Annotated in this window: 129 protein-coding genes, 7 tRNA genes, 3 rRNA genes, 2 pseudogenes, 1 riboswitch and 2 other annotated features (2 of these 144 running past the window's edge); of the genes and pseudogenes, 21 read left to right on the top strand and 120 right to left on the bottom strand. The window is 41.9% G+C overall.

Annotation, left to right across the window (positions count from 1 at the left end; genetic code table 11):
• Positions 1-373: the 5' portion of a MarR family transcriptional regulator gene (locus MKY18_RS01315; protein WP_003216997.1), read on the bottom strand. The gene continues 86 nt to the left of window position 1, outside the view; the window shows 373 of its 459 coding nt (coding positions 1-373); its start codon is at positions 371-373; its stop codon lies beyond the left edge, outside the window.
• Positions 374-589: 216 nt separating this feature from the next.
• On the opposite strand from MKY18_RS01315, the gene MKY18_RS01310 reads away from it, so the two are divergent.
• Positions 590-1,357 (top strand): GNAT family N-acetyltransferase, encoded by a 768-nt coding sequence (locus tag MKY18_RS01310; protein WP_185108622.1) that lies wholly within the window; start codon positions 590-592, stop codon positions 1,355-1,357.
• A gap of 42 nt (positions 1,358-1,399) precedes the next feature.
• Here the strand turns inward: MKY18_RS01310 and MKY18_RS01305 are convergent, their stop codons facing one another.
• Positions 1,400-2,572, bottom strand: coding sequence for an MFS transporter (locus MKY18_RS01305; protein WP_065098697.1), 1,173 nt, complete (start codon positions 2,570-2,572; stop codon positions 1,400-1,402).
• A 77-nt stretch (positions 2,573-2,649) separates the two neighbouring features.
• A riboswitch (purine riboswitch) is annotated at positions 2,650-2,749 on the bottom strand.
• Positions 2,750-3,144: 395 nt separating this feature from the next.
• Between MKY18_RS01305 and proS the strand changes: the two genes are divergently transcribed.
• Together proS and MKY18_RS01295 are read left to right on the top strand one after the other, a co-directional pair.
• Positions 3,145-4,578 (top strand): proline--tRNA ligase, encoded by a 1,434-nt coding sequence (gene proS / locus MKY18_RS01300; RefSeq protein WP_342497670.1) that lies wholly within the window; start codon positions 3,145-3,147, stop codon positions 4,576-4,578.
• A 143-nt stretch (positions 4,579-4,721) separates the two neighbouring features.
• A complete protein-coding gene (locus tag MKY18_RS01295; RefSeq protein ID WP_167331440.1) occupies positions 4,722-4,898 on the top strand; it encodes a hypothetical protein in 177 nt (58 codons plus the stop codon).
• Positions 4,899-4,949: 51 nt separating this feature from the next.
• On the opposite strand, the gene MKY18_RS01290 is transcribed toward MKY18_RS01295, so the two are convergent.
• The 7 genes from MKY18_RS01290 to MKY18_RS01260 form a co-directional block, all read right to left on the bottom strand.
• Complete coding sequence (locus tag MKY18_RS01290; RefSeq protein ID WP_113768623.1) at positions 4,950-5,726, bottom strand: sulfite exporter TauE/SafE family protein; 777 nt, start codon at positions 5,724-5,726, stop codon at positions 4,950-4,952.
• Positions 5,727-5,784: 58 nt separating this feature from the next.
• Complete coding sequence (locus MKY18_RS01285) at positions 5,785-6,015, bottom strand: sulfurtransferase TusA family protein (RefSeq protein WP_003216954.1); 231 nt, start codon at positions 6,013-6,015, stop codon at positions 5,785-5,787.
• A gap of 33 nt (positions 6,016-6,048) precedes the next feature.
• Positions 6,049-7,176: an MBL fold metallo-hydrolase gene (locus tag MKY18_RS01280; RefSeq protein ID WP_113768622.1), complete on the bottom strand. Its 1,128-nt coding sequence runs from the start codon at positions 7,174-7,176 to the stop codon at positions 6,049-6,051.
• 14 nt (positions 7,177-7,190) lie between these two features.
• Entirely contained in the window at positions 7,191-7,751 is a 561-nt protein-coding gene (locus tag MKY18_RS01275) for a sulfurtransferase TusA family protein (protein ID WP_058015183.1), read from the bottom strand.
• 47 nt (positions 7,752-7,798) lie between these two features.
• Positions 7,799-8,152, bottom strand: coding sequence for a rhodanese-like domain-containing protein (locus MKY18_RS01270; protein ID WP_034620735.1), 354 nt, complete (start codon positions 8,150-8,152; stop codon positions 7,799-7,801).
• Between the two features lie 14 nt (positions 8,153-8,166).
• Positions 8,167-8,649: a DsrE/DsrF/DrsH-like family protein gene (locus MKY18_RS01265; RefSeq protein WP_003216959.1), complete on the bottom strand. Its 483-nt coding sequence runs from the start codon at positions 8,647-8,649 to the stop codon at positions 8,167-8,169.
• Between the two features lie 124 nt (positions 8,650-8,773).
• Entirely contained in the window at positions 8,774-9,034 is a 261-nt protein-coding gene (locus MKY18_RS01260) for a metal-sensitive transcriptional regulator (protein ID WP_003217059.1), read from the bottom strand.
• Positions 9,035-9,207: 173 nt separating this feature from the next.
• Here MKY18_RS01260 and MKY18_RS01255 point away from each other — a divergent pair, with 173 nt between their 5' ends.
• From MKY18_RS01255 to MKY18_RS01215, 9 genes and pseudogenes are all read left to right on the top strand, one after another.
• A complete protein-coding gene (locus MKY18_RS01255) occupies positions 9,208-9,714 on the top strand; it encodes a hypothetical protein (RefSeq protein WP_342497669.1) in 507 nt (168 codons plus the stop codon).
• A 57-nt stretch (positions 9,715-9,771) separates the two neighbouring features.
• Entirely contained in the window at positions 9,772-9,963 is a 192-nt protein-coding gene (locus tag MKY18_RS01250; protein WP_157957792.1) for a DUF255 domain-containing protein, read from the top strand.
• Positions 9,964-10,086: 123 nt separating this feature from the next.
• Positions 10,087-11,208: an SIR2 family protein gene (locus MKY18_RS01245; RefSeq protein WP_113768618.1), complete on the top strand. Its 1,122-nt coding sequence runs from the start codon at positions 10,087-10,089 to the stop codon at positions 11,206-11,208.
• Between the two features lie 186 nt (positions 11,209-11,394).
• Positions 11,395-11,727 (top strand): hypothetical protein, encoded by a 333-nt coding sequence (locus tag MKY18_RS01240; RefSeq protein WP_126268980.1) that lies wholly within the window; start codon positions 11,395-11,397, stop codon positions 11,725-11,727.
• A gap of 79 nt (positions 11,728-11,806) precedes the next feature.
• A pseudogene (locus MKY18_RS01235) lies at positions 11,807-11,962 on the top strand (DUF255 domain-containing protein); the annotation flags it as partial.
• 35 nt (positions 11,963-11,997) lie between these two features.
• Positions 11,998-13,881, top strand: coding sequence for a thioredoxin domain-containing protein (locus tag MKY18_RS01230; RefSeq protein WP_342497668.1), 1,884 nt, complete (start codon positions 11,998-12,000; stop codon positions 13,879-13,881).
• Positions 13,882-14,033: 152 nt separating this feature from the next.
• Positions 14,034-14,804, top strand: coding sequence for a SurA N-terminal domain-containing protein (locus MKY18_RS01225; RefSeq protein ID WP_106029691.1), 771 nt, complete (start codon positions 14,034-14,036; stop codon positions 14,802-14,804).
• A 224-nt stretch (positions 14,805-15,028) separates the two neighbouring features.
• Positions 15,029-16,363: a glycerol-3-phosphate transporter gene (gene glpT, locus MKY18_RS01220; RefSeq protein WP_342497667.1), complete on the top strand. Its 1,335-nt coding sequence runs from the start codon at positions 15,029-15,031 to the stop codon at positions 16,361-16,363.
• 92 nt (positions 16,364-16,455) lie between these two features.
• Positions 16,456-17,337 (top strand): glycerophosphodiester phosphodiesterase, encoded by an 882-nt coding sequence (locus tag MKY18_RS01215; RefSeq protein ID WP_342497666.1) that lies wholly within the window; start codon positions 16,456-16,458, stop codon positions 17,335-17,337.
• Positions 17,338-17,377: 40 nt separating this feature from the next.
• Here MKY18_RS01215 and MKY18_RS01210 read toward each other — a convergent pair whose 3' ends face one another.
• The 34 genes from MKY18_RS01210 to MKY18_RS01045 form a co-directional block, all read right to left on the bottom strand.
• A complete protein-coding gene (locus tag MKY18_RS01210; RefSeq protein ID WP_268454124.1) occupies positions 17,378-18,766 on the bottom strand; it encodes an amino acid permease in 1,389 nt (462 codons plus the stop codon).
• A 218-nt stretch (positions 18,767-18,984) separates the two neighbouring features.
• A complete protein-coding gene (locus MKY18_RS01205; protein ID WP_342487955.1) occupies positions 18,985-19,743 on the bottom strand; it encodes a DUF4097 family beta strand repeat-containing protein in 759 nt (252 codons plus the stop codon).
• Positions 19,744-19,767: 24 nt separating this feature from the next.
• Positions 19,768-20,451, bottom strand: coding sequence for a bacitracin ABC transporter permease (locus MKY18_RS01200; protein WP_268483256.1), 684 nt, complete (start codon positions 20,449-20,451; stop codon positions 19,768-19,770).
• A 50-nt stretch (positions 20,452-20,501) separates the two neighbouring features.
• Positions 20,502-21,164, bottom strand: coding sequence for a TetR/AcrR family transcriptional regulator (locus tag MKY18_RS01195; RefSeq protein WP_221450775.1), 663 nt, complete (start codon positions 21,162-21,164; stop codon positions 20,502-20,504).
• A gap of 204 nt (positions 21,165-21,368) precedes the next feature.
• Positions 21,369-22,316: an alpha/beta hydrolase gene (locus MKY18_RS01190; RefSeq protein WP_342487954.1), complete on the bottom strand. Its 948-nt coding sequence runs from the start codon at positions 22,314-22,316 to the stop codon at positions 21,369-21,371.
• A gap of 55 nt (positions 22,317-22,371) precedes the next feature.
• A complete protein-coding gene (locus MKY18_RS01185) occupies positions 22,372-22,671 on the bottom strand; it encodes a hypothetical protein (RefSeq protein ID WP_003217102.1) in 300 nt (99 codons plus the stop codon).
• Complete coding sequence (locus tag MKY18_RS01180; protein ID WP_003217221.1) at positions 22,668-22,883, bottom strand: helix-turn-helix transcriptional regulator; 216 nt, start codon at positions 22,881-22,883, stop codon at positions 22,668-22,670. Before MKY18_RS01180 ends, MKY18_RS01185 begins: the two co-directional genes overlap by 4 nt.
• 188 nt (positions 22,884-23,071) lie before the next feature.
• Complete coding sequence (locus tag MKY18_RS01175) at positions 23,072-23,677, bottom strand: ABC-2 transporter permease (protein ID WP_003216994.1); 606 nt, start codon at positions 23,675-23,677, stop codon at positions 23,072-23,074.
• Complete coding sequence (locus tag MKY18_RS01170; protein WP_003216953.1) at positions 23,661-24,536, bottom strand: ABC transporter ATP-binding protein; 876 nt, start codon at positions 24,534-24,536, stop codon at positions 23,661-23,663. The genes MKY18_RS01175 and MKY18_RS01170 overlap by 17 nt, the downstream gene beginning before the upstream one ends.
• A 5-nt stretch (positions 24,537-24,541) precedes the next feature.
• Complete coding sequence (locus MKY18_RS01165; RefSeq protein ID WP_003217079.1) at positions 24,542-24,913, bottom strand: GntR family transcriptional regulator; 372 nt, start codon at positions 24,911-24,913, stop codon at positions 24,542-24,544.
• Between the two features lie 138 nt (positions 24,914-25,051).
• Positions 25,052-26,203 (bottom strand): DUF418 domain-containing protein, encoded by a 1,152-nt coding sequence (locus MKY18_RS01160; protein ID WP_321160737.1) that lies wholly within the window; start codon positions 26,201-26,203, stop codon positions 25,052-25,054.
• 135 nt (positions 26,204-26,338) lie between these two features.
• Positions 26,339-26,536: a hypothetical protein gene (locus tag MKY18_RS01155; RefSeq protein WP_065097725.1), complete on the bottom strand. Its 198-nt coding sequence runs from the start codon at positions 26,534-26,536 to the stop codon at positions 26,339-26,341.
• Between the two features lie 23 nt (positions 26,537-26,559).
• Entirely contained in the window at positions 26,560-26,982 is a 423-nt protein-coding gene (locus MKY18_RS01150; protein WP_342497665.1) for a TlpA disulfide reductase family protein, read from the bottom strand.
• Entirely contained in the window at positions 26,982-27,497 is a 516-nt protein-coding gene (locus MKY18_RS01145) for a HEAT repeat domain-containing protein (protein ID WP_050943428.1), read from the bottom strand. Before MKY18_RS01145 ends, MKY18_RS01150 begins: the two co-directional genes overlap by 1 nt.
• Positions 27,498-27,516: 19 nt before the next feature.
• Positions 27,517-28,938: a sporulation killing factor system integral membrane protein gene (gene skfF / locus MKY18_RS01140; protein WP_342497664.1), complete on the bottom strand. Its 1,422-nt coding sequence runs from the start codon at positions 28,936-28,938 to the stop codon at positions 27,517-27,519.
• A complete protein-coding gene (locus tag MKY18_RS01135) occupies positions 28,931-29,653 on the bottom strand; it encodes an ABC transporter ATP-binding protein (protein ID WP_342497663.1) in 723 nt (240 codons plus the stop codon). The genes skfF and MKY18_RS01135 overlap by 8 nt, the downstream gene beginning before the upstream one ends.
• A 199-nt stretch (positions 29,654-29,852) precedes the next feature.
• Positions 29,853-30,242 carry a RidA family protein gene (locus MKY18_RS01130; protein WP_044139161.1) on the bottom strand — a complete coding sequence of 130 codons (390 nt, stop codon included), beginning with the start codon at positions 30,240-30,242 and terminating at the stop codon, positions 29,853-29,855.
• Positions 30,243-30,412: 170 nt separating this feature from the next.
• The gene (locus MKY18_RS01125) at positions 30,413-31,177 is read right to left on the bottom strand and encodes an ABC transporter permease subunit (RefSeq protein ID WP_081277131.1); all 765 of its coding nucleotides are present in this window, start codon (positions 31,175-31,177) and stop codon (positions 30,413-30,415) included.
• Positions 31,174-32,091 (bottom strand): ABC transporter ATP-binding protein, encoded by a 918-nt coding sequence (locus tag MKY18_RS01120; protein WP_342497662.1) that lies wholly within the window; start codon positions 32,089-32,091, stop codon positions 31,174-31,176. Before MKY18_RS01120 ends, MKY18_RS01125 begins: the two co-directional genes overlap by 4 nt.
• Positions 32,092-32,105: 14 nt before the next feature.
• Positions 32,106-32,297, bottom strand: a complete 192-nt coding sequence (locus MKY18_RS01115) for a PLD nuclease N-terminal domain-containing protein (protein WP_003217265.1) — start codon at positions 32,295-32,297, stop codon at positions 32,106-32,108.
• A 156-nt stretch (positions 32,298-32,453) separates the two neighbouring features.
• A complete protein-coding gene (locus MKY18_RS01110) occupies positions 32,454-32,810 on the bottom strand; it encodes a DUF2200 domain-containing protein (protein ID WP_113768605.1) in 357 nt (118 codons plus the stop codon).
• On the bottom strand, positions 32,797-33,156 hold the full coding sequence (locus MKY18_RS01105; protein WP_065097734.1) for a hypothetical protein: 360 nt from the start codon (positions 33,154-33,156) through the stop codon (positions 32,797-32,799). The genes MKY18_RS01110 and MKY18_RS01105 overlap by 14 nt, the downstream gene beginning before the upstream one ends.
• Before the next feature lie 61 nt (positions 33,157-33,217).
• Positions 33,218-35,020, bottom strand: coding sequence for a glutamine--fructose-6-phosphate transaminase (isomerizing) (gene glmS / locus MKY18_RS01100; RefSeq protein WP_003216893.1), 1,803 nt, complete (start codon positions 35,018-35,020; stop codon positions 33,218-33,220).
• A gap of 573 nt (positions 35,021-35,593) precedes the next feature.
• Entirely contained in the window at positions 35,594-36,940 is a 1,347-nt protein-coding gene (gene glmM / locus MKY18_RS01095) for a phosphoglucosamine mutase (protein WP_044139154.1), read from the bottom strand.
• Between the two features lie 25 nt (positions 36,941-36,965).
• On the bottom strand, positions 36,966-38,375 hold the full coding sequence (locus tag MKY18_RS01090; protein WP_065097736.1) for a YbbR-like domain-containing protein: 1,410 nt from the start codon (positions 38,373-38,375) through the stop codon (positions 36,966-36,968).
• Entirely contained in the window at positions 38,368-39,189 is an 822-nt protein-coding gene (gene cdaA / locus MKY18_RS01085; RefSeq protein ID WP_003217057.1) for a diadenylate cyclase CdaA, read from the bottom strand. Before cdaA ends, MKY18_RS01090 begins: the two co-directional genes overlap by 8 nt.
• Before the next feature lie 216 nt (positions 39,190-39,405).
• Positions 39,406-40,032 carry an anti-sigma-W factor RsiW gene (rsiW, locus tag MKY18_RS01080; protein ID WP_034664492.1) on the bottom strand — a complete coding sequence of 209 codons (627 nt, stop codon included), beginning with the start codon at positions 40,030-40,032 and terminating at the stop codon, positions 39,406-39,408.
• A gap of 14 nt (positions 40,033-40,046) precedes the next feature.
• Positions 40,047-40,610, bottom strand: a complete 564-nt coding sequence (gene sigW / locus MKY18_RS01075) for an RNA polymerase sigma factor SigW (protein ID WP_003217112.1) — start codon at positions 40,608-40,610, stop codon at positions 40,047-40,049.
• A 183-nt stretch (positions 40,611-40,793) separates the two neighbouring features.
• On the bottom strand, positions 40,794-41,705 hold the full coding sequence (rocF, locus tag MKY18_RS01070) for an arginase (RefSeq protein WP_065097737.1): 912 nt from the start codon (positions 41,703-41,705) through the stop codon (positions 40,794-40,796).
• Between the two features lie 136 nt (positions 41,706-41,841).
• Positions 41,842-41,913 (bottom strand) — tRNA-Gln (locus tag MKY18_RS01065).
• Positions 41,914-41,917: 4 nt separating this feature from the next.
• A tRNA-Tyr gene (locus tag MKY18_RS01060) sits at positions 41,918-42,002 on the bottom strand.
• 28 nt (positions 42,003-42,030) lie between these two features.
• A tRNA-Thr gene (locus MKY18_RS01055) sits at positions 42,031-42,103 on the bottom strand.
• A gap of 3 nt (positions 42,104-42,106) precedes the next feature.
• Positions 42,107-42,182: transfer RNA gene (locus MKY18_RS01050), tRNA-Val, on the bottom strand.
• A 7-nt stretch (positions 42,183-42,189) separates the two neighbouring features.
• A tRNA-Glu gene (locus MKY18_RS01045) sits at positions 42,190-42,264 on the bottom strand.
• Between the two features lie 221 nt (positions 42,265-42,485).
• On the opposite strand from MKY18_RS01045, the gene murQ reads away from it, so the two are divergent.
• From murQ to MKY18_RS01015, 6 genes are read left to right on the top strand one after another with little or no spacing between them, the layout of a single operon-like run.
• The gene (murQ, locus tag MKY18_RS01040; RefSeq protein WP_065097738.1) at positions 42,486-43,397 is read left to right on the top strand and encodes an N-acetylmuramic acid 6-phosphate etherase; all 912 of its coding nucleotides are present in this window, start codon (positions 42,486-42,488) and stop codon (positions 43,395-43,397) included.
• 14 nt (positions 43,398-43,411) lie between these two features.
• The gene (locus tag MKY18_RS01035) at positions 43,412-44,281 is read left to right on the top strand and encodes a MurR/RpiR family transcriptional regulator (protein ID WP_065097739.1); all 870 of its coding nucleotides are present in this window, start codon (positions 43,412-43,414) and stop codon (positions 44,279-44,281) included.
• Positions 44,278-45,651, top strand: a complete 1,374-nt coding sequence (locus tag MKY18_RS01030; protein WP_126741710.1) for a PTS transporter subunit EIIC — start codon at positions 44,278-44,280, stop codon at positions 45,649-45,651. The genes MKY18_RS01035 and MKY18_RS01030 overlap by 4 nt, the downstream gene beginning before the upstream one ends.
• A 19-nt stretch (positions 45,652-45,670) precedes the next feature.
• A complete protein-coding gene (gene pbp4b / locus MKY18_RS01025; RefSeq protein ID WP_185108658.1) occupies positions 45,671-47,026 on the top strand; it encodes a penicillin binding protein PBP4B in 1,356 nt (451 codons plus the stop codon).
• Between the two features lie 13 nt (positions 47,027-47,039).
• Positions 47,040-48,959: a glycoside hydrolase family 3 protein gene (locus tag MKY18_RS01020; protein WP_185108660.1), complete on the top strand. Its 1,920-nt coding sequence runs from the start codon at positions 47,040-47,042 to the stop codon at positions 48,957-48,959.
• 11 nt (positions 48,960-48,970) lie between these two features.
• On the top strand, positions 48,971-50,218 hold the full coding sequence (locus MKY18_RS01015; RefSeq protein ID WP_185108662.1) for a DUF1343 domain-containing protein: 1,248 nt from the start codon (positions 48,971-48,973) through the stop codon (positions 50,216-50,218).
• A 39-nt stretch (positions 50,219-50,257) separates the two neighbouring features.
• Here MKY18_RS01015 and MKY18_RS01010 read toward each other — a convergent pair whose 3' ends face one another.
• The 7 genes from MKY18_RS01010 to MKY18_RS00980 all read right to left on the bottom strand — a co-directional run bounded on the left by MKY18_RS01010 (position 50,258) and on the right by MKY18_RS00980 (position 58,108).
• Positions 50,258-51,223, bottom strand: a complete 966-nt coding sequence (locus tag MKY18_RS01010; protein WP_260406893.1) for a bile acid:sodium symporter family protein — start codon at positions 51,221-51,223, stop codon at positions 50,258-50,260.
• A gap of 57 nt (positions 51,224-51,280) precedes the next feature.
• The gene (locus MKY18_RS01005) at positions 51,281-52,723 is read right to left on the bottom strand and encodes a SulP family inorganic anion transporter (protein ID WP_185108667.1); all 1,443 of its coding nucleotides are present in this window, start codon (positions 52,721-52,723) and stop codon (positions 51,281-51,283) included.
• A gap of 355 nt (positions 52,724-53,078) precedes the next feature.
• Positions 53,079-53,151, bottom strand: a tRNA-Thr gene (locus tag MKY18_RS01000).
• Between the two features lies 1 nt (position 53,152).
• A tRNA-Asn gene (locus MKY18_RS00995) sits at positions 53,153-53,227 on the bottom strand.
• A gap of 42 nt (positions 53,228-53,269) precedes the next feature.
• Positions 53,270-53,385 (bottom strand): 5S ribosomal RNA (rrf, locus tag MKY18_RS00990).
• A gap of 61 nt (positions 53,386-53,446) precedes the next feature.
• Positions 53,447-56,377, bottom strand: a 23S ribosomal RNA gene (locus tag MKY18_RS00985).
• Between the two features lie 182 nt (positions 56,378-56,559).
• A 16S ribosomal RNA gene (locus MKY18_RS00980) occupies positions 56,560-58,108 on the bottom strand.
• Together the 16S, 23S and 5S rRNA genes with 2 tRNA genes alongside form the textbook arrangement of a ribosomal RNA operon.
• A 377-nt stretch (positions 58,109-58,485) precedes the next feature.
• Between MKY18_RS00980 and pdaB the strand changes: the two genes are divergently transcribed.
• Positions 58,486-59,250: a polysaccharide deacetylase family sporulation protein PdaB gene (pdaB, locus tag MKY18_RS00975; RefSeq protein WP_106066808.1), complete on the top strand. Its 765-nt coding sequence runs from the start codon at positions 58,486-58,488 to the stop codon at positions 59,248-59,250.
• Here the strand turns inward: pdaB and MKY18_RS00970 are convergent.
• Positions 59,243-59,845 carry a KinB-signaling pathway activation protein gene (locus MKY18_RS00970; protein ID WP_185108917.1) on the bottom strand — a complete coding sequence of 201 codons (603 nt, stop codon included), beginning with the start codon at positions 59,843-59,845 and terminating at the stop codon, positions 59,243-59,245. The two genes, pdaB and MKY18_RS00970, sit on opposite strands and share 8 nt — an antisense overlap.
• A gap of 90 nt (positions 59,846-59,935) precedes the next feature.
• Between MKY18_RS00970 and gerD the strand changes: the two genes are divergently transcribed.
• A complete protein-coding gene (gerD, locus tag MKY18_RS00965; RefSeq protein WP_003217144.1) occupies positions 59,936-60,520 on the top strand; it encodes a spore germination lipoprotein GerD in 585 nt (194 codons plus the stop codon).
• 38 nt (positions 60,521-60,558) lie between these two features.
• Here the strand turns inward: gerD and MKY18_RS00960 are convergent, their stop codons facing one another.
• The 3 genes from MKY18_RS00960 to MKY18_RS00950 all read right to left on the bottom strand — a co-directional run bounded on the left by MKY18_RS00960 (position 60,559) and on the right by MKY18_RS00950 (position 62,936).
• Positions 60,559-61,617, bottom strand: a complete 1,059-nt coding sequence (locus tag MKY18_RS00960) for an Mrp/NBP35 family ATP-binding protein (RefSeq protein ID WP_065097628.1) — start codon at positions 61,615-61,617, stop codon at positions 60,559-60,561.
• Positions 61,618-61,720: 103 nt separating this feature from the next.
• Positions 61,721-62,434 carry an N-acetylmuramoyl-L-alanine amidase CwlD gene (gene cwlD / locus MKY18_RS00955; RefSeq protein WP_065097629.1) on the bottom strand — a complete coding sequence of 238 codons (714 nt, stop codon included), beginning with the start codon at positions 62,432-62,434 and terminating at the stop codon, positions 61,721-61,723.
• 58 nt (positions 62,435-62,492) lie between these two features.
• Positions 62,493-62,936 carry a YbaK family protein gene (locus MKY18_RS00950; RefSeq protein ID WP_185108916.1) on the bottom strand — a complete coding sequence of 148 codons (444 nt, stop codon included), beginning with the start codon at positions 62,934-62,936 and terminating at the stop codon, positions 62,493-62,495.
• 147 nt (positions 62,937-63,083) lie between these two features.
• Here MKY18_RS00950 and MKY18_RS00945 point away from each other — a divergent pair, with 147 nt between their 5' ends.
• The gene (locus MKY18_RS00945) at positions 63,084-63,653 is read left to right on the top strand and encodes a DUF4825 domain-containing protein (RefSeq protein ID WP_185108915.1); all 570 of its coding nucleotides are present in this window, start codon (positions 63,084-63,086) and stop codon (positions 63,651-63,653) included.
• Positions 63,654-63,690: 37 nt separating this feature from the next.
• On the opposite strand, the gene MKY18_RS00940 is transcribed toward MKY18_RS00945, so the two are convergent.
• The 66 genes and pseudogenes from MKY18_RS00940 to gltX all read right to left on the bottom strand — a co-directional run.
• A complete protein-coding gene (locus MKY18_RS00940) occupies positions 63,691-64,770 on the bottom strand; it encodes a class A beta-lactamase-related serine hydrolase (RefSeq protein WP_260406940.1) in 1,080 nt (359 codons plus the stop codon).
• 111 nt (positions 64,771-64,881) lie between these two features.
• Positions 64,882-65,352, bottom strand: coding sequence for a GNAT family N-acetyltransferase (locus MKY18_RS00935; RefSeq protein ID WP_185108914.1), 471 nt, complete (start codon positions 65,350-65,352; stop codon positions 64,882-64,884).
• A 20-nt stretch (positions 65,353-65,372) separates the two neighbouring features.
• Entirely contained in the window at positions 65,373-66,119 is a 747-nt protein-coding gene (locus MKY18_RS00930; RefSeq protein ID WP_106067679.1) for an amidohydrolase family protein, read from the bottom strand.
• A 97-nt stretch (positions 66,120-66,216) separates the two neighbouring features.
• The gene (locus MKY18_RS00925) at positions 66,217-66,732 is read right to left on the bottom strand and encodes a GNAT family protein (protein WP_106067678.1); all 516 of its coding nucleotides are present in this window, start codon (positions 66,730-66,732) and stop codon (positions 66,217-66,219) included.
• 564 nt (positions 66,733-67,296) lie between these two features.
• Entirely contained in the window at positions 67,297-70,074 is a 2,778-nt protein-coding gene (locus MKY18_RS00920) for an N-6 DNA methylase (RefSeq protein ID WP_185108913.1), read from the bottom strand.
• A 997-nt stretch (positions 70,075-71,071) separates the two neighbouring features.
• Positions 71,072-71,998 carry a site-specific DNA-methyltransferase gene (locus MKY18_RS00915; protein WP_185108912.1) on the bottom strand — a complete coding sequence of 309 codons (927 nt, stop codon included), beginning with the start codon at positions 71,996-71,998 and terminating at the stop codon, positions 71,072-71,074.
• A gap of 465 nt (positions 71,999-72,463) precedes the next feature.
• Entirely contained in the window at positions 72,464-72,856 is a 393-nt protein-coding gene (gene rpsI / locus MKY18_RS00910) for a 30S ribosomal protein S9 (RefSeq protein WP_003217273.1), read from the bottom strand.
• Positions 72,857-72,876: 20 nt separating this feature from the next.
• The gene (gene rplM, locus MKY18_RS00905; RefSeq protein ID WP_003217042.1) at positions 72,877-73,314 is read right to left on the bottom strand and encodes a 50S ribosomal protein L13; all 438 of its coding nucleotides are present in this window, start codon (positions 73,312-73,314) and stop codon (positions 72,877-72,879) included.
• A gap of 166 nt (positions 73,315-73,480) precedes the next feature.
• Positions 73,481-74,224, bottom strand: a complete 744-nt coding sequence (truA, locus tag MKY18_RS00900) for a tRNA pseudouridine(38-40) synthase TruA (protein WP_113768753.1) — start codon at positions 74,222-74,224, stop codon at positions 73,481-73,483.
• 11 nt (positions 74,225-74,235) lie between these two features.
• Entirely contained in the window at positions 74,236-75,033 is a 798-nt protein-coding gene (locus MKY18_RS00895; RefSeq protein WP_126741736.1) for an energy-coupling factor transporter transmembrane protein EcfT, read from the bottom strand.
• On the bottom strand, positions 75,030-75,899 hold the full coding sequence (locus MKY18_RS00890) for an energy-coupling factor ABC transporter ATP-binding protein (protein WP_065097637.1): 870 nt from the start codon (positions 75,897-75,899) through the stop codon (positions 75,030-75,032). Before MKY18_RS00890 ends, MKY18_RS00895 begins: the two co-directional genes overlap by 4 nt.
• The gene (locus MKY18_RS00885) at positions 75,875-76,717 is read right to left on the bottom strand and encodes an energy-coupling factor ABC transporter ATP-binding protein (protein ID WP_044139649.1); all 843 of its coding nucleotides are present in this window, start codon (positions 76,715-76,717) and stop codon (positions 75,875-75,877) included. Before MKY18_RS00885 ends, MKY18_RS00890 begins: the two co-directional genes overlap by 25 nt.
• Before the next feature lie 124 nt (positions 76,718-76,841).
• Entirely contained in the window at positions 76,842-77,204 is a 363-nt protein-coding gene (gene rplQ / locus MKY18_RS00880; protein ID WP_003216944.1) for a 50S ribosomal protein L17, read from the bottom strand.
• A 76-nt stretch (positions 77,205-77,280) separates the two neighbouring features.
• Positions 77,281-78,225 carry a DNA-directed RNA polymerase subunit alpha gene (locus MKY18_RS00875; RefSeq protein WP_003217009.1) on the bottom strand — a complete coding sequence of 315 codons (945 nt, stop codon included), beginning with the start codon at positions 78,223-78,225 and terminating at the stop codon, positions 77,281-77,283.
• A 175-nt stretch (positions 78,226-78,400) separates the two neighbouring features.
• Positions 78,401-78,796, bottom strand: coding sequence for a 30S ribosomal protein S11 (gene rpsK / locus MKY18_RS00870; RefSeq protein ID WP_003217231.1), 396 nt, complete (start codon positions 78,794-78,796; stop codon positions 78,401-78,403).
• Positions 78,797-78,816: 20 nt separating this feature from the next.
• Positions 78,817-79,182, bottom strand: coding sequence for a 30S ribosomal protein S13 (gene rpsM, locus MKY18_RS00865; RefSeq protein ID WP_003217023.1), 366 nt, complete (start codon positions 79,180-79,182; stop codon positions 78,817-78,819).
• 21 nt (positions 79,183-79,203) lie between these two features.
• Positions 79,204-79,317, bottom strand: a complete 114-nt coding sequence (rpmJ, locus tag MKY18_RS00860) for a 50S ribosomal protein L36 (protein WP_003156543.1) — start codon at positions 79,315-79,317, stop codon at positions 79,204-79,206.
• Positions 79,318-79,348: 31 nt separating this feature from the next.
• The gene (gene infA, locus MKY18_RS00855) at positions 79,349-79,567 is read right to left on the bottom strand and encodes a translation initiation factor IF-1 (protein WP_003217190.1); all 219 of its coding nucleotides are present in this window, start codon (positions 79,565-79,567) and stop codon (positions 79,349-79,351) included.
• Positions 79,545-79,852 (bottom strand): annotated as a pseudogene (locus MKY18_RS00850) (RNA-binding protein). The gene infA and the pseudogene MKY18_RS00850 overlap by 23 nt, the downstream one beginning before the upstream one ends.
• A gap of 27 nt (positions 79,853-79,879) precedes the next feature.
• Positions 79,880-80,626 carry a type I methionyl aminopeptidase gene (gene map, locus MKY18_RS00845; RefSeq protein ID WP_003217210.1) on the bottom strand — a complete coding sequence of 249 codons (747 nt, stop codon included), beginning with the start codon at positions 80,624-80,626 and terminating at the stop codon, positions 79,880-79,882.
• The gene (locus MKY18_RS00840; RefSeq protein ID WP_012008711.1) at positions 80,623-81,276 is read right to left on the bottom strand and encodes an adenylate kinase; all 654 of its coding nucleotides are present in this window, start codon (positions 81,274-81,276) and stop codon (positions 80,623-80,625) included. Before MKY18_RS00840 ends, map begins: the two co-directional genes overlap by 4 nt.
• Positions 81,277-81,331: 55 nt before the next feature.
• Entirely contained in the window at positions 81,332-82,624 is a 1,293-nt protein-coding gene (gene secY / locus MKY18_RS00835) for a preprotein translocase subunit SecY (protein ID WP_044139651.1), read from the bottom strand.
• A 1-nt stretch (position 82,625) separates the two neighbouring features.
• Complete coding sequence (rplO, locus tag MKY18_RS00830) at positions 82,626-83,066, bottom strand: 50S ribosomal protein L15 (protein WP_003216888.1); 441 nt, start codon at positions 83,064-83,066, stop codon at positions 82,626-82,628.
• 30 nt (positions 83,067-83,096) lie between these two features.
• Positions 83,097-83,279, bottom strand: a complete 183-nt coding sequence (rpmD, locus tag MKY18_RS00825; protein WP_003217067.1) for a 50S ribosomal protein L30 — start codon at positions 83,277-83,279, stop codon at positions 83,097-83,099.
• A gap of 13 nt (positions 83,280-83,292) precedes the next feature.
• Entirely contained in the window at positions 83,293-83,793 is a 501-nt protein-coding gene (gene rpsE, locus MKY18_RS00820) for a 30S ribosomal protein S5 (RefSeq protein ID WP_003217179.1), read from the bottom strand.
• 24 nt (positions 83,794-83,817) lie between these two features.
• Positions 83,818-84,180, bottom strand: a complete 363-nt coding sequence (gene rplR, locus MKY18_RS00815) for a 50S ribosomal protein L18 (protein ID WP_012008708.1) — start codon at positions 84,178-84,180, stop codon at positions 83,818-83,820.
• A gap of 32 nt (positions 84,181-84,212) precedes the next feature.
• Entirely contained in the window at positions 84,213-84,749 is a 537-nt protein-coding gene (rplF, locus tag MKY18_RS00810) for a 50S ribosomal protein L6 (RefSeq protein WP_003217186.1), read from the bottom strand.
• A gap of 31 nt (positions 84,750-84,780) precedes the next feature.
• Positions 84,781-85,179 carry a 30S ribosomal protein S8 gene (rpsH, locus tag MKY18_RS00805; protein WP_113768751.1) on the bottom strand — a complete coding sequence of 133 codons (399 nt, stop codon included), beginning with the start codon at positions 85,177-85,179 and terminating at the stop codon, positions 84,781-84,783.
• 31 nt (positions 85,180-85,210) lie between these two features.
• Positions 85,211-85,396: a 30S ribosomal protein S14 gene (rpsN, locus tag MKY18_RS00800; protein ID WP_008356542.1), complete on the bottom strand. Its 186-nt coding sequence runs from the start codon at positions 85,394-85,396 to the stop codon at positions 85,211-85,213.
• A gap of 22 nt (positions 85,397-85,418) precedes the next feature.
• Positions 85,419-85,958 (bottom strand): 50S ribosomal protein L5, encoded by a 540-nt coding sequence (gene rplE, locus MKY18_RS00795; RefSeq protein ID WP_003217159.1) that lies wholly within the window; start codon positions 85,956-85,958, stop codon positions 85,419-85,421.
• Between the two features lie 25 nt (positions 85,959-85,983).
• Positions 85,984-86,295 carry a 50S ribosomal protein L24 gene (gene rplX / locus MKY18_RS00790; RefSeq protein ID WP_003217151.1) on the bottom strand — a complete coding sequence of 104 codons (312 nt, stop codon included), beginning with the start codon at positions 86,293-86,295 and terminating at the stop codon, positions 85,984-85,986.
• 35 nt (positions 86,296-86,330) lie between these two features.
• A complete protein-coding gene (rplN, locus tag MKY18_RS00785; RefSeq protein WP_003216882.1) occupies positions 86,331-86,699 on the bottom strand; it encodes a 50S ribosomal protein L14 in 369 nt (122 codons plus the stop codon).
• A 39-nt stretch (positions 86,700-86,738) separates the two neighbouring features.
• Positions 86,739-87,002: a 30S ribosomal protein S17 gene (gene rpsQ, locus MKY18_RS00780; RefSeq protein ID WP_003216906.1), complete on the bottom strand. Its 264-nt coding sequence runs from the start codon at positions 87,000-87,002 to the stop codon at positions 86,739-86,741.
• Between the two features lie 25 nt (positions 87,003-87,027).
• A complete protein-coding gene (gene rpmC, locus MKY18_RS00775) occupies positions 87,028-87,228 on the bottom strand; it encodes a 50S ribosomal protein L29 (RefSeq protein ID WP_003217155.1) in 201 nt (66 codons plus the stop codon).
• Positions 87,218-87,652: a 50S ribosomal protein L16 gene (gene rplP / locus MKY18_RS00770; protein WP_003217039.1), complete on the bottom strand. Its 435-nt coding sequence runs from the start codon at positions 87,650-87,652 to the stop codon at positions 87,218-87,220. Before rplP ends, rpmC begins: the two co-directional genes overlap by 11 nt.
• A gap of 1 nt (position 87,653) precedes the next feature.
• Positions 87,654-88,310, bottom strand: a complete 657-nt coding sequence (rpsC, locus tag MKY18_RS00765) for a 30S ribosomal protein S3 (protein WP_003217241.1) — start codon at positions 88,308-88,310, stop codon at positions 87,654-87,656.
• Between the two features lie 3 nt (positions 88,311-88,313).
• The gene (gene rplV / locus MKY18_RS00760; RefSeq protein ID WP_007496316.1) at positions 88,314-88,655 is read right to left on the bottom strand and encodes a 50S ribosomal protein L22; all 342 of its coding nucleotides are present in this window, start codon (positions 88,653-88,655) and stop codon (positions 88,314-88,316) included.
• Between the two features lie 17 nt (positions 88,656-88,672).
• Entirely contained in the window at positions 88,673-88,951 is a 279-nt protein-coding gene (rpsS, locus tag MKY18_RS00755) for a 30S ribosomal protein S19 (protein WP_003216920.1), read from the bottom strand.
• Between the two features lie 57 nt (positions 88,952-89,008).
• Positions 89,009-89,842 (bottom strand): 50S ribosomal protein L2, encoded by an 834-nt coding sequence (gene rplB, locus MKY18_RS00750; RefSeq protein ID WP_003217065.1) that lies wholly within the window; start codon positions 89,840-89,842, stop codon positions 89,009-89,011.
• A gap of 28 nt (positions 89,843-89,870) precedes the next feature.
• A complete protein-coding gene (gene rplW / locus MKY18_RS00745; protein WP_003217016.1) occupies positions 89,871-90,158 on the bottom strand; it encodes a 50S ribosomal protein L23 in 288 nt (95 codons plus the stop codon).
• Entirely contained in the window at positions 90,158-90,781 is a 624-nt protein-coding gene (gene rplD / locus MKY18_RS00740) for a 50S ribosomal protein L4 (protein ID WP_003217216.1), read from the bottom strand. The genes rplW and rplD overlap by 1 nt, the downstream gene beginning before the upstream one ends.
• A gap of 27 nt (positions 90,782-90,808) precedes the next feature.
• Positions 90,809-91,438 (bottom strand): 50S ribosomal protein L3, encoded by a 630-nt coding sequence (gene rplC / locus MKY18_RS00735; RefSeq protein ID WP_113768750.1) that lies wholly within the window; start codon positions 91,436-91,438, stop codon positions 90,809-90,811.
• 37 nt (positions 91,439-91,475) lie between these two features.
• Positions 91,476-91,784 (bottom strand): 30S ribosomal protein S10, encoded by a 309-nt coding sequence (rpsJ, locus tag MKY18_RS00730; RefSeq protein WP_003156464.1) that lies wholly within the window; start codon positions 91,782-91,784, stop codon positions 91,476-91,478.
• A gap of 218 nt (positions 91,785-92,002) precedes the next feature.
• A complete protein-coding gene (locus tag MKY18_RS00725) occupies positions 92,003-92,962 on the bottom strand; it encodes an alpha/beta hydrolase (protein ID WP_044139652.1) in 960 nt (319 codons plus the stop codon).
• Between the two features lie 109 nt (positions 92,963-93,071).
• Positions 93,072-94,262 carry an elongation factor Tu gene (tuf, locus tag MKY18_RS00720; protein WP_044139653.1) on the bottom strand — a complete coding sequence of 397 codons (1,191 nt, stop codon included), beginning with the start codon at positions 94,260-94,262 and terminating at the stop codon, positions 93,072-93,074.
• A 118-nt stretch (positions 94,263-94,380) separates the two neighbouring features.
• Positions 94,381-96,459: an elongation factor G gene (gene fusA, locus MKY18_RS00715; RefSeq protein WP_044139654.1), complete on the bottom strand. Its 2,079-nt coding sequence runs from the start codon at positions 96,457-96,459 to the stop codon at positions 94,381-94,383.
• 54 nt (positions 96,460-96,513) lie between these two features.
• The gene (gene rpsG, locus MKY18_RS00710) at positions 96,514-96,984 is read right to left on the bottom strand and encodes a 30S ribosomal protein S7 (RefSeq protein ID WP_003216884.1); all 471 of its coding nucleotides are present in this window, start codon (positions 96,982-96,984) and stop codon (positions 96,514-96,516) included.
• A gap of 120 nt (positions 96,985-97,104) precedes the next feature.
• Complete coding sequence (rpsL, locus tag MKY18_RS00705) at positions 97,105-97,524, bottom strand: 30S ribosomal protein S12 (protein WP_003216962.1); 420 nt, start codon at positions 97,522-97,524, stop codon at positions 97,105-97,107.
• A gap of 112 nt (positions 97,525-97,636) precedes the next feature.
• The gene (locus MKY18_RS00700) at positions 97,637-97,885 is read right to left on the bottom strand and encodes a 50S ribosomal protein L7ae-like protein (protein WP_003216985.1); all 249 of its coding nucleotides are present in this window, start codon (positions 97,883-97,885) and stop codon (positions 97,637-97,639) included.
• 145 nt (positions 97,886-98,030) lie between these two features.
• Complete coding sequence (rpoC, locus tag MKY18_RS00695) at positions 98,031-101,630, bottom strand: DNA-directed RNA polymerase subunit beta' (protein ID WP_065097640.1); 3,600 nt, start codon at positions 101,628-101,630, stop codon at positions 98,031-98,033.
• Between the two features lie 61 nt (positions 101,631-101,691).
• On the bottom strand, positions 101,692-105,273 hold the full coding sequence (gene rpoB, locus MKY18_RS00690) for a DNA-directed RNA polymerase subunit beta (RefSeq protein WP_003217223.1): 3,582 nt from the start codon (positions 105,271-105,273) through the stop codon (positions 101,692-101,694).
• 255 nt (positions 105,274-105,528) lie between these two features.
• Complete coding sequence (locus tag MKY18_RS00685; RefSeq protein ID WP_044139657.1) at positions 105,529-106,134, bottom strand: class I SAM-dependent methyltransferase; 606 nt, start codon at positions 106,132-106,134, stop codon at positions 105,529-105,531.
• 96 nt (positions 106,135-106,230) lie between these two features.
• Positions 106,231-106,596: a 50S ribosomal protein L7/L12 gene (rplL, locus tag MKY18_RS00680; protein WP_003216952.1), complete on the bottom strand. Its 366-nt coding sequence runs from the start codon at positions 106,594-106,596 to the stop codon at positions 106,231-106,233.
• A 41-nt stretch (positions 106,597-106,637) separates the two neighbouring features.
• Positions 106,638-107,138 carry a 50S ribosomal protein L10 gene (gene rplJ / locus MKY18_RS00675; protein WP_003217048.1) on the bottom strand — a complete coding sequence of 167 codons (501 nt, stop codon included), beginning with the start codon at positions 107,136-107,138 and terminating at the stop codon, positions 106,638-106,640.
• Positions 107,139-107,207: 69 nt separating this feature from the next.
• Positions 107,208-107,348 (bottom strand) — a sequence feature (ribosomal protein L10 leader region).
• A 48-nt stretch (positions 107,349-107,396) separates the two neighbouring features.
• Positions 107,397-108,095 (bottom strand): 50S ribosomal protein L1, encoded by a 699-nt coding sequence (rplA, locus tag MKY18_RS00670; RefSeq protein WP_065097642.1) that lies wholly within the window; start codon positions 108,093-108,095, stop codon positions 107,397-107,399.
• 99 nt (positions 108,096-108,194) lie between these two features.
• Complete coding sequence (gene rplK, locus MKY18_RS00665; protein WP_003216956.1) at positions 108,195-108,620, bottom strand: 50S ribosomal protein L11; 426 nt, start codon at positions 108,618-108,620, stop codon at positions 108,195-108,197.
• A gap of 171 nt (positions 108,621-108,791) precedes the next feature.
• The gene (gene nusG, locus MKY18_RS00660) at positions 108,792-109,325 is read right to left on the bottom strand and encodes a transcription termination/antitermination protein NusG (protein ID WP_003217197.1); all 534 of its coding nucleotides are present in this window, start codon (positions 109,323-109,325) and stop codon (positions 108,792-108,794) included.
• 170 nt (positions 109,326-109,495) lie between these two features.
• Positions 109,496-109,672 carry a preprotein translocase subunit SecE gene (gene secE, locus MKY18_RS00655; protein WP_003216942.1) on the bottom strand — a complete coding sequence of 59 codons (177 nt, stop codon included), beginning with the start codon at positions 109,670-109,672 and terminating at the stop codon, positions 109,496-109,498.
• Positions 109,673-109,707: 35 nt separating this feature from the next.
• Entirely contained in the window at positions 109,708-109,857 is a 150-nt protein-coding gene (rpmG, locus tag MKY18_RS00650; protein ID WP_012008694.1) for a 50S ribosomal protein L33, read from the bottom strand.
• A 76-nt stretch (positions 109,858-109,933) separates the two neighbouring features.
• Positions 109,934-110,590, bottom strand: coding sequence for an RNA polymerase sporulation sigma factor SigH (gene sigH, locus MKY18_RS00645; RefSeq protein ID WP_003217132.1), 657 nt, complete (start codon positions 110,588-110,590; stop codon positions 109,934-109,936).
• A gap of 63 nt (positions 110,591-110,653) precedes the next feature.
• Positions 110,654-111,166, bottom strand: a complete 513-nt coding sequence (gene rae1, locus MKY18_RS00640; RefSeq protein WP_044139659.1) for a ribosome-dependent mRNA decay endonuclease Rae1/YacP — start codon at positions 111,164-111,166, stop codon at positions 110,654-110,656.
• 2 nt (positions 111,167-111,168) lie between these two features.
• Complete coding sequence (rlmB, locus tag MKY18_RS00635) at positions 111,169-111,918, bottom strand: 23S rRNA (guanosine(2251)-2'-O)-methyltransferase RlmB (protein WP_003217141.1); 750 nt, start codon at positions 111,916-111,918, stop codon at positions 111,169-111,171.
• Complete coding sequence (locus MKY18_RS00630) at positions 111,902-112,333, bottom strand: Mini-ribonuclease 3 (RefSeq protein ID WP_003217007.1); 432 nt, start codon at positions 112,331-112,333, stop codon at positions 111,902-111,904. Before MKY18_RS00630 ends, rlmB begins: the two co-directional genes overlap by 17 nt.
• A 3-nt stretch (positions 112,334-112,336) precedes the next feature.
• Complete coding sequence (gene cysS, locus MKY18_RS00625; protein WP_065097643.1) at positions 112,337-113,737, bottom strand: cysteine--tRNA ligase; 1,401 nt, start codon at positions 113,735-113,737, stop codon at positions 112,337-112,339.
• A complete protein-coding gene (cysE, locus tag MKY18_RS00620) occupies positions 113,734-114,387 on the bottom strand; it encodes a serine O-acetyltransferase (RefSeq protein ID WP_012008691.1) in 654 nt (217 codons plus the stop codon). Before cysE ends, cysS begins: the two co-directional genes overlap by 4 nt.
• An 81-nt stretch (positions 114,388-114,468) precedes the next feature.
• Positions 114,469-114,700: a binding site (T-box leader), on the bottom strand.
• On the bottom strand, positions 114,700-115,013 hold the 3' end of the coding sequence (gltX, locus tag MKY18_RS00615) for a glutamate--tRNA ligase (protein ID WP_044139661.1). Its footprint extends 1,138 nt past the window's final position; the window shows 314 of its 1,452 coding nt (coding positions 1,139-1,452); its start codon lies off the right edge, out of view; its stop codon occupies positions 114,700-114,702. (Overlaps the previous feature by 1 nt.)

Genomic DNA, 115,013 nt, shown 5'->3' with positions numbered 1-115,013 from the left:
ACGCGACAGCTTTCTCATGTAATTCATCATGCAGCGCCGCCAATTGCGTGCCTTTCTCTGTCAATGAATAGTAGACAGATTTTTTATCCCCTTGCCGGTGGCAATAGTCCACCATGCCTTTATCGATTAGTTTTTTCACAGCCTTTGTAATAGCGGGCTTTGATAGTTTCAGTTGTTGAGAAAGAAATGTATTATTTGATTCGTTTGGATTGGCTTGAATCATTGATAAAATGTGAAGCTGTGTGAGTGTCCAATCTTGCTTGAGTGTATCAGTCGTGGTAATCAGTGGATCTGTTGGATCATTCCTTCTCTTTTCTCTATGAATAATCAGATCTTGAATCGCTTTTAATACAATCTGCTCTTTAGTCTCCATCTGAACCTCCACTCTTAACTGGTTAATAAAATGGTACTAATAATTAAGATAGGAGTCAAAAGAAATGTCAGTGTGATAAAAAGAACAGGCCATCAGACCTGAAAATGGTATATGTACTTTTCTACTAGATGATCTATGATGTCACAGCTCCTCTTTCTTTTATTTGCTATCATTCATAGGGGATGTCATCCAATTTTTGATGAAAAAGGTGAGCTAATGAAAACCGAACAACACATCGCCATTCGCCAATTAGAAGAAAAGATCCACCTGTTTTCTTCAGCTGTGAACGGAACCTCCCTCGCAACGGACGATTTCGTACTATCCAATACTCACATATCGACAGACACATTCAATTTGCTATTACCGACATCAGCGCAAATCAAAGATCCGCAAAAAGTGAAAACGACCATCGAACACTTGCAATCACAGAAACAATCATTCAGTACGTGGGTGGATCACCGCTTACTTCATCCTGATTGGACTGATTTACTAAAGGAATATCAGCTTGAAGAGGTTGAACGTAATACCATCATGATACTTGAGCAGATAGAAGACATGGATACATTCACACCTTCGTCGCTTACAATCAAAGAAGTACTCGATGAGCAGACACTGCTTGATTACAAAAATATCTTTATCGAGCTATTCAAAGAGTCACCGGAGGCCATCGCCTTAGATAACTATTTCCAGCGTTTTTCGCTTGAAGCTATACACTCACGCGCTCGCATGTTCGTCGGATATGCAGACCACAAGCCGGTCACAACAGGCTTATTACTCGAAGCAACCGATAGCTACGGTATTTATGATGTCATCACAAGGGCAGAGCACCGCGGAAAGGGACTTGGCAGTGACATGTTTCATTATCTTCTGACACAGACAGAGAACAAACAAAAGCGCGTCCTGTTACAAGCATCAGCTGACGGCAAAAATATTTACCAACGTGCCGGCTTTCAACCAATCGGCGAAATGGTTGTTTTTGAATAGAACATAAAAAAAGCTGCCTATCATAGGCAGCTTCATAGGCAGCTATTCAGCACGATGCTGACGATCCATATAAAGCGGTGGTCTTTTCAACGAAATCACCGCACAGCTAAACGCAATCAGCACAAACACTGTACCGAACTTCGCCAGATCAACAGATGAACCGGTCATCGTAAACAGGACACCACCAACCGCTGATCCAATTGAGATACCAATTTGCAAGGCCGATGTATTTAAGCTTTGCTGAATATCAGACGTGACAGGATCTGTTTGAATCAAATAGCTCTGCAAGGCAGGCGTTAATGCCCAGCTAAGCGCTCCCCATAGGACAACCATGATCATAAAGAGGACAAACACACCCGCTGTATAAGGAATGATAAACAACACAACCGCAAACGTGATTGTCACCAGCAAAATGGCTTTCCCTGAACCCAGCTTGTCACTAAGCCAGCCGCCTAACCCATTCCCGCCAATAGATGCAAGCCCGAAGACCAAATAACAAATACTAATCCAGAACGGGGTCATATGCAGAACTTCCATTAAAAACGGAGTGAAATAAGAATAAAGCATATAATGACCTGCAAGCATAAACAAACTGATCAAATGTGCACTAAAAATTTTCGGATGCCCTAAAGCACGAATTTGCTCTCTAAGAGGTGTCACTTTTTCAACAGGCATTTTCTCCAATAGGAAATAAATTAGCACCATCGATATCGCTGATAAAATACTGATTCCTAAAAACATCACTCTCCAGCCAAAGCTCTCTGTAATAAAAATACCGATCGGTACACCGAGAACAAGTGAAGAACTAATCCCAATAAAAATCAGCCCTAATGCCTTCGCACGATGCGCTGGTTCCACCAACTTAGCAGTGATCGTCAGTGACAACACCACCACTAGCGCTGTACTCATTGCGATCAATACCCTAGAGATCATGACAAGGGCAAAGGTCGAACTAAAATATGTGAATACATTCCCTATTGTAAACACCAATAACGCGATTAAATAAAGACGCTTTCGTTCAATTTTAGCTGTGGCAGTCAGCAGCACAGGTGCTGAAATGGCATACACAATGGCAAATACGGTGATAAGCTGCCCAGCTGTCGCAAGAGATACATTCAAATCCTCTGCAAGGCTTGGCAAAATGCCTCCGACCACAAGCTCAACTAATCCAACCGCAAAAGTAGAAACGGCTAATAAATATACTCTCCAGTTCATGTCTAACATCCCTTCTCTATATCATCGCTTTCACTTTTGATACAGGGTGAAGACAAACAAAAAAACCCTGATTACAAAAAAGGAAAGCACGCTTTTGTAATCAGGATTTATCGGATCCTGGTAGAAACCCTCAAACCATATTATTGAGGTTATACAAGTCTATTTTTTCTTCAAATATAGTAGCATATGCTTACATAACTGGCAAGCTATAAAAATAGGAAATGACTGCAAATTCACGATCAAACAAAGCACTCAGAACAGCATGAAAAGAAACCCCAGTACAACTTGCTTTCTCCTGCATTTACAGGTAAACTGATGAAAAATCAACGAACATTGATCAACGTAGATCTGGAATAGTAGCTTGAATTGACCTTTAACAGAGAGGGAACGGTGCTGAGAAGTTCCTACTGACATCTTCAAGTGAACCTGCCGATTTAGTTCTGTTTCATACAGCGGTTCATACCGTTATCATGATCGAGTGTAAAGCTGTGCTTTAAATTAGGGTGGTACCACCAGGAATGGTCCCTAACTTAAAGCACAGCTTTTTTGCATTTTAAAAGGAGGAATATGCAATGTCAAAGAAACAATTTGTTGAAAAAATCACAAGCATGGAAGACGACTTTGCCCAGTGGTATACAGATGTTGTCACAAAGGCGCGCCTCGTCGATTATTCAAGCGTCAGAGGCAGTATGATCATTCAGCCATACGGCTTTAAAATTTGGGAGAATATTCGGGACGAACTGGACCGCCAAATCAAAGAAACAGGGCATGAGAATGTGTATATGCCGCTCTTTATCCCAGAAAGTCTGCTGCAGCAGGAAAAAGACCATATCGAAGGCTTCGCTCCTGAAGTGGCGTGGGTCACACATGGCGGTGAATCCGAATTACAGGAAAGGCTCTGCGTCAGACCGACCTCTGAAGTACTGTTCGCTGAGCATTACAAAAATATCATTCATTCCTACCGTGATTTACCGAAGCTTTATAACCAATGGACGAATGTCGTCCGCTGGGAAAAGACCACACGTCCATTCCTTAGAACGCTTGAATTCCTATGGCAGGAAGGACACACATGCCATGAGACGGAGCAAGAAGCGATTGAGGAGACAGAAAGAATGCTTCACATCTACGCTTCTCTTTGCGAAGAGCTCCTTGCCATTCCTGTCATTAAAGGGAGAAAAACAGAGAAGGAAAAATTCGCTGGTGCCCGCTTCACCTATACGGTTGAAAGCCTGATGCATGATGGAAAAGCGCTGCAAACGGCCACTTCTCACTTCTTTGGAAACGGCTTTGCCAAAGCATTTGGCATTGAATTCTTAAACCGCGAAGGAAAGCTAGAGCATGTCCAGCAAACCTCTTGGGGCTTCACCACAAGAATCATCGGTGCCATGATCATGGTGCACGGCGATGACAGAGGACTCGTCCTTCCGCCAAACATTGCGCCAACCCAAGTGCGAATCGTGCCAATCGCCTCTCATAAAGAAGGTGTACTCGATCATGCCTACGAGTTGAAAGATCGACTCACCCGCATCGCACGTGCTGACATTGATGCAAGCGATAAACAGCCAGGCTGGAAGTTCAACGAATGTGAAATGCAGGGCATCCCTCTACGTGTCGAAGTAGGACCAAAGGACATCGAAAAAGGACAGGTGATGCTCGCAAGACGAGACACTGGTGAAAAGCAAGCTGTCACATTAGATGCACTTGAACAAACCATCACATCCACGCTTGAAGATATTCAACGGACGATGTACGAAAAGGCGAAAGAACGATTACATGAAAAAACATCAAAAGCTCACACCATCGAAGACATTGAGCACATTCTTTCAGAAGAAAACCGATTGATTAAAGCCATGTGGTGTGGTGACGAAGCCTGTGAGAACGACATTAAAGAAAGAACAGGGGCGACCTCACGCTGTATCCCATTTGAACAGGAATCTGTTTCAGACACATGTGTCTGCTGCGGAAAACCTGCATCTGATATGGTTTTCTGGGCAAAAGCTTATTGAGAATAGAAACGAAAAAGAAGCATCCTTCATGATGCTTCCTTTTTGTTAAAAAGATCCAAACACCCATTGACCTCACCTACACGATCCCCTATAATTCATATTAATATAATCGGTTTTTAAGACTTTAACTGGAGTGGTGATGTATGAAGCGCTGGCCCTCACTATTTGCCGAACGTTGCCCAAAATGTAAAACAGCATTAGAAGTCTCTAAGTCCAATGCCCTGCAAGGCAAAGTCGTGAAAACATGCCCCAACCTTCATTATCAAAAAGAGTACCACCCAGCACTTGAAACGTATATCGAGCACGATGACGTCAAATAAAAAAGACCAACACGTGTGAAGCAGCTGCTGCTTTCTCTGTTGGTTTTTTCTTTAAAATAGATCCAGCCAAATTTTTATCGCTGTCGCTGTAATCATCACGGCAAGTAGCCATTGCAAGTAGACGGCATTGATTTTCTGACCGACCTTTGCACCAATCGGAGCGGCAATCAAACTTGCCGCCATTAACACAACAGCAGGAAGGAGCATGACTTGACCCGTCAATACCTTTCCAGTAGATGCACCGATGGCAGAAAGAAACGTAATCGCAAGTGACGACGCAATGGTCATCCGTACAGGAATTTTTAAAATAGACAGCATCACCGGCACCAAGATAAATGCTCCTCCTGCGCCTAAAACCCCTGAAACACTGCCGATCACAAAGGCAATACCAGCGGCCAGCCCTTTATGAAAAGTCACTTCTCCCTCTGCGTCTGCACGCTGCCCTTTTTTCGGAATCAGCATGAGGATAACGGCTACAATGGCGAGCAATCCATAGACGAGATTCATCCCTTTCTCCGGCATGAAGTGTGATATATAACTGCCTAATAAGCTGCCTGCCAATATACTGCTTCCCATATATAAAATCAACGAGCGATGTAAAAATCCACTTTTCCGATACGCCAGTACACCACCGAGCGTCGAAAAAAGCACTTGGATGGCGCCAATTCCTGATACCTCATGTGCCGATAGTGCCATCACACCGACCAGTGGCGGGATATAAAGCAGCATAGGATAGTTGATCACAGATCCCCCGATCCCCACCATTCCTGATAAGAAGGAACCAATACATCCGATGATAAAAAGTGTAATCAAAAACGCAAAATCCACGCTGGTCTCCTCCTTTGCAAAAGGAAAAGGGGATCTTCAGCAGATACCCCTACATCCTTTAGGACCCTTTTCTCACCCAGAACTTCAGCACATCTCCTTCATCCGTCTGCGTGATCAATTCATGTCCGCTTGACTTCGCCCATGCTGCTAAGTCAGCTTTAGCCCCTTTATCTGTTGCATGTATTTCTAACACTTGACCCTCCGTCAAGTCATTCATTTTTTTCTTCGTCCGAATAATCGGCATTGGGCATGCAAGCCCTGTGACGTCTAATATTTGATCTGATGTCATTTGATTGTTCCTCTCTTCTTATTTTATTGGACATTACCGAATCGCACAACGGTTTGGACCAATTTCCATTTCACGCTTCGCTTCATCATCTGGACTCAGCTTCCCCATATTGGTTTGACGAATGTCTTGATAGGCGTTTGGCTGTGCAGGCAGATTCTTCGTGACCATTTGTCTAAATACGTCATCATCTTCAATATTCAGTCCATGATTTTCTTCAAATAGAACGCCTAGCTCCTTCCAAACGCTTCCGTCTTCATTGACTTCATCCATGATCATGAAATGCGCTGGCAAAACAATGAATTCTTTCGAAAGTGCTCTATATCGGTCATAGAGTGTTTCTCTCAAATCACCTACCCAGTCCTCCGCCATTCCAGCGAGGTCAGGTCTTCCAATCGAATCAACGAACAAAATATCACCTGAAAGAAGATATTGATGATCCACGATAAAGGATGTTGACCCAATCGTATGCCCCGGTGAGTAAAGGGGATGAATGTCAATGGTAGCCGCTCCTATCGTGATGCGCTGCCCTTCTTCAAGTCGGTGATACTCAAAGATCACTTCTTCTGCATCTTTTGGCGGCAGCCAGTAGTTGGCACCAGTCTGTTCAGCCAGTTTTTTCCCGCCAGAAATATGATCTGCATGAAGATGAGTATCCAACACTTGCGTTATAGAGACATGATGCTTTTTAGCAAAACGAATATAAACATCCGTCATTCTAGCTGCATCTACAATTGCGGCTTCTCCATTCGACATGATCATATAAGACAGACATCCCTTGCCCATTCGCACAAATTGATACAGCCCTCCACCGCCGCTTAAATCACCGATCTTCACTGGCTCTAGATGCTCACTCCACGCCTTCATGCCGCCTTCTAAATAATGGACCGTTCTACCCGCCTCTGACAGCATCTCCGCGACCATGATAGAGGAGCCTTCCTTGGCACAAACCACCAACACTTCACGATCATGAGGAATGTCATGCAAAATGCCCTCTACTCCTTCAAGGAGATCAAAATAAGGCACATTCATATGAACGATTGCTTCCCCTTCGATCTTCCAATCCTGAACATCCGTTTGATTTCGCACATCTAGCAAAAAGAGCGGTTCCTTGCTCACGATCTTTTTTGTTAACTGCTCTGCGTTCATCGCTGTTACCGTCATGTTTCATTCAGCTCCTATTTTTCAATCGCTCCTGTCCAGCTATTCATGCCTGGCACGATATTCATCAATTGATGAAATCCTTTTTCTTTTAACTTTTGCGCAGCTAATTCACTTCTTCTGCCTGAATGACAGATCAGGTAAATGTCCGTCTCTCGGCTCAATTCCTCTGCACGTTGTTCAACCTCACCAAGAGGAATATGAACAGCTCCTGGAATATGCCCCGCCTCGTATTCATCAAGCTCTCGCACATCTAAAATAAACAAAGATGGATCTTCTTTTACTTTCTGTTGAAAAGTCTCCAAAGACATTTCCGAAATCATGGACTTCCCTTCTTTCTCTTGTTCTCCGCCCTTACGAATCAAATGATGAAGCACCTGGCCTTCTACTTTTGTTCCTAAAAATTCGTGGCCTGCACTTTTTGACCATGCCGCTAGATCCGCTGCTGATCCTTTATCAGTGGCTTGCACTTCCAGTACGTCTCCTGGTAAAAGCTCATTCATTTGTTTTTTTGTTTTCACAATCGGCATCGGGCATGCCAATCCTTTTGCATCTAAAATGACAGTTGGTTGCTGCATGTCTTATCCTCCTTCATATAGGGATGGGGGTATATTTTATTGCGCATTTAATGCCAAGTATTCATGCCACCCTTGATGTTTGTAATCTGAGTAAATCCTTGCTTCTTCAATATTTTCGCCGCCTGCATACTTCTCATCCCGCTTTGACATATCACATAGACCTCTTCATTTTTCTCAAGCTGAGAAGCTCGTTTCTTCAAATGAGACAACGGGATGTTTTGAAAGCCTTTGATATGATTTGTTTGAAATTCACTGGGAGAGCGCACATCAATGAGCTGTTGACCTTTGCTTTTCAGCTTCTTTTTCATATGAGCTGCATCCATTTGCTTCACACCTCGAACCGGCAGAAAGCGGCTCACGAGTAATCCAATTACGATGATGAGTAAAATCGTCTGCACCATCCTGCTTCACCTCACTAGATAAATAAATTCACACGTCCGATTTCAGCCTCTGCTAAATATGCCGCTACACCGGCATATTGAATGTCATCTAATAGTTCTTTCTCCTGTAATCCTAAAAGATCCATCGTCATTGTACATGCCACGAGGTTAATATCCTGCTCCTTTGCCATCTCAATGAGCTGCGGCAAGGTCATGGCGTTGTGCTTTTTGATCACATGCTTGATCATTTTCGGCCCCATTCCTGCAAAGTTCATCTTGGACAGCCCCATACGATCAGCACCGCGCGGCATCATTTTGCCGAACATTTTTTCTAAAAATCCTTTTTTCATCGGTACCATCTCATCCTTACGTAAGGCGTTCAGCCCCCAAAACGTATGGAAAATGGTCACCTCATGATCATAGGCTGCTGCACCATTGGCAATAATGTAAGCCGCCATCGCTTTATCATAATCTCCACTAAATAACACAATCGTCGTGCGTTTTTTCTGTTCTTCCATTCTGCTCCTCCTTCAACAATTACCTATGGGGGTATATAGAAAATAAAAAATATATACACATACCGGTAAGGGTATATTACATCAAGTAAAAAAATCCGTCAACCTCCAAAGGCTGAGGAATTTCTTACCGGCTTTTCACCAATAGCTCAACTGCCTCTTTCACAAGACCCTCCGTATCCTTGCCTTGTTCAAGACTTTCACGAACACATTGCTCAAGATTTGTACTCACAATCACACCCATTGCCCGATCAATGGCATTACGTGATGCAGACAGCTGCGTGACCACCTCACGGCAATCCTTGCCCTGCTCCATCATCGCAAGAACCCCTTTAATCTGCCCTTCAATCCGACGAAGACGATTCTTCATCTGCTGATTATATTCCATGTATAAGCACTCCTTTCTATGAAAGATAGTATACCCTAATAGGTATTTAGTCAAACGACTTGCCCTTTTCTTTTGTAGAAAACGAATGTGAAAAGAATTGCACATTCCACCATTTATTGATAAAAAGTAAATAATCAACGAACAAGAAATCATTGCAGAAAAGAGGGCAACCCATGACTTTACAGCATTATATTGGATCAAACAAAGAACTGCCGCTTGGTACCATTGGTCAAAATCCTACCTATAAACCACTCTCTGAACTCAATATCAAATTGTTTGATAAAAAACAAAAAAAGCACAAAACCTATCAAAAAGAAGAGCTTTTGATAGAAGTATTTGAAACAGAAGAGGATTTCGAAGGCATTCACATTGATTATCTAGATCCTGTCTATGAAGCGGTAAGAAACAAATTCACGCATCCTTTTGTTTATGAATTAGAAATCATTCATTCTCTTCGTGCACTTTTTCAATTCATTGAAAAAGTGCTGTCAAAAGGAGAAACCATCGAAATCTATTCTTGTCTAGATGAACTCGAAACGAAAGAAAAGGATGATCAATTGGATGTAGAAATTGACCTAAGCAAAAAACAGTTTGGGAAACATATCAATTTTAAAGGGATCGATGAACTGATTGATATGTTTGAATTAGAAAACCTACAATATGTGTTGGTGAAGAAGTGAAAATGATAAATTCCTTCCAAATGAGGGATCTTAAAAAAAGAAAAAAGCAGGTGACCCATGCCAAACAACCAAACACCCAACCCACTCATCACTGAAAAATCGCCATACCTCCTTCAGCACGCCCACAACCCAGTTCACTGGTACCCGTGGGGGCAAGAAGCCTTTGACAAAGCCAAGCGTGAAAATAAACCAGTGCTTGTCAGCATCGGTTATGCCACTTATCACTGGTGCCATCATATGACTAATTAAACTAACAATAGTAATCCAAAATACAAATTTCCCATTTTGTAAATAAACCTTTTTTTGTTAAAAACAAAGATCTAATTACCGATATTCATTAAGAGTTAGTTATAAACAAAGGGGGAATTATTCTTGTCAAGAAGAGCAATTTTAACAGGAAACGGTTTATCAGTAGCTTTAAATTCTGATTTTGGATTAGGATCAATAACCAAAAGGTTTTTTGATAGATTGGATGACAATCATCGAGAATTTATAAAACATCATATGAGAGACAACTATTCACAACTAGATTTTGAAGAAGCAATCGCTACAATTGAACAAGTCTACGATTCATTATCTCACTATAATGAATTTTTAACTGGAGAAAACGGAAAGAATTTTTTAAATTCTTATAGACTGAATAACAATGAATTAGCTGACCATATTGAAGCAGTACAAATAGTAATTCATCAATATACATCTTCAATCCTTGATTTAATAATTAACAATGTTCGGCAAAAAGATATCTCTGATAAATTACAGCCCTTTGTGGATTGGTTAACAAAGATCATTGATTCTTCCGAACATGTTGATTTGTTTACATTAAACTTTGATTTACTACTAGAAACAATACTATTAACTTACTATAGAAAAGAGCAATTCGCAGACTTTCATTATAGAGGAAAAAAATGGCCTGTTATAAATAATGATTATCAATATTACTTTGATCCAGATAGAAGTAAACAGATACATCCTGAAAATTATGAAAAGAATATAAGACTGCATCATTTACATGGTTCTTTATCGTCCTTTAAAGATATCAAAACTGGACGTATTTTTAAAATAACTACAGAATCTTTAAGAAACAGTGATCTTTATGAAAACATATTTGAAAAAGGTGTAGTTCCTTCTATAGTTACCGGAGGTGGGAAGAGTTTCAAAGTCCAACAAAACCCATTCCATTTTTATTACAATGAGTTCAAAAAATGCATGGTAATTGAAGATAACCTTTGTGATGAATTATATATAATAGGTTATAGCTTTAGGGATAATCATATAAATAAAGCTATTTCAGAAAGGTTAAAATTTTCAAGAAGGAAAGAAAACCCAATTCCATTTAAAATTATAATTGTAGATTACGCTAAAGATGAGGCATCCAAGCACAGTTTTATCAATAGGGTAAATACTAATTTGCAAATACCTAAAAAACATGCTTTCAAAATTGAAGACGATAATATATTATTCGGAGGAGCTAACAGTATAAAAGATGTTTAATTTTTTTGATTCTATTTGTAACTAACTCTAATAGAATGGGAGTGTATTATTCTGCAAGATTTTGCAACATACTCGCCTTTATTTGTCGCTATACTAACTATATTTGGTGGTTTTTTCACATGGTATTTAAATGAGAGAAGCAAAAGGAATCAGGAAGTATTCATCAGAAAAGAGGAGCGTTATGCTGTGCTGGTAAAAAGTCTAAAAGGCTTTTATGTTGAGTCTGAAAATTCAGAGCTAAAATCCGTTTTTATAGATCAAGTTAACTTATGTTGGTTGTATTGTCCAGATCAAGTCATAAATAAACTATACAACTTTTTAGAAAGTGTTAAAAATAGCTCAACTCATGAACACAAACATAAAGCTCTTGGAGAATTACTTGTTGAAATAAGGAAAGACTTAATTAAAGATTCAAAACTCAAATCTGATTTAAAGCCAAATGATTTTAAAATATATTCCTCAACTAATTCTGAAAATTCCTCTCGGACTTCAGAATTTACACAAAATCAGTCCAATTAAATTATCGAATAAGCATAGACTAAGTCTCTTTAAAGGTAAAGTACAGTGCAATAAACTAACAACGGAAGTAGGTGATCCCATGCCAAACAAAAAAATACCCAACCGATTAATCGCTGAAAAGTCTCCCTACTTACTTCAACACGCCTACAATCCAGTTAAATGGTACACATGGTCAGACGAAGCATTCAAAAAAGCGAAACGCGAAAACAAACCTGTTTTCGTATCGATTGGGTATGGTTAACCAAAGGAACATGTCACTGGTGCCATGTCATGGCACACGAAAGCTTTGAAGATCAACAAGTCGCTGACATCTTAAATGAGCATTTCATTTCAATCAAAGTCGATCGTGAGGAGCGTCCAGATATCGACTCGATGTATATGTCTGTTTGTCAGATGATGACGGGGCAAGGCGGCTGGCCGCTCAACGTGTTTGTCACGCCTGATCAAAAGCCTTTTTATGCGGGGACGTATTTTCCAAAGAGAAGTGCTTACGGGCGTCCTGGCTTCATCGAGGCACTGACACAGTTGGTGGACGCGTATCACAACGACCGCAATCATATCGAATCATTGGCAGAGAAGGCGACAAATAATCTGCGAATCAAAGCAGCAGGGCAGACGGAAAATACGCTCACCCAAGAGGCGATCCACAAAGCCTATTATCAGCTCATGAGCAGCTTTGATACGCTGCACGGCGGATTCGGCTCCGCGCCAAAATTTCCTGCACCTCATATGCTTTCATTCTTGATGCGCTATTACGAATGGACTGGGCAGGAGAATGCGCTATATGCAGTCAAGAAAACGTTAGATGGAATGGCAAATGGCGGTATATACGACCATGTCGGTTCAGGCTTCTCTCGTTATTCAACAGACGAAAAATGGCTTGTGCCTCATTTTGAAAAAATGCTGTATGATAACGCCTTGCTGATGGAAGCTTACACAGAAGCGTATCAGCTCACTCAACAACCTGAATATGAAAAGCTTGTCCACCGCCTGATCCACTTTATCAAGCGAGATATGATGAATCCGGACGGCTTCTTTTATTCAGCGATAGATGCAGATTCTGAAGGGAAAGAAGGACAATATTACGTTTGGTCAAAAGATGAGATCATGACTCATTTAGGCGAGGACCTCGGCGCATTATTCTGCGCTGTCTATCACATCACAGAAGAGGGGAACTTTGAAGGGGCGAACATCCCTCATACCATTTCCACCTCTTTTGATGACATCAAAGCCTCTTTTTTGATTGATGACCATACGCTTCAATCTAAGCTGCAAGAGGCCCGGCACATTTTACAATCTGTCAGACAGCAGCGACCCGCACCGCTTGTCGATGACAAGGTACTCACATCATGGAATGCACTGATGATCTCATCTCTCGCCAAAGCAGGAAGGGTATTTGGTGCAGAGGAAGCCATCGGCATGGCGAAACAGGCGATGTCTTTTCTAGAAACACACCTCGTCCAACATGATCGTCTCATGGTCCGCTATAGAGAAGGTGACGTAAAGCATCTAGGCTTTATCGAGGATTATGCTCATATGCTAAAAGCGTATATGTCTTTATACGAAGCGACCTTTGAATTAGCATGGCTGGAAAAAGCGACAGCCATTGCCGAGAACATGTTTGAGCTGTTTTGGGACAAGGAAAAAGGGGGCTTTTTCTTCTCAGGATCAGATGCGGAAGCGCTCATCGTTCGAGAAAAAGAAGTGTACGACGGCGCCATGCCTTCTGGCAACAGCACCGCACTCAAACACCTTCTCATACTAAGCAGACTGACCGGACGTCAGGATTGGCTGGACACATTAGAGCAGATGTTCAAAGCCTTTTATGTCGATGTCTCTTCCTATCCAAGCGGGCACACAGCATTTCTGCAAGGGCTCCTCGGTCAATATGCAACGAAAAGAGAAATCATCATTCTCGGGAAAAACGGCGACCCTCAAAAAGAACAGCTTTTACAGGCGCTTCAAAAACGCTTCATGCCATTTGATATCATATTGACTGCCGAAACAGGGGAGGAATTAGCAAAACTCGCGCCCTTTACAAAAGATTACAAAACGATCGATGGCAAAACCACCGTGTATATTTGTGAAAACTACAGCTGCCGCCAGCCAATCACCAATATCGACGAAGCGATGGAACAATTATTCCACGATTGAGTTTGTCATGAGATGACTATGAGAAGACAAAATGAGGACAAACAGATAAAAAACATGTCAATCCGCTAACAAATTGTCTGTACGGTTTTATTTTTCCTAAAAAACGGTTAGAATGCGCACTAGATGTTCTCATACCGAAGGGAGAGAAAATGATGAAAAAGGTATCATACACACTCATCGCATGTTTGTTATCTGTTGGGCTTGCAGCCTGCTCGTCAAACGATGCCAAACAAGATAAGCAAAACGATTCAGCCAAAAGCAAGGAAACAACACAGGCTGACCAAAAAGAACAGCAAAAGCAAATGGAAGAGATGCAAAAGAAATTAGATGCACAAAAAATCGATGATCAAAAGGTCGTTGCGACCGTCAACCAAGACAAAATCACAGGTAATGAATATAATAGTGCTCTATCAACCATTCAAGGACAGCTTCAGCAATCCGGGCAAGACCCAACATCTAAAGAAGGCGCAAAAGCAGTTAAGAAACAAACCATTGATGCGCTCGTAGGTCAAGAGCTCATTCTGCAAGATGCTGAGAAGAAGGGCATCAAAGCCTCTGACAAAGAGGTAGATAAACAGCTAAAAGAAGAAAAGAAACAATTCAAAGACAACGCTCAATTTGAAGAAGCCCTTAAGAAAAGCGGACTCACCATGGATCAGCTGAAAAGTGACATTGCCGACAGCATCAAATACAGCCAGTATGTCGACAAAGAAATCAAATCAGCGTCCGTCTCTGAAAAGGATGTCAAAGCGTACTATGATCAATACGCTGATGAAATGAAAAAACAAAAGCAAAAAGCGCCAGAGTACAAAGAGGTTAAATCACAAATTAAAAAACAGCTAGAATCTCAAGAAAAGCAGAAAGAAGTTCAAAAAGAAATTGAAAAACTAAAGAAATCTGCGAAAATTAACGTGTCTCTGTAACAGCTAAGAAAAAATCCGCCATTGTGCGGATTTTTTTGTTACTTGATGAACTGTTTTTCCAAAATTATGACAAAAGCCTCATCATAAACGTCTCTTCCTTCCGATATGATGGGAGTACAAAAGAAAGCGTTATCAATTCTTTTGTCTCTTAAAAAGTACAAGATCAAACGCTGATCTCGTACTTTTGCTTCAGTCAATCGGACAACGACAAGAGGAGGATCTTTATGTTCAAATGGTTTAAACCCGCTCTGCATATCGACAGGCTCGATGATGCCAAAACAGATGAGACGTATAAGCGGCTGCGGCTGCAAGTCTTTTTAGGCATCTTTATCGGGTATGCGGGCTACTATTTGCTACGAAAAAATTTCGCTTTTGCTATTCCTTATCTACAGGAAGAAGGGTTCACGAAAAGTGAATTAGGCTTTGTACTCGCAGCTGTCTCCATCGCCTATGGCTTTAGTAAATTCATCATGGGGATGATCTCAGACCGCTGTAACCCAAGATACTTTTTAGCCACTGGACTCTTTCTATCAGCCCTTATCAATATCCTATTTGTCTCATTTCCATGGGTGACGTCAAGTGTATGGATCATGTTCTTATTCATGTTTTTAAACGGCTGGTTCCAAGGCATGGGGTGGCCGCCATGCGGACGGACGATGGCGCATTGGTTTTCGGTTAGTGAACGTGGAACGAAAATGTCCATATGGAACGTCGCTCACAATATCGGCGGGGGAATTCTTGCACCGCTCATCACCTTAGGGATTGTGCTGTTTGCGACGTGGAAAAGCATCTTTTTCTTCCCTGCCATCATTGCCATTATCGTCTCCTTCGTGATCATTCTTCTCGTCCGGGATACCCCGCAATCCGCTGGTCTTCCGCCAATCGAAGAATATCGCAATGACTATCCGGCACAGCAGTATGAAGATCAAGAAAAAGAATTAACAGTGAAAGAGATTTTATTTAAGTATGTACTCAACAATAAATTCCTTTGGTATATCGCCATTGCCAACGTCTTTGTGTACTTCGTCCGTTACGGTGTCGTGGACTGGGCGCCGACCTACTTAACAGAAGCAAAGGGCTTTTCACCAGAGCATTCACGCTGGTCATATTTTCTTTATGAATATGCAGGCATTCCCGGCACATTATTGTGCGGCTGGATCAGCGACCGCTTCTTTAGAAGCCGCCGTGCACCAGCAGGCGTCCTCTTTATGGCTGGGGTGTTAATTGCGGTGCTTGTTTACTGGTTAAACCCTGCTGGCAATCCAATGGTCGATAACATTGCCCTCATCAGCATCGGCTTTTTAATTTACGGACCTGTCATGCTCATTGGACTTCAAGCCATTGATCTCGCTCCCAAAAAAGCCGCTGGCACTGCGGCTGGACTCACAGGGTTCTTCGGCTATATTGGCGGCTCTGCTTTTGCCAATGCGATGATGGGTGTCGTCGTGGATCATTACGACTGGACAGGAGGCTTCATTTTATTGGTTGGTTCTTGTGTGCTTGCCATTGTCTTCCTAGCGATGACTTGGAATACAGGGAAGCGCGTAGAGCAAGCTTAATGAAAATCACATAAAAGATTCATATCCACCCAACATGCCCTTTACATCTATTTCTTATGATGGAGGCAGTTACCGTAAAAGGAGGATAAAATATGAAGAAAAGTAGATTACTTGCTTTCGTGTTGCTCTCTTTTGCTTTACTGTCTATTGCGTGGGTGCCGGCCACCGTATCGGCACATGAACATCTTTTATCTCCAGATCGTATTCTAACCGTTGCACATCGCGGAGCATCAGGGTATGCACCAGAGCATACCCTGGCTTCTTACAAACTCGCCACAAAGATGAATGCGGATTACCTCGAACTCGACCTTCAAATGACAAAGGATGGACATCTCATCGTCATGCACGATGAAACCGTTGACCGCACCACAAACGGAACGGGCTGGATCAAAGACCTCACACTTGCCGAAATCAAACAGCTTGATGCTGGTACTTGGTTTAATGAAGTCAATCCCGACAGACAAAACGCCAACTATATCGGACAGCGAGTCCTCACATTAGATGAAGTGCTGCGCTATTTCGGTAAACGAGAAAATTATTATATTGAAACAAAAAAACCAGACATCTATCCGCAAATGGAAGAAAAACTATTGGCGACCCTAAAAAAACATCATCTTCTCGGGAAACACACAAGAAAAGGGCAGGTCATTATCCAATCCTTTAGTCAAGACAGCCTGCTAAAACTACAGAAATTAGATCCACGCCTTCCAAAAGTACAGCTATTAGACAGAACTCAAATGACGTCCATCACAGATGATCAGCTCGATTTCATCAAATCTTATGCAGTGGGTGTCGGACCGAATTTTAGAGCATTGACACTTGAAAACGTACAGCAGGTCAGAAGTCACGGACTCCTCCTCCACCCATATACGGTAAATAGCGAAGCAGATATGACCCGTCTACTGCAATACGGCGTCACCGGTCTTTTCACCAACTTTCCAGATGTCTTTAACCGTGTAAAAGCTTCACTCTAAACAAAAAAAGCCTTGCGGTCCCATCCCGCAAGGCCTTTGATTATTTTACCGTTTGATCAGAAGAAGCTGTTTCGATCGGCTTCCGTTTCCCGATCCCAAAGACATAGAAGCTAAGCGCTACTACAATTAAGAACCCAATTGCCACAATCAGAGAAATACGCGTATCCTGATTAATGAACATAAATACAAGCACCATTAGTAAGAAACCAATTGTAAGATAATTAGAAAACGGCGCTAGCGGCATTTTGAATGGATGCTGATCAAGCGCAGATCCCTTCGCCTTTCTAAAGCCGATATGACTAATCAAAATCACAAACCATGGCACCATACCAGGAAGTACACTCGCACTATACACATAGACGAAAATGTTTGGTGGCGCAACATAATTGAGGACAACTCCTACCGCTAGACCAATCAGCACAGCGAATGTCCCAAAATACGGCACACCATTCTTTGAAATTTTGGTGAAGAAAGCAGGCGCCTGTCCATTCACACCTAATGTATAAAGCATACGTCCCGCACTGAAAATCCCACTATTACAGCCGGACATCGCTGCTGTAATGACGACAAAGTTAATAATACCAGCGGCTGCTGTAATCCCAATTTTCGCAAACGTCGCCACAAATGGACTGCCAAGGGTATTCAGCTGATCCCAAGGATACACTGTCACAATGACAAAGATCGCACCGATATAGAAAATCAAAATACGCCAGATGATACTTTTGATGGCATTGGTCAGCGTCTTTTCTGGATTTTGCGCTTCACCTGCTGTAATCCCAATCAGCTCTACACCCTGATAGGCAGCAATGACGAGCGACAATGCAAACAAGAATCCGGTAAATCCACCTGTAAAGAACCCGCCGTGCGCCCACAGATTAGACAAGCCAATAGGCGTCCCGCCATTTCCAAATCCAAAGAAAATAATGCCTAGACCTGCAATGATCATTAAAATAATCGTCACAATCTTGATCATTGCAAACCAAAATTCGAACTCACCGAACGATTTAACCGAAATCAAGTTGGCCGCTCCCAAAATAATCATCGCAATTAATCCTGGAATCCACGCTGGCAGCTCCGGAAACCAATATTTCATATAAGCGCCTACGGCAATAATTTCCGACATCCCGACAATGACCCACTGGAACCAGTTACTCCAAGCTGTCATATACCCCGCAAGCGGATGAATATATTGATGACCAAATGTAGCAAATGAACCTGTACTCGGTTCAACGTATAACATTTCTCCCATCGCACGCATAATAAAAAAGATAAAGATACCACATACTGCGTACGCGAGAAGAACCGATGGACCTGTCCATTGAATGGCCTTGGCTGACCCCATAAATAAGCCAACACCAATCGTGCCGCCAAGTGCGATCATTTGAATATGGCGGGCACTTAACCCTCTCTTTAATTCCTTTTGAGCCACTTTTCTTCCCCCTCATCAACAAACAACATAAAAAATAAAAATCAGAATGTTCATTCTGATTGAGAAACATCAATCTTTCGATGTATATTATCATAATAAATCTACCCTTAAAATACAATTGTTTTTTTGAGGGAAACACTATTATCAAAATATTCCGACATAAAGAGATGCTCAAATTGTTTTATATTGATATATTGAACCAAGGGGTGAAAGTCACTTCAAAGCTGATGACTTAATAAGAACTGACCGCCTCTTATATCAACCTCAAAGAATCGCAGTCCATTTTTATGCACCATTTTGTCCTTCTCTCGATGACAAGAAAAGTCATTCCGGAAAGCGCCGGATCTTTTCTTTACATAACAAGTAAATCCATCATTTTCCGGTATCGCCACTTTGACATTTGCTCCGGTTGAAGTAGATTTAAGTGAATTTAGCATGTTTGTAGAATGAATCTGCATCCTTCTACCTGTTACATGCAGATCAACGTCCGAAAAGGCACCCGTTAACTCAACTTTTGACGATGTGGCGTGCAGTAATAATCTTTGTGCGGTCAGTTGCCGACTAGAAATAAGCCCACCTACTGTCTCTAAATGGAGATGCTTGATGTCACCTGATAGCATCGTTTTACCGGAAGTTAAATGACAAGAGACATTTTCCGCCTTCAGTCTCTCTGCCTGAAGATTTGCTCCTTTACAACGAATGGAAATGGACTGTAATTGTCGTTTAGGGAGAAAAATAGCGACATCAGTTTTATAAAGTTGAAGCCCTAAGCTGAGTATTTTTTTCCGTCTATCTTTAATGAACAATCGCCCATCCTTTACCTGATGACTCATCAAATAACGATTTGGAAACACTTGATTGGCCGTTTGACGAATGATGAGATAAGGACGGTCATGGTGTTGAATACACACCTCTCCGAGCAACCAATCCAACGATAATTCTACGACCGATTGTTCAATTTGAATCGTATGCTCCATATGTCTCCCTCCTTGTATACTCGCTTATCTCGCTTGAAGCCGGGTCATGCGGCCCCATAATTCCAAGATCACAATGAGGACAGCTATCATCATGACTCCTGACAAAATGAAATTCATTTGATCATTTCCATAAACAGCGATTAATACGTTTCCTAAAACAGCACATAGAACAATCGCAGTCAGAATGGTCATGAAAGTAGACCTCTTCATTACCCCCACTCTCATCGCAATCATGCCAATACCATTGATACAACAAGTAAACACTAGGTACGTTTTGATCACAGTGAACATCACATCAGCTGTCAGTGCATCTTGAACAATAGGGAAGAATGTTTCAGTGACACTAAACACAACAAATGACGGAATGATACTACACAGCATGACAATTGTAGAAAAGCAAAGCATCCAAACCATTCTCGAAAGGAGGGATGACTTCATACTGGATGAATGAGGTTCATGTTCTTTCAATGCAGTCACTATTACTCGACAATACATCATGGCTGTGACGATCGAAAAAAAGATCATCCATACTATACTGGTCAACAAATAGATATTCTGATATTGCTGAAAACCTATTTCCTGTTCAACCTGTGCAACAAACGCGACAAAATAAATAAACACCAGCAGTACAATACTGACAATCATACTAGCTTGAATATAATGTTTCATATGGCTTTTTCTTAGCTCAAGTTTTACGAAGTGAAGCATAAGGCATCCTCCTATGAAATGAATTTTGCTTTTGACTCTTTTCTGACCATTTAGGTTCTTGGCTGATCATAACCACCAATCCCAGCATAATGCGCTGTGACCTTTTGAATAAATAGATCACTCACCACATCCACTCCGAGACCTTTCATCATCTGTTGTAAAAACAGTAAACGCTGGCTAGTTTCCTGCTCATCACGAGCAAATAGCGTTGGGTTCAGCCATATATTGACGAGAAGCATAAACACTTCTGCCACTTCACCAGGAAATGCAGTCTTTATCGAACCATCCTCAATTCCTTCAAGAATAAGATGTTTGATTTTTAGCGCATCCTGATTTACGCCTGCTTTCATTCCCTCAACCACAAATTGCGGATTTTTGATCTGGTCAACCAAGATCCCATCAATCGAATGAGATTTTGAATCTGCCACTAGCTGCTCTAAAATACGCTGTAACTTCTCTTTTGCATGCGCTGCCTCTGTATGCTTAATCAGATCTTCAAGCTTCTCAGTCGCATGACGAAATTGCCTCTCCATCACGGCACGTAATATTTCTTCCTTCGATTTAAAATGATGATAAATAGCCCCTTTAGACATGTTCAATTCTTGGATGATATCCTGCAAACTCGTCTTTTCGAATCCTTTTTCCTGAAACAGCTTCGTCGACACATCTAAAATTTGCTTGATTGTCTTTTCTGGATATTTATTTCTGGCCAAATAAAACGCCCCCTTTTACATACCGACCGTTGGTATGTATATTTGTATTTTTCATTATAAACTGTTCTTAAAGATTTGTATAGAATAAAAAAAAGACCGCTCACACGGTCTCTTCAAGTTCAAATTGTAAATTTTTTAACACCAGAAAATGAAAATATTGTTCAATAAACTTGGGTAACTAGATGATGCGGGGAAGGTATATTACTAACGGTGACTCTCGATGTTAGATAAAAATTCTCTAAAATCAGCTGCGAGTTCCTTCGATTTCGTATGATGCAAATAATGGCCGCCTTTGAAAGTAACTACTTTTCCGTGATCTACATTTTTCAGTAGATCTTCATGCATTGGTTTCCAGCTTGGTGTTTCTTTCTCCGTTTGATCCGCTAGATAGAAAACAACGGGGAGATTCTTAGGGAAATGTAATCGTTGAGCGTTTTTAAAATTGTTTCTAAAGTTTTCTGCCTCACTAGCTTGGCTTTCATTCAAGAAATTTTGAAAGGTCAGCATTTTGATCTGATCTTTCGTTTGATCATCCACTTTAGGCATCAACAGTTGATCTGGATTCACTTTCACTATCAATCTGTAAAAGCCGGATTGATGAAGCAGCTGTAAGCTGGAGACTGGCAATTCATCTGCATCCTCCTGCTTAGGAACACTGCTGTCAATTCCAACAAACGCTTGGACTTCTTTTTCATATTGATTCACATATTCTAATCCATAAATGCCAGAGATCGAATGACCCATCAACGTATACTTTTTAATGTTAAGCTTCTGCAAACATTCATGAATCTCATCTACAATGTTTTGACTTGTCCGTACTTTATCTGTATCGTCACTTAAACCATATCCAAATGGTTCAATCACTACGACTCTATAATAAGGTGATAATTCATCTACTAGAGGCTTAAAATCTAGCACTGGTGAAGCAGTTCCATAGCCTGGGAGAAGTACAATCGTTTCTTTCCCATCGCCTTGAATGAGCACATTCATTTGCTTCCCATCCACCAAGACCTTTTGCCCATAAGCTTCTATTTTCCCCTTCTCCCGTTCATTACTAATGAGGTTTACAAAATAAACAGTAGCTAGAAAAACAACCATGACCGTGATAATGGTGCCTATGGAGATCAGCATGATTCTCAATATTTTTTTCATTGGTTTTCTCTTCCCTTCATGATGAAGAACTCTAGCCTACATCCCTCGATGAAAATTAATATTTTCTTTCACAATAGATGATGCCGATTGTATTTGCGCAAACACTTGATACATACATAAAAGTAATCGCTATATAAAACCATTCTGTTGGAGATGAAAATTGATGGACTAAAGATTGAATGATAACAACTAATAGATAAGCTAAAGCAACACCTACAATAGAAAAACTTCCTGCTTTCGCTAGAATAAATTGACCTCGTTCATCATGTTTATATTCACGGTTTTTCTTAAATTGAAAGGCCGTGCTTAAAATAGAAAGGATAATCAAAGAATAAAGAATGATCGTCGTCATCATTGTGGTTCCTCCTTGTCGACCTCTTGAAATACGTCATACAAATCAACTTCAAATGTCCTAGCAATTTGAAAGGCTAATTTTAAAGACAAAGAATATTTACCATTTTCAATCGCTGCCACAGTTTGACGAGTCACACCTAACTTCTCTGCCAAATCCTTTTGTGTCCAGTCTCTTTCTGCCCGTAATACCTTAATTCGATTTTTAATCTCCATTTGAAATCCCTTTCTTAAAGGATGATTTATTTAACAATATGTTAAAAATTATTAACATTATGTTAATTAATAATAACCTCTTTTCTTCTGTATGTCAATTTCACCAGATGCAAAAAAATAAGAATCATCCATTTTGAAAGTCTTACCTCAAAATGAATGATTCTCTAAAAATGATGTGATCATCTGAATTAGAACACTTTCCTCTGGTAAATCGCAGTAGAAAGTCCCCAAGACAGCAAGTAGATGAGCATAATCAGCACAGTTGATCCCGTATATAAAATAGGGATCGATAAATTCATCATAAAATCAGTGACCCCACTGAATTGCTCTGCTAAATAGAGAACAACTGGCGGTCCCATAGCAGATAATAGGATAAAGCCAATGAGCACTGCCGTTGTGATATAACCAGGCTTTAAGATATAAAACAATGGAAACGTACACGCCGCGAACAATAAAAACAACCCGCTGCCAAGAGCAATATCCGTCATCGAAAACAGCTTCCCAAAACTAAATAAAGCAACACTTGTCAGCCCGATCGCAATGACCATATAAAAAACGGCACCAAGATAACGAGATGCAATAATTTCATTCCGTGTATAAGGCAAAGAATTTAATAGAATATTCGTTTCTGCCTTCTCATCATAAGCGTATGTGTTAAATGGAATGAAGACACTAGCGACTAGAAACGTCAATACTGGATGGACATCCATGAAAATAAAAAATAAGATAAACGGAATAAAAATAAGTAACTGCTTCTTTTGCAAAATCACATCACGCTTAATTAAATGATACATGCGCAACCCCGCCTTTCAAATAAAACATGATATCCTCAAGCGACGCCGGTTCAATCACAACAGCATCCCCAAAAATAAGTTTCACCTCATCAATCCGATCTGTTAATGCTTCAAATCCGGCTGCCGTACGCTGAATATGGATAAACGCCTTTTCTGTGTCTCGATCCAATAAATCCAGGCTCCCCTTCACCAGCGCATAATTCTCCGCCACCTCATGAATCGACTGTTGAAAGACCAATCTTCCATTTTGTATAAACGCAATATAATCCGCAATGCGATCTAAATCAGTCGTCATATGCGTCGAGAAAAAGATCGTTCGATTTCCATCAATCATCAATTCTTGTAACGTGCCGAGCAGCTCTCTTCTAAAGACCGGATCCAACCCAGCAGTTGGTTCATCCATGATAATCAGCTCGGCATGATGCGACAGCGCAATCGCAAGTGACGCCTTCATCTGCATCCCTTTTGAAAATGTTTTGATCGCTTTATTCAACGGCAGACCAAACTGTTCAATATATTGATAAAAAAGCTGGTCATCCCAGCGTTTATAGGCAGGTGCCACAATTCGTTTAATGTCCTTTAAATTCAATCCTGGGAAAAAAACGTTAGCATCGTAAACAAAGCCGATTCGTTCCTTAATCTCTTTTTCATGGGTGCGGTAATCTAATCCGAAGATTTTAATCTCACCCGAATCTGGTTTTAATAAATTCATAATCATTTTAATCGTAGTCGACTTACCAGCGCCATTTTCTCCAATAAACCCTGTAACAAAGCCTTTTTTGACCTGTAAATCAAGATTCTGAACAGAAAAGTCCTTGAATCGTTTTGATACTCCTTTGAATTCAATCACGTGCTCCACTCATCTCACTCCTCATACAAGAACTTTAATAACTGCTGCAATTCATCAAAAGATAAGCCTAATTCCTTGCCGTTTGTAACAACTGCTCCAAGCTGTTCCTCAATCACCTTCAATTTCTTCTCTCTCATGACCTCTAGGTTTTGCTCGGCAACAAACGATCCCTTACCGACAATCGAATAAATAAATCCTGCCTTCTCTAACTCTTCATATGCCCGCTTTGTTGTGATGACGCTGATTTGCAAATCCTTCGCCAGCTTTCGAATAGACGGTAGTGCCGCGCCTTCCGCCAGCTCACCCGTTAAAATCATCGATTTAATTTGATTCGTAATTTGCTCATAGATGGGCTCCTTAGAGTGGTTTGAAATCGTAATTTGCATATAAAAACCTCTTTTTTTCTGTACTAGTGTTTGGAACGAAATATTGTATATACACTATATATACATTATATACACATTGAAAGAATAATCAACCATTTTTTGATTGCAACTCAACTAAAAAACCGCACAGCTTTTCAGCTATGCGGCCTTCCCCAACAAAATTTTTCTCCAATACACCCATTTTCCCATCATCCACTCCACCGGACCTCTTCTCCATTTTTTCAAATAGAGATAGCTGATGAACAGCTGTGCTGTATACAGTCCGACAGCGAGCAGCAGTCCAAACATTGATCCCATTTGTCCAAATAGACCAAGTCCATAAGAATAGAAAATCGTTGTACAAATGATCGACTGCGCCAAATAATTTGAAAGGGACAAACGGCCAAGCCCTGCAAGCAGACGTTTCAACCCTTGAGCAGCCTTTGAATAGTAAAAAACAATAAAGGCTTGAATATAACCGATCGTCAGAACATAGGCACCTAACGTCATCACCATTTCACTCCAAGGAGCATCAATGAACGTCGCACATTTTAAGGCGAGCCCGATGATAATCATCCCAACCCAGCCTTTACGATAAGCCATGCCTCGATCTACTTCTGTCAAATGACCTTTTTTCCCAATAGCCATGCCAAGCAGTGCAAATGGACCCACCATGATCGTACCGAATAGAAAACCTAGGATTGGCATCAGCGTAATGGTCACGATCGCCATAATAATGGTCACAATCATCATATCGTCTTCAATCGTAATCCGGCTCAATAAAATATCACCGTATGCACCCTTCGCATACACATCAGTTAACAAATCATCATTTCCATAAACAAAGGTCATCAGATATGGCAAAACCACCAATGACAATGCACCTAACACACCCGACCAAATCAGCATTGTTTTGATCCGGCTGCTCATAAACATCATCAAGAAAAGCATACAAGCTCCATAATAAAGAAGAATGTCACCATTCCAAATAAAGATGTAATGCAGCATTCCAAGCACAATCAGACCAAAGCCACGGCGGACGACAATGGCATTCGTATTTAGTCCCTTAGCTTTCGTAGATTCAATCAGCTTGATAAAAGAATATCCAAACAAAAAGGAGAAAATCGGATAAAACGACCCCTGGAACAAAATTTCCGTTACATAAACGCCAAATTCCTGCCCCCAAAAACTCGAATCAAACATTTTCTCAAAATCATAATCATATTGAAAATTAAGCATATTCACGATCAAAATACCTAATAAACTAAAACCACGCAAACTATCAATTAACTCAACCCTAGACCCCTTCAACACGACAGCTCCTTCGGAAAATATAAAAGCATATTTATCCTACCACACTTTTAAAAAATTGGTCTCTACACCCATGTAAAAACATACTTTTTAAGGAAAATTTAATAAAAAAACCTAGAATATACATTCTAGGTATCATAATGAATGATGACTTTCCTCTTTCCTCATCACACGCTTCACATAAAACAAAATCCCCAATCCGAATAAAATCAATGTCAGCTCCCAGTCTGCAGAAATCGGAAACCATTTCAATATCATTAAAATCAACAAAACCGCTCCAACACCGGCGAAAAAAACCGTGTTTCTTTTTAATTCTTTGTTTGATAGAAACAACACTCTCTCCTCCCTGATACTTACTAACTAATTGAATGTTTTTCTAACTTTTTCAATATTTTTTCCAAGCCGCTATCTCCCATTTTCCGATCTATTAAATTTCCCTCTTCATCTATAAGGCAAAAGCTAGGTAACCCTTGAATCTTATACTTTGCAACAATCTCATAATCCTGATCCAACACAATAGGAGCGGTCATATTTTTTTCCTCTGCATATTCTGAAACAACATCTGCCGACTTTTCATCTTCTGTATATGGAATATGGACACAGGTTAAATGAATACCCAACTGATTTACACGATGTAGAATGTGGTCGGTTAATTCTTCACAATGCGGACAGTTGACTGACCAAAAGTATAGAAGCTGCTGTCCCTCAGATAAACTCCTTTGATCTGAAGGATAAATCCAAGGGAGGTGCTCAGGCCAATTGAGTTTTTGCGTTTCCACTATTCATCCCCCTTTTCCTTTAGCTGAAAAGCAATAATCTTCCCTAATGCTTCCTCTGCAGCAAAAGGAGTGACGCTGCCTGTTGGATTTTCTTGTTCTTGTTTTAAGCACTCGTACATGTTTTTTTCAATTTTTGATGGATCAATCCAAGAGATACACCATGATGCCCAGAAACAAGTAGGACCCTCATAACGTTTAGCCAGTGCCAGAAGGAATGGCAAGCTAGGCTGTCCAATCCTCATGAGTGACATGGCAGCGGCCATTCTTGTATCCTCTTCTTCACTTTCTAATAGCTGTGCTAGTGGCTCAGCTGCTTCTCCCGCATCTGCTCCAAATTCACCAAGTACAGCTGCTGCAATGTTCCGCAGAGATCCTTTTTCTTTTAAAGCCTCAACAAGGACGGGCACTGCATCTTTTCCGAACTTTCTCAATTCCCCTATTGCTTGAACGATCGTTACTTCATTTGTATTTGCCAATTGTTGAACTGATTGAGACAGCTTATTTTCTGGCTTCATTGACAATCAACTCCTCTTTTTAATGAACCGCACGGTATCGATAACAAAGCACATAAAATCCTGCTCCAGCCACTAGGGATACAATTGTTGTCAACAAGCCATCAGTGATTAGATGAATGCTAATCATAACCATAGCACTGATCACAGACGCAAATAGCAATGATCGATAATAGGCGGCCAAAGCAAAACTCCTTTCTCTTCTCAGAGGCTGCATAAAGGCAAAGAGCCGTATGGCCAAAAACCACATATAAACTCCTCCACCAAATAAGGTCCAATACAATACATCCTGAATCTCAATTAAATAAAGAGAAATCAAGTAGAACGCATACAGCCAAAAGGTTTGAAACACTTCTAACAGAATGATTTTTTGATATAAAGCACCTGGAAAAAGATAGAGCACTCCTGTTTGTGCGTGTCTTACAATCCCAGCATAATATGAACTAAAAAGAACGGATGAAGCGATGACGATTAAGAATAGATTCAGCCAATCAGAAAAATAAGTAAGGACGACATAGTAAGTACCAATTAACAGCATGGTAGATAACAAATGAAAGGCCGCATACTTTTTTACCAGCAATAATTCAATCCAAAGAAAAGCCCAGCTACCCGTTAATGACGAAAGCCCCCACCACGTCTTGACCTTTTTTTGAACGATTGGACTTGATTGAATATGTTTCCCCTCAAATTCTTCCCAAAATACTGCCTCCTTGACTAAAGACTCCTTCATCTCTAAACGATGACTAGCCTTGTACATCATCATGAAAGATAGGAACATTACTCCAATAAAGATGAAGAAAGAAAGAATGGAGAACTCTTCGATCATACGTCCAGCTTGAAACATCAAAGAATCAGCAATGTTCATCAAGAAGGGCTGTTTCATCATGAATTGATTCAAAACCAGCAGTGCAAAGAAGCCAAACATCAATACAAAACCGAGTATGAGCAGGCGCTTATATACTCGAATGGTTCTAGCACAAGACATCGCAATCATCCAAGTTTCAACCAAACATAACAGCCCTGTCAGGATGAGTGATTTTCCAAGCAGAAACGGGTACTGCTGCGTCATAAAAAACAGAAGTAGATCCGCAGCCACAGCAGAAACAATGAGAAGAGCCCCTCGCCAAAAAATGTGATACAACCATACACTGATGACAACTGTCCATAGAGAAGCACCATTTCCATATAACCAAATGATATCGTTCATTTGACTAGGCAGCCGATTTGTAAACAAGCCAAACCCCGTATAGAGAACAAACAAACAGACAATGATCCACCCAGCTGCAACCGCATTCCAATCACCCATACTTGAAACTGCGCTTAGCTGAAAACCAATTGCCGCAATGAAAAGAAGTAAGATCAGAAAAGGCATTTTCTTTTCTTGATTTTTACTGATCAAGCGTCTTTGAGATTTCATCCATAAAAGGGAGAGTGTGTTATTCACTTGACCACTCCCCCAGAAGTTGAATGACTTCTGCCCTCCACTCACTCTGTTCTTCCTTTAATTGAGGAACATCCATATTCTTCATGATGGCACCGTCTCGTATCAATACCACCCTACTGGCCGTATCGAGAACGAATTCTAGACTATGAGTCGACACAAAGACCGCCCCACCTTGACTGCTTTTTTGTCTCAGCCAATCCGACAGCCACTGTTTTGACGGAATATCTAACCCTACAGTCGGTTCATCTAATATAAAAAGGGAGGCATCTTGAACAATGGCCCCTGCTAAAACGACACGCTGCTTTTGGCCTCTCGACAGCCTTCCGCACAGTTCGTTCATCTTTTTTTCCATATGTACTTCTTTCAACGCTCCATATACCTTTTCCTTGATCTGTTTTAAGCCTTTATGATATCCTCGAGCACGGAATTGAACATGTTCAGCAGCCGTTAAGTCTGGATACAAATACGGCTGATCAGGAATAAGAGCTACTTGTTTTTGGACATGGGGATGACCAGGCGGGAAACCCTCAATGAGAATCTCCCCTCCATCTGGTTTATATAGCCCCGTTAAACACCGAATCGTTGTCGTCTTCCCGGCACCATTAGGCCCGAGCAGCGCCACAACCTCACCTGCTTCGATGGAAAACGACAGACCCTCTATCCCATCACCATTGCTGTATCGTTTGCTTATATTCTGAACCTCCATGAATGGCATCAAATCTCTCCCTTACTATTAGAGTGATGTATGCTTATCAATGGTGTTTTTTACGATGACATGTAAATGTAATTAGACCCACTCAATATTTACCCTGATATTACCATACAGACAATAACAAGATAAGGGTATAGAGGTAATTTCTTAAAATTTCACAAAACAAAAAAGATTGAGCATCAATCACCCAATCTTTTACCGATTAAATCTCCTGACACGCCCAAGCATCCACCTCTACCTTAAGATCAGGTGAAGCCAATGCCACCACATAAATCATCGTCATACAAGGTAGATGCTCGCCTAAAAACTGCCCCATGATTCGTTTTCTGCTCTCCGCATCGAACTCTCCTACGAGATAAAATACTAATTTCGTTATGTCTTCTACCGCCATGTCTGCCGCTTCTATGTTTCGCTTCACATTCTCTAATGCTAGTTGGAGCTGCTCTAATGGACTCTCTGGAATTGTTCCATCCGTCTCCATCCCTACTTGACCTGATAGGGTTAACCACCGCTGTGGTCCTGTTGTTTCTATTTGATGAGTATATGGTGCAACTGGCGGGTGAATGGTCTCCGGATTACGTGATGTTCTCATTGATAAAAACCCCTTTTCTGAAAATACAATCAATTTATATCCATCATATCAAACTTTCTTTCTCACTCAGATTGATATGCTTCTAGTGACGCTAACAAAAAAGCCTTCCAAATAAAAAGTCTCCTATAAAATAGACCCTTTAGATCTTCATATCCAAAGGGTCCTCCAACCTATAATTCTTGTTTTCTAAAAAGAAACCATCCGATGAGAAAAAAGAAACCAATCAATACCGATACACCTAGAAAACTTGTAAGCGCCTGATCCGAATAAGTCCCTCTATGAATCATCTCCTCGGCCGCACTTGTCACGCCTTTAGGCGCAAACTTCCCTAATGTATCCTCATAAAATGAAGGAACGGTAAATAGAATAAGGTTGATCAAAAGCGATACACCGCCAGCTGTGACGGAACGTGTAAAGAATGCCGAAGCACAAATGGTCGATACCACAATCAGCAATAAATTGGGGTAATAAAGAAGCGTTCCTTTTACCACATTGACCCAATCCACATGCCCAAATTGGATGTCCACATAATAAACGGAGGCAAGCACTGCCACTACCAAACTAAACAAGGTCAAACAAGCATAGGCGCATATTTTCGAGATATAGTAACTCATTCGACTGATTGGTTTCACCATGATCATCGCCGTCACCCCAGAGGCACGCTCTCCTGCGATCGTCCCCATCACAATCATAATGAGAATAAAAACGCCAAGCGAATCGAACTTACTCAATGCACTCGCTAAAGCCTCACCAGCGCTAGGCTCTGGTATATAAAATGTGGACCCTTCAGGTAGATTCGCTGATTTCGACAAAAGGTCTGGCAGCATTTTGAGCGTAATAGGCTGTGTGATCATTAAAATCGTAAAAATAATCGGCACAAATAACATTTTATAACTAGTGAATAACTCCCTAAATTCCTTTTTAAACATCATCACGCCGTCACAACCTTCATGAAAATATCTTCAAGCGTCAGCTTAGATAGTCGATAATGGAGGAGAACACCGCCAGCTTCAGTGATGAGACGAGGCAGCTCCTTCAATGCCATTTGTTGATCGTTGACTCGCACCTCATAAGCGTCTCCTGTTTCAATGCATTCCTCCACCCAATCCCGCTCCTTTAACAAAGCCACTAGTTTCGTATTCTGTTGTTCTAATTGAAATTCAATCACTGGCTGGATATAGTCTTCTTTGATCTGTTTCATCGAAGAGGACATCTCAATTTTTCCACTGTTGATCATAATAATATGATCCGCCACCCGTTCAATGTCGTCTAAAATATGGGTCGACATAAAGATCAACATCTCATGCTTTAGACGCTCAATCAAAGTCAGGACATCTTTTCTTCCCATTGGATCAAGTGCAGACACAGGCTCATCCAAAATAAGAACCTTCGGGCTATTGATAAGCGCCTGTGCAATGGCAAGCCTCTGCTTCATCCCTCCGCTATAGCTGCCAATGGCACGATCCTTCGCCTCATATATCCGGCAAAGCTTCAACAGCTCCTCTGTTTTGGATCGAATGATGTTTTTCTCTAATTGAAATAATCCGCCAACCCAATGCATCCACTCCTGCCCCGTCATATCCTGATAAAATGCAGGCTGCTGCGGACAATAGCCAATCACATGACTAATGTCATCCATATCCTTTGTCACATCCATACCCGCCACCTTCACGACGCCAGACGTAGGACGAGCAAGCCCCGTCAAAATCCGAATCGTCGTTGTCTTCCCCGCACCATTGGCTCCTAAAAAGCCGACACATCCAACCTCCCCAACAGAAAACGAGACATTTTTTAAAATTTCATTCGGGCCATACGATTTCGTCAGCCCATGACACTCCAGCATATTCAAGCGAATCCCCCCTACTAAGATTGTTTACGACCAAAAATGAAATACGCAATAGGACCGGCACTCGCCACAAACACAATCACCAAAGCCCAAACCCACTTCACTTCTCCCCTGATTCTCGATGGATCTCTTTTCAGCAAATCAAACAAACCAATCACCATTAAAATCGCTTGCAGCAAAATGAGAGGTAAAATCATCTTCATATCCATCCACGCCACTCCTTTTTCATACACCAATTTTTTTGATATCACTTCTTTTGACGACATGAAGAGGGAATTCGTTCAAATGGGTTTTATTTTTATTGGTCAAATGGTCTATATAAAAAAAGCCCAGTGAAGGTTATTCACTGGACTTGCTTGTTATGGTCATGAAGAACACCGCAAAATCTTTTCCATCGCCTTTCCTTTTGCTAACTCATCAATCAGCTTATCTAGATACCGAATGTTTTTCATGGTTTCTTCCTCAATGTCTTCTACTCGAACACCACAGATGACTCCTTTGATTAAACTGCGGAAAGGATGCAGCTCAGGGGCCTCAACAAAGAAGTTTTCAACATCTATCTGTTGATTCACCCGTTCCTGCAACTCTTCCGGACTGTGCCCCGTCAACCAACAAATGATCGTATCAACTTCAGCTTTCGTTCGTCCTTTTCTCTCTGCCTTTGCGATATAGAGAGGATAGACTTTTGCAAAGCTCATTGTATAGATTTTAGGTTTGGTCATGTGTTTTTCTCTCTTTCTTTTTAAAATATTCAAGCTGTATGGTCTTCTCTACATGCTGCTCTCTTAGTATGCCTATTCTCTTTTTATTACCTGCATCTTTTTTGAAAGATCTATATTTATGAAATTGAACGAAACAGAATCCTAGAAATACACAAATCGGTCCTTCGACGGTAGCAGGACCGCCAATCAACAAATAAGAGCTTATAAACAATGCGATATAAACGATGAAGAAAAAAATAATTCCCCTTTTCTCCTTTTTTAAATATTCACTCATAATGATTCTGCTCCCTTGAACATGTACGATCTTATCGAATCTATCTTTCATTTTATTTAGTTCTTTAGACACAAAAACACCCCTTTAGACAATTATATCTAAAGGGGTATCAAAAATCCGATTTTATTTAACCCTACTCCACCGTCACACTCTTCGCAAGGTTACGTGGTTTATCCACATCACACCCGCGGTGAAGGGCTGCGTAGTAAGCGATTAGCTGTAATGGAACAACAGATGCAAGTGGTGCAAGTGCTGGATGTACAGCTGGAAGGACGAAACGGTCGCCTTCGTCTTCTAGGCCTTTTAGTGAGATGACACATGGGTTTGCGCCGCGTGCAACGACTTCTTTGACGTTACCGCGAATGCTGAGGTTCACATGCTCTTGCGTTGCAAGGGCAATGACCGGTGTGCCTTCTTCAATTAAAGCAATGGTGCCGTGTTTGAGCTCTCCGCCAGCAAAGCCTTCTGCTTGAATGTAAGAGATCTCTTTTAGTTTTAGTGAACCTTCAAGGCACACATAGTAGTCAAGTCCTCTTCCGATAAAGAATGCGTTACGTGTCACTGTGAAGAAGTCACGAGCGATTTGTTCCATTTCATCCTTTTGATCGACAAGGGCTTCCATTGCGTTTGCTACAATCCCAAGCTCTTTCACAAGGTCGAAGTCAAGAGATTGACCATTTAATTCAGCTGCAACGGATGCAAGGATCGCAAGAACAGCGATTTGCGCTGTGTAAGCTTTTGTTGAAGCCACTGCGATTTCTGGTCCTGCATGAAGAAGCAATGTGAAGTCCGCTTCACGAGAAAGCGTAGATCCTGGTACGTTTGTGATCGTTAATGCTTTATGACCAAGTTCTTTGACTTGAACAAGTACAGCACGGCTGTCCGCAGTCTCCCCAGATTGAGAAAGGAAGATGAACAACGGTTTTTTCGATAGAAGCGGCATGTTGTAAGAGAATTCACTTGCTACATGGACTTCTACAGGTACTTTCGCCCAGTCTTCAATGTATTGTTTACCGACAAGTCCAGCATGGTAGCTCGTTCCACAAGCCACAATGTAAATGCGGTCTGCTTCTGCTACTGCGCTTGCGATATCGCCAGCGACTGACAGCTTGCCGTTTTCGTCTTGATATTCTTGGATGATTTTGCGCATAACAAGCGGCTGCTCATCCGTTTCTTTTAACATGTAGTGAGGATATGTGCCTTTCTCGATGTCGCTTGCATCTAGCTCAGCGATATAAGAAGGACGTGTCATGATATCACCGTCAAGGTTTTTGATGATAACCTCGTCTTTTGTGACAATGACCATTTCTTTATCCATTAATTCCGCATATTCGTTTGTTACTTGAAGCATCGCCATTGCGTCAGAAGCGACAACGTTGAAATCTTCTCCGAAACCAACCAATAATGGGCTTTTGTTTTTCGCCACATAGATTGTTTCTTTGTTTTCGTTATCGAAAAGAGCAATTGCGTAAGAGCCTTTTAGTTGAAGAAGCGTTTGACGGAAAGCTTCCTCTGTATCAAGACCTCTGCTTACAAATTGTTCGATGACTTGAACAACAACCTCTGTATCTGTGTCGCTTTTTAGTGTGACGTCTTGTAAATATTCGCGTGTCAATTGTACATAGTTCTCAATGACACCGTTATGAACAAGCGTAAAACGGCCAGAAGCACTTTGATGCGGATGCGCATTTAGATGGCTTGGTACACCGTGTGTTGCCCAGCGTGTATGTCCGATTCCAGCTGAAGATGCTACGTTTGCATCAACAACTTCACGAAGCTCAGCGATACGTCCTTTTTCTTTGAACACATGCACGCCTTCTTCGTTTGCCACAGCGATACCTGCTGAGTCATACCCACGGTACTCAAGCTTCTCTAAACCTTTTAATAAGATTTCCTTCGCATCATTCTGACCAATATAACCTACGATTCCACACATAAATATTCTTCCTCCCGATCATGTGAAAGGGACAAAGAAAGCCTACTAAAATAGAAGGGACATTTCTTCGTCCCTCTCTACATGTTTAATTTGGGAGATCATGTGTATTCCCTTTGTACAAAGAGTCACCTCCTTGCTTTAAAGAAACACTTACGGCTGTGATCTCTTTTCTGATCAGCCGGGAGGCATCCGCCGAAAATTCGATAACCTCCATCCTCGTCAACTAAGCATCTTTCGTCCGATCGCTTAGTTCGGGCGCTATAATTATAAGAGAGTTGCTGAACATCTACCCTGCCTTTCCTGATAGAATAAAAATCCAGTAACACAAGGATGATTGTACTATAAGGTCTGACCTCCGTCAATCACAATTTAGTCGGTGATCCCTTTCAAGAAAGTGAGACCTCCATACACTATATGCGATGAGGCTTGTCACGTTCTACCTTTGATGTGCTCTCTTATGTATGAAGACAACAGTAAATTGCCCTCGCGTATAATATTCGTACAAATCCATCCATTTATGACGTTTATTCGAAAAAAAAGCAAACCGCTGCTAGCGATTTGCTTTGGTATCTATTACTCAATACCCATTTCTTCCTTCACAACAGCGGTAATTCGAGTCACATATTCATCACATAGTTCTTTTGTTTTCGCCTCTGCCATGACACGTACAAGCGGCTCTGTTCCAGATGGACGAACAAGAATGCGGCCGTCACCGTTCATCTCTTTTTCAACCTCTTGAATCACTGCTTTTACTTTTTCATTTTCTTCTACTTTATATTTATCAGACACTTTCACATTCACTAGAAGCTGCGGGAATTTTTCCATTTCAGCGGCAAGCTCTGACAATGTTTTTCCTGTTGCTTTGAGTGTATTGACAAGCATGATTGCAGAAAGCATGCCATCACCTGTCGTATTGTAATCAAGGAAAATCAAGTGGCCTGATTGCTCACCGCCGACATTATACCCATCCTTTTTCATCGCTTCAACCACATAGCGGTCACCAACAGCGGTTTGGATGCTCTTAATGCCTTGTTTCTCAAGCGCTTTATAGAAACCTAGGTTACTCATGACCGTGGAGACGACCGTGTCATCTTTTAATCGGCCTTCGCCCTTCAAATAACGTGCACATATGTACATAATTTGATCGCCGTCTACAATATCACCTTTTTCATCGACAGCAATCAGACGGTCACCGTCACCATCAAACGCAAGACCAATATCTGCACCCTTCTCCTTCATAAAAGCAGAAAGTGCCTCTGGATGAGTTGAGCCTACACCATCATTGATATTCAATCCGTTTGGTGATGTTCCCATTGTGGACACATCTGCATCTAAATCCGCAAATAAATGTGTCGCTAGAGAAGAGGTTGCACCGTGTGCACAGTCAAGCGCCACGTGAATACCTGTGAAATCCTCGTCTGCTGTCTGCTTTAAGAATTGCAAGTATTTCTGACCGCCTTCAAAGTAGTCATTTACCGTTCCAAGATCCGCTCCAACTGGGCGTGGCAATTGATCGACCGGCTGATCCATCAGCTGCTCAATTTCATTCTCCTGTTCATCAGACAGCTTAAAGCCGTCACCGCCGAAGAATTTAATTCCGTTATCTTGAACTGGGTTGTGAGAAGCAGAGATCATGACACCCGCTTCTGCGTCCATTGCTTTCGTTAAATAAGACACTCCAGGTGTTGAGATCACACCTAAACGCATCACTTCAGCCCCAATTGAAAGTAAGCCTGCTACGAGCGCTCCTTCTAGCATATGACCGGATACACGTGTGTCTCGCCCAACGAGTACCTTTGGACGTTCTTTATCCTTCGTGAGCACATAGCCGCCAAATCTCCCAATTTTAAATGCGAGCTCTGGCGTTAATTCGCTATTCGCCACACCCCTTACACCATCAGTTCCAAAGTACTTGCCCATGTTTCAATCGCTCCTTTTTTACCATTCAAGAGGACGCTTCGTCCTCTTTTTTATCTTCTTTGATCCGCTGTCTTTGACTTGATTCTTTCTTTGCTTTATCTTGCGTGGATTCTTCTTTACTCTTCTCTTCCTGATCATCGTCATCAGAAGATGGCTTCTTCTGATCATTTGTAGACGCTGGCTGATCTTCTGTCTCAGTAGAAGTCAGTTTCACTTTGACCTTTGAACTCGATAATGTCCACGTCACATTTTGAGGACCGTTCACTTGAATTGTGACCTCATGTGTTCCTTCGTTCAAGTCCCCAACATTGATATAGGCTTCAACATCTGAAGCCTTTAGTTTATCAATCGCACTTTTTGATCCCTTTGCTGTTAACGTGAGTCGTCCAGAAGATGGGCTCACAAAATCAGAGGTGAGATCCTTGCTCAGACCTACGACAGAAATTGGTACATTATCGATCTTTTTTTCTTGCGCTGTTGCAACCTTCACTTTGATCTTCACCGTTTCGGGCGATACCTTTTTCACACCATCTGGTAGGGGAATGTCGGCATCAATCTCCGTATCATCTTTGATCTTGCTTAGGTCCAACTTGACACCATCAATAAAATCAAGCGAATCCAGCACTTTTTGAGAACCGTACACTGTGACCTCACTCGGGCTTGTCTCAATGCTTGAGATACTGATCCCATCCGGCAAACTGCCAGTCCGCTCTATTTTAAACGGAACCTTTTTGCTTGGACTTGAGATGGGAACTGTAATATTCACCACAGACGGACTCAATTCGACTGGCAGCTCATTCCCGCTACTATCATACACAGTGAGCTTCGCTTCCTTTTCAATTTGCTGATCGACATCCTCTAGGTTCACAAATGCTTTAATGACAGAAATTTTGTCGATCACGTCCTTAGAACCTGTGACTGTAACTTTTTTCGGATTCACAATAGGCTGTTCAGGTGAATAGCCGTCTTTGATTTTATTTTGATTATAAAATTCGGTTTCCACAGGAAATTCTGCTGTTGTTTTTTCTTGTATCGTCACCGTCGTCACAGATGGATTGATCGATAGTGTGAGTCCTTTTGATACATCTCTTGCCTTCAGCTCCACTTTATGAGTACCTGTGGATAAATTCTGCATATCTGCATATATTTCAAAGTTCTTTGTTTGTCTTGCTGTTTTCACAGCACTCGTTGACCCTTTAATCGTCACATTAACTGTTTGCGGCACACCAGTAACGACGTACTTCTCGTCATCATAATACGCTTTAACAGGAATGTCAGTTAGGGTTGCTTCATCTGTCGTCGATGTTGGGAAAAAGGATTCACCGATTTTTTTCGGCGTGGGCGCTTGCGCTGAATTGACTGCACCATACAGCAATAAAGCGAAGACCAATGCAAAAAGCTTTACGGCCCAGCGATTATTCAAAATCTTATCCATTTTTCTTGCCCCTCCAATACCATTTGGTCGAGGAAGCATCTTTGCTGTTCTTACTAAATTCAGCAATCAGCATTTCTTCAAGGGCTTCTTCTGTCAATTCTCGGTGGAGATCACCATTTCTCGCGACAGAAATGCCGCCTGTCTCCTCAGAAACGATGACGGTCAAGCTGTCTGTCACTTCGCTAATTCCGACTGCCGCCCGGTGACGCGTCCCAAGTTCCTTAGAGATAAAAGGACTTTCTGACAGCGGTAAATAACAAGCGGCAGCTGCAATTTCATCACGCTTCATAATGACAGCACCGTCATGAAGCGGTGTATTTGGAATGAAAATATTAATGAGCAGCTCTGAACTCACCTTTGCATTCAAAGGAATTCCAGTCTCTATGTAATCATTCATCCCAGTATCACGCTCAATTGTCAGCAGCGCGCCGATTCTGCGTTTTGCCATATAGTTAATTGCTTTTGTAATTGCCTCGATCGTTTTCTGCTGCTGTTCCTCTACAGGTGTCCCGCTTCTTGAGAAGAAACGGCCGCGCCCAAGCTGCTCAAGCGCTCTCCTTAGCTCTGGCTGAAAAATAATAATGATCGCAAGGAATCCCCACGTAATCGCTTGATCCATCAGCCATTGAAGTGTGTTAAGACCGAGATACGCACTTCCCATCCTGACGAGAACAATGACCACAATTCCCTTTAAAAGCTGAACCGCTTTTGTTCCGCGGATGACCATCATTAATTTATATATCACATACCAAACAACGAGAATATCAACAGCATTACCGAGGTACTGCAAAATAGGAATATCCCCTAAAGCCATTTCCTCGTCCTCCAGAATTTTCAGTTATTCTTCGTTTGATGCATTTTTGATAAAAAAAGAGCCTATGTGTAAATACATAGCGTGGCTATTATATCACATTTTGTTTCAGCAAGGAAAACAGTTGCCATATATGGCTAGCGTGCTAGCTCGCATACATTCTGACCTATAATATAGAAAAAGAGCAGCCCCTAAAGAGACTGCTCTCGACCCGTATAATTACTTTTGCTCCTCTGGTCCAATGACCCGCATCACATTTTGTGCTGTAGATTTCATTTTGTACCAGATCCAATCAAACACTTCATTAATTTCATTAATTTGACCAGTGACTTGGCCGGCAGAAGCAGTCAGCTGTTCCCCATTGACGACGGTGACATTTCCATCAACCTTGCCTTCTACAATCAGCTTGCCATTTTTGACAGTGACATCACCTTTTACGGTTTCCCCTTTAGGTACGGTCACTGTATCATTTACAACAACGAGATTCGGCTGCTTCGACACACTGAAATTATGATCGGTATTCCAGCTTGTAAACAGACTGCCTCCCATCAAAATGAGAAAGAGGGCAGCGGCCACCATCAGCGGATGAGCTTTGATCCATCTTTGAACCGACACACGCTTTTTTTCCTTTGGAAGACCTGCCATCACCTTTGCAGTGAAATCAGTTGGTGCTTCTATATGAGATGTACTCTGCACAAGCGCGATGGATTTCTCAATTTGTTGAAAATGAGTACGGCACTCCTCACACGATTGCAGATGGCTTTTTAATTCTTTTTCGTCTTGGGGCTCAATGTCCCCGTCTAAATACTGATGCATAAGCAGGACGATTTTTTCCTGACAGCTCATCAAAATCACCTCACTCAAAGGTCTCTCAACTGTTTCCGGAGAGCCTCTCTACCCCTGTGTATTCTCGTTTTCACCGTACCAACGGGTATATTTAGAATCTCACTAATTTCTTTTAACGAGAGTTCATCAATATACTTTAATACGATGACCGAACGATATTTATCGGGTAATCTTAGAATTTTTTGCTGAATGGTACTCGATAATTCAAGAGACACCACCTCTTCCTCTGGCAAAATGCCATCAGCAGCAATTTGAGAATACATATTCAATCCTTCTGTTCCTGCCACCTCTGCATCTAAATAATAATCCGGCTTTTTTTTGCGAATACGATCGATGGTCAGGTTGGTTGCAATGCGGTACAGCCACGTAGAAAACTTACGATTCACATCAAAGCTTTCAATATTCACATAGGCACGAATAAACGCCTCCTGTGCAATATCCTCTGCTTCGTGTGCATTCCCAAGCATACGGTAGCACAGCTGATAAATTTTGTCTTTATACAGGTCTACGATGTCTGCAAATGCGTTCTGGTCGCCTTTTTTCAATTGCTTAATTCTCTTTTTAATCATTGTGTCCATAGTATATTCAACCTCTGCCTTCACCGGTCTTTATGTATACGAACCTCTTTCCAAAAGGTTTCATTCTCCTCTAAAAAATAGTGTAACAAATTTTTGACAGCGTGTTACGCATATCTACCAGTAAAAACCTTAATATATCCTTAAATTTATCCAAAACAAAAAAGAACGGGAACAAGTCCCGCTCTACAATAGCTTTTCGCCCATTAACGATCCAATTAATGCAACAGCTGCTTCGGCTGTTTTATTTTTTTCATCCAAAACCGGATTCACCTCAACAAATTCAGCTGAAGTCAAAATACCGGCTTCTTCTAAAAGCTCCATAGCAAGATGACTCTCCCGGTAGCTAATGCCGCCTGCCACAGGAGTTCCTACACCAGGACACTCGGCTGGATCTAATCCATCTAAATCAAGCGACAGGTGGACACCATCTGTTCTTTCCTTTAAATATGCAATCGCTTCCTCCATCACTCTTGTCATCCCTAAACGATCTATTTCATGCATCGTATACACTTTAATGCCTTTCTCTCTAATCAATGCCCGCTCTCCTTCATCTAAGGATCGAGCACCAATTAAAACAACATTCTCAGGCTTCAATTTTGGAGAATAACCGCCAATGTTCGTCAAATCAGCATGCCCAAGGCCAAGACTGACTGCAAGCGGCATACCATGTATATTTCCAGAAGGAGAAGTTTCCTCTGTATTTAAATCACCGTGAGCATCATACCAAATGACACCTAAGTTTTCATAATGCTTGGATACACCAGCAAGTGTGCCAATGGCAATGCTGTGATCACCGCCTAAAATGAGCGGGAATGAGCCTGATTGCACTATACTGTCAACCTTCTCTGCCAGCAGCTGATTCGCACCAGCATTCTCCGTTAAATTTTTTAGCTTTTCACTTGTATATAAACCTTTTTCATCATCTCTTTGTTCAACCGGAATATCCCCGAGATCCTCCACATCAAATGAAAGCGATTCCAATTTTTCTTTTACGCCTGCACACCGAATCGCACTCGGTCCCATATCGACGCCCCTTCTCATTTGACCCAAATCCATCGGAACCCCGACAAGCGTGACCTTCTTTTGATCTCCCATATGTACATCCCCTTTCCCTTCATGCTTATATTTTACTTTCTCGGTGCCTTCTGACTCAACTCAACAATATTTTGAATAGTTATACATTCCGCCTGCCAGCATAAAAAAAGACACCTTTTTGAAAAAGGTGTCTTAACTGGGCTAGCTGGATTCGAACCAACGCATGACGGAGTCAAAGTCCGTTGCCTTACCGCTTGGCTATAGCCCAAAAATGGTGGAGGGGGGCGGATTCGAACCGCCGAACCCGGAGGGAGCGGATTTACAGTCCGCCGCGTTTAGCCACTTCGCTACCCCTCCACATATGGAATTGATAAAGAAAAAACAGTGCCGGCAAGAGGACTTGAACCCCCAACCTACTGATTACAAGTCAGTTGCTCTACCAGTTGAGCTACACCGGCATATGGTGGAGGATGACGGGCTCGAACCGCCGACCCTCTGCTTGTAAGGCAGATGCTCTCCCAGCTGAGCTAATCCTCCACATCAATGGTGACCCGTACGGGAATCGAACCCGTGTTACCGCCGTGAAAGGGCGGTGTCTTAACCGCTTGACCAACGGGCCAATTTGTCAAGTTTGACTGTTTCCGTGAAGCTGACAAAAATTATTATATACAGGTTGTCCCCCTTTTGTAAAGGGGATTTTTATTTTTTTTATTTTCTAACTATTCACCTTCAATTAGCACCACTTTTTGATTGAAATATAATTTCAATATTTAAATATAATGTTGAAATTTCATATCATACTGAATATACTGAAAATGAAGAAATAAGGAGGAATGTCGCATGCAGCCATCTCAATTGCGTTCTTTGACAACAGAATCAAGAAATCCTAACACAATGGGAATATCACAAGCAAATCCACTCGAAATGCTCCAAATGATTAATGAAGAAGATATGAAGGTCGCTCAAGCAGTCAACCGTGTCCTACCACATGTCAAAACAGCAAGTGACTTCGCCTATGAATCCATCTCAAATGGGGGCAGACTCGTTTATTTAGGAGCCGGGACAAGCGGCAGACTTGGCGTGATGGATGCTGTCGAATGTCCCCCTACCTATAGCGTCTCACCTGATGTGATTGTCGGCATCATGGCAGGCGGAGACTCTGCTTTTTCACATGCTGCCGAAGATGTGGAAGACAGTGAAGAAGCCGGCAAACAGGATTTAGTACACATTCACCTGACATCAAAAGATACAATCGTCGGTATCGCCGCCAGCGGTAGGACACCCTACATCATCGGCGCTTTAAACTACGCTAAATCCATCGGCGCAAAAACAGTAGCCCTCAGCTGTAATGAACAAGCAAAAATTAGCGAACTGGCAGACTGCGCCATTGAAGTCATTGTAGGACCAGAAGCCATCACAGGGTCAACACGAATGAAAGCCGCATCCGCTCATAAAATGATTTTAAATATGCTTTCCACCTCTGTCATGATCAGACAAGGGAAAGTATATGAAAACCTGATGGTTGATGTAAAAGTCAGCAATCATAAATTAAAAGAACGCGCCATCACCATCATTCAACATGTGACAAACGCTCCCTACGAACAAGCCGTGAAAACGCTTGAAGCGGCAGACTTAGAAGTCAAAACCGCCATCGTCATGCTTCAAACAAACACAGACAAGAAAACAGCCAAGGATTTACTCAACAAAACGAATGGTCATATCGACAAAGCCATCGCACATCATCAATCCTAAAGGAGGCAGTGCTCATGTCAGCAGGTGGACTCACCCTACTACACACAATGAAAGCAAAGCTCCCCCAATCTGAAAAAATCATTGCAGACTATATCCTTGCCCATCCTGACAAAGTCATTAAGAGCACAGTACACGAAATCAGTCAGGCAGCCGGTGCAAGCAGCTCTGCAGTCATCCGCCTTTGTAAATCTCTCGGGCTAGATGGCTATCACGATTTAAAAATGCGAATCGCTGGAGACTTGATGTATAGCGATAAACAAGGCTACCGTGATATCGAACAAGATGAACCGCTTCAATCCATTATTCAAAAAACAGCAGGAAACTCGATTCAATCGATTAAGGACACCGCTTCTATTTTAAATGCAGAGGCATTAGAAAAAGCTGTTCAATTACTGCTGCGTGCAAATCAAATCCATTTCATCGGCGTCGGTGCATCTGGCATCGTCGCAGCGGATGCCCAGCAGAAATTTCTCAGAATCAATTATGCAGCGACTGCCTTCACTGACATGCACATCGCATCAACGGTCATCGCAAATGCAGGAAAGAATGACATCGTGTTCGGTATTTCCTTTTCAGGAGAAACGTTAGATATCATTCAAGCCCTTCAGCTCGCAAAAGACAATCAAGTGAAGACCATTGCTTTGACGCATCCAGGTCAAACAAGCGTTTCTGCCTTATGTGATGTTCACCTATCGACGTCCGGTTCCAATGAAGCACCTTTTCGCAGTGCAGCCACTTCCTCTAGAATGGCACAGCTCTACTTAATTGATGTCTTGTTCCTCAGCTTAGCTTCCCGTCAATATGAAGAGACGGCGCAATATATTGACAAAACAAGACATGCCATCCGCTCCATGAAACGAAAATCAAAGGGGGATTCAACATGAGTCATCAAACGAAATATCAGCAGTTGGCGAAAGACATTCTTTCTCTCTGTGGTGGTTCTGAAAACATCTCTTCCCATACACATTGTATGACGCGTCTCCGAATTACACCAATTGACAATGAACAAGTTCAGCTCAATGCAATCAAAGAACTCGATGGTGTCATTGGTGTCGTTGAGGCAGAAACGCTGCAAATTATCTTAGGTACTGGTGTTGTCAACCAAGTATCAAGTGCGTTTGAACAACTGCTAAATGCCTCTGACTCGTATGATTTAAACAACGAAGCACAAAAAAACAAGCAAGCCATTTCACAAAAGAACCGCACACCGTTCAAACTGTTCTTACGACGCATTGCCAGCATTTTTATTCCTATCATTCCAGCACTCGTTGCATCAGGTCTTATTACAGGGATTACAAAAGCAATCGTGCAAGCGGGCTGGCTTGATGGAAAGTCTCAAGCAGCGATCATTTTAACCGTTATTGGTTCAGGCTTGTTCGCATATCTCGGTATATTAGTCGGAACAAATGCTGCAAAGGAGTTTGGGGGCTCTCCTGCATTAGGCGCATTAGCTGGTATCCTCATTATTAACCCAGCCTCCGCAGACATTATGCTATTTGGCACAAATATTCTACCAGGCAGAGGCGGGCTTATTGGTGTTCTTCTAGCTGCCATCTTTATGGCGCTTGTGGAAACAAGAATCAGACGATTCGTCCCGCAATCACTTGATATCATCGTCACACCAACCATCACACTACTCATTACAGGCATTTTTACGTACGTTGTCTTCATGCCAGTCGGCGGATTTATATCTGATGCCATTACCTCAGGATTAACTTATCTATTAAATATGGGCGGGATCTTCGCTGGATTTGTTCTTGGTGCGACCTTCCTTCCACTTGTTGTAACAGGACTTCACCAAGGACTGACACCGATTCATATGGAACTCATTAATTCCATAGGAGATGACCCGCTTTTGCCGATTCTCGCTATGGGCGGTGCAGGACAGGTAGGTGCGGCATTCGCCATTTATATGAAAACAAAAAAGAAAAAACTCAAAAGGGCCATCGCGGGTGGACTTCCTTCAGGGATGCTTGGCATTGGTGAACCACTCATTTTCGGTGTCACACTCCCGCTGGGACGACCATTTCTCACCGCTTGTCTTGGCGCTGGAATCGGCGGTGCATTTCAAGCCTACTTCCAAATTGCAACGAAGGCGATTGGTGTATCAGGTCTCCCATTAACCTTTATTGTTCACGCACATCAAATGCTTCTTTACTTAATCGGACTCTTTATTGCATATGTCGCTGGATTTATTTTCACATACTTATTTGGTTTTCATGATGATATGGCTGTTGAATTTGAGGAAAAATAAGCAATAGGAGGGCTAACTCTTGAAGAAATACTTTCTCTTAATGACAAGTCTGCTCATGCTCCTTGGATTACCAGCACAAACATTTGCAACTAGCTCCCATCCTGTATCGTCTTTGTCTAAAACAGCACCTGAAGAATATCCCGTCTTAAAAAAGGCAAAACGACCGGAACAAGTTGGTTTTTCTTCTAGGCAGCTTAGGAAGGTTGATCACATGATTCAAAACGATATCAAAGCAGGATTTCCAGGAGCCGCACTCATCATTATCAAAGACGGAAAAATCGTCCATCAAAAAGCCTATGGCTACAGGCAAAAATACGAAGGCACAACCGAACTCAAATCCTATAAGAAAATGAAAAAGAATACACTGTTCGACTTAGCATCCAACACCAAAATGTATGCGACGAACTATGCCCTGCAAAAGCTTGTCTACGAGAAAAAACTGGATGTGAATGAAAAAATACAAGCCATCCTGCCAGATTTTAAAGATGAACCAGATGCAAAGGTAACCGGCAAAGATCAGCTCCATGTAAGAGATCTTCTGACCCATTCTGCCGGACTCCCTTCCAGTGTCTTATTTTATAGCAAAGAAGCAGCCGGCACCTTTTATTCTCAAGATAGAAAGACAACGATGAAATGGCTGCCGAAGGTGCCTCTGCAATACAAACCAGGCACCCAGCACATTTATAGTGACATTGATTACATGCTGTTAGGCATGATCATTGAGAAAAAAACAGGTATGCCTCTTGATCAATATGTAGAGTCGACAATCTATCGGCCGCTAGGTCTCAAACACACAATGTTCAATCCACTGCAAAAAGGATTTAAGCCGAAGCATTTTGCAGCAACCGAACGTTTAGGTAATTCGCGAGATGGTGTCATTGATTTTGAAAACATTCGCAGGTACACCCTGCTAGGCAAAGTCCATGATGAAAAAGCATTTTACTCAATGGCAGGAATCTCTGGTCATGCTGGACTTTTCTCTAACATATCAGACATGGCCGTGCTGCTCCAGCTCATGCTGAACAAAGGAGGCTATGGAAAAACCACCATCTTTGATCAAGCTTCTATCGATCTCTTTACAGCCTCTTCTGATACAAACCCAACATACGGGCTAGGCTGGCGTAAAAACGGTCATACTGACATGGAATGGATGTTTGGAAAATATGCAAGTAACGAAGCCTATGGGCATACCGGCTGGACCGGAACCATGACATTGATTGATCCAAAACATAATCTAGGTATCGTCTTGCTGACAAATAAGAAACATTCGCCTGTCGTTTCACCTGAAACCAACCCAAATCAATTTGAAGGTGACCTTTTCCCAACTGGCACTTATGGAAGCATCATGACCGCCATCTACGAATCTTTTAAGTAAAAGGAGGAATTCGATGTTAAAAGCACTTTTCCCCGCTGCTTTGGTTTTAGCTCTGCTAACCCCTTCCATTCCAACGGAAAAGGTTAGCCCTGCCCCTCTTCCAACCGCAAAACAAATGGTACAAAACATGTCTTTGGATGAAAAGATAGGTCAAATGCTTATGCCAGACTTTCGTAATTGGCAAACAAAAGATGAATCCGCACCTACAGGCTTAACAAAGATGAATAAAGAAGTATCCCATCTTGTAGAAAAATATCATCTAGGCGGTGTCATCTTATTTGCGGAGAATGTCGTTGATACGAAACAAACCGTCAAACTCACCCATGAATTTCAAAAAGCATCACCAAAGATTCCATTACTCATTTCAATTGATCAAGAAGGTGGAATCGTCACAAGATTACAAAAGGGAACACATTTCCCAGGAAATATGTCGATTGGTGCCTCTAGAAGCAAGAAAAATGCATACGACACAGGCAAAATCATCGGCAAAGAATTAAACGCACTAGGGATCAATACAAACTTCTCTCCTGTGCTAGATGTGAATAATAACCCAAACAACCCCGTCATTGGTGTCCGTTCCTTTAGCTCTGATCCTGCTCTTGTCACTAGGCTTGGCCTTCAAACCATGAAGGGACTTCAAAAGGAGAAGACTATTTCGACACTCAAGCATTTCCCGGGACATGGTGATACAGCCGTCGATAGTCACTACGGCTTGCCGCTCGTAGAACATGACCTAGATCGTCTTAAAAAGGTGGAGCTGTATCCGTTTCAACAAGCGATCAACGCTGGTGCGGATATGGTCATGACCGCTCATGTTCAATTTCCTGCCATTGATGATACAACATATAAAAGCAAAAAAGATGGCGAGGACATTATGGTTCCAGCAACCTTATCGAAAAAAGTCATCACACACTTATTAAAAGAAGAGATGGGCTTTCAAGGAGTTGTCGTAACAGACGCCCTAAACATGAAAGCGATTGCAGATAACTTCGGACAGGAAGAAGCCGTAGTGATGGCCATTAAGGCTGGCGTCGACATCGCCCTCATGCCAGCACCAGTCACCTCTCTTAAAACTGAGAAAAACCTTAAGAATGTGTTCAATGCTGTAAAACAGGCAATTGTAAAGAAAGAAATTCCGATGTCTCAAATCAACGAATCTGTTGAAAAAATTCTTCAATTGAAGATCAAACGAGGCATCATTTCTTCCAAAAAACCTATCACCCTTGAGAAAAAAATCAAAAAAGCCACTCAAGTCGTTGGGAAAAAATCGCACCGGAACGCAGAACAAAAAATGGCGCGTGAAGGGATCACCCTGCTTAAAAACAACGATAAGACCCTACCCTTCAAGCCTAAAAAGAATGATAAAATCTTGGTCATGGCACCTTACGAAGATCAAACAAAAGCCATGTCTGTCACAATTGACTCTCTGATCAAACAAAAAAAGATCAAACCTGTACGTATCCAATCATATGCTTTTGCGGATAAGACTTTCAACAAAGAAACAGCCAGACTCATACAAGATGCTGACTATGTGATTACCGGCTCTTACGTTGTCCAAAATGACCCAGCTGTGAATGATGGTGTGATTGATGACAATGTACAGGACCCGAAAAAATGGGCGACTGCATTCCCACGTGCTGTCATGAAAGAAGCTGCAGCACAAAAGAAAAAAATGGTCATCATGAGCCTAAGAAACCCTTACGATGCGGCAAATTTTGAAGAGGCGGATGCCTTACTAGCTGTTTACGGTTTTAAGGGCTACTCAAACGGACAATTCAACCAGCCAAATATTCCTGCTGGGTTAGAAGTCATATTTGGCACTGCATTACCTAAAGGCAAACTGCCTGTAGATATCCCATCTGTCACTCATCCAAATCAAACCCTGTATCCATTCGGCTATGGACTCAACTTGAAAGGGAAACAGATCAAATAGGAGGGATTCTCTTGAAAAAAACAGCAAGCTTCATACTCGCAAGCATTCTCATGATGAGCACATTGACCGCCGCCTCCCCCGCAAACCAAGAACGAACAGATACAAAAGGAAAAAAAGCAACAGTCAAAACTGGGATCGAAACACTACTCTCAGGCAATCTTTCATGGTTAAAAGGGAAAAGGGTCGGCCTCATTACGAACCCAACTGGTATTGATGCAAATATGAAAAGCAGTGTCGATCTCCTATTTGAGCATCCAAATATCAAGCTTACTGCTCTATATGGACCTGAACATGGTGTGCGCGGCGATGCACAGGCAGGAGAAGGCGTCGAATCCTATACCGATGAAAAAACAGGTCTTCCTGTTTACTCTCTCTATGGAAAAACAAGAAAACCAACCCCTGACATGCTCAAAAATGTAGATGTCTTGCTGTTTGATATTCAAGATGTTGGCGCTCGTTATTACACCTATATTTACACGATGGCCTATGCGATGGAGGCTGCGAAAGAAAACAACATTCCCTTTGTTGTCCTAGACCGTCCAAACCCCATTGGCGGACTAAAAGTAGAAGGCCCTGTCTTAGAACCTGAGCACGCTTCATTTGTAGGGCTCTATCCAATACCATTAAGACATGGGATGACCACTGGTGAACTAGCAAAATTCTTTAACAAAGAGTTTCATATCAATGCTGATGTCACAGTCATCAAAATGAAAAATTGGAAGCGTTCCATGACGTTTGATGACACGAAGCTGCCGTTCGTCCTTCCTTCACCTAACATGCCAACAGTGGATAGTACCTTTGTATATCCCGCCACAGGATTAATTGAAGGCACAAATGTCTCTGAAGGCAGAGGAACAACAAAACCGTTCGAGCTCATTGGCGCTCCGTATATCAATAGCAATGAGCTAGCAGATTATTTAAATCAATTAAAACTAAAGGGTGTGAAATTTAGACCCGTATCATTCACCCCCACTTTTTCTAAACATGCTGGGAAGCTATCACACGGTGTGCAGCTATACGTCACAGACCGCTCTTCATTCGAAGCGGTAAAAACAGGGTTATCCATCATCAAAGCCATACATGATTTATATCCAAAAGACTTTCAGTTCCTTCAAACAGGTAGCTTTGATAAACTCATCGGAAATGGTTGGATCAAAGAAGAAATCAATCAAGGTACTTCCGTCAAACACATCATGAAGCGCTACCATCACGACCTCAAATCATTCGAAAAGAAACGGAAGAAATATCTCATCTATTAATTCGCAAAAAGACCTCCATCTCATAAAATGGAGGTCTTTTCATGATAAAGATTTAGTCACAGCAGGCGCTTTCAGCTCAAAACGATTGAGTAAGAAACCAAACAAGGCAGCAAGTACTTGCTGAAACAGCATACCAATCACAACAGGGACAGCAACAGCAGGCGGAAAAAAGCTAATGGCAAGCACAGCTCCGGCACTAATATTTCTCATGCCGCCCGTATACACAATGGCCACAATCTCCCCTTGAGTACATTTCATTACCTTTCCAATCAACCATGCTAAAGCATACCCACTCATCGCAATGAAAAAGACAGTCGCTGCTTTGCTAAAAAATGCAGCATCCAGTTCACGCAAATATGGGGCGACAACAGAACTGTTAATCGATACGACAACAAACAAGCCTAATTTTGAAAAAGGAGCCAAGGTCTGACTAATTGTTTTCGTCACAGATGGCTTTGCATACTGACGAACGAGCATCCCTAAAATAGAGGGCAGCACCACCATACCAAACAGCCCTTTCATGATCGCAACCATGTCCATATGGACCTGTGTACCGACGAAGAGTGACAAGCTTACTGGCACAATCAATGGCGAAAGCAATGTATCAATTAAAATGATAGATAACGTTAACCCGACATTCCCTTTATACATCGCCGCCCATATTAAACTAGACACACCTGTTGGAATCACCATCGCAAGAGTCAAACCGGTGATCGTCATAGAATCGCCCGCAAATATCAAATGCCCCGCTGACCAAGCATAAAGAGGCATCAGCACATGCAAAATCATAAACGATAAAATCAAAGGCAATGGATGCATCACCGTATGCTTTAAAGCTGAAAAAGTAGATGACAAGCTCCCTGAAAATGTCATAATGGCAAATACCCAAGGCACCATAAACGTAAAATCTTTTAAATAGGCCGCCAATAAAACACCAAGTAGCACACTAATAGGCGTAATAAGCGGCATCATCCGGCCGAGCACTTGGTTCAAACGCACAAGCATGCCGGCCACCTCCATCCTTCACTTTCTACCCTTTCTATTGTAACAAACAGAAAAAACTTATGAAGAACCATTCACCTGTTTCACAAGATTTCGACTTGATGTATCCATTCCAACTACGTCTACTTGTACGCCAGCTGCTTGATACTTTTCCTTTACACGTTCTATCGCTGCCACACCCGATTCATCCCATATACGCGCTTCAGATAGATCAATCACAATGGCTTGGAGATCTTTTCCCTGATGGAACGCTTGGATGAAATCAGTCACAGAAGCAAAGAAAATTTGCCCTTTAATTCGATAAATCCAAGTACCTGCTTGGCTTTCTGTAGAGGAAATATGGAGCTTCGATATTTTTGCTACAAAGAATACCGCACTTAGCAGCACACCTGCAAAAACACCTTTTGATAAATCATGAGTTAACACTACCGTCACGACCGTGACAATCATCACAATAGAATCTGTTATCGGATTCTTTCGTAACTGCTGAAAGGAACTCCAATCAAATGTCCCAACGGAGACCATAATCATGACAGCTACAAGAGCAGCCATCGGAATCTGAACAACAACATCACCAAGTATAAAAATGAGAACCATTAAAAAGGCACCCGCTACAAAAGTAGAAAGACGGCCACGCCCGCCTGCCTTCGTATTAATCACTGATTGACCAATCATCGCACAACCAGCCATACCACCAAAGAACCCTGCAACCACATTGGCAATCCCTTGACCTCTCGCTTCCTTGTTCTTACGACTAGACGTCTCCGTCATATCATCAACAATCTGTGCAGTTAAAAGAGACTCAAGTAAACCTACCATCGCTAGCGCTAAAGAATAAGGAAAAATAATAGCAAGTGTCTCCCAGCTAAACGGAACTTGAGGAATCAGAAAAGCAGGCAAAGTACTAGGAAGCTCTCCCATGTCTCCAACTGTTCTCACATCAATATGTCCAAATACAGCAATGATCGTCATGACAATAATCGCAATGAGAGGGGATGGTATCACCTTTACCACCATCGGCAATAAATAAATGATCAGCAAAGCGCCGCCTGTCATTGTATACATGGCCAACGATTCCCCTACGAAATGTGGAAGCTGAGCCATGAAGATCATAATAGCCAACGCATTCACAAAACCAACCATTACGGATTTCGGAATAAACTTCATCAGACGAGACACTCGGCAAAATCCAAACACAATTTGAATCAGACCTGTTAAAATCGTAGCCGCAAACAAGTACTGCAATCCATGATCGGCTACCAAATCAACCATAACCAGAGCCATAGCCCCTGTAGCAGCCGAAATCATACCTGGCCGTCCACCAACAAACGAAATGACAATGGCAATACAAAACGAAGCATACAATCCAATCTTCGGATCAACGCCCGCAATAATCGAAAATGCAATCGCCTCAGGAATTAAAGCCAGAGCCACTAAAATACCCGCCAGCACATCCTGACGCACATGTCCAAACCATTCTTGCTTTACAAATAAATCTTTCAAACCATCTACTCCTTTTTATACACATACCGCACACAGAAAAGAAGATCAATCAAACCTGGAGATGAAGAAAGGAAAATAAACAATGCTTCACTTTCGGGGAAAAAGAGGAACGTACAGAGTCTTTTGTTAGAGAGGATATTGTCTCTTTCGTAGGCATAAAAGGTACTGAAGAATCAAGAACGAAAAAAGGCATAAGTAGAAATCTGATACAAAGCTTCCAAGCAAATTGATTCATTCGTATAGCAAGCTTACTTGTGATCCAACGTGAATTAGTTCGAATATATATGAGAACAAACAAAAAAAGCCTTCTCATCATCGAGAAACCTTACACATTAATCATTATAATTTAGAGGAAAGCTTCCAAGCGGGCTCGAACCGCTGACCTCTTCCTTACCATGGAAGTGCTCTACCTACTGAGCTATGGAAGCATGGCTCCGCAGGTAGGACTCGAACCTACGACCGATCGGTTAACAGCCGATAGCTCTACCACTGAGCTACTGCGGAATGATAAAGTAACTTCTTCCATTGGAAGGATATAAACAAAAAGCTTGGCGGCGTCCTACTCTCACAGGGGGAGACCCCCAACTACCATCGGCGCTGAAGAGCTTAACTTCCGTGTTCGGTATGGGAACGGGTGTGACCTCTTCGCTATCGCCACCAAACCTGATGGAGAGAATGTTCTCTCAAAACTAGATAACAATGTTCAAGCTTCACATTAGAATATAGGTTAAGTCCTCGATCTATTAGTATCTGTCAGCTCCACGTGTCACCACGCTTCCACCTCAGACCTATCAACCTGATCATCTTTCAGGGATCTTACTTCCTTGCGGAATGGGAAATCTCATCTTGAGGGGGGCTTCATGCTTAGATGCTTTCAGCACTTATCCCGTCCGCACATAGCTACCCAGCGATGCCCTTGGCAGAACAACTGGTACACCAGCGGTGCGTCCATCCCGGTCCTCTCGTACTAAGGACAGCTCCTCTCAAATTTCCTGCGCCCGCGACGGATAGGGACCGAACTGTCTCACGACGTTCTGAACCCAGCTCGCGTACCGCTTTAATGGGCGAACAGCCCAACCCTTGGGACCGACTACAGCCCCAGGATGCGATGAGCCGACATCGAGGTGCCAAACCTCCCCGTCGATGTGGACTCTTGGGGGAGATAAGCCTGTTATCCCCGGGGTAGCTTTTATCCGTTGAGCGATGGCCCTTCCATGCGGAACCACCGGATCACTAAGCCCGACTTTCGTCCCTGCTCGACTTGTAGGTCTCGCAGTCAAGCTCCCTTGTGCCTTTACACTCTGCGAATGATTTCCAACCATTCTGAGGGAACCTTTGGGCGCCTCCGTTACATTTTAGGAGGCGACCGCCCCAGTCAAACTGCCCACCTGACACTGTCTCCCTGCCCGATAAGGGCAGCGGGTTAGAAGGTCAATACAGCCAGGGTAGTATCCCACCGATGCCTCCACCGAAGCTAGCGCTCCGGTTTCCAAGGCTCCTACCTATCCTGTACAAGCTGTACCAACATTCAATATCAGGCTGCAGTAAAGCTCCACGGGGTCTTTCCGTCCTGTCGCGGGTAACCTGCATCTTCACAGGTACTATAATTTCACCGAGTCTCTCGTTGAGACAGTGCCCAGATCGTTGCGCCTTTCGTGCGGGTCGGAACTTACCCGACAAGGAATTTCGCTACCTTAGGACCGTTATAGTTACGGCCGCCGTTTACTGGGGCTTCAATTCGCACCTTCGCTTACGCTAAGCGCTCCTCTTAACCTTCCAGCACCGGGCAGGCGTCAGCCCCTATACTTCGCCTTACGGCTTCGCAGAGACCTGTGTTTTTGCTAAACAGTCGCCTGGGCCTATTCACTGCGGCTTCTCGGGGCTTTAACACCCTAAGAAGCACCCCTTCTCCCGAAGTTACGGGGTCATTTTGCCGAGTTCCTTAACGAGAGTTCTCTCGATCACCTTAGGATTCTCTCCTCGCCTACCTGTGTCGGTTTGCGGTACGGGCACCTCTCACCTCGCTAGAGGCTTTTCTTGGCAGTGTGGAATCAGGAACTTCGCTACTAAATTTCGCTCGCCATCACAGCTCAGCCTTCACGGGAAACGGATTTGCCTATTTCCCAGCCTAACTGCTTGGACGCGGATATCCAATACCGCGCTTACCCTATCCTCCTGCGTCCCCCCATTGCTCAAATGGTGAGGAGGTGGTACAGGAATATCAACCTGTTGTCCATCGCCTACGCCTTTCGGCCTCGGCTTAGGTCCCGACTAACCCTGAGCGGACGAGCCTTCCTCAGGAAACCTTAGGCATTCGGTGGACGGGATTCTCACCCGTCTTTCGCTACTCATACCGGCATTCTCACTTCTAAGCGCTCCACCAGTCCTTCCGGTCTGACTTCACAGCACTTAGAACGCTCTCCTACCACTGTTCGTAAGAACAGTCCGCAGCTTCGGTGATACGTTTAGCCCCGGTACATTTTCGGCGCAGAGTCACTCGACCAGTGAGCTATTACGCACTCTTTAAATGGTGGCTGCTTCTAAGCCAACATCCTGGTTGTCTAAGCAACTCCACATCCTTTTCCACTTAACGTATACTTTGGGACCTTAGCTGGCGGTCTGGGCTGTTTCCCTTTCGACTACGGATCTTATCACTCGCAGTCTGACTCCCAAGGATAAGTCATCGGCATTCGGAGTTTGACTGAATTCGGTAACCCGGTAGGGGCCCCTAGTCCAATCAGTGCTCTACCTCCGAGACTCTTACCTTGAGGCTAGCCCTAAAGCTATTTCGGAGAGAACCAGCTATCTCCAGGTTCGATTGGCATTTCACCCCTACCCACACCTCATCCCCGCACTTTTCAACGTGCGTGGGTTCGGGCCTCCATTCAGTGTTACCTGAACTTCACCCTGGACATGGGTAGATCACCTGGTTTCGGGTCTACGACCACGTACTCATGCGCCCTATTCAGACTCGCTTTCGCTGCGGCTCCGCATCTTCTGCTTAACCTTGCACGGGATCGTAACTCGCCGGTTCATTCTACAAAAGGCACGCCATCACCCTTTAACGGGCTCTGACTACTTGTAGGCACACGGTTTCAGGATCTATTTCACTCCCCTTCCGGGGTGCTTTTCACCTTTCCCTCACGGTACTGGTTCACTATCGGTCACTAGGGAGTATTTAGCCTTGGGAGATGGTCCTCCCGGATTCCGACGGAATTTCACGTGTTCCGCCGTACTCAGGATCCACTCTGGAGAGAACAACATTTCAGTTACAGGGCTGTTACCTTCTTTGGCGGGCCTTTCCAGACCTCTTCGCTTATATCGTTCCTTTGTAACTCCGTATAGAGTGTCCTACAACCCCAAGAGGCAAGCCTCTTGGTTTGGGCTGTTCCCGTTTCGCTCGCCGCTACTCAGGGAATCGCATTTGCTTTCTCTTCCTCCGGGTACTTAGATGTTTCAGTTCCCCGGGTATGCCTTCTCATACTCTATGTATTCAAGTATGGATACTACTCCATTACGAGCAGTGGGTTTCCCCATTCGGAAATCTCCGGATCAAAGCTTGCTTACAGCTCCCCGAAGCATATCGGTGTTCGTCCCGTCCTTCATCGGCTCCTAGTGCCAAGGCATCCACCGTGCGCCCTTTCTAACTTAACCATTTCTTACTTTAGAAAGAATCACTATGTGTGATGAACTTTGCATTGCATTCAATGTGAATGTATTACTTATTGTTATCTAGTTTTCAAAGAACAATCCTGTCTCGCTAGAGACATGTTTTGAAGGAATGATCCTTCAAAACTAAACAAGACGAAAACGCACGCTGCTCCATATATCCTTAGAAAGGAGGTGATCCAGCCGCACCTTCCGATACGGCTACCTTGTTACGACTTCACCCCAATCATCTGTCCCACCTTCGGCGGCTGGCTCCATAAAGGTTACCTCACCGACTTCGGGTGTTACAAACTCTCGTGGTGTGACGGGCGGTGTGTACAAGGCCCGGGAACGTATTCACCGCGGCATGCTGATCCGCGATTACTAGCGATTCCAGCTTCACGCAGTCGAGTTGCAGACTGCGATCCGAACTGAGAACAGATTTATGGGATTGGCTAAACCTTGCGGTCTCGCAGCCCTTTGTTCTGTCCATTGTAGCACGTGTGTAGCCCAGGTCATAAGGGGCATGATGATTTGACGTCATCCCCACCTTCCTCCGGTTTGTCACCGGCAGTCACCTTAGAGTGCCCAACTAAATGCTGGCAACTAAGATCAAGGGTTGCGCTCGTTGCGGGACTTAACCCAACATCTCACGACACGAGCTGACGACAACCATGCACCACCTGTCACTCTGTCCCCGAAGGGAAAGCCCTATCTCTAGGGTTGTCAGAGGATGTCAAGACCTGGTAAGGTTCTTCGCGTTGCTTCGAATTAAACCACATGCTCCACCGCTTGTGCGGGCCCCCGTCAATTCCTTTGAGTTTCAGTCTTGCGACCGTACTCCCCAGGCGGAGTGCTTAATGCGTTAGCTGCAGCACTAAGGGGCGGAAACCCCCTAACACTTAGCACTCATCGTTTACGGCGTGGACTACCAGGGTATCTAATCCTGTTCGCTCCCCACGCTTTCGCTCCTCAGCGTCAGTTACAGACCAGAGAGTCGCCTTCGCCACTGGTGTTCCTCCACATCTCTACGCATTTCACCGCTACACGTGGAATTCCACTCTCCTCTTCTGCACTCAAGTTTCCCAGTTTCCAATGACCCTCCCCGGTTGAGCCGGGGGCTTTCACATCAGACTTAAGAAACCGCCTGCGAGCCCTTTACGCCCAATAATTCCGGACAACGCTTGCCACCTACGTATTACCGCGGCTGCTGGCACGTAGTTAGCCGTGGCTTTCTGGTTAGGTACCGTCAAGGTGCGAGCAGTTACTCTCGCACTTGTTCTTCCCTAACAACAGAGCTTTACGATCCGAAAACCTTCATCACTCACGCGGCGTTGCTCCGTCAGACTTTCGTCCATTGCGGAAGATTCCCTACTGCTGCCTCCCGTAGGAGTCTGGGCCGTGTCTCAGTCCCAGTGTGGCCGATCACCCTCTCAGGTCGGCTACGCATCGTCGCCTTGGTGAGCCATTACCCCACCAACTAGCTAATGCGCCGCGGGTCCATCTGTAAGTGACAGCCGAAACCGTCTTTCATCCTTGAACCATGCGGTTCAAGGAACTATCCGGTATTAGCTCCGGTTTCCCGGAGTTATCCCAGTCTTACAGGCAGGTTACCCACGTGTTACTCACCCGTCCGCCGCTAACATCCGGGAGCAAGCTCCCTTCTGTTCGCTCGACTTGCATGTATTAGGCACGCCGCCAGCGTTCGTCCTGAGCCAGGATCAAACTCTCCGAAAAAGTACAAAACCGAAGTTTTGTTTTTCGTCAGCGTTTGACTGACTACCTATGATATAACATAGGATTTTTTTATAAAACTCGAATTAACAGGTACGTTTTGTCTTGTTTAGTTTTCAAAGATCATCTTCGCCGTTCTTAGCGGCTTTAATAATGTAACATTTTGCTTCATCTTATGTCAACAACTTTTTTTAAGTTTATTTCCCGAAGCGTTTTGTCTTTGTCACCGTGTGTCAGCGACGATTAATAATATATCACGAAAACTTTCTATTGGTCAACGCCTTTTCAAAACTTTTTTTGAAATAGTTTTATTGTGCATCTCAAACCCTTGTCCTGCATACAATCAAGTAACAATCTTGGACAAGGCAGGAGTGTTTGAATTGAGTCGATTATATGTGTTGCCTATTAAACGGCTGAAGCAAGTTGTCATTATTCTTGTAGCAGCCCTTGCAGCTGCAACGTTTTTTTATGTACAAAAGGCACCGCCGCTGTCGGTATTTAAAACAGAACACGGACCACGAGCTATTTATAAAGGCGAGACTTCCTCAAAACATGTCTCCCTCACATTTAATATCGGCTGGGGAGATGAGAAGGCTGTTCCTATTTTAAATGTCCTTCGAGAGTACGATATAAAGAACGCTACTTTCTTTCTGTCTGCTTCTTGGGCTGAGCGTCATCCTGATATCGTCAAACAAATTAGAGAGGACGGTCACCAAATCGGCAGCCTTGGCTATGCTTATAAAAATTATAGCCAGCTTGAAGATAGTGAAATCAAGCAAGATCTTGTCCGGGCACAAAATTCATTTCAAAAGCTTGGACTAGATGACATTCAACTATTAAGACCGCCAACTGGGCAATTTAACGAAAAAGCATTGAAAATTGCCACACAGTACGGTTATACCGTTGTACATTACAGCGTCAATTCACAGGATTGGCTGAATCCGGGCGTCGATCAGATTGTTCAGAATGTAAATGATCGAATGAAAAGCGGAGACATTGTTCTCCTCCATGCCTCAGATTCAGCAACCCAAACCGCTCAAGCCTTACCAGCTATTTTGAAACAAATTAAAGAAAAGAATTTAAAAAATGTGACGGTTGGCGAACTGATCTCCAATACCAAAACAAAGTCATCGGAAGTTAAGTAGCTTTCGCCTTTGAAAACCGCGGCATAGCTAATAACTGAAACGCATTACAGCCTAATAGCGGGAATAGCATTAAATACAGCCAGTCCTCTTCATTGACTCTGAGCGCCGGGAACCATTCTAGCGACGTGATGACGACCATGAGAAACATTGCGGAAACAAATGTTTTCTTAGAGGACTGCTGTTGTTTAAAGTAAGCCACGATCAATGCGAACACACCAATAAAGACAGGCAGCCATAGGTATGGAAGAAATGATTCATTCTCCCCGAAAAACAAAAATCGCAAGTAAGCTAAATCAAACAGCACAAAGATCACCAGAAACAGCTGAATGGTATTCCATAAAGAATGTGATCTGAATATCTCTAAAGCAAACCGGTGCACCGTCAAAAAGACAACAAACCCCATCTGACTAATGACACTAAAAATCATCCCCACACCAATGAACCAAAATAACACAGATGCGATTTCTAGTATTTCAAATGATATAAAAAGCTTCTGATATTTCCCCCACTCCAGCGCAAAGCCTACCACGCTTGTCATGACCGCTCCAACAGCTAGCACAGAGAAGAAAAAACGAACTAAATCCCGACTTTTCATTGAATTGACCCAACCCCTATTTTTGTTATGTATAAATTTACGTGAAACATTCATATTAAAAGTAAGACATGTAACGAAAGGAGCCACAGTATGTCAAAAGGCATCTTGCGTATAATGAGCTGTTTTCTCCTTTTATCTCTAACAGCTTGTGCTCCCAAAACCCAATCCTCATCTAATATGGACTATGACGAAACAAAGAAAATGGTCGTCGATATATTGAAGACAGATGACGGTAAAAAGGCCATTCAACAGTTATTAAATGACGAGGCAATGAATGAAGCTTTGGTAATGGATGAACAAACTGTGAAAAAAACGATAGAGAAAACACTGACTTCTGATAAAGGCAAAGAGTTCTGGAAGAAGGTCTTTGAGGATTCTAAATTTGCCGAGACTTTCGCAAAATCCATGCAGCAACAGCATGAAAAGATGTTAAAACAGTTAATGAAGGACCCTGACTATCAGCAATTGATGATGGATATTCTCAAGGATCCTGAAATGGAAAAGAAATACGGTGAACTGGTGAAAAGCAAAGAGTTCAGAAAGCACTTAGAAAAAGTTATTACGGAAACATTAAGCAGTCCTCTTTATAAGAAGAAATTCGAAGATGAGCTTAAAAAAGCAGCATCTGAAAGCAGTGATTCCGGATCAAAAGGCAGCGAAGAAAGCGGCAGTTAAACATCACCCGAGTGAACATACATCCACTCGGGCTTTCATTATGCTTTTACTGCTAATTGTTCAATGACTTTATTCGCAATGTATTGATACACTTCTCCCGTTGGATGACTCGCATCATAGACAGATGGAGCAAAATCATCTTCATTCCAATCAGGCTGCCTTAAAGGAATTTGACCAAGGACCGATACTCGCAGCTCTTCTGCCAGCTTGTCCCCGCCCCCTTTTCCAAAGACATATTCTTTCTCACCTGTTTTTTTGCTTTCATAATAGCTCATATTCTCAACGACCCCTAGCACCTCGTGATCTGTTTGCAGTGCCATTGCGCCTGCTCTAGCAGCAACGAAGGCAGCTGTAGGATGCGGTGTTGTGACAATGATTTCTTTACAGCTTGGAAGCATTGTATGAATATCAAGCGCCACATCTCCCGTTCCAGGCGGAAGGTCTAATAGTAAGTAATCTAATTCTCCCCACTCGACTTCGTGGAAGAAGTTATTTAGCATTTTACCAAGCATCGGTCCTCTCCATATGACCGGTGCATTTTCTTCAACAAAAAAGCCCATTGAAATCACTTTGACACCAAAGCGTTCCACAGGTATGATTTTTTCCCCTTTAACCGTTGGTCTGACGGTGATTCCCATCATATCCGGTACACTAAAGCCATAAATATCTGCATCAATCAGTCCGACTTTTTTTCCTAGACGAGCCAGTGCTACAGCAAGGTTCACAGACACGGTAGATTTCCCAACGCCTCCCTTTCCGCTCGCAATCGCTAAGAACTCAGGCGGATTTTTAGAGTTGAGCAAATTTTCTTCCTCATCTTGTGACGGCATAAACCTTTCAAGTGTTTCTTGAGGTAGTTCTTCAAAACGAAGACCTACTGTGTTAGCACCCTCTGCTTTCAAGGCTTTTACGATGTCTTGCTGAAGCTTCATCTGCTCAGCAGTGCCCGTTTTGGCAATAGCCACCTTTAAGCTCACATGTTCTTTTTCAGGCTTTAGGCTGATTTCCTTGATGGCATCCAGCTCACCAAGCGGTATATGAAGGAAAGGTTCGTCCATCTTCCCAACTAGTTTTCTCACATCATCTTGTCCGATCATAGCAGAACCTCACCCTTTATTGAATTCGTTTACAATCCAAGTATATCATACATATCCTTACAATGTCTGTCCTGTTTGCCTGCGTTCAAAAGGAAAAAGCCCCTTATTCAGGCGGCTCTTTTTGCTCTGTTAAATATCTTAAAATGCCTTTATAAATGGATGCGGCTATTTGATCTTGATATTTAGGTGTTGCCAGCTGACCGGCCTCTTTCGGATTGGAGAGAAACCCAATCTCCACAAGAGCTCCTGGTTTTGTCACATTTTGCATTAAATAAATGCCATTGATCCGCTTTGCCTTTCGATCTGTGTTTTCAAGATTATTGCGTAATTCATCTTGTATGAACTTCGCTGCCTTTTCATTTTCTTCATACCTTCCGTAAAAAAACGTCTGTGCGCCGCTCCATTTGTTCGATGGGATCGCATTTAAATGAATACTTAAATAGAGATCGGCTTCAGACTCATTGATGGCTTTTACACGGTTTCTTAAATCCTCTGCTTTCTTCCGGGCATATCCCTTTGTGTTCTTTGATGATAAATCAGAATCATCCTCGCGGGTCATAAGAACAAGTGCTCCCTGCTCCTGTAAATAGTCACGTATCTTCATGGATACATCCAGTGCAATCTCTTTTTCAAGCAGCTCTCCTCCTACAGCCCCGCCATCTGGACCGCCATGACCCGGATCTAAATAGATGATCTTGCCGCTCAGAGGCAAGTTCCACGATTTCCACGAATCATCATTTAGAAATTGAAACCTGAATAAGAATAAGAGGACAATAAACCCGATTAAAAACCCTGTCCATTTCAGCTTTCTTTTCATCCCTGTCCCTCCCATACACCATTATTTTATAGATATGGGACAAGGGCTGGAAATATGCTTAGTGCAGCCGAAGCTTATGCCTTTTTTCTGATTCTCGAAAGCCTTCCTGCCACCACATGCTTAAAAACTCCTTCGCAAATGGAGACAGACACGACATCTCCCGCTCCATTCGGAACATATTCCCCCACGATTGCAAACACCCTGCTAGCTCCTCAACTAGCTCATCTTCTTCATGAACTGACCGCTTCTTTATATCATCGAACGATTCAGCGTACTTGCTCGACTCACCGTATCTCCCACCTGCTAAAAAAGCTTCAATGGCGAAATCGATGCAGCCATCACTCATAATCCCAGCTGGATCGTCTGCAAATGGGAACAGCTTCTTCGTGAATTTCTCGGAAGCAACCGTCACCTGCTGAAGAGACAATGTACGCAACAGCTTCTTTTCAAGCGTGACATCTCGTTTTGTTTTCAATTGATAAAATGAAAGAACTTCTGCCATGGACTGAACTCCTTTTTTTCTTTGTATTGTTCGTTGGTTTGAACAAAACATGCAGTTCAGTAAATGGAAATCAATGAGCTAATGGATTGGAAAATTGTGATAAGATGAACATTTATATATAGAAAGATTGGAAAAGGGGCAAAATCAATGAAGAAATGGATGTATATCCTGCTGCTACTAACAGTCGTCTTATCTGGATGCAGCAGTCAAGCGACCAAGCAGAAGAGCGACATAAAAGGAATAGAAGACATATCCTTAAAACAGCTTTCCAGGCACAAAAATTCTTACATTGGAGACAACGGAGCAATCGGCGCTATTTTATCAGATCTTCCAGGTAACGTGATTCGTGAGTATGAAATCGTAGATGAAAAAGAGCTAAAAGTGACATATGGCGTGAAAGAAAATGCCAATGATACAGAAGAACAATTTGATACATTTTGGTTTGACAAGAAGGATACCATTGAAAAAAACTACTTATATAACGCATTGGCACTTTTTATTCTTATCGATAATGCTGAGCAAGTGACACTCAAGATGAACTCTAACGACAAACAATCCGTCACGTTTAAAAGACAAGAGCTAGAAAAAAAGCTTCCTCACTCATTTAAAGAGTACCAAGACGATGTAGCGCTTTGGCAGAAGGAACTGGTTGATGGAGTTGTGAAGTCAAAAGAGAAACGCCAAGATGTATACAAAGTGTTTCCAATGCAGAAATAATAAAACAGAGGGGTATCTCCCTCTGTTTTTTTGATGATTATGTAGTAAAAGCCTTAATTAAACGTTGTCTAAAGTTTTGATCCACTGCTGCAGTAAGCATAAATTCATTGAATACTCCCTCAATCCAGTGAGAATTGTTCGCTTTCGGATCATTGATAAAAAGAGAGATGGATATAGAGGATGTATCTGTTCTTCGATATAAAGCACCTGTGAAAACAAACAATGTTGCTCCGCCTTTATACCAAAGGTATTGATCTGTTTCCGTCTTCAATGTTTCCCCCAGTACAATTTGGCTAAAAAGACGCTTTTCTTCTGTTGTTAACAACTCATCCTGCAGACGTTTCATAAAATGTGCATATTGATTCGTTGTAGACTTTGTTATCTTTTGCGTCAGTAATGATTGAATACGCAAGCTTAATAAGTTCTTTTTCATCATTTTTTCTTCTAACGCCTTTTTTTGCTCTGGGTTATTTTTCATGATATTAAAAATCTCAATCATCAGAGATTTGTATTGCTCATCAGTTACACCGCTCATTTTCTTTAATGCATCCCGCCGATGATTAGATACATAGGCTGGCCACAACAGCTTGGGTGTCAGCGGCATGAGTTCATCATGTTCTGTAAGACCCGCTTGTTTCATCCGATCATTGATCTTATCTAAGCCGAGCCGGTCAATCAAATAATCAGTACAAGCATTCGAACTGACTTGCATCATCCCTTTGGCAACATCTAATAAAGTTGCATGCTCAGAAAAATCGTTGACCTCCAGCCAGTATGTGTGAGCACCGCCATCTGTTCTATCAATATAAAACCGCTCTATGTCCGCCAATGCCACTTTTTCATCTAGCTTGATGTCACCGCTAGAGACGGTTTTAACAAAATGAAACAAAACCATTAATTTCACCGTACTTGCAAGTGGTGTTTTTTGATTACCATTCCAATCTAATACCACATCTTCATTTTCAATAATTGTCGCTGATACGTCCTTTTTGTTTTTCGTGACAAATGTCAAAAGATCTTCCTTCGTTTTCTTCATATCTCTTTTATACAACAGGACATCAACCACCAAGTAAAGTATGACCACACCTAAGACAACTAGACCGATTTCGAGTAACATGTTTCTCCTTTCCAAATAACTAAGGATTTATATATTTAATATAACAAATATTTCAAATAAAGTCACAAAAAAGCAAAGGCAAATGAACCCTTCGCTTCTTGGTGTTCTTATTCATGGGGAGAGATGCAGCTTCATTCCTTCATGCGTGGCTTCAAACCCTAATTTTTCATAAAAACGGCGTGCATCCGGCCTCTGTTTGTCTGTTGTTAGCTGAACCATATGACAGCCTCGGTCGCTTGCGTGTTGAATAGCCCTTTTTATCAACATCGTGCCAATTCCTTTTCCTCTATGAGTCGAGGCCGTACGAACTCCTTCTATTGAAGCTCTCCATCCTCCTTGATGTGTAAGAAATGGCGTCATGGTTAATTGGAGAACACCTACAGCTTCTTCCTGATCACACGCAACAATGAGTTCAATATTTGGATCAGCATCTGTTGAATGAAAGACTTCGATATAGCTTTCTAACAATGGTTGCGTGTAACGCTCTCTTTTTTGACCTAACATATCATCCGCGAGCATAAAGACGATTTTATCGAGATCATCCAGCTTGGCTTCTCTGAACGTCAGTTGACTTAACCCCATTGAACACACCTCCTATGAAATTATTGACCAAAATACCATTGATGTGCGTTCTTATATAAGATGTGGTCAGCTGCTTTTTCCTCAAATAGCTGTTGAATCAACTCAACATCACCGTATTCAAATGGGCGCTTTGCTCTTGTGGATGGAAGGTCTGTACCAAACATCAGTGCATCAGGATTCGTTTGATAAATTGATGTCAATGCATGTTCAACGTTTAAATCGACTCGTCCAAAACCAGTTGCTTTTACCCGAACTCCTTTATCAACCAGCTTGAGCAAATGCGGCAAGCCTTCTTCCGATAAGCCTAAATGATCAATCGAAACGGCCGGCAGCTGTTCAAGCGTAGATGAGATGTCAGGGAGATGCTTAGCGTCTATGTAGAGCTCACTATGCCATCCCGCCAGCTCATACACCCTTCTCGCAAAATAATCGAGCTTCGAAATATCCTCCGAACCGCCCCGCTTCACATTAAAACGTAAAGCTTTCACTCCATGTTGATCCAAATGAACAATTTCATCATCAGTTACTGTAAAAGGTAATTGAGTCACACCGCAAAAAGCTGAGCCCAGTTCATCTAGCGCTTTCAACAAATAGCCTTGATCAAAGCCTTGAAATGACCCTGAGACGATTGCTCCACCTAAAATCCCTAGATCAGCCGTCTCTCTCTTATAATCATCCACCACATAACTAGGCGGTGTATACCCTTGGTTTTCCTGGATGGGAAAATTAAAATCAATGATATGAAAATGTGCATCAAAGATCCTCATGCGCGCGCCCCTCTTCTGCTTATTTGATCTGATTATATCAATAGCGAAAGCCAAGGGATATTTGGAATGACGAATTACTTCATATCATGAAAACTTATCAAGTTTTCCATTCCTCTCGCAAGATGGCATAATAAAACTCATCCCACCACTCACTTTCCTGTGGTATACACTTTTTAAAATAACCCTCTTTTCTCATCCCCATTTTCTCCATCACTCTCCACGATGGCACATTTTCAGGCTGACAAGTGGCAATGATCCGATGTAAATTCATTGTGTGAAAGCCATGATGCAGTACAGCATACGCCGCTTCAGAAGCATAGCCTTTGTTTTGATATGCAGGATTGAAGACCCAGCCAATTTCATACGTGTGATCACCAAAGTAAGGATGAAATGCGATATGCCCGATGCATGTATGATCTTCTTTTAATACAACAGCGACATACTTAGCATCTTCATGACGATTATTTTTGACAAATTCCTTCGCATCTTCTTTAGAAAATACATCTTCCGGAATATACTTCATCACTACCGGATCAGATGTATATGCATAGACATCCTGCCAATCATCATCCGTAAATGGTCGAATGAGACATCTTTCTGTCGTTAGATTCATAGGACAACCTCCATCTTTTTTAACAGAAAACTTCTATACTCATTTTATACGTATTCAAGAGGAAGAGACCAGTCATGATTATCACATAAAAAGCACAACGAGCTGCAAGGAAATCCTTGTAGCTCGTTTTTACTAAATGGAGGCGCAACTTATGATTAAATCATTTGCACAAGAATTTTCTCACCTGTTGCATGAGTGAGATTACAAAAAGAATAAAGATATCTCCCCTTATGATGTACCAATTAAAGGTCGGAAAATTGTATGGTTGAAATGCAATGTCGGGCACAGCTACAGTGTACAAATTTTTCATAAAATGGGGTCATAATATTAAAAGTTGCCACAAACCTGAGACAAAACCTTTTATTATGACGATTGGAGGAGTCCAAATGCCAAGTTATCCAGAAGCGTTATCTATTGTAATAGCTGGTTCAGCCTTGTGATTACATTTTGATACCTCCCAATCATCAGGCATTGCCTGGTCTATCATGAAAAGTGAAAGCAGTTTCTTCTTATACTCTTCTTTGTATATTTCACATCGAGTTAATAATAACCAAAGACAGAATATTAGACAGTTAAAGCAGCTAACCTTGTTGTCTGCATGGATACTATCGAGTTCTTAATTGGCTCGAATAAATTCAATAACCCGTAACTTTCAAGTACTGTTTTTTCAAATATAACCCTATCTTCTTGTTGAATTTCCTTTAAGAAAGGTAAAAGGCTACGAGACTTTAATGCTTCAAAAGCAATGATAATTTTTGTTTTATTTTCTTCCGACAATAACGTTGGATTTAACATTGAAGTCTTCGCTAAACTACTTGAATTCAAATCTAAAGCACCTAATCCCCTACCAAATCCAACAGCTTCAATAAAAAAGACTCCAATCAAGGAATTTAAAAGTGCATGATTTAATTCGAGGTCACTGTTATTAGATTTTCTTAACAGCCCTATTAACCTTTGGTTTATAAATCCTTTATTATCTAACTTTGAATAAAATAATCTTTTGTCTGGATTCATAGTTGTAACAATTTCTGCCTGGGATTTTGTATTCATCTCATACCAAAATTCATCTTTCCCAGCAGATTTTTGTAGACTCTCTACCAATGGTTGGCCAACTTTATTGAGTTGGTTTTTAAATTTATTAATCCAATTATATGCTCCATAATTATTCTTCGCTTGGATTGTTTCAACTGAATCAGAACAACAAAAAGCATCACTATCTGTAAATGCAGTAAGTCCCGTCACACTACGAGAACTTTTCAATACTGGTTGAATATATTCGGGCTCTATCTTGTGGCCCTTTTCAGGATAAAACATAGGATCCCAACCACGACGCATTCCACGTATTATTTTGAATTCATTGGTTAAAGGAATTAGGTAATCCCGAATACTAATAAGCCAATTAATGTCGTGAAATAATGCGTTAATTGATATTCTAAAATTCAACAATTCAATTATTTGTTCTTCCGAGTACTCTGTGGTTGTCAATATAGCTTGTGCTATATTTGTCTTAGCAAGAATGTGATTTGCTATTTCATCAGATAGGGCTTTCTCACTTAATTCGTCTAACGGACACTGTAAGATTCCAAATCTGGTTTCGCCGGACACATCACTTATTTGTTGCTTTTTTGTTAGAACTAACATAGTTGTAACTACATCAGCATTTTTAAACCAGCGCTTATTACCACTGATTAGTATATATTCAACCTGATAAAGTTTTCTTAAAACCTCATAAAATTCTCTACCACTTATTGTGCCTAGCCAGGAATTTGAAAGAATTAAGCCCACACGCCCTTCAACATCCATTAAATTCCACAAATGTACTGTAATATAAGTATATAGATCCGACCTTTTGCTTAGTTCTATACCTAAGGAAGTTTGAACACCTGAATACAATGACAGCAAATTAGCTTTTTCATCTTCAGAAATTATCTCAAAAGGTACAAACGGTAAGTTAGAGACAACTGTTTTAAATTTGGGTATTGTATACTCTTCTATCTCGCCTGAAAGTGGTGATGTTATTAATACCTTACCTTCAGGAAATATATCAAAAACATTAGAATGAAATACCTTATTCGCTATATGTATAGATGAAAACTCTGTTAAAGCTAGGTTAGCCAATTGCAAAGGATACTGGTATTTATCTGAAGCCCAAACTGTGCTGTGCGCATCCCGTTCATCAAGATAAGCCTTCTTCAGATTCATAGCAGATTTAGCAATAGTGCCACTACCGCAACAAGGATCTATAACATCAGCTCTTACTTCCCGAATTGTTGATTTAACTAACAAATCTGCTAACAAAACCGGCGTTGTGAATTGACCAATAATCTCTCTACGGATGCTTTTAATTCCCTTTTCAAGTAAAGTTTGTAAAACCTCATGATTCAAATTGTTAAACCCTTGGTCAGATAAAAAAGCATTATAGTCCGTTAAATCTCTCCAAAAACTTAATGGAATCACTTCACTATATTCGAGTGGGTAGAAAATTGTATAAAAGTCACATTCGCTTGTGATCTCTTTAAAAATCTTAATTGCATCCTTAACATCTAAATCAATGTTTATTTTCTCAACCTTTTTAGCTGGATTGTGATGTGATTTTATTAGATGTGCAAAAGTGATTTTAATAAGCCAGTTGGAAATAATCAATTTAGAATAAGCAGAGTACATTGAAGACTCATCTTTTTTATATTCAATTTCAGCTTCTTTCCACCAATTATTTAAGTGAATGTCTATTACTCTATCTGCAGCCGAGGCTTCTTTTATCCGTTCAGAGACTGAACTTTTATTGTGATTGAGTATTTTCGCCATTAATGATTCAGTCAACATCATTTCAATTTTTGTAGTTTGAATAGTGTCGTTAGTAAAATACTCATTAAGTTGAACTAAGACATCTTCCAATAAATTCAACCAATCTTCTTGGTATATTTCCACACCCTCACGGGTCCTAATATGACTTAATTCATTCCATTGATGATAAAGTTCCCATTGATTATTTTTGTTTTTAACATAAAGTACTACACTATTAAAGTTCCATAGTACAGTACTATTTAACCCTAAAACATCTGCTTTGTATTGTGCATCCTTAATATATTCCTCATCAGTAACAGGAACATCAGGTAATTTAACTTCCCAACCTTGAATTATTTTGGACTTCAATGAATCCTCGTACAGTAGCACATCTGGAAACATAATTTCTCTCTTAGTCTCTGTAGTACTCTTTCTATTATTTATTGTTGTTTCTCCACCTGCCTTTTTAATTTGAAGAGTTTTAGCTTCAACTACTCTATTAATATGACCTATTAGATCAATCGCCCAGCTTCGTTCATTTTGTACTAATCTAACCATTTAATCTCACTCCACTTCCAATAACTTCATAAATATTATACATTAAGTTTTTTAATGAACAATCGGAATTTAAGAATTTATGGTAATATTAATCTAAATATGCCAATTTTCACTTTATATACAAACCATCTTTCACTTGCTAAACAGTAAAGAACCCAGAAATTAGATAACTTTTTGTAACAATAGAATAAAGATGAGATCTTCCTTCAAGTGACTTTGATTTCTTTATAGATTGGAAAGAGTGTATTCTTTTTAAAGAAATTTGGATTAAAAAGATTTTAAACAACGGGGTTAATTCTCACCTTTTAAATGAATTGAAAAAGGGGTTAAAGACAGTTGATGACCTTTTACTCTTCAAAACTGTAATTGATTTCTTTCATAACGTTGGTTTAAGGGTAAAATACAAGATATCTGACGATAAAAGTTTAAGTGAATGGGATTTATGTTTCATAAAAGGTCTAAAGGGGTTATGGAATTGGAATTAAAGAGACATCACTAACTAAGCAATATAAGGAACTACTGCAACAGATTCAAGTTCATTCGTGGGATTTATGAGAAATGGAACGGAGGTAATTATATAACCTCCATCGACTCTAAAGAGTCCATTAGCTAAGAAAGTGATCCCTCATGGCTTGAAGATACTAATAGTATAGTAAGGGATGCACACCTGTACAACCCTTATTATTAATCGAAAAAACATTCTTTAAAAAAGCACAATAGAATCTCATATCTTTGAAAAATGCTATAAAATTAAAGACTGTAGGAATACAACAGATTGCACTGGCTTGAAGATAACTTAAAAGTACCATCTATTATTTCAACCTACCACAACGATTATCTATTGGTTAATAAAACAGACGTAATTACAAAAGGTAAAGACTGGGCTTCCCCTTTAATATCTAGAGAAAAAAGGAAAGTTCCTTTAAGCGAGTTGGAGTCAACACAGTTTATTTCATCTGTTGGTTAATTGATCTGCTCTTGAATATAGAAACTGATATCAGATATTTATAATTAATTGTTTTGCTTTATCTTGAATATTGTCTAAACCGCTTGTTATTTTGTTTGCTGAACTAGAGGATACTTCAAACCTGTCTAATCTCTCGAATAAATTTACAAATTGGAAATGTTTAAGGAGATCTTTAGACAAGCTATTAGCTGCTTTTATAATCCTTTTCTTAGATATATCAATATAGTCAACATAGTCATTTTTAAACCTTATTGATTTATCATTTTTTTCAATCCCAATGAAGTTTCGCCCTTCCAAAGTAGCAGCTACTAAAAACGACCCGCTTCCACATGTATTATCGAGTACTATATCACCAGGATTAGTGTAAGTTCTGATTAAATATCTACCTAATTCTACTGGTTTTTGTGTTGGATGATAAACTTCTCCTTCAGATTCAGCAGTTTTAAAATAAATTACATCATTCGGATACCGCTCTCCATTGCTTTCAACTAGAGCCGGTTGAAATTCACCATAGCTACCTGTGAGTTGATTCTTTCTAATGCCCTTACTATAGGGTTCCCCTTTGGTCATTTGTGGATTATAAGTAGGTTGTTTTTTGTAAAAAACACATATTTCCTCATATTTACGTAAAGGTTGCTTTTTAGCATTTAAGAAATTTGTAGCTTTTGACTTCTCCCATATTAGTTTGTATTTGAAATTTCTAGGGTTGCTTAGCATCAGCGTAGCCGTAAACATTCCATTGCAAGTTAGGATGACCGCTCCATTATCTTTAATAATTCGATTATATTCTTTCCATAGTAATTCCAATGGAATTATGGCATCCCATTTGTTTTGAGTAGTTCCATAGGGTAAATCACATAAAATCATATCAATAGACTTAGAGGGTATTTCCTTCATTTTTTCTAAACAATCTGCTTGGTACACATTATTTAATAAACTTGCTAACTGTTCATCCATTATGAACCTACTCCTTTGGTACAATTAATTAATAAAGATCTTTCTTTGATAATTATACACTTTTATGCCGAGAAATGTCGAAGCTTCAATTTATATAGGTTCCATCACATCATACTTGCCACAGTTTTCCTTCTCAATTTTTAAAATCTACATAATTATCATGCCTGTTCGTCTGATACTACCAAATTATTCACAGACCAAGATATCCCAAAAAAGCAAACCATAAAAAAACCCCTTACAAAAAGTCTCAATATATTTAGGCTATGCTTTTCATTTTAAAAATTTAGATATAAATTAATACTGAATGTGTACCAATATCTTAAAAAAGGACAACAGAAACAGTCAAAGATTTTCTTGATTTTTGAATGAAGGGTAGTCAAGGAATAGTCAGTCTAATTCACACTAATAAAAACCCCCTACCGATTTTCTCGAGAAGGGGGTTTAAATGTTGATATAATAATGATATTAACGCTTCGAGAACTGAGGTGCTCTACGCGCGCCTTTAAGACCGTATTTCTTACGCTCTTTCATACGAGGGTCACGAGTAAGAAGTCCAGCACGTTTAAGTGATGTACGGTACTCAGGATCTACTTCTAGAAGAGCACGAGAGATACCGTGACGAATTGCTCCAGCTTGACCAGAGAATCCACCACCGTGAACAGTTACAAGAACATCGTAGCTGTTAGCTGTTTCTGTGATGTTCAAAGGCTGTTTCACGTCTTCGATTAAAGCAGCGAATGGAATGTATTCAGTAATTTCACGATTATTAACGACGATACGGCCTTCACCTGGAACTAAGCGAACGCGCGCTACAGAACTTTTACGACGACCTGTACCGTAATATTGAACCTGTGCCAAATTGTTAACCTCCCTTATAATTAACCGCGAAGTTCGTAAACTTCAGGTTGTTGTGCTTGATGTGGATGCTCAGAACCACGGTACACATTTAATTTTTTGAACATTTGACGGCCTAATGGACCCTTTGGAAGCATACCTTTGATAGCAAGCTCCAACATTTTTTCAGGGTAGTTTGTACGCATCTCAAGAGCAGTTCTTTGTTTCAAACCACCTGGGTGCATAGTGTGACGGTAGTAAATTTTGTCCGTCAATTTCTTACCTGTTAATTCGATTTTCTCAGCATTGATGATGATGACGTGATCACCTGTATCAACGTGTGGTGTATAAGTTGGTTTGTGCTTACCGCGCAAAAGTGATGCTACTTCAGTAGAAAGACGACCTAGAGTCTTGCCTGCCGCATCAACAACTAGCCATTTGCGCTCAATTGTGCTTGCGTTCGCCATTGGTGTTGTACGCATGAGTTTCCCTCCTAAATAAATCAATAATTTTTCCTTGAATCAAATGCTACGTTCTATTTCAAAACACAAGATAAGTCTTCCGGGGCTTATTTGTGGGGTTGAAATACATACCATATGATATCTTATAACTTTCTGCTTCCTGTGTCAAGAACATGTTACACCTGGTTTAGTTGTCATAGAAAACTTCCCATAAATACAGTCCGTGACTAGGCGCAGTCTTGCCTGCCGCTTCGCGATTTCGGGCGGCAAGCATGGCTTTTATCTCATCAGGGTGAAATTTACCAGATCCGATTTCAAGTAACGTTCCAGCGATAATTCGCACCATGTTGTATAAAAAGCCATTTCCTTTCACACGCATTTCAAGCCCGTCTGAGACGTTTTTCCACTCGAGGGTGTAAATATCCCTCACCTTGTCCTGAACCTCTGTATTGGCCGCACAAAAGCTTGTGAAGTCGTGTGTGCCAATGAGGTGTCCAGCAGCTTCTCTCATTTTGTCTGCATCTAGCCGGTAAGGAAAGTGGCAGGCATACTGTCTCGTGAACACATTTTGGTGCGTTTCCGTTGAGACCTTATAACGGTACTCCTTCGAAACGACACTAAAACGTGCATGAAACGACTCATCCACTTCCTCAGCCTTTAGAACCCGGATGTCATCCGGCAGGAGACTATTGAGGGCAAAAGGCCATCTTTCCATCGGAATCGAAAGCGGCGTGTCGAAATGGATGACCTGCCCCTTCGCGTGGACGCCGCTGTCCGTCCGGCCAGAAGCTACAATCGGAATCAGTTCATCCTGTTTGTGCATTCTTGCAAGAGCCGACTCGATCTCCGTCTGAACTGTCCTCTGCCCAGGCTGCACCTGATAGCCTTTAAAATGTGTCCCATCATAGGATACGGTACATTTGACCTTCATCTAGGAATCACCTAATTTCTCAGAAGCACAAGGAGTGCTGTTAACAGGATGAACAGGAGCAGTGTGAACGTGTCTTTCATGCCCCAGACAAGCTGACGGTATTTCGTCCGCCCTTCTCCTCCGCGGTAGCCTCTCGCTTCCATAGCGGTCGCCAGTTCCTCTGCACGCTTAAACGCACTGACGAAAAGCGGGACAAGTAAAGGAACGATGGCTTTCATGCGATCTTTAAGAGGTCCGCTTGTAAAATCAACACCTCTTGCCATTTGCGCCTTCATGATTTTGTCTGTCTCTTCTAGTAAGGTTGGAATAAACCGAAGAGAGATGGACATCATGAGAGCAAGCTCATGAACGGGCAGTTTGATTTTACGAAATGGGTGAAGCAGCTTTTCCATACCGTCTGTCACTTCTATAGGCGTTGTGGTTAACGTCAGAAGTGTCGTCATCATGATGAGATAGACAAAACGGAGAGAAATGAAAATCCCCTGCTTTAGACCTTCTTCATAAATATTTAAAAAACCAAAGTGAAATAGCAAGGCGCCATCCTTTGTCATAAAAATATGCAGAATGAAGGTAAACAGAACAATCCACAGGATCGGCTTCATTCCTTTGAGAATAAAGTATAGCGGCACCTGAGAAACCATCACCACAAGAAGGGTAAAGACACCTAAAAGCCCGTAAGTGGTGTAATTATTAGCAAAAAAGACAATAAAGACAAAAAAGAAAATTGATAACAGCTTTGTCCTTGGATCAAGACGATGGACAAAGGATGAACCTGGCACATATTTGCCGATAATCATACTATCCATCATAATGTCGTGTCCTCCTGATAAAGAGCTGTTAAAGCTTCTGCCATTTCATCCATGGTCAGAAGCGGTCTTGGAAACGTAATGCCCAGCTTTTCTTCTACAGTCTGCTGGAATTTAATCGTTTCTGGGAGGTCAAGACCAAACGAAGACATATCTGTACGATTGGCAAACAATTCTCTCGGCGTACCTGTCGCCTTCACCGTTCCTTTATGCATCACAATCATTTGATCCGCATAATGAGCGGCGTCCTCCATACTGTGTGTAACCAGAATCGTGGTGAGGTTTGCCTTTTGATGAAGCTCATAGAACATGTCCATGATTTCCTTTCGTCCGCGTGGATCTAACCCTGCAGTCGGCTCATCCAGCACAAGCACTTCTGGCTCCATCGCTAGAACACCTGCAATCGCCACACGTCTCATTTGACCACCGCTTAGTTCAAAGGGAGATCGAGATAATAGGGATTCAGGAAGACCAACTAGCTTCAGCATTTCCTTCGCCTTTGCTTCTGCCTTTTCCTGAGGAACACCGAAATTCATCGGACCAAAGCAGATATCCTTAAGGATCGTTTCTTCAAAGAGCTGATGCTCAGGAAACTGAAACACGATGCCTACTTTTTTCCGGAGGGACTTTAAATCCTTCTGCTTTTTATTGGCTTGTAAGACGGTATCTCCAAGCGCAATGCTCCCCTTCGTTGGTTTGAGCAAGCCATTTAAATGCTGCAACAACGTGGACTTGCCAGAGCCCGTATGACCAATGACAGCGACATAGCTGCCCTCTTGGATGGAAGCATTGACATCATACAAAGCGAGACGCTCAAACGGCGTTTTCATTTGATAACGATGCTCTAATTCTTTGATCGTAATGTCCATAGCTCTTTCACCAATCCTTCTTGTGTCAAATGGGCATTTGCAAGCGGTACACCTTGCTGCTTCAATTGTTTGCTCAACCGATAGGAGAATGGCAGATCAAGTCCAATTTGAACTAGCTGTTCGTCTAGTTCAAATACTTCCTCTGGGGTTCCCTCGGCAAATTTTTTCCCGTCATTCATGACAATGACCCGGTCTGCCTTGGCGGCCTCGTCTAAATCATGTGTGATGGAAATGACTGTGACCGTCCCTTGTTCCTTCAATAGTCTAACAGTCTCTAACACTTCTTCACGGCCAATCGGATCAAGCATCGATGTTGCTTCATCCAAGATCATGATGTCAGGGCTTGCGGCAAGTACACCTGCAATGGCGACTCTCTGCTTTTGCCCGCCTGATAGATGGTGCGGCTCTTGATCAAGAAACTCCTGCATATTGACCTGTTTGACAGCCCAATCTACACGTTCTATCATCAATTCCCGCTCAACCCCGTTATTTTCTAAACCAAAAGCCACATCATCACGAACCGTTGAGCCAACGAATTGGTTATCTGGGTTTTGAAAGACCATTCCGACCTTTTTGCGAATATCCCAGACACTCTCTTCTTTCAGTTCAATCTCTCCAACCTTGACCGTTCCAGCATCCGGTAAAATGAGCCCATTCAGTACACGGGCAAGTGTGGATTTACCTGAACCGTTATGACCAACAATGGCGAGCCATTCATTTTGATTCACATGCAATGACACTTGATCTAAAGCGGGCTTGTCCGCATCCTTGTGATAACGAAATACAATGTCCTTTACGTCAATTAATGTCTTCCCCATCTCTACCGGACCTCCTCTCAGCTCAACCTCTTCTTTGCTTATTGTTAAAAAGCCGTAGTATCTAAAAAAGGGCATAGATCCAGTTATGAACTGTCCCGCCCTTTCTTAGATACACGCTATGTGATTAAACTAATTCAATGACAGCCATTGGTGCGCCATCGCCGCGACGAGGTCCAAGCTTCATGATACGAGTGTATCCACCTTGGCGATCTTCGTAGCGAGTTGCAACGTCAGCGAATAATTTTTGAAGTGCATCTTGGTTTGTTTCAGCGTTAGCTACTTCATTACGAATGTAAGCTGCAGCTTGACGGCGAGCATGAAGATCTCCGCGTTTGCCAAGAGTGATCATTTTTTCAACTACAGAGCGAAGTTCTTTCGCACGTGTTTCAGTTGTTTCGATGCGTTCGTTGATGATCAAATCAGTCGTTAGGTCACGAAGCATTGCTTTACGTTGTGCACTAGTGCGTCCTAGCTTTCTGTATGCCATGTGATGTCCCCTCCTTAGTTAGAGAATGCTGTATGAATAAAAAACACACGAAAATCCTAGTTCACAATGAAACTAGTCAATCGTCTTTACGAAGACCCAGTCCAAGTTCTTCTAGTTTCGCTTTTACTTCTTCAAGAGATTTACGTCCAAGGTTACGCACTTTCATCATATCCTCTTCTGTCTTGTTAGCAAGCTCTTGAACAGTGTTAATACCCGCACGCTTCAAACAGTTGTAAGAACGAACAGAAAGATCAAGCTCTTCAATTGTCATTTCAAGCACTTTTTCTTTTTGGTCTTCTTCTTTCTCAACCATGATTTCAGCATGCTGAGCTTCGTCAGTTAACCCAACGAAAATATTCAGGTGTTCAGTTAAAATCTTAGAACCTAGAGCGATCGCTTCTTTCGGTCCTGTGCTTCCATCAGTCCATACATCTAGTGTTAATTTATCATAGTTTGTGATTTGCCCAACACGGGTGTTCTCCACTTGATAAGTCACACGAGATACAGGTGTATAGATTGAGTCGATCGGAATCACACCGATTGGCTGATCGTCTCTTTTGTTTGCATCAGCAGGATTATACCCGCGACCTCTTTGTGCAGTTAAGCGAACACGGAAGCTCGCATTCTTGCCAAGAGTTGCGATGTGGAGATCTGGATTTAAGATTTCAATATCGCTGTCGTGTGTAATATCAGCAGCTGTTACAGTACCTTCATCTTGTACATCAATTTCAAGCGTCTTCTCTTCTTCAGAGTAGATTTTGAGTGCAAGCTTTTTAATGTTTAAGATAATCGTTGTAACATCTTCAACCACGCCTTCGATCGTTGAGAATTCGTGTAAGACACCATCTATCTGGATCGATGTTACAGCTGCACCAGGAAGTGAGGATAAAAGGATACGACGAAGGGAGTTCCCTAAAGTGGTACCATATCCACGCTCAAGTGGCTCTACGACAAACTTGCCATACTTGGCATCGTCGCTGATTTCAACCGTTTCGATTTTTGGTTTTTCAATTTCGATCATCTAATAAAACCCTCCTTCAAAACGTCGAAACCTCGAATAGAATCATATGAGATTCCATCCGAAATTCCTCATTGTTTAGTCCCGTATGTGCTCAGGCAACGAGTCGTGTATTCGTCTCATAAATAACTGTATCATAACCCATTATTGACAGGGACACAAAATCTATACAAACAAATTACACGCGGCGACGTTTTGGTGGACGGCATCCGTTATGAGGAACTGGAGTTACGTCTCTGATTGCAGTAACTTCAAGACCTGCAGCTTGAAGTGCACGAATTGCAGCTTCACGACCAGAACCAGGACCTTTAACAGTTACTTCAAGTGTTTTAAGACCATGTTCGATAGAACCTTTAGCAGCAGTTTCAGCAGCCATTTGTGCAGCGAAAGGAGTAGATTTACGAGAACCTCTGAATCCTAATGCACCAGCACTTGACCAAGAAATTGCGTTTCCATGAACATCAGTAATTGTTACAATCGTGTTGTTGAAAGTGGAACGAATATGAGCGATTCCAGCTTCAATATTCTTTTTCACGCGACGTTTACGCGTATTTTGTTTACGAGCAGCAGCCATTCTTTAACTACCTCCTTTACTTATTTTTTCTTGTTAGCTACAGTACGACGCGGACCTTTACGAGTACGCGCGTTGTTTTTTGTGTTTTGTCCACGAACAGGAAGTCCTCTACGATGACGGATTCCGCGGTAGCTTCCGATTTCAATTAGACGCTTAATGTTAAGTGAAACTTCACGACGAAGGTCACCTTCTACTTTAAGTTTGTCAATGATATCACGGATTTTACCAAGTTCGTCTTCAGTTAGATCGCGAACGCGAGTGTCTTCAGAAACACCTGCTTCTTTAAGGACTTGTTGCGCAGTCGTACGACCAATTCCAAAAACATATGTTAAAGAAATGACAACACGTTTATCACGTGGAATATCTACACCAGCAATACGAGCCATGATTTGGGCACCTCCTTGTTATTAGCCTTGTTTTTGTTTATGTTTTGGGTTTTCACAGATCACCATTACTTTTCCTTTTCTGCGAATAACTTTACATTTTTCACAGATAGGTTTAACAGATGGTCTCACTTTCATGTGTTTCCAACCTCCTTCTTCCGGAGTTGCTTTATTTGTAACGGTACGTAATTCTACCACGAGTTAAGTCATATGGAGATAATTCTACCGTAACTTTGTCTCCAGGTAAAATGCGAATGAAGTGCATACGGATTTTTCCTGATACATGAGCCAAAACTGTATGACCATTCTCTAGTTCAACTTTGAACATTGCATTTGGCAAAGTTTCTGCTACAGTACCTTCCACTTCAATTACATCGTCTTTCGCCATTCAAGTGTTCTCCCTTCTTCAAATCAGTAACTTGCTCTCTGACAAATGTCCAAATGAGTTCATCTCAATTGTCCATCTATCACCCGACCTGTTTTGAATATACTGTTCTGAACTTCCGGAGATACGCAACCATAAAAGGTTATATGATTGATATTTTTTCTTAGGAGAATGAAATTTACGCTTTTCTCCGTCTGCGATTAGTACATGGTCAACACCGAACATGCCGATGACACCTGTATACTGATCTTGTTCTTTCCTTTGGACTATACAGACAACCTGCCCGATTTGGGCCTGAAAGGCTTCAGTGAAGACCTAAATCTTAGTCAGTATATCAAAACCTGTATCTGTAATCGCAATCGTATGCTCAAAGTGAGCACACTTTTTCCCATCAACCGTTACAACCGTCCAGTTATCAGCCAATGTTTTCACATATCGGCTGCCTGCGTTCACCATCGGTTCGATGGCCAACACCATTCCAGGTTTTAGCCGCGGGCCTTTGTTGGGCGGACCATAATGAGGAATTTGAGGGTCCTCATGAAGATCCTGTCCGACCCCATGTCCAACATATTCTCTAACAACTGAGAAATTCTCGTTTTCTACATACGTTTGTATGGCATGGGAAATGTTCGACAGACGTTCGCCTGGCTTTGCTTCCTGTAAGCCTTTATATAGAGATTCCTCTGTGACTTCCAGTAGTTTGCGGTCTTCATCACTGATTACCCCAACTGGATAAGTCCAAGCAGAGTCACCATGATAGCCATTTAACTTTGCGCCAATATCGATACTAATGATGTCACCATCACGTAAAACCCGTTTACCAGGAATACCGTGAACGAGTTCTTCATTCACCGAAACGCAAATGCTCCCGCGAAAACCATTATACCCTTTAAAAGATGGGATTGCACCCTGCTTTGTAATAAAACGTTCGGCAATTTGATCCAATTCTTTTGTCGAAATACCTGGTTTTATATGTTTCTTCAGCTCTTCATGAGTCAGTGCGACAATGCGTCCAGCTTCTCTCATAATCTCAAGCTCGCGAGGAGTTTTACAGATAATCATTTATTTAATCCCCCAAGCAGGTCCTTGATATCTGCATATACATCGTTAATGTGTTTTGCACCATCAATGTTTGCAAGATATCCTTTTTCTGAATAGAAGTTCAGTAAAGGTTCAGTCTGCTTTAAGTTTACTTCAAGTCTAGTCGAAACGGTTTCTGCATTATCATCTGCACGTTGATAAAGCTCGCCTCCACACTTATCGCAAACATTTTCTTTCGCAGGTGGATTGAATACTAAATGATAGGTTGCTCCGCAATTTTTGCAAATTCTTCGGCCAGTCAGACGCTCCATCAAAGCATCTTTATCGACTTTAATATTAATGACATAATCAATCGTTCTGCCAAGGTCCTTTAGAATGTCTTCTAAAGCTTCAGCCTGAGCGACTGTTCGCGGAAATCCGTCCAGAAGAAAACCTTGTTCACAATCATTTTTGCCAAGTCTTTCTCTAACAATACCGATTGTGACCTCATCAGGAACAAGCTCTCCTTTATCGATAAAGGATTTTGCTTCGAGCCCAAGTTGTGTCTCCTCTTTCATAGCAGCGCGGAACATATCTCCTGTTGAGATATGAGGGATCCCATAATCATCAACAATTCGTTCTGCCTGAGTGCCTTTACCAGCACCCGGAAGCCCCATTAAGACTAAGTTCATTTCGGATTTCCCCTTCCTTACTTAGAGAGGTTGGGCAGGAGCCCAGCCCTCTGTTTTATTTCATAAATCCACGGTAGTTTCGTTTCACTAATTGGCTTTCAAGCTGTTTCATTGTTTCAAGTGCAACACCTACAACAATGAGAAGACTTGTGCCACCAATTTGTGCAGCGGAAGGTAATCCAGCGAATTGAATGAAAAAGATAGGAAGTATTGAAATCACGGCTAAGAAAATGGCGCCCACGAACGTGAGTCGGTACAAAATGCTCGTAATTCTATCTTGAGTCATTTTCCCTGGACGAACTCCCGGGATATAGCCACCCTGCTTTTGCAGATTTTCAGCCATTTGTTCAGGATTCACTTGGACAAAGGCATAAAAATATGTGAAAGCAACAATCAGTGCTACATAAATCGTCATACCGATTGGCTTAGTATAGTCAAAGTTGTTGGTTATCCAAGTTGTCACATTATTGGTTCCGAAGAACGATGCGACCGTCTGCGGAGTAATAATGAATGAAACGGCAAAGATGACTGGAATCACCCCTGCTGGATTCACTTTCAATGGAAGGTGCGTTGCTTGACTAGCAGACATTTGTGCACGGCCAGTTCCTTTTGAATATTGAATCGCAATCTTTCTCACTGCCATTTGAATGTAAATAACACCGACAACAATGACAAGAATAGCAATGACAATAAGGGCAATTTTCAGGATTTGCATGAACAGCTGTCCATCTCCACCTACAAATTGCTGAGCGTACACTTGTTTTAATGTTTGAGGGATACCTGCGATGATACCGGCAAAGATAATAATCGAAATACCGTTACCAACACCGTGAGCAGTAATCTGCTCTCCCAGCCACATTAAAAATGCTGTTCCCGCAGTGAGTACGACCGCAATTAAGAGGTACGTTGAAACACCTGGGTTTTCAATCAGCATGCCTCCTGCCATATTGTTGAATCCATATGACATTCCTAACGCCTGGATAAAACCTAGAACAATTGTAAAATACCTTGTGAATTGTGCTAATTTTCGGCGGCCAACCTCTCCTTGCTTTGACCACTCAGTGAACTTCGGAACAACATCCATCTGCAAGAGCTGAATGATGATCGAAGCAGTGATATACGGCATAATCCCCATTGCAAGAATGGAGAATTGGAAAAGTGCCCCGCCCCCAAACGTGTTGAGGATCCCGAAAACACTCATTTGATCCTGTGCCTGGAGAACTTCGGCGTTCACATTAGGCACAGGGATGAAAGCACCTATACGAAAGACGATTAACATTAAAAGAGTGAATATAATCTTATTCCGTATATCTTTCACGCGCATAAAATTGGAGATTGTCTTAAACAAGTTAGATCACCTCGGCTGTACCGCCAGCAGCTTCAATCGCTTCTTTAGCAGAAGCAGAGAATTTATTGGCTTTTACAGTTAATTTTTTTTCTAATTTACCGTTGCCAAGAATTTTTACTCCTGCTTTTAACTTGCTTATTGCACCAGTCTCTAGAAGAAGTTCAGGAGTTACTTCCGTTCCTTCGTCAAAACTGTTTAATCTGTCTAAGTTGATTACCGCGTAATCTTTACGGTTGATGTTTGTAAAACCACGTTTTGGAAGACGTTGGAATAAAGGCATCTGACCACCTTCGAAACCAGGGCGTACACCGCCGCCAGAACGAGCGTTTTGACCTTTATGACCTTTACCAGAAGTTTTACCGTTACCTGATCCAATACCACGACCAACACGGTTGCGTACTTTACGTGAACCTTCTGAAGGCTTCAATTCATGAAGTTTCATTTGGGCACCTCCTTATCGATTAAAAATGTTTTATTGTTCTTTAACAGAAACTAAATGAGACACCTTGTTAATCATGCCGCGGATCGCTGCATTGTCTTCATGTACGACTGTTTGGTTTGTTTTCTTAAGACCAAGAGTACGAACAGTGACACGCTGATCTTCTGGGCGACCGATTACACTGCGTTTGAGGGTAATTTCTAATTTATTTGCCATTAATGTTCCCTCCTTATCCTAACAGGTCTTCTACAGATTTTCCACGAAGCTTCGCAACGTCTTCAGCACGTTTAAGTTCACTTAAACCCTGAAGTGTTGCGCGGATCATGTTGATCGGTGTATTAGAACCTAGAGATTTAGAAAGGATATCAGCTAGACCAGCAAGCTCAAGAACCGCACGCACTGGGCCTCCAGCGATAACTCCTGTACCTTCTGAAGCAGGCTTCAATAGAACGTTTCCTGCACCGAATCGACCGATGATTTCATGTGGAATTGTAGTTCCAACCATTGGTACTTCAATTAAATTCTTTTTCGCATCTTCAACAGCTTTGCGGATCGCTTCTGGTACTTCTTGTGCTTTACCAGTACCGAAACCTACATGACCGTTTTTGTCACCGACAACAACTAAAGCTGCAAAACGGAAACGACGTCCACCTTTAACAACTTTCGCTACGCGGTTAACCGTAACTAAGCGTTCTTCTAACTCTAATTTGCTTTGGTCAATACGACTCATTCGGATGTGTCCCTCCTTCTTTTATTAAAATTTAAGTCCAGCCTCACGAGCAGCTTCAGCTAGAGCTTTTACACGTCCATGATATAAGTATCCTCCGCGGTCAAATACCACGTTAGAGATTCCTTTTTCAACAGCACGTTTTGCAACAAGTTCGCCAACTTTAGTAGCAGCTGCAGCGTCAGAACTATTCTCGATCTTTAAATCTTTATCAAGAGTAGAAGCACTTACAAGTGTTACACCGTTAACATCATCAATTACTTGAGCGTAGATGTTCTTGTTAGAACGGAAAACGTTAAGGCGAGGTCTTTCAGCAGTACCTGAAAGTTTCGCACGAACACGAGCGTGTCTTTTAAGACGAGTAGCGTTTTTACTAGTTTTCGTAATCATCCGAGTCACTCCTTTCTTCACATTAAGCGATCTTACTTACCAGTTTTTCCTTCTTTACGGCGAACGAATTCACCTTCGTAACGAATTCCTTTACCTTTGTAAGGCTCTGGAGAACGGACAGCGCGGATGTTAGAAGCTAGAGCTCCCACACGCTCTTTATCGATACCTTTAATGACTACTTTCGTTTGAGATGGAACTTCGACTTCAACTCCAGCCTCAGGAACGATTTCAACTGGATGAGAGTATCCAACGTTAAGAACAAGTTTGTTTCCAGATTTAGCTGCACGGTAACCGACACCGATAAGTTCTAAACCTCTTTCGAAACCTTTAGATACACCTTCAACCATGTTTGCAATTAAGCTACGTGTTGTACCATGTAATGCACGGTGTTCTTTATGATCAGACGGACGGCTTACAGTTAAGACGCTGTCCTCAATTTTAATTTCCATATCAGGGTGAAATGTACGAGTTAGTTCACCTTTTGGTCCCTTTACTGTCACTGTGTTATCGTTGTTTGTCACAGTAACTCCTGAAGGGATCTCGATTAGTTTTTTACCTATACGAGACATACCAAGCACCTCCATTCATCTTAAACTTTTTTTACCATACGTAAGCAAGTACTTCTCCACCAGCTTGTTTAGCACGGGCTTCTTTGTCCGATAAAACACCTTGTGATGTAGAAATAATTGCGATTCCAAGTCCGTTAAGTACACGTGGTACTTCATTTGATTTCGCATATACACGTAAACCAGGTTTACTGATTCTTTTTAGACCAGTGATAACACGTTCGTTGTTTTGGCCATATTTAAGGAACATACGGATAATTCCTTGTTTGCTGTCTTCAATATATTCAACGTCACGGATAAAACCTTCACGCTTTAAGATTTCAGCAATTTCTCTTTTGATTTTGGAAGCCGGTACTTCTAGCTTCTCATGACGTACCATGTTCGCATTGCGAATACGAGTCAGCAAATCTGCAATCGGATCTGTCATAACCATTATTTAATAACCTCCTTCCCATTTATGGGGATTACCAGCTGGCTTTTTTAACGCCAGGAATTTGTCCTTTATATGCAAGTTCGCGGAAACAAATACGGCAAAGTTTAAACTTGCGAATTACTGAATGTGGACGTCCACAACGTTCGCAGCGCGTATACTCTTGAACTTTAAACTTTTGTTTGCGTTGTTGTTTCGCAATCATAGACTTTTTAGCCACGATTTCGCCTCCCTTTCATTGATTATTTCTGGAACGGCATACCTACTTGAGTTAATAACTCACGTGCTTCTTCGTCCGTATTGGCAGTCGTAACGATAACGATATCCATACCGCGGACTTTTGTTACTTTATCGTAATCAATTTCTGGGAAGATTAACTGTTCTTTAATACCAAGCGTGTAGTTTCCACGACCGTCGAAAGATTTCTTAGAAATCCCGCGGAAGTCACGTACACGTGGTAAAGAAACAGAAATAAGTTTATCAAGGAAATCGTACATGCGCTCTCCGCGAAGTGTTACTTTCGCACCGATTGGCATTCCTTCACGTAGACGGAATCCAGCAATAGACTTCTTCGCACGAGTAACGACAGGTTTTTGACCAGCAATAAACGTTAATTCTTCAACAGCAGTATCGATTGCTTTAGCGTTTTGAACGGCGTCACCAACACCCATGTTGATCACGATTTTTTCGATTTTTGGCACTTGCATTACTGATTTGTATTCAAACTTAGAAACTAATGCAGGTGTAATTTCTTTTACATACTTTTCTTTAAGGCGGTTCATGAGAAAGACCTCCCTTCCTTATTTACTATTTATCTAGAACTTGCCCAGATTTTTTCGCTACACGGACTTTCTTTCCGTCCTCAACTTTATACCCAACACGTGTCACTTCACCCGTTTTAGGATCAAGCGGCATTACGTTTGATACGTGGATCGGCGCTTCTTGTTCAGAAATTCCGCCCTGAGGGTTAGCTTGGGTTGGTTTAGAGTGTTTTTTCACAAGGTTAATACCTTCTACTAAAACACGGTCATTCTTAGGGAAAGCAGCAAGGATGACTCCTTGTTTACCTTTATCTTTACCAGAGATAACCACTACTTTATCGCCCTTTTTAACATGCATTTAATCGCACCTCCTTGAGTCGCGGATTGTATTCATTAAAGTACTTCTGGTGCTAGAGAAACAATTTTCATATAGTTGTTTTCACGAAGTTCACGTGCTACTGGTCCGAAGATACGAGTTCCACGTGGGCTCTTGTCGTCACGGATAATGACACATGCATTTTCATCGAAGCTGATGTAAGATCCATCGTTTCTGCGAGCTCCGCTCTTTGTACGAACGATAACTGCTTTCACAACTTCACCTTTTTTGACAACGCCTCCTGGTGTTGCTTGTTTAACCGTACAAACAATGACATCACCGATGTTAGCCGTCTTACGTCCAGAGCCACCAAGAACTTTAATCGTTAGTACTTCGCGTGCGCCAGAGTTGTCAGCTACTTTTAAACGAGTCTCCTGTTGAATCATTAATGTTACCTCCTTTCGGAAAAAGAAATCCGAACTTTATTAGATAATAACGGCTTCTTCGACAACTTCAACTAGACGAAAGCGTTTAGTCGCAGATAAAGGACGAGTTTCCATGACCTTTACGATGTCTCCGATTTTTGCTTGGTTGTTTTCATCATGTGCTTTGAACTTCTTAGAGTATCTTACACGTTTGCCATAAAGTGAATGCTTTTTGTATGTTTCAACTACAACAGTGATGGTTTTATCCATTTTGTCAGAAACAACACGACCTTGATACACTTTACGTTGGTTACGTTCGCTCATGTTTGCGGGGCCTCCCCTCTAATTATTATTTATTAGCAGCGATTTCTCTTTGACGAATCACAGTTTTCATGCGTGCGATTGATTTACGCACTTCACGAATGCGAGCAGTGTTTTCAAGCTGCCCAGTCGCTAATTGGAAACGAAGATTGAAAAGTTCTTCTTTAAGAGACTTTACTTTTTGTTCAATTTCAGCAGTGGTAAGGTCACGAATTTCATTAGCTTTCATTTGATTCACCACCAATTTCTTCACGTTTTACGAACTTCGTTTTAATTGGCAATTTGTGAGATGCAAGACGAAGAGCTTCACGAGCAACTTCTTCAGACACACCAGAAATTTCAAATAAAACTTTGCCTGGTTTTACTACAGCTACCCATCCTTCTGGAGCACCTTTACCGGAACCCATGCGGACCTCTAGAGGTTTAGCTGTGTATGGCTTAGAAGGGAAAATTTTAATCCAAACTTTACCGCCACGTTTCATGTAACGAGTCATAGCAATACGAGCAGCTTCGATTTGGCGGTTCGTGATCCAAGAAGCTTCTTGAGCTTGGATACCGTACTCACCGAAATGTACTTCAGTACCACCTTTTGCACGACCACGCATTTTTCCACGATGTTCTCTGCGATACTTCACGCGTTTTGGCAATAACATATTATTTTCCTCCTTCCGCAGTATTCTTCTTAGTTGGAAGGACTTCTCCACGATAGATCCATACTTTTACGCCAAGCTTACCATAAGTAGTGTCAGCTTCAGCAGTAGCATAGTCGATGTCAGCACGAAGTGTGTGCAACGGAACAGTACCTTCACTGTAATATTCAGAACGAGCAATATCTGCACCGCCAAGACGACCAGAAACCATTGTTTTGATTCCTTGTGCTCCAGCACGCATTGTGCGTTGGATTGTTTGTTTTTGTGCACGACGGAATGAAATACGATTTTCAAGTTGACGAGCGATGTTTTCAGCAACTAGCTGAGCATCAAGATCTGCTCTTTTGATTTCAAGGATGTTGATGTGTACACGTTTGCCAGTTAGGCTGTTAAGAGCTTTACGAAGTGCTTCAACTTCAGATCCGCCTTTACCAATTACCATACCTGGTTTAGCCGTGTGGATTGTGATATTTACGCGGTTTGCAGCACGTTCGATTTCTACTTTAGAAACAGACGCGTCAGACAAACGCTTGCTGATGAATTCACGGATTTTCAAGTCTTCATGTAAGAAGTCAGCGTAATCTTTTCCTGCGAACCATTTAGATTCCCAATCACGAATGACGCCAATACGAAGACCTACTGGATTTACCTTTTGACCCACGGATTATCCCTCCTTCTTTTCTGATACAACGATTGTAATGTGGCTAGTACGTTTGTTAATTGCGCTCGCACGACCCATAGCACGTGGACGGAATCTCTTAAGTGTTGGACCTTCGTCAACGAATGCTTGAGTAATCACTAGGCTGTTAGCGTCCAACTCGTAGTTGTGCTCAGCGTTTGCGATAGCAGATTTTAATACTTTTTCAATAATTGGTGAAGCAGCCTTAGGTGTAAGGTTTAAGATAGAAACTGCTTCTCCTACTTGCTTACCTCGGATCAGGTCCATTACTAGACGTGCTTTACGAGGAGCAATACGGACTGTTCTTGCGACAGCTTTAGCTTGCATTTAAAAGCCTCCTCTCATTAGCGTCTTGTTTTTTTATCGTCACTAGCATGACCTTTGTAAGTACGGCTTGGTGCGAATTCGCCCAATTTGTGACCTACCATATCTTCAGAAATGAAAACAGGTACATGTTTGCGTCCGTCATAGACAGCGATTGTGTGACCGATGAATTGTGGGAAAATTGTAGAACGACGAGACCAAGTTTTTACGACTTGCTTTTTGTCAGTTTCATTCAATTTCTCGACTTTAGCCATCAAATGATCATCAACAAATGGTCCTTTTTTTAAGCTGCGAGCCATTGTGGAACCTCCCTTCGTGATTGAACTACGGTCCTAAATGAACCGTAGACAACCCCGTTACTTGTTTTTACGACGACGTACAATGAATTTATCAGACTTGTTGGTTTTTTTACGAGTCTTGAATCCAAGAGTCGGTTTGCCCCATGGAGACATTGGTGATTTACGTCCGATTGGAGCGCGTCCTTCACCACCACCGTGTGGGTGATCGTTAGGGTTCATTACAGAACCACGAACTGTTGGGCGTACGCCTTTCCAGCGTGAACGTCCAGCTTTACCGATGTTAATTAATTCGTGTTGCTCGTTTCCAACTTGACCGATAGTCGCACGGCAAGCAGAAAGAATCATACGAACTTCTCCTGAGTTCAAACGTACAAGAACGTATTTACCTTCTTTACCAAGAACTTGAGCAGAAGTACCAGCAGAACGAACTAATTGTCCACCTTTACCTGGTTTTAATTCAATGTTATGCACAACTGTACCAACTGGGATGTTGATAAGTGGAAGAGCATTACCTGGTTTGATGTCAGATTCTGGTCCAGAAGTAACTTCAGTACCAACTTGGATTCCTTTAGGAGCAAGAATGTAACGTTTCTCACCATCTGCATAGTTTACAAGAGCGATGTTCGCTGAACGGTTTGGATCATACTCGATTGTAGCAACGCGTCCAGGTATACCGTCTTTATCACGTTTAAAGTCAATGATACGGTATTGACGTTTATGACCGCCACCTTGATGACGAACAGTCATTCTACCTTGGTTGTTACGTCCGCCTTTTCTGTGAAGCGGCGCAAGCAACGATTTTTCTGGTTTGTCAGTCGTGATTTCAGCAAAATCTGAAGTAGTCATGCCACGACGACCATTACTGGTTGGTTTATACTTTTTAATCGCCATTTTGAATTTCCCTCCTTCTTTTTAAGATTTACGCTTCAAAAATTTCGATTTCTTTGCTGTCAGCAGTTAATTTCACGATCGCTTTTCTGCGACGGCTAGTCATACCAGTGTAGCGTCCAACGCGTTTAGATTTTCCTTTGTAATTTTGAACGTTGACTTTCTCAACTTTCACTCCAAAGATTTCTTCAACAGCGTCTTTCACTTCTGTTTTGTTAGCTCTGACATCAACTTCGAACGTATACTTCTTCTCTGTCATTAGATCAGCAGAACGTTCAGTAATGATAGGGCGCTTTAGAACATCACGAGGATCTTTCATTATGCAAGTCCCTCCTCTACTTTTTCAACCGCTGCTTTAGTGATCAGAAGTTTCTCGTGGTTGACAACGTCAAGAACGTTGATACCGTTAGCTTCAACAACTGTTACTCCAGGGATGTTACGAGCAGATAAAGCAACTGTTTCGTTTGCATCCGCAGTGACGATCAACGCTTTCTTCTCGACAGATAATCCTTTAAGGATGCCTGCGAATTCTTTCGTTTTCACTGCATCAAGAGTCAGATCTTCAAGAACGATGATGTTGTTGTCGATTACTTTAGAAGACAATACTGACTTGATAGCCAAGCGGCGAACTTTTTTAGGTAATTTATAAGAATAGCTGCGTGGTGTTGGACCGAATACGATACCGCCTCCGCGCCATTGTGGTGAACGGATAGAACCTTGACGAGCACGACCAGTACCCTTCTGTCTCCAAGGCTTACGACCTCCGCCACGTACTTCAGAACGAGTTTTTACTTTGTGAGTTCCTTGACGTAAGGAAGCTCTTTGCATAAGAATAGCATCGAATACTACGCTTTCGTTTGGCTCAATTCCAAACACAGAAGCGTTTAATTCGATTTCACCGTTAGTAGAACCGTTTTGGTTAAATAATGCTACTTTTGGCATGACTTGTTTCCTCCTTTCCTAAGAGAGTTATTTAGATTTAACTGCACTCTTTACAGTTACTAGAGATTTTTTAGCTCCTGGTACATTTCCTTTGATCAATAGAAGATTGCGTTCTGCATCAACTTTAACGATCTCAAGGTTTTGGACAGTGATTTGCTCTCCGCCCATACGACCTGGAAGAAGTTTACCTTTGAATACTCGGTTTGGATCAACAGGTCCCATTGAACCAGGACGACGGTGGTAACGTGAACCGTGAGTCATTGGTCCGCGTGATTGTCCGTGGCGCTTGATAGCCCCTTGGAATCCTTTACCTTTTGATGTTCCTGTTACATCTACGATATCTCCACTTGCGAAAATATCAACTTTGACTTCCTGACCAACTTCATACGCATCTAACTCCGCACCGCGTAATTCTTTTACGAAGCGCTTAGGAGCAGTTTCCGCTTTAGCAACGTGGCCCTTCTCTGGTTTGTTAGAAAGCTTTTCCCGTTTGTCGTCAAAACCGATTTGGATTGCTTCATAGCCATCCGTGTCAGCAGTCTTCTTTTGAAGAACAACGTTAGCAGCAGCCTCAACAACAGTTACAGGGATAAGATCACCGTTTTCTGCGAATACTTGCGTCATACCAATTTTTCTACCTAAGATTCCTTTGGTCATTAGTCACACCTCCTATAATATGTGTTTTCTATTTGAATTAAAGTTTGATTTCGATATCTACACCAGATGGTAAATCTAAACGCATAAGTGCATCAACTGTTTGTGGAGTTGGATTCACGATGTCGATTAGACGTTTGTGAGTACGCATCTCAAATTGCTCACGAGAATCTTTGTACTTATGCACCGCACGAAGGATTGTGTAAACTGATTTTTCAGTTGGAAGCGGGATTGGACCAGATACACTAGCACCAGAACGCTTAGCCGTTTCAACAATCTTCTCAGCAGATTGATCAAGAATTCTATGATCATATGCTTTTAAACGAATACGAATTTTTTGTTTTGCCATTATTTTCCCTCCTTTTCGCCTACTTACGTTAGACAGTTCTCCGTGAGAAAAACCTGATCACCTTGCCATGGCAAAGCGGCCGGGTGTGTCAGCAACCTCTCACTTCATCGCAGTCAAAGACCAACATGCACTATTGTACCAAATTGGCCTGCGTGTTGCAATAATAAATCGGATAAATTTATGATTTGCACACTTTTCATATTATACAGGGGTTCAGCCTATAAATCAAGCTTTCCCTGAAGATGATGTACAGCCGTCTTTTTTATGGTACGGATAAATTCTTCTGGCTCTTCTAGATGCGGGGAATGTGCAGATTCTTTAAAGGTGAACCATTCTTTGACTGGTGCTGTTAATTGCTCAACATAAGGTTTTGATACAGCAGCTGGTGTAATCATGTCATATTCACCAATGATAAAGTAACAAGGTATTAATATAGTAGAAACTCGGTATTCAATGCTCTCATTCATCAATTCATCCCATAGAATGTCCTGACTAAGCATCTGTCCTTTAAGGAAATTCCACTTATCTTTGAGCTGATATTCCTTACTAAAAAGAAACCCGCGCAGCATTTGAATAAGCGGCTTCCACCTATGTGTGAGACCTACGCTTCCGAGCTCTTTATATAGAGAGAACAGAGCATGAGCTGATATTCGTTTCCACGGAGGAGGCGTCAGTAATCGCAGGCACCAAGTAAACAACCGATTTCTTTCGTATTTCTCCAAAAGAAGCTCGTACGACACACTATCTTCTTTTATTACATCTACTACCTGACTAATTCCATAATAAGCATGATATAGATCTGGGCGCTTATGTACTGCTTGTATGGCGATTAATGACCCCCACGAATATCCGGCGATGTACAATTTTGATTGACCTAGATATGAAAGGACTTTCTCTGTCAGTTCAATCGTATCTTCAATAAATTGCCGAATGGTCATGGAAGTATCGGAGGGATTCTTTTGATAGGAGAGTCCCGCGCCACGCTGATCCCAATGAACAACTGTAAAATCGTGATTAAGTTCCTCATGAAATGAGTCGATATAGCTGATTTGAGCGGAACCGGGCCCACCGTGTAAAAATAAAAGAACAGGCTTCGCTTCACTAGTGTGATCTTCTTTGATCATAATCCATTGGTCAACCCCGCCGATTAACCATTTCTTCAAATATGTCTTCGCCATTCCAGTGATCCTCTCGGTTCCATTTAGATTCTATAGCTTATAGTAGCCGTTCTGATCTGGAAAAGCAAAAAAAGAGACCCTTTTGCAAGGAGTCTCTTTTATATGTTTATTACTTAATGATATTTGAAACGACGCCAGAACCTACAGTACGTCCACCCTCACGGATAGAGAAACGAGTTCCTTCTTCGATAGCGATAGTAGAGATAAGTTCAACTTCCATCTCAGTGTTATCGCCAGGCATTACCATTTCAGTACCTTCTGGAAGATGTACGATACCAGTTACGTCAGTTGTACGGAAGTAGAACTGCGGACGGTAGTTAGCGAAGAATGGAGTATGACGTCCACCCTCTTCTTTAGAAAGTACATAAACTTCAGCTTTGAAACGGCTATGTGGAGTGATTGTACCTGGTTTAGCAAGTACTTGACCACGTTGGATATCTTCACGAGATACACCACGAAGTAGTGCACCGATGTTGTCACCAGCTTCAGCATAGTCAAGAAGCTTACGGAACATTTCAACACCTGTAACAGTTGTTTTACCATTGTCTTCTTGAAGACCGATGATTTCAACTTCGTCACCGACTTTAACTTGTCCACGCTCAACACGACCAGTAGCAACAGTTCCACGACCAGTGATTGAGAATACATCCTCAACTGGCATCATGAATGGCTTCTCAGTGTCACGCTCTGGAGTTGGGATGTACTCATCAACCGCATCCATAAGTTCAAAGATTTTTGCTTCGTAATCAGCATCTCCTTCAAGAGCTTTAAGAGCAGAACCTTTGATAACTGGTACATCATCACCAGGGAAGTCATAGTCAGAAAGAAGGTCACGAACTTCCATTTCAACAAGTTCAAGTAACTCTTCATCGTCAACCATGTCACATTTGTTAAGGAATACTACGATGTATGGAACACCTACGTTACGAGAAAGTAGGATGTGCTCACGTGTTTGTGGCATTGGACCATCAGCAGCAGATACTACTAAGATCGCGCCGTCCATTTGAGCAGCACCAGTGATCATGTTTTTAACGTAGTCAGCGTGTCCTGGGCAGTCTACGTGTGCATAGTGACGAGTGTCTGTTTCATACTCGACGTGTGAAGTTGAGATTGTGATTCCACGCTCGCGCTCTTCTGGAGCACCATCGATTTGGTCATATCCCATAGCTGATCCTTTACCAGACTTCTTATGAAGAACTGTTGAGATAGCAGCAGTTAGAGTTGTTTTACCATGGTCAACGTGTCCAATTGTACCAATGTTAGCATGCGATTTGGAACGGTCGAATTTTTCTTTAGCCATTCTAAAAATCCTCCTTAAAGGTTCATTGTATTTGGTATAGAGTGATAGAAAGTGAAGAGTTATCTCTCACTTTCTGATCTTCAATAGTAGTTATACTTTAGTTTAAAGGCAAAATCAATTATTCACCTTTATTTTTTTTGATGATTTCTTCACTGATGCTCTTAGGCACTTCTTCGTAGTGATCCATATGCATAGTGAAAGTACCGCGTCCTTGTGTGTTAGAACGGAGTGAAGTTGCATATCCGAACATTTCAGAAAGTGGAACCATTGCGCGAACAACTTGAGCGTTACCGCGAGCTTCCATACCTTCTACACGTCCACGACGAGATGTGATATCACCCATGATGTCTCCCATGTATTCTTCAGGGATAACGACTTCCACTTTCATCATTGGCTCAAGTAGAACTGGGTTACATTTGCTGACAGCATTTTTCAATGCCATAGATGCAGCAATTTTAAACGCCATTTCGTTCGAGTCAACATCGTGGTAAGATCCATCAAATAATTTTGCTTTGATGTCGATTAATGGGAATCCAGCTAATACACCATTTTCAAGTGAATCTTCAAGACCTGCTTGAATTGCTGGAATGTATTCACGTGGAACAACCCCACCGACGATTGCATTTTGGAATTCGAAGCCTGCGCCTTCTTCGTTTGGTTCGAATTCGATCCAAACGTGTCCGAACTGACCACGTCCACCAGACTGACGTACGAATTTACCTTCAACTTTTGCACCAGAACGGAATGTTTCACGGTACGCAACTTGAGGAGCACCTACGTTAGCTTCCACCTTGAACTCACGCTTCATACGGTCAACAATGATATCAAGGTGAAGCTCACCCATACCAGAGATGATCGTTTGACCAGTTTCAGGGTTTGTTTGTGTACGGAATGTTGGATCCTCTTCAGCTAGTTTAGCTAAAGCGATACCCATTTTATCTTGGTCAGCCTTTGATTTAGGCTCGATGGCTACATCGATAACTGGCTCTGGGAATTCCATAGACTCAAGGATAACAGTATCTTTCTCGTCACAAAGAGTGTCACCAGTAGATGTATCTTTAAGACCAACAGCTGCTGCGATATCCCCTGCATATACAGTAGAGATTTCTTCACGGCTGTTTGCGTGCATTTGAAGGATACGTCCAACACGCTCACGCTTGTTCTTAGAAGAGTTCTTCACGTATGAACCTGAAGCAAGTGTTCCAGAGTATACGCGGAAGAAAGTTAGTTTCCCAACATAAGGGTCAGTCATAACTTTAAATGCAAGAGCTGAGAATGGTGCGTCATCAGTAGACTCACGAACAACCTCTTCATTTGAATCTGGCAGGATACCTTTGATTGCAGCAACATCAGTTGGTGCAGGAAGGTAATCAAGCACAGCATCAAGTACAAGCTGAACACCTTTGTTTTTGAAAGCAGATCCAACAAGAACTGGGTAGAATTCAACATTCAACGTTCCTTTACGGATTGCAGCTTTCAATTCAGGAATTGTAATTTCTTCACCCTCAAGGTATTTTTCCATAAGCTCTTCATCAAGCTCAGCGACAGCTTCAATAAGGCTGTTGCGAAGCTCTTCAGCTTTGTCTTTATACTCAGCAGGGATTTCTTGTGCATCAGAGCGAGTTCCAAGGTCATCTTCGTAGAAGTATGCTACGTTATCTACAAGGTCGATGATTCCTTCGAATTGATCTTCAGCGCCGATCGGCAATTGAATTGCATGAGCGTTCGCTTGAAGACGATCTCTTAATGTGCTTACAGAGTAAAGGAAGTCCGCACCGGTTTTATCCATTTTGTTAACGAATACGATACGAGGTACTCCGTAAGTTGTTGCTTGGCGCCAAACTGTTTCAGTTTGTGGCTCTACACCTGATTGTGCATCAAGAACTGCTACCGCACCGTCAAGTACACGTAAAGAACGTTCAACTTCAACAGTGAAGTCTACGTGTCCTGGTGTATCGATGATGTTTACACGGTAACCTTTCCATTGTGCTGTAGTAGCAGCAGAAGTGATTGTAATACCACGTTCTTGCTCCTGCTCCATCCAGTCCATTTGGGAAGCTCCTTCGTGAGTTTCACCAATTTTATGGATACGACCAGTGTAGTATAAGATACGCTCAGTCGTTGTCGTTTTACCAGCATCGATGTGAGCCATGATACCAATATTACGAGTTTTGTCTAAGGAGAACTCTCTTGCCATTGGGTAATTTCTCCTTCCTTATTAGGGAATAGTTTTTTTAGTTTGGTATAAATCCTACCAGCGGTAGTGAGCGAATGCTTTGTTCGCTTCTGCCATTTTGTGTGTATCTTCACGTTTCTTAACAGCAGCACCAGTGTTGTTAGCTGCGTCAAGGATTTCGTTAGCAAGACGCTCTTCCATCGTTTTTTCTCCACGAAGACGAGCATAGTTTACTAACCAGCGAAGACCTAAAGTAGTACGACGGTCTGGGCGAACTTCTACAGGAACTTGGTAGTTAGCTCCACCTACACGACGTGCTTTAACTTCAAGAACTGGCATGATGTTTTTCAAGGCTTGTTCGAAAACCTCCATCGCTTCATTACCAGTACGTTCTTTGATGATATCAAATGACTTGTAGAGAATTGTTTGTGACTTTCCTCTTTTACCGTCGATCATCATTTTGTTGATCAAACGAGATACAAGTTTAGAATTGTAAATTGGATCTGGCAATACGTCTCTTTTTGCTACAGGACCTTTACGTGGCATCTGATAGCCTCCCTTCTCATTTAAAAGGATTTCTATCTGTCTCTCATCTCAATATCATTGTCAGTTGCCTGACTCCACTGATCTGATATCAACTTCTAAAAACCCTTATGTTTGTTTGTATTATTTGCTTTGTTTAGGGCGTTTTGTTCCGTATTTAGAACGTCCTTGCATACGACCGTCAACTCCGGCAGTATCAAGCGCACCACGAACGATGTGGTAACGTACACCCGGTAAGTCTTTTACACGTCCGCCACGGATAAGTACTACACTGTGCTCTTGTAGATTATGTCCGATACCAGGAATGTAAGCTGTTACCTCAATCAGGTTAGACAAACGTACACGAGCATATTTACGTAGTGCTGAGTTTGGTTTTTTCGGTGTCATTGTGCCGACACGAGTACAAACCCCGCGTTTCTGTGGAGATGTTACGTTAGTGTGCTCTTTTTTGAAACTGTTGTATCCTTTGTTAAGTGCAGGAGACTTTGAGTTTTCAACTTTACTCACGCGTCCTTTGCGTATTAGCTGATTAATTGTAGGCATGTTGTTATTCCTCCCTTCGTTGCTTTTTTTATAACCCACATACCCAGGTGGTTCATTAAAAGGCAAAAAACAATGCTTTTGCATTTACACATGCAAAAACAAAACAAGTACGCTATAACATAATGGCAACAGCTGCTGCTCCAACTTCAATTCCGCAGGCTTTGCCGAGCTTTTTCATGGAATCTACCACTAAAATGTCTACACCCTTCTCTTGCGCTAGTTTTGTTACACTAGCTGTTAAAGCAGGATCAGCATCTTTCGCTACGACGATTTCCTTTACTGAATCTCGTTTCAGAGCTTTTACTGTTTGCTTCGTACCAATAATAATGGATTGGGCCTGTGATACTTTATCATAAGACATCGAATATCCTCCAAAGTAACAGGTTTTATTTTGAGCACCTTGGTTATATTATCATCATGGCAGAAGGATGTCAATATCATATGACAGATTATCTTGACATCCTTCACCATTTTTTGATGATTTTATAGGAATCTCACGAGAAAGATTACTCTACAGGAACCATATCGTCAGACGGCTGCACTTGTGAAACCGGCTTAACTTTACGGTAGTTTGGCATTCCTGTTCCAGCTGGAACAAGTTTACCGATGATAACATTCTCTTTCAAGCCAAGCAGTTCATCACGTTTTCCTTTGATCGCCGCATCTGTTAGGACACGAGTCGTTTCTTGGAAAGATGCCGCAGACAAGAATGAGTCTGTTTCAAGCGATGCTTTTGTAATACCAAGAAGAACTGGGCGGCCTGTTGCAGGACGCTTTCCTTCGAATAGTACTTTTTTGTTCGCTTCAGTGAATTGATGTACATCAAGAAGTGTGCCTGGTAATACATCTGTATCCCCTGCATCAGCGACACGCACTTTACGAAGCATTTGGCGAACCATTACCTCAACGTGCTTATCTCCGATCTCTACCCCTTGCATACGGTATACTTTTTGTACTTCATGAAGCAGATATTCTTGAACAGCTGTCATATCAGTCACTTTAAGAAGTTCTTTCGGATCGATCGAACCTTCTGTCAGTACTTGACCACGAGTGACTTTGTCACCTTCAACAACTTTCAGACGCGCATTGTAAGGAGCTGTGTAAGAACGAGTTTCAACGTCGCCTTGAACCACAATTTCCTGCTGCTTGTCACGAACATCGTTAATTTCAGCAACGACACCATCAATTTCAGAAATCGTCGCTTGCCCTTTCGGATTACGCGCTTCAAATAGCTCTTGGATACGAGGTAAACCTTGTGTGATATCGTCTCCTGCTACCCCACCGGTGTGGAACGTACGCATTGTAAGCTGTGTTCCTGGCTCACCGATTGATTGAGCAGCGATGATTCCAACTGCTTCACCGACTTCAACGTCAGTGCCAGTTGCAAGGTTACGGCCGTAGCATCGTTTACATACACCATGAGGCGTGTTACATGTAAATGCAGAACGGATCCATACTTCCTCAATCCCTGCTTCGACTACTTCAAGTGCTTTATCTTCATCAATTAGCTCGTTTTCGTCGACCATGACTTCGCCCGTTTCAGGATGAACAATTGGTTTTCTTGCAAAACGTCCAATTAGACGTTCTTCAAGTTTCTCAATAATTTCATTTCCTTCTCTAATGGACTTCGCCAAGATTCCACGGTCTGTACCGCAATCTGTTTCACGGATGATGACATCCTGTGCAACGTCAACGAGACGACGCGTGAGGTAACCTGAGTCAGCTGTTTTAAGGGCTGTATCGGCAAGACCTTTACGCGCTCCGTGAGTGGAAATAAAGTATTCTAATACGGTTAAACCTTCACGGAAACTAGATTTGATCGGAAGTTCAATGATACGTCCAGCCGGGTTGGCCATCAGACCACGCATACCAGCCAGCTGAGTGAAGTTAGATGCGTTACCACGCGCTCCAGAGTCACTCATCATGTAGATTGGGTTGACTTCATCAAGGGACTTCATCAGTTTACCTTGGATGACATCTTTAGAAGAACTCCAGATCGAAATGACTCTCTCGTAACGCTCTTCTTCAGTAATCAAACCACGTCTGAATTGCTTCATGACGTTATCTACTTTTGCTTGCGCTTCTTCAAGGATCTTCTGTTTATCATCTAATACGACGATATCAGACACCCCAACCGTAATACCCGCTTTAGTAGAGTATTTGAAACCAAGATTTTTCATGCGGTCAAGCATTTTAGATGTCTCAGTGATATGGAATCTCTTAAAGATTTCCGCAATGATTTTACCTAAAATACCTTTTTTGAACGGCGCATTAATTTCTTGTTTCTCAATCGCAGCTTTGACATCTTCACCTTTTTCAAGGAAGAAGCGGTCAGGCGTTTTTTCTTCAATATTGCTCTTTGTCGGCTCATTCATGTAAGGGAATGATTCCGGTAAGATTTCGTTAAAGATTAGTTTTCCAACTGTTGTAATCAACAATTTAGAACGCTGTTCATCAGTGAATGTCACATTCTTCAACGAGTTAGCTGCAACAGCTACACGTGTATGAAGATGCACATACCCATTTTGATAAGCTATAAGGGCTTCGTTAGTATCTTTGAAGACCATACCTTCTCCGATAGCACCTTTACGCTCAAGTGTAAGGTAGTAGTTACCAAGCACCATATCCTGAGATGGCGTAACAACAGGTTTTCCATCTTTCGGGTTCAAAATGTTTTGAGCAGCAAGCATTAAGATACGAGCTTCAGCTTGAGCCTCAGCAGATAATGGTACGTGAACCGCCATTTGGTCACCGTCAAAGTCAGCGTTGTAGGCTGTACATACAAGTGGATGCAGACGAATTGCGCGTCCTTCCACAAGTGTAGGTTCAAACGCTTGAATACCAAGTCTGTGAAGAGTCGGTGCACGGTTTAGTAAGACTGGGTGCTCGCGAATCACTGATTCTAAAACATCCCATACTTCCGGCTGCACGCGCTCAATTTTACGCTTCGCACTCTTGATGTTGTGAGCTAAACCTTTTTCAACAAGCTCCTTCATCACGAATGGTTTGAATAATTCAAGAGCCATTTCTTTCGGAAGTCCACACTGATACATTTTCAAATGTGGTCCTACGACGATAACGGAACGTCCAGAATAGTCAACACGTTTACCAAGCAAGTTTTGACGGAAACGCCCTTGTTTCCCTTTCAGCATATGAGAAAGAGATTTCAATGGTCTGTTTCCTGGTCCTGTTACTGGTCGGCCTCTACGTCCATTATCAATCAAGGCATCGACAGCTTCTTGAAGCATACGCTTCTCGTTCTGAACGATGATGCTTGGCGCGCCAAGATCTAATAAACGTTTCAGACGATTGTTACGGTTGATGACACGACGATAAAGGTCGTTTAAGTCAGAAGTAGCAAAACGTCCACCATCAAGCTGAACCATTGGACGTAATTCTGGCGGAATAACCGGAAGTACATCAAGAATCATCCATGATGGTTTGTTTCCTGAGTTACGGAAGGCTTCTAGCACTTCAAGGCGTTTAATCGCACGTGTACGACGCTGTCCTTGAGCAGTTTTCAGCTCTTCTTTCAGTGCATCTACTTCTTTTACAAGATCGATATCTTGAAGAAGTTTATTGATTGCTTCTGCACCCATAGCTGCTTGGAATGTATTACCGTATTTATCTAAATAAGCACGGAATTCCTTCTCAGAAAGAAGTTGTTTCTTCTCAAGCGGTGTGTTGCCCGGATCTGTCACAACGTATGAAGCGAAGTAAATTACTTCTTCTAATGCACGTGGTGACATATCAAGAACAAGACCCATACGGCTTGGGATACCTTTGAAATACCAAATGTGGGAAACTGGGGCAGCCAGTTCGATATGCCCCATTCTCTCACGACGGACTTTTGCCCGTGTTACTTCTACACCACAACGGTCACATACAACACCCTTATAACGAACGCGTTTATACTTTCCACAATGACATTCCCAGTCTTTTTGCGGTCCGAAGATACGTTCACAAAAGAGACCATCTTTTTCAGGTTTCAGTGTACGATAGTTAATCGTTTCAGGCTTTTTCACTTCACCAAAAGACCAAGAACGGATTTTATCAGGTGATGCGAGACCGATGTTCATATACTCAAAATTGTTCACATCTAGCAAGGGGCCTACCTCCCTTTTAATCTTCGGGTTATACCCTAGTCACTTGCTCTAATCGTTTCTGCTATTCTTTTGTGACTGCGTCACGTTCAAGATCGACAGGTGCGAGGTCTGCAGCATCTTCGTCATTAGATAACGCTAATCCGTCTGCTTTCTTCGTTTCCTCATCGTCTTCTAAATCTCTCATTTCTATCTCTTCTTCATCGCCAGATAGGATTTTGACATCCATACCTAAACTTTGAAGTTCTTTGATTAACACTTTGAATGATTCAGGGACACCTGGTTCAGGGACGTTATCCCCTTTGACGATGGCTTCGTATGTTTTCACACGACCCACCACGTCATCCGATTTAACTGTTAAGATCTCTTGAAGTGTGTATGCTGCACCGTAAGCTTCAAGTGCCCATACTTCCATCTCTCCGAAACGCTGACCACCAAACTGTGCTTTACCGCCAAGTGGCTGCTGCGTAACAAGTGAGTATGGTCCAGTTGAACGAGCGTGAAGTTTGTCGTCAACCATGTGAGCCAGTTTGATCATGTACATGATTCCGACTGATACACGGTTATCGAATGGTTCACCAGTTCGACCGTCATAAAGGACTGTTTTCGCATCACGGGACATACCTGCTTCTTCAAGCGTTTCCCAAACATCTTCCTCACGCGCACCATCAAATACTGGTGACGCAATGTGGATGCCAAGGTAACGTGCAGCCATACCCATATGAAGCTCAAGTACCTGACCGATGTTCATACGAGATGGTACCCCTAGAGGGTTTAACATGATATCAATCGGTGTTCCATCTGGAAGATACGGCATATCTTCTTCTGGAAGGATTTTAGAGATAACCCCTTTATTACCATGTCGTCCAGCCATTTTGTCACCTTCAGAAATTTTACGCTTCTGAACGATGTATACGCGGACTAACTGGTTAACACCTGGAGGTAATTCATCTCCATCTTCACGGTTAAAGACTTTGACGTCGTGGATAATTCCGCCGCCGCCGTGTGGAACACGTAGAGATGTATCACGTACTTCACGAGCCTTTTCACCGAAGATTGCATGTAATAGACGTTCTTCAGCTGTTAGTTCTGTTACACCTTTAGGCGTTACTTTCCCTACAAGAAGGTCTCCGTCTTTTACTTCTGCACCAATACGGATGATTCCACGCTCGTCAAGGTTGCGCAAAGCATCTTCCCCAACGTTTGGAATATCACGAGTGATTTCTTCCGGTCCAAGCTTTGTATCACGAGCTTCTGATTCATATTCTTCAATATGAATAGATGTGTAGACGTCATCTTTTACAAGGCGCTCACTCATGATGATCGCATCCTCGTAGTTATAACCGTCCCAAGTCATGAAGCCGACCATAACGTTACGTCCTAGAGCCAATTCACCTTTTTCCATTGAAGGACCGTCTGCAAGGATTTCTCCTTTTACGACTTCATCTCCAACACTTACGATTGGACGCTGGTTGTAGCAAGTCCCTTGGTTAGAGCGGACAAATTTCAGCAAGCTGTATTTGTCTAGGTTTCCTTTGACTTGTTGTCCGTCGACATCTTCATAGCGGCGAACCCAAATATTTTTTGCTTCAACACGTTCTACAACACCTGGGTAACGGCAGATGACAGCAGCACCAGAGTCTTTACCTGATACATACTCCATACCTGTACCAACAATCGGTGATTCTGGCTGCATCAAAGGCACAGCCTGACGTTGCATGTTCGCTCCCATTAGAGCACGGTTAGAGTCATCGTTTTCTAAGAATGGGATACATGCTGTCGCTGCAGAAACAACCTGCTTTGGCGAAACGTCCATGTAGTCAACACGGTTTCGAGGAACAACGGTGTTTTCCCCTCTGAAACGAGCAATGATATTATCATCGATAAACGAACCATCTTCACCTAATATAGCATTCGCTTGTGCTACAACGTAGTTATCCTCTTCATCAGCAGTTAAGTAATCGATTCTCGGTGTCACTTTACCTGTTTCAGGATCAACCCGGCGGTAAGGTGTTTCAATAAAGCCGAAACGATTCACTTTTGCAAATGAAGATAGAGAGTTGATCAAACCAATGTTTGGACCCTCTGGTGTTTCAATCGGACACATACGGCCATAGTGAGAGTAGTGAACGTCACGAACTTCCATTCCTGCACGCTCACGTGTCAAACCACCAGGCCCAAGCGCTGACAGACGACGTTTGTGCGTCAATTCAGCAAGCGGGTTTGTTTGATCCATGAACTGAGAAAGCTGAGAGCTACCAAAGAACTCTTTGATAGAAGCGATCACAGGACGGATGTTGATCAGTTGCTGAGGTGTGATCGTGTTTGTGTCTTGGATCGACATTCTTTCACGAACAACACGCTCCATTCTGCTTAAACCAATACGGAATTGGTTTTGCAGAAGCTCACCTACAGAACGCAGGCGACGGTTACCAAGGTGATCGATATCATCTGTGTCACCTACACCATGAAGAAGGTTGAAGAAGTAACTGATCGATGCAATGATGTCAGAAGGCGTGATGTTTTTCACAGCTTCCTCTACGTATGCATTCCCGATCACGTTGATCACTTGCTCGCCTTCTTGATCAGACGGTGCATAAATCTTAATAGATTGAAGTTCTACTTCATCTTCTACTACGCCACCATTTGGATAAAGCTTTCTAAATCCGATGCCGTTTTCTAAGTATGGAAGAACTTTATCAAGAACTCTTCTGTCTAAAATTTGACCTTTTTCTGCTAGAATTTCACCTGTTTCAGGGTCAACTAACGTTTCAGCCAATTTTTGATTGAACAGTCTATTTTTAATATGAAGCTTTTTATTAATCTTGTAGCGTCCAACATTTGCTAGGTCATATCTCTTCGGATCGAAGAAGCGAGAGTCTAGCAGGCTTTTCGCATTTTCAACAGTTGGCGGCTCTCCAGGACGGAGGCGCTCGTAGATTTCGAGAAGTGCTTTATCCGCATTCTCTGTATTGTCTTTTTCCAGCGTGTTGCGTAAGTATTCATTCTCGCCAATGAGGTCAAGAATCTCTTGATCAGAGCTGAAGCCGAGAGCACGCAAAAGAACCGTAACCGGCAACTTACGTGTGCGATCGATGCGTACATAGACTACATCCTTCGCATCAGTTTCGTATTCTAACCATGCGCCACGGTTTGGAATGACAGTCGCAGTAAAACCTTTTTTACCGTTTTTGTCTACTTTACCACTGAAATATACACTTGGAGAACGTACTAACTGAGAAACGATTACACGTTCCGCACCGTTAATGATAAAAGTACCTGTGTCTGTCATGATTGGGAAATCACCCATGAACACATCTTGGTCTTTTACTTCTCCAGTTTCTTTGTTAATTAAACGAACTTTCACTCTTAGTGGAGCAGAGTAAGTTACATCACGTTCTTTTGATTCTGCTACAGGATACTTAGGATCCCCTAGGCTGTAATCAATGAATTCAAGAGAAAGGTTACCAGTAAAATCCTCAATTGGGGATATATCTTGAAACATCTCTCTAAGACCCTCATCAAGAAACCACTGATAAGAAGAGGTTTGAATTTCAATGAGATTTGGTAATTCTAACACTTCGCTTATGCGTGCGTAGCTTCTGCGCTGGCGGTGTCGTCCATACTGAACTAGTTGACCTGTCAACTGATTCACCCCTCAAATCATGCGTATTATATGTGTAAAAAGTATTTCAGCCTTTCAAATGTCAGTAAAGAAATACTTTTACAAGACAAAAGAAAAAAGGGTTTCTAAAATAAGAAAACCACATCCAAAAACAAATACCGATTTTATTAGTTTTCCCAAATATGCATAATTTATACAAAATAGTTGTTTTTTAAGCCTATCAAGCAAAATATACACATTGGCATTTTATAATGTTAACACAGCTAGGAAACTGCGTCAAACTTTTTTAGCTTTGATAATATAGTAGCCCTTTTTTTTCAATACAACTTCGACTTCTCCAAAAAGCTGTTCTAATTTCTCAATCGCAGATGGTCCGCCCTGCTTTTTCTGAATAACCACCCACAACTCACCTTCCGGCAATAAATGATCAGCACTTTTTTCAAAGATCGCATGTACAACTTTCTTCCCTGCCCGTATTGGGGGATTGGTCAGTATAGAGGCAAAAGCAGCTGATGAATGAACATTCGAGAACAAATCACTTTGATAGATGCGGACATTATCAATGCGATTATGTTTAGCGTTTTCCTTTGAAAGTTCGACTGCTCTTTCGTTCACATCAATCATATGAATGGTGCGGCTCGTCATTTCGTTTGCTAACGATAAGCCAATCGGTCCATAACCGCAACCGACATCTAAGACATCGCCATCCACGTCAGGTTCTTCAAAAGCTTCAATTAAAAGCCTCGAACCAAAGTCGACTTCTTTCTTAGAAAACACTCCACTGTCACTTGTAAAAGTAAAGGTACGGTTTCTCAAGGTGAAGTCCCATGTCTGTTTATTGCTTTTCACTGATGGCTTTTCCGTATAATAGTGGTCACTCATGGTGAATGGACCTCCTCTGGATTCAATCGTTTCAGGAGAATAGAAAAGAAAAAGCTCGCCAGTAAAAGCGAGCTTTCCCAAAAGATTAGGCGAAGATTACTTAACTTCTACAGAAGCGCCAACTTCTTCAAGCTTAGCTTTAAGTTCTTCAGCTTCTTCTTTAGCAATACCTTCTTTAAGTGGTTTTGGAGTGTTGTCAACAAGTTCTTTAGCTTCTTTCAAGCCAAGACCAGTGATTTCACGAACCACTTTGATAACTTTGATTTTTTGGTCTCCAGCACCAGCAAGTACTAGATCAAAATCAGTTTTCTCTTCAGCAGCGGCACCACCAGCTGCAGCTACAGCTACAGGAGCAGCAGCAGTTACGCCAAATTCTTCTTCGATTGCTTTTACTAAGTCGTTTAACTCAAGTACAGTTGCTTCTTTAACTGAAGCAATGATTTCTTCGATATTTAAAGCCATTTGTAATTCCTCCATTTTAAGTTTTTTACGTTAAGTACGCATTAAGCGCCTTGTTCTTCTTTTTGATCTGCAACTGCTTTAGTAGCAAGAGCAAGGTTACGAACTGGAGCTTGAAGAACGCTAAGCAACATAGATAGTAAGCCTTCGCGAGACGGAAGTTCCGCAAGAGCCTTCACTTCTTCTACAGTCGCTACGTTTCCTTCGATGACACCAGCTTTGATTTCTAAAGCTTCGTGGCTTTTCGCAAATTCGTTGATGATTTTCGCAGGTGCGATAACATCTTCGTTACTGAATGCGATAGCGTTTGGACCTGTTAAGAAATCGTTTAAACCTGTTAGTTCAACTTGTTCAACTGCACGGCGAGTCAAAGTGTTTTTGTAAACTTTGAATTCTACGCCAGCGTCACGAAGCTGTTTACGAAGTTCAGTCACTTCAGAAACTGAAAGACCGCGGTAATCTACAATTACAGTAGACATACTATCTTTAAATTTAGAAGTAATTTCATCAACGACAACTTTTTTTGTATCGATTGCATTGCTCATGGTTACACCTCCTGTACATTGTTTGTGTAACACTTATACCGATCAGGCCATCACGTTCCTAACGAACGGTTCTCCATATAAAAAGCCTCCATTAAGACATGGAGGCTGTATATACAAGCATACGTTAACGTAAGACTGTGACATATACACCTCGGCGGGTTAATTAAGCCATAAGGCCCCTGCTGTCTACGGTATAAATGGACATATTCTATTTTACAACATTTTGATATTATCAAAATGTTTGTGATAAGTCAAGATTTATTTTGCAGAGAAAGAAGATGGATCCACTTTCACGCCAGGGCCCATAGTAGATGTAACAGAAACGTTTTTCACGTATACACCTTTAGCCGCTGCAGGTTTTGCTTTAAGGATTGTGTCATAGATTGTTGCAAAGTTCTCAACAAGCTTTTCGTCCTCGAAAGAAACCTTTCCGATTGGCGCGTGGATGTTACCAGCTTTATCAACGCGGTATTCTACTTTACCAGCTTTGATTTCATTGATTGCTTTTTCTACTTCGAATGTAACAGTTCCTGTTTTAGGGTTTGGCATAAGACCTTTTGGTCCAAGTACACGACCGATCTTACCAACTTCACCCATCATGTCAGGTGTTGCAACGATTACATCGAAATCGAACCAGCCTTGTTGGATTTTAGCGATGTAATCAGAATCTCCAACATAGTCTGCTCCAGCAGCTTCTGCTTCTTTTGCTTTTTCGCCTTTAGCGAACACAAGAACGCGTTGAGTTTTACCAGTTCCGTTAGGAAGTACAACTGCACCGCGGATTTGTTGGTCGTTTTTACGAGGGTCTACGCCCAAACGAAAAGCAACTTCTACAGTCGCATCAAATTTCGCTGTATTTGCTTTTTTTGTAAGAGAAACAGCTTCAGCTACATCATACGCTTTAGTACGTTCGATTAGCTTAGCAGCTTCTACATACTTTTTACCTTTTTTAGCCATTATAAAAATCCTCCTTATGTGGTTTTAGCGGAATAACCTCCCACGAATAAGGGTTGCGAACTTGTCAAAACCAAACTCGCAACCCAACAAGACAATAAATTAATCTTCGATGACAATACCCATACTGCGTGCAGTACCTTCAACCATGCGCATAGCTGATTCAACGCTAGCAGCGTTTAAGTCAGGCATTTTTGTTTCCGCGATTTCGCGTACTTTATCACGCTTAACAGTTGCCACTTTATTACGGTTAGGTTCACCAGAACCAGACTCAATACCAGCTGCTTTTTTAAGTAAAACTGCAGCAGGTGGAGTTTTAGTAATAAATGTAAATGAACGGTCTTCAAAAACCGAAATTTCAACAGGAATGATAAGACCAGCTTGGTCAGCTGTACGAGCATTAAACTCCTTACAGAATCCCATGATATTAACACCGGCTTGACCTAGTGCAGGTCCAACTGGTGGAGCTGGGTTAGCTTTTCCAGCAGGAATTTGCAATTTAACAACTTTAACTACTTTTTTAGCCACGAGACACACCTCCTTAAAGTCCGTGATGTGGTAATAGGGGAATCCCCCTCCCACTCAACAACTTCATTCTTTATATGAATGACGAAATAACTAGCTAGCGATCTTGAGCGAACTCAAGACGTACCTTTGCTATATTACCACTTCTATACACTCATTTCAAGCTCTTTTGAATTACAATTTATCGATCTGCGTGAACTCAAGTTCCACGGGTGTTTCTCTACCAAACATATTAACGAATACTTTGACTTTGCTTTTATCGTAATCAATCTCTTCGATAGAACCTGTGAAGTTCGCAAATGGTCCGTCGATGACCTTGACTGTTTCTTTCAATTCAAAGTCGATTTCTGTTTTGCGTTCTTCAAGACCCATTCTTTTTAGAATGGTTTCAGCTTCGCCTGGCAAAAGCGCAGTCGGCTTTGAGCCTGATCCAGCTGATCCAACGAATCCTGTGACACCTGGTGTATTACGAACAACATACCAAGAGTCGTCTGTCATCACGATTTCCACTAGGACATAGCCAGGGAACACTTTCTTTTTAACAACTTTTTTCTTACCATTTTTAATATCTGTTTCTTCTTCTTCTGGTACGACGACGCGGAAGATCTTATCTTGCATGCCCATTGATTCAACACGCTTTTCCAAGTTCGCTTTTACTTTATTTTCATAGCCAGAGTACGTATGCACAACATACCAATTCTTTTCCATTTCGTTCAGGACTATTTAGTCCTTCCCTCCCCACATTTCGTAATGTCTATTTGACGAATCTCGAGTACCGGTAAATATTTTCAAGCAATTGAAAAAACCCGTAAAACGGGTTTTTTGGCAAGTCATATTATGATCTATTATAGCACGTTCAGCAGACCATTATTCAAGTATTAATGAATTAATTCGATTAATTGTGAGATTCCTATATCAAGAAAAGAGAAAAAGATTGCAAAGAATACGACTGTTAAAATAACAGTGATTGTGTAACGAATCATTTCGTTTTTCTTTGGCCAGCTGACCTTCTTCATTTCTTTCCCGACACTTTTTAAGAAACTGATAATACGCATTGTAAAAGACCTCCACAGATTAAAGAACGCAAATCTTACTTCGTTTCTAAATGTGTTTTATGTGAATTACAAGTCTTGCAATATTTCTTAACTTCTAATCTTTCAGCTGCTGAAGCATCACTTTTCATTGTCGTATAATTGCGGCTTCCGCAGTCTTTACAGGCTAGAGTGATCTTTTTCCTCATATTTACACCTATTTTCTCGACATCATTTCCTTAGTACCTTATCACAGTGTCGAAAAAGCTGTCAATATAGGTTTGATTAGAGACTAATCTCGCGAAGCTCTAAATATTTCTCTAATTTTCTCTTTACTCTTTGGAGTGCGTTATCAATTGATTTCACATGACGGTTTAAATCTTCAGAAATCTCTTGATAGGATCTGCCATCAAGGTAAAGCACAAGAACCTTTCTTTCCAGCTCGCTTAGTAGTTCACCCATCTTCATTTCGATATCATCAAATTCTTCTTTGCTAATGATTAAATCTTCTGGGTTAAGCGCTTTAGCACCGGAAATGACGTCCAACAATGTTCTGTCTGATTCTTCATCATATATTGGCTTATCTAATGATACATAGGAATTTAACGGGATATGTTTTTGGCGAGTAGCTGTTTTAATTGCGGTGATAATTTGGCGGGTAATACATAATTCTGCAAAAGCCTTAAATGAAGTAAGCTTGTCCTCTCTGAAATCGCGGATAGACTTATAAAGTCCGATCATCCCCTCTTGGACAATGTCCTCTCGATCCGCTCCAATCAAGAAATAAGATCTTGCTTTTGCACGTACAAAATTGCGGTATTTTGTTATTAAGTAATCTAGCGCATCACTATCTCCGACATGAACCCTTTCAATGACTTGTTCATCTTCCAACTGGCAAAATTGCTCTCTGATGGATTTATCCTTGCTGTTGTTTAGATTCACTTCGATCCCCCCGACCGCACCTAGATAGAAATATTATACATTAATGGTTGAAATATCGTCAAGCTATTCTAGATTCCCACGCCGCCATTTTTCAAACGTTTTCAATACATCTTCTGACAATTCAATCTTAGATGCTGGTTTATCAGAAGTAATCTTTTTGACTCTCGTTTCAATCTTTCGTTCGATCACTTCAATCTCTCTTAAAAGCTCTCGAGCCGACTTTCGAAGAGCTCCTTGTCCAAAGATTGCCCATTGTTCTGTAAAGTCTGAGGTCGCCACATGAATCTGCGTCCGAATATTATTCAAATCCTGGGCAAGCTTTTCAATCCGCTCATCAGCTGTTTCATTCTCTCTTGTAAAGATGACCTCTACTCGGTGATTGATCCGCTTTTTTTCGATTCCTTTGACCATATGGGCATCGAATACGACAATGACTCGATACCCTGTGTATGCTTGATATTCTGCTAAATGTTGAATCAGTATGTCTCTGGCTTCTTCAAAGCTGTTTTCCTTTAAGTGCTGCAGCCGTGGCCAAGCACCTATCATGTTGTATCCATCGACTAAGAGGATGTCCATCTCTATTCTCCTAACGGATAACGTTTTCGATACACTTCATACATCAATAGACTAGCGGCAACTGATGCGTTTAACGAAGTGACCTTTCCGGCCATAGGCAGCTTAATCAGAAAATCACACTTTTCTTTGATCAATCGGCCAATCCCTTTTCCTTCACTGCCAATCACGAGAGCAAGTGGCATCGTGCCATCAAATTGTCTATAATCCTGTTTGGCAGACGCATCTGTTCCTGCGACCCAGATTCCTCTTTCTTTCATCTCATCAAGAGCTCTTGAAAGATTGGTGACTTTGGCAACAGGAATATGTTCAATTGCCCCAGTGGATGCTTTGGCAACGGTTGTCGTTAAGCCGACCGCTCTCCTTTTCGGAATCACAATCCCGTGTGCACCTACAGCATCTGCTGTACGCATAATGGAACCTAAATTATGCGGGTCTTCAATTTCATCTAAGATAAGAAAAAATGGCTGTTCATTCCGCTGTTCAGCGATTTGATATAGATCGTCCAATTCTGCATATTCATATGCTGCTACTTGTGCAACGATTCCCTGGTGCTGACCTGTGACCATTTGATCAAGCTTTTTCCTCGGAACATACTGAATGGTGATATTTTGTTTTTTTGCGAGTTCAATGACCTGCTGGGCTTGTCCTTTTACAGTGTTTTCTGCCATCCAGAGCTTGTATAACTCCCGATCTGACTTCAGTGTTTCAATCACTGCATTTTTCCCAATCACATAATCATGTTGCTGACTCATTTGTCTTCCTCCCTGACGTTCCGATTTCAATCGCCTGACTAATCAGCTCTTCTAAGCGTTCGTCCTGCTTTTCAATAAATAAATAACCCATGAGCGCTTCAAACGCCGTGCTATAACGATACGTTTGCACGTCTGTGTTTTTAGGCACTGTGCCTGATTTTGCATTTCTTCCTCTTTTCAGCACCGCTTCTTCTGCTTCAGTGAAAAAGCCTTGCTGCTGAAGCGTAAATAAAATAGCTGCCTGAGATTTAGCTGAAACAATTTTGCTTGCTCGTTTGTGCAACTCATTTGGTTTTGTCGCCCCCGTTTGGAGGAGGTGATGCCTCACGTAGACTTCAAAAATGGCATCACCCATATAAGCAAGCGCAAGTCCATTCAACTGTTTACCGTCTTTCAGCTTTTCAAAATTCAACATGACCTATTCTCCTCTTTTCCAGCGAGTACCTTGAGGAGTGTCCTCCAATACAATATTCATGCTCTTTAACTGGTCACGAATTTGATCAGATAGCGCAAAATCACGATTTCTTCTAGCCTCATTGCGTTTTTCAATTAACGCTTCTACTTCTTCGTCAAGCGTATGCTTTTCTTCTAATGAGAAGCCAAGAACAGACGTGATTTCTTGGAACAAGCCGATAAATGCCTTGATCACTTCCTCCGAAGTATGATCATTTTCCATATAATAATTCGCCTGTTTCGCAAGTTCGAATAAAACAGAGATCGCATTTGCCGTATTGAAGTCATCATTCATTTCAGAAATAAATGTCGCTCGCTGCTCTTCCACCTTCGCCAGCCATTCAGCATTGTCTTCTGTCATATTCGTGCTGCTTTCAAGGCGATGATGTAAATTAGCATACGACGTTTTGAGTCGGTTAAACGCACTCTTTGTGCTCTCTAGTAAGTCCATTGAATAGTTAATTGGATGTCGGTAGTGAACCGACAACATAAAGAATCGAAGTACATCAGGATCTTGTTCTTTCACAATGTCGTGCACGAGCACAAAGTTGCCAAGTGATTTTGACATTTTTTCATTCTCAATATTAATATATCCGTTATGCATCCAATACTTTGCAAAAGGTTTCCCAGTCAAAGCCTCAGATTGAGCGATTTCATTTTCATGGTGAGGGAAGGTTAAATCCTGTCCGCCTGCATGGATATCGATCGTATCACCTAAATATTTTTTAACCATGGCCGAGCATTCGATGTGCCAGCCTGGGCGTCCTTCGCCCCACGGGCTATCCCATGAGATTTCTTGGTCCTTTGCAGCCTTCCATAAAGCAAAGTCCAGCGCATCTCGTTTCTTCTCACCTACACGAATACGGGCACCTGTCTTCAGTTCATCAATCGACTGGTGAGAAAGCTTTCCGTAGCCTTCAAATGAGCGTGTGCTGTAATACACGTCACCATCTGCTTCATATGCGTAGCCTTTTTCAATCAATGTCGCAATAAATGCAATGATATCATCCATATTTTCCGTCACTCGCGGGTGAAGGTCAGCTTTTTTGCAGCCTAGTGCACTGACGTCTTCAAAGTAGGCTTGAATAAAACGGTCAGCAATCGTCGGGACATCTTCCCCGAGTTCATTGGCTGCTTTGATGAGTTTATCATCCACATCTGTAAAGTTTGAGACAAAGTTCACATCATAGCCGCTGTATTCTAAATACTTACGTACAGTGTCATAAACAATAGCAGGCCTTGCATTCCCGATATGAATGTAGTTATAAACGGTTGGTCCGCACACATACATCTTGACCTTTCCTGGCTCAAGCGGGACAAATTCTTCCTTCTTACGTGTCAATGTATTATAAATATTGATTGTCATGATTGTTCTTCCTTTCTGCTCAATGAAGCCAGCTCACCTTTTAGCTTTTCCATTTCTCGTTCCAATTCTTTGAAACGATCGGAAATTGGATCTGGCAAATCTTGATGATTGAGATCACGATTGATTTTCTTACCATTTTGAACGACGACTCGCCCAGGTATACCGACAACGGTGGAATGGTCGGGTACGTCCTTTAACACGACCGATCCCGCTCCAATCTTGGCTCCTTTTCCGACTGTAATGGAACCAAGCACCTTTGCACCTGTCGCAATGAGCGCATCGTCTAAAATGGTCGGGTGCCGCTTTCCCTTTTCTTTCCCTGTTCCCCCTAATGTCACGCCTTGGAAAACAGTGACGTTGTCTCCAATTTCACATGTTTCCCCAATCACCACTCCCATGCCGTGGTCAATGAAGAAGCGCCTGCCAATGGTTGCCGCAGGGTGAATTTCCACCCCTGTGAAAAACCGGCTGACCTGAGAAATGATCCGCGCAAGAAAGTACAGCTTCCGCTTATAAAATGCATGCGCGATACGATGAGCCCAAATCGCATGAAGCCCTGAATAGGTTAGCACTACTTCAATATAGCTTCTAGCAGCAGGATCTTGATCAAACACAGTATCAATATCTTCTTTCAGCATTTTGAAAAACACATGCTCCCCCCGTTCTTCCCCATCAATCTCTCTTCGGACTTGCTCTCTTTTTTTGACAAATAAAAAACGCCTCTGCCATATGACAGAGACGTTTTGAAAACGCGGTTCCACTCTGTTTAGAAAGCCCTCATTTCGCAGCCTTCTCAACTTAATCCCATAACGGAGGGTACCGCCCTTGCATACTAACGTACTCGTGTTCCTCAAGGGTCTTGAGGGTGCATTTCCAACATTTGCCCATAAGTCTCTTTCAGCCAGTGAAGACTCTTTCTGTGATGGACGAAAACATTGTACTTCTCCCTCGCAACGATTTCCTTATATTTGTTTAATGCGGTTTAATACCGTTTCTTTACCTAGTAGTTCAATACTTTGCGGAAGTTCTGGGCCATGCGTTTGTCCTGTGACAGCCACACGAATTGGCATGAATAGTTTCTTGCCTTTATGCCCTGTTTCTTTTTGTACCGCTTTAATAGCAGCCTTGATTTCATCAGGTGTGAAAGATTCAAGTCGTTCAAGCTGACCAGCAAAAGATGCCATGACTTCTGGTACTTGCTCCTCTGCTAGAACTTCCTTTGCCTCTTGATTATACTCAATTTGCTCCTTAAAGAACAACTCTGTTAACTCAACAA

It is taken from the genome of Bacillus sp. FSL R7-0672 (assembly GCF_038601465.1).
Taxonomy (GTDB): Bacteria; Bacillota; Bacilli; order Bacillales; family Bacillaceae; genus Bacillus; species Bacillus pumilus.
Note: the sequence above shows the minus strand (reverse complement) of the source record. Positions and strands in the feature narration are given on the sequence as shown.

Excerpts from the sequence above, each read along its gene's own strand:
- MKY18_RS01310 (WP_185108622.1), top strand. The coding sequence starts at position 590 with ATGAAAACCGAACAACACATCGCCATTCGCCAATTAGAAGAAAAGATC.
- MKY18_RS01305 (WP_065098697.1), bottom strand. The coding sequence starts at position 2,572 with ATGAACTGGAGAGTATATTTATTAGCCGTTTCTACTTTTGCGGTTGGA.
- proS (WP_342497670.1), top strand. The coding sequence starts at position 3,145 with ATGTCAAAGAAACAATTTGTTGAAAAAATCACAAGCATGGAAGACGAC.
- MKY18_RS01295 (WP_167331440.1), top strand. The coding sequence starts at position 4,722 with ATGAAGCGCTGGCCCTCACTATTTGCCGAACGTTGCCCAAAATGTAAA.
- MKY18_RS01285 (WP_003216954.1), bottom strand. The coding sequence starts at position 6,015 with ATGACATCAGATCAAATATTAGACGTCACAGGGCTTGCATGCCCAATG.
- MKY18_RS01280 (WP_113768622.1), bottom strand. The coding sequence starts at position 7,176 with ATGACGGTAACAGCGATGAACGCAGAGCAGTTAACAAAAAAGATCGTG.
- MKY18_RS01275 (WP_058015183.1), bottom strand. The coding sequence starts at position 7,751 with ATGCAGCAACCAACTGTCATTTTAGATGCAAAAGGATTGGCATGCCCG.
- MKY18_RS01270 (WP_034620735.1), bottom strand. The coding sequence starts at position 8,152 with ATGGTGCAGACGATTTTACTCATCATCGTAATTGGATTACTCGTGAGC.
- MKY18_RS01265 (WP_003216959.1), bottom strand. The coding sequence starts at position 8,649 with ATGGAAGAACAGAAAAAACGCACGACGATTGTGTTATTTAGTGGAGAT.
- MKY18_RS01260 (WP_003217059.1), bottom strand. The coding sequence starts at position 9,034 with ATGGAATATAATCAGCAGATGAAGAATCGTCTTCGTCGGATTGAAGGG.
- MKY18_RS01255 (WP_342497669.1), top strand. The coding sequence starts at position 9,208 with ATGACTTTACAGCATTATATTGGATCAAACAAAGAACTGCCGCTTGGT.
- MKY18_RS01250 (WP_157957792.1), top strand. The coding sequence starts at position 9,772 with ATGCCAAACAACCAAACACCCAACCCACTCATCACTGAAAAATCGCCA.
- MKY18_RS01230 (WP_342497668.1), top strand. The coding sequence starts at position 11,998 with ATGGCACACGAAAGCTTTGAAGATCAACAAGTCGCTGACATCTTAAAT.
- MKY18_RS01225 (WP_106029691.1), top strand. The coding sequence starts at position 14,034 with ATGAAAAAGGTATCATACACACTCATCGCATGTTTGTTATCTGTTGGG.
- glpT (WP_342497667.1), top strand. The coding sequence starts at position 15,029 with ATGTTCAAATGGTTTAAACCCGCTCTGCATATCGACAGGCTCGATGAT.
- MKY18_RS01215 (WP_342497666.1), top strand. The coding sequence starts at position 16,456 with ATGAAGAAAAGTAGATTACTTGCTTTCGTGTTGCTCTCTTTTGCTTTA.
- MKY18_RS01205 (WP_342487955.1), bottom strand. The coding sequence starts at position 19,743 with ATGGAGCATACGATTCAAATTGAACAATCGGTCGTAGAATTATCGTTG.
- MKY18_RS01200 (WP_268483256.1), bottom strand. The coding sequence starts at position 20,451 with ATGCTTCACTTCGTAAAACTTGAGCTAAGAAAAAGCCATATGAAACAT.
- MKY18_RS01190 (WP_342487954.1), bottom strand. The coding sequence starts at position 22,316 with ATGAAAAAAATATTGAGAATCATGCTGATCTCCATAGGCACCATTATC.
- MKY18_RS01185 (WP_003217102.1), bottom strand. The coding sequence starts at position 22,671 with ATGATGACGACGATCATTCTTTATTCTTTGATTATCCTTTCTATTTTA.
- MKY18_RS01180 (WP_003217221.1), bottom strand. The coding sequence starts at position 22,883 with ATGGAGATTAAAAATCGAATTAAGGTATTACGGGCAGAAAGAGACTGG.
- MKY18_RS01175 (WP_003216994.1), bottom strand. The coding sequence starts at position 23,677 with ATGTATCATTTAATTAAGCGTGATGTGATTTTGCAAAAGAAGCAGTTA.
- MKY18_RS01165 (WP_003217079.1), bottom strand. The coding sequence starts at position 24,913 with ATGCAAATTACGATTTCAAACCACTCTAAGGAGCCCATCTATGAGCAA.
- MKY18_RS01145 (WP_050943428.1), bottom strand. The coding sequence starts at position 27,497 with ATGAAGCCAGAAAATAAGCTGTCTCAATCAGTTCAACAATTGGCAAAT.
- MKY18_RS01135 (WP_342497663.1), bottom strand. The coding sequence starts at position 29,653 with ATGCCATTCATGGAGGTTCAGAATATAAGCAAACGATACAGCAATGGT.
- MKY18_RS01130 (WP_044139161.1), bottom strand. The coding sequence starts at position 30,242 with ATGAGAACATCACGTAATCCGGAGACCATTCACCCGCCAGTTGCACCA.
- MKY18_RS01115 (WP_003217265.1), bottom strand. The coding sequence starts at position 32,297 with ATGGATATGAAGATGATTTTACCTCTCATTTTGCTGCAAGCGATTTTA.
- MKY18_RS01110 (WP_113768605.1), bottom strand. The coding sequence starts at position 32,810 with ATGACCAAACCTAAAATCTATACAATGAGCTTTGCAAAAGTCTATCCT.
- glmS (WP_003216893.1), bottom strand. The coding sequence starts at position 35,020 with ATGTGTGGAATCGTAGGTTATATTGGTCAGAATGATGCGAAGGAAATC.
- glmM (WP_044139154.1), bottom strand. The coding sequence starts at position 36,940 with ATGGGCAAGTACTTTGGAACTGATGGTGTAAGGGGTGTGGCGAATAGC.
- MKY18_RS01090 (WP_065097736.1), bottom strand. The coding sequence starts at position 38,375 with ATGGATAAGATTTTGAATAATCGCTGGGCCGTAAAGCTTTTTGCATTG.
- cdaA (WP_003217057.1), bottom strand. The coding sequence starts at position 39,189 with ATGGCTTTAGGGGATATTCCTATTTTGCAGTACCTCGGTAATGCTGTT.
- rsiW (WP_034664492.1), bottom strand. The coding sequence starts at position 40,032 with ATGAGCTGTCAGGAAAAAATCGTCCTGCTTATGCATCAGTATTTAGAC.
- sigW (WP_003217112.1), bottom strand. The coding sequence starts at position 40,610 with ATGGACACAATGATTAAAAAGAGAATTAAGCAATTGAAAAAAGGCGAC.
- rocF (WP_065097737.1), bottom strand. The coding sequence starts at position 41,705 with ATGGGAGATCAAAAGAAGGTCACGCTTGTCGGGGTTCCGATGGATTTG.
- murQ (WP_065097738.1), top strand. The coding sequence starts at position 42,486 with ATGCAGCCATCTCAATTGCGTTCTTTGACAACAGAATCAAGAAATCCT.
- MKY18_RS01035 (WP_065097739.1), top strand. The coding sequence starts at position 43,412 with ATGTCAGCAGGTGGACTCACCCTACTACACACAATGAAAGCAAAGCTC.
- MKY18_RS01030 (WP_126741710.1), top strand. The coding sequence starts at position 44,278 with ATGAGTCATCAAACGAAATATCAGCAGTTGGCGAAAGACATTCTTTCT.
- MKY18_RS01020 (WP_185108660.1), top strand. The coding sequence starts at position 47,040 with ATGTTAAAAGCACTTTTCCCCGCTGCTTTGGTTTTAGCTCTGCTAACC.
- MKY18_RS01010 (WP_260406893.1), bottom strand. The coding sequence starts at position 51,223 with ATGCTTGTGCGTTTGAACCAAGTGCTCGGCCGGATGATGCCGCTTATT.
- MKY18_RS00970 (WP_185108917.1), bottom strand. The coding sequence starts at position 59,845 with ATGAAAAGTCGGGATTTAGTTCGTTTTTTCTTCTCTGTGCTAGCTGTT.
- gerD (WP_003217144.1), top strand. The coding sequence starts at position 59,936 with ATGTCAAAAGGCATCTTGCGTATAATGAGCTGTTTTCTCCTTTTATCT.
- MKY18_RS00960 (WP_065097628.1), bottom strand. The coding sequence starts at position 61,617 with ATGATCGGACAAGATGATGTGAGAAAACTAGTTGGGAAGATGGACGAA.
- cwlD (WP_065097629.1), bottom strand. The coding sequence starts at position 62,434 with ATGAAAAGAAAGCTGAAATGGACAGGGTTTTTAATCGGGTTTATTGTC.
- MKY18_RS00950 (WP_185108916.1), bottom strand. The coding sequence starts at position 62,936 with ATGGCAGAAGTTCTTTCATTTTATCAATTGAAAACAAAACGAGATGTC.
- MKY18_RS00945 (WP_185108915.1), top strand. The coding sequence starts at position 63,084 with ATGAAGAAATGGATGTATATCCTGCTGCTACTAACAGTCGTCTTATCT.
- MKY18_RS00940 (WP_260406940.1), bottom strand. The coding sequence starts at position 64,770 with ATGTTACTCGAAATCGGTCTAGTTGTCTTAGGTGTGGTCATACTTTAC.
- MKY18_RS00935 (WP_185108914.1), bottom strand. The coding sequence starts at position 65,352 with ATGGGGTTAAGTCAACTGACGTTCAGAGAAGCCAAGCTGGATGATCTC.
- MKY18_RS00930 (WP_106067679.1), bottom strand. The coding sequence starts at position 66,119 with ATGAGGATCTTTGATGCACATTTTCATATCATTGATTTTAATTTTCCC.
- MKY18_RS00925 (WP_106067678.1), bottom strand. The coding sequence starts at position 66,732 with ATGAATCTAACGACAGAAAGATGTCTCATTCGACCATTTACGGATGAT.
- MKY18_RS00920 (WP_185108913.1), bottom strand. The coding sequence starts at position 70,074 with ATGGTTAGATTAGTACAAAATGAACGAAGCTGGGCGATTGATCTAATA.
- MKY18_RS00915 (WP_185108912.1), bottom strand. The coding sequence starts at position 71,998 with ATGGATGAACAGTTAGCAAGTTTATTAAATAATGTGTACCAAGCAGAT.
- rplM (WP_003217042.1), bottom strand. The coding sequence starts at position 73,314 with ATGCGTACAACACCAATGGCGAACGCAAGCACAATTGAGCGCAAATGG.
- truA (WP_113768753.1), bottom strand. The coding sequence starts at position 74,224 with ATGAAGGTCAAATGTACCGTATCCTATGATGGGACACATTTTAAAGGC.
- MKY18_RS00895 (WP_126741736.1), bottom strand. The coding sequence starts at position 75,033 with ATGATGGATAGTATGATTATCGGCAAATATGTGCCAGGTTCATCCTTT.
- MKY18_RS00890 (WP_065097637.1), bottom strand. The coding sequence starts at position 75,899 with ATGGACATTACGATCAAAGAATTAGAGCATCGTTATCAAATGAAAACG.
- MKY18_RS00885 (WP_044139649.1), bottom strand. The coding sequence starts at position 76,717 with ATGGGGAAGACATTAATTGACGTAAAGGACATTGTATTTCGTTATCAC.
- rplQ (WP_003216944.1), bottom strand. The coding sequence starts at position 77,204 with ATGGCATACAGAAAGCTAGGACGCACTAGTGCACAACGTAAAGCAATG.
- MKY18_RS00875 (WP_003217009.1), bottom strand. The coding sequence starts at position 78,225 with ATGATCGAAATTGAAAAACCAAAAATCGAAACGGTTGAAATCAGCGAC.
- rpsK (WP_003217231.1), bottom strand. The coding sequence starts at position 78,796 with ATGGCTGCTGCTCGTAAACAAAATACGCGTAAACGTCGCGTGAAAAAG.
- rpsM (WP_003217023.1), bottom strand. The coding sequence starts at position 79,182 with ATGGCTCGTATTGCTGGTGTAGATATTCCACGTGATAAACGTGTTGTC.
- rpmJ (WP_003156543.1), bottom strand. The coding sequence starts at position 79,317 with ATGAAAGTGAGACCATCTGTTAAACCTATCTGTGAAAAATGTAAAGTT.
- infA (WP_003217190.1), bottom strand. The coding sequence starts at position 79,567 with ATGGCGAAAGACGATGTAATTGAAGTGGAAGGTACTGTAGCAGAAACT.
- map (WP_003217210.1), bottom strand. The coding sequence starts at position 80,626 with ATGATTATCTGTAAAACTCCTCGCGAGCTTGAGATTATGAGAGAAGCT.
- MKY18_RS00840 (WP_012008711.1), bottom strand. The coding sequence starts at position 81,276 with ATGAACTTAGTCTTAATGGGGCTTCCGGGTGCTGGTAAAGGCACTCAG.
- rplO (WP_003216888.1), bottom strand. The coding sequence starts at position 83,066 with ATGAAACTTCATGAATTGAAGCCTTCAGAAGGTTCACGTAAAGTACGC.
- rpmD (WP_003217067.1), bottom strand. The coding sequence starts at position 83,279 with ATGGCAAATAAATTAGAAATTACCCTCAAACGCAGTGTAATCGGTCGC.
- rpsE (WP_003217179.1), bottom strand. The coding sequence starts at position 83,793 with ATGAGTCGTATTGACCAAAGCAAATTAGAGTTAGAAGAACGCTTAGTT.
- rplR (WP_012008708.1), bottom strand. The coding sequence starts at position 84,180 with ATGATTACGAAAACTAGTAAAAACGCTACTCGTCTTAAAAGACACGCT.
- rplF (WP_003217186.1), bottom strand. The coding sequence starts at position 84,749 with ATGTCTCGTATAGGTAAAAAACTAATCGAGATCCCTTCAGGAGTTACT.
- rpsH (WP_113768751.1), bottom strand. The coding sequence starts at position 85,179 with ATGGTTATGACAGATCCGATTGCAGATTTGCTGACTCGTATTCGCAAT.
- rplE (WP_003217159.1), bottom strand. The coding sequence starts at position 85,958 with ATGAACCGCCTTAAAGAAAAGTATGTAAAAGAAATTACACCTGCATTA.
- rplX (WP_003217151.1), bottom strand. The coding sequence starts at position 86,295 with ATGCATGTTAAAAAGGGCGATAAAGTAGTGGTTATCTCTGGTAAAGAT.
- rplN (WP_003216882.1), bottom strand. The coding sequence starts at position 86,699 with ATGATTCAACAGGAGACTCGTTTAAAAGTAGCTGACAACTCTGGCGCA.
- rpsQ (WP_003216906.1), bottom strand. The coding sequence starts at position 87,002 with ATGAGCGAACGTAACCAACGTAAAGTGTATCAAGGTCGTGTTGTTTCT.
- rpmC (WP_003217155.1), bottom strand. The coding sequence starts at position 87,228 with ATGAAAGCTAATGAAATTCGTGACCTTACCACTGCTGAAATTGAACAA.
- rplP (WP_003217039.1), bottom strand. The coding sequence starts at position 87,652 with ATGTTATTGCCAAAACGCGTGAAGTATCGCAGAGAACATCGTGGAAAA.
- rplV (WP_007496316.1), bottom strand. The coding sequence starts at position 88,655 with ATGCAAGCTAAAGCTGTCGCAAGAACAGTCCGTATTGCTCCTCGTAAA.
- rpsS (WP_003216920.1), bottom strand. The coding sequence starts at position 88,951 with ATGGCTCGCAGCTTAAAAAAAGGACCATTTGTTGATGATCATTTGATG.
- rplB (WP_003217065.1), bottom strand. The coding sequence starts at position 89,842 with ATGGCGATTAAAAAGTATAAACCAACCAGTAATGGTCGTCGTGGCATG.
- rplW (WP_003217016.1), bottom strand. The coding sequence starts at position 90,158 with ATGAAAGATCCTCGTGATGTTCTAAAGCGCCCTATCATTACTGAACGT.
- rplD (WP_003217216.1), bottom strand. The coding sequence starts at position 90,781 with ATGCCAAAAGTAGCATTATTTAACCAAAACGGTTCTACTAACGGTGAA.
- rplC (WP_113768750.1), bottom strand. The coding sequence starts at position 91,438 with ATGACCAAAGGAATCTTAGGTAGAAAAATTGGTATGACGCAAGTATTC.
- rpsJ (WP_003156464.1), bottom strand. The coding sequence starts at position 91,784 with ATGGCAAAACAAAAAATTCGTATTCGTTTAAAAGCATATGATCATAGA.
- MKY18_RS00725 (WP_044139652.1), bottom strand. The coding sequence starts at position 92,962 with ATGGCGAAGACATATTTGAAGAAATGGTTAATCGGCGGGGTTGACCAA.
- tuf (WP_044139653.1), bottom strand. The coding sequence starts at position 94,262 with ATGGCTAAAGAAAAATTCGACCGTTCCAAATCGCATGCTAACATTGGT.
- fusA (WP_044139654.1), bottom strand. The coding sequence starts at position 96,459 with ATGGCAAGAGAGTTCTCCTTAGACAAAACTCGTAATATTGGTATCATG.
- rpsG (WP_003216884.1), bottom strand. The coding sequence starts at position 96,984 with ATGCCACGTAAAGGTCCTGTAGCAAAAAGAGACGTATTGCCAGATCCA.
- rpsL (WP_003216962.1), bottom strand. The coding sequence starts at position 97,524 with ATGCCTACAATTAATCAGCTAATACGCAAAGGACGCGTGAGTAAAGTT.
- MKY18_RS00700 (WP_003216985.1), bottom strand. The coding sequence starts at position 97,885 with ATGTCTTATGATAAAGTATCACAGGCCCAATCCATTATTATTGGTACG.
- MKY18_RS00685 (WP_044139657.1), bottom strand. The coding sequence starts at position 106,134 with ATGAGTGACCACTATTATACGGAAAAGCCATCAGTGAAAAGCAATAAA.
- rplL (WP_003216952.1), bottom strand. The coding sequence starts at position 106,596 with ATGGCTTTAAATATCGAAGAAATCATTGCTTCAGTTAAAGAAGCAACT.
- rplJ (WP_003217048.1), bottom strand. The coding sequence starts at position 107,138 with ATGAGCAATGCAATCGATACAAAAAAAGTTGTCGTTGATGAAATTACT.
- rplA (WP_065097642.1), bottom strand. The coding sequence starts at position 108,095 with ATGGCTAAAAAAGGTAAAAAGTATGTAGAAGCTGCTAAGCTAATCGAA.
- nusG (WP_003217197.1), bottom strand. The coding sequence starts at position 109,325 with ATGGAAAAGAATTGGTATGTTGTGCATACGTACTCTGGCTATGAAAAT.
- secE (WP_003216942.1), bottom strand. The coding sequence starts at position 109,672 with ATGCGTATTATCAGTTTCTTAAAAAGTGTCGGGAAAGAAATGAAGAAG.
- rpmG (WP_012008694.1), bottom strand. The coding sequence starts at position 109,857 with ATGAGGAAAAAGATCACTCTAGCCTGTAAAGACTGCGGAAGCCGCAAT.
- rae1 (WP_044139659.1), bottom strand. The coding sequence starts at position 111,166 with ATGGACATCCTCTTAGTCGATGGATACAACATGATAGGTGCTTGGCCA.
- rlmB (WP_003217141.1), bottom strand. The coding sequence starts at position 111,918 with ATGAGTCAGCAACATGATTATGTGATTGGGAAAAATGCAGTGATTGAA.
- MKY18_RS00630 (WP_003217007.1), bottom strand. The coding sequence starts at position 112,333 with ATGTTGAATTTTGAAAAGCTGAAAGACGGTAAACAGTTGAATGGACTT.
- cysS (WP_065097643.1), bottom strand. The coding sequence starts at position 113,737 with ATGACAATCAATATTTATAATACATTGACACGTAAGAAGGAAGAATTT.